This window comes from Aeromonas sp. Y289-2 (assembly GCF_027705925.1).
GTDB classification, from domain to species: domain Bacteria; phylum Pseudomonadota; class Gammaproteobacteria; order Enterobacterales; family Aeromonadaceae; genus Aeromonas; species Aeromonas veronii.
In genome coordinates this window covers 1-83,667 of the sequence record NZ_JAPDCH010000016.1, presented here as the reverse complement: position 1 = coordinate 83,667, position 83,667 = coordinate 1, and the positions used below count along the sequence as shown (strand labels likewise).

The following is an 83,667-nucleotide window of genomic DNA, read 5'->3' as shown; positions in this document are numbered from 1 at the left end:
GAAAATCAAAAATTGTTTTTGATGTTCGATGCTGTGAGTGCCCACACAGATTGCTTGATTCAAATTGTTAAAGAGCGTCACGCTTGTCGCGTTGAGGAGGCGCATATTACGCTTCTCACTTCGAAAGTCAAGCAATTGTTTTCGCTTTTCTTTCGGCGCCCACTTCACTAGGAAGCTGGCTCATCAGGTTGGCGTGTTCCGCCGTGCTGGTAGGGGCGCATTATAGGGAGCCGCGCCGGGATGACAAGAGCTTTTTGCAAAAATGCATTCGTTTGCTGAAAAAGCGAACTGAACGCCCCAAAACAGCCCCTTGGCACCTCTTTTATGCCGCTTTTTTGCTCAACTCTTCGCTTTGTGCCCGGATATAGTTGACCCAGCTGGTTGCCTTCTGCTGCCAGTTATCCTGTTGCTGCAGCTCACGGGCCAGTTCCAGCGCCTGGGCATACTGCTCCTTATTAAGGTGTGCCTGCACCAGCAGCGCTTTGGCACGATTGCCTTGCTCGCCTTTTACCGACTTGATGGCAGCGAGCTGGGTCATGGCAGCATCAGTCTTGCCCTGTTGCAGCAGCAGTTCGGCTGCGCGCATGGCGGCTTTGGGCTGACCGTGCTGGTTGGCGAGCAGCTGCCAGCTATCGACCGCTTGTGACCACTCCCGGGCACCTTCCCACAATTGGGCAAGCAGTTGGCGGTTTTCAGCACTTTGCTTCATCTGTCCCTTGGCCATGGCCGCTTCCAGCAGACGGGCACCACGATAAGGCAGCCCTTGCCAGGCATAGAGACGGATCAGCTGATTGCGGGCTGACGCATCATCCATCAGTTTTCTGTCGATAGCTGTTTGAAGCAGAGCCAACGCCTGATCGCCGCGTTTGGCGGAGAGGTTGAGCGACACCGCTTGCTGCCACCATTTGCTCTCTTTGGGTTCGTGGCTGATCAACTCGGCCGCCTGATCGGCCGCCACGCCATAACGTTGCTGAGCGGTGAGGGCGGAGAGACGAATGATGGCGGCCTGCTTCTGCCAACCCTTCTTCAACAACTGTTCGCTCTGGCTGGCAGCGTCACCGTACTGTTTGTTGTGGTAATAGAGGCCGGCCAGACGCAGGCGCAGCCCATCGTCTTGTTTGAGTGCCAGTGCAGCCTTGTAGCTGGCGATGGCGCCAGACCAGTTGGATTGCTGGGCCTGAATATCGCCGCGCAGCCGCAATAGCTGGAGCTGTTGCTGCTCGGGCCACTCTTTATAGGCAAGGGCCTGTTCGACGTAGCGGCTCGCCTGGGCGGTCTGTTGCAGGTTGGCCGCCAGCGAGGCTTGCAACTGCGCCAGCCAGGCACGCTCGGCATCGCTATTTGGCTTGAGGCCGGATGCCTTGCTCTGGGCTTGTTGCCACTGACCGGACTGATAGAGCTTCATCACGGGTTCAAGCTGACGGGAGAAGTGAGGGCTGACCTCCATCGCCAGACAGGCTTGGCCGACCAGGGCAAGCAGACAGATCCAGATCCGCAACATAGTTATGACTCCAGTTTGAATTTGAGCGTGATGACTTGCACCAGCTTGTCGGTAGCGCCCGGTCTCGGCTGATAGCGCCACTTGTTGATCGCCTGAATGGCCGCCCGCTCGAACTGACGCTTGGGCTTGGCCTCGACCACTTCCACATCTTGCACGCCACCTTCGGCATTCACGCTAAAGCGCAGGGTGACGAATCCTTCGATCCCTGACTGCTGGGCACGATAGGGGTAGACCGGCTCGATCCGTTGCAGCGGCATCAGCATGTCACCTGCGCCGATACCCGCTCCCTGCTGCTGGCCGTGGTAGTTGCCACTCAATACCGGTGCGGTACTGGTCGCCACTCCGGGGGCATAGACCTGCACCGCGCTGAGGCTGGAAACCAGATCCAGACTCGGCTCAACGGCCGCCAAGGGGGCCGCTGCGGGCATCGGCAGCGGTGTCGAGGCCAATGCAGCGGGAGGCTCTGGCAGAGGCTCGGGCTCCTGCGGCACCGGACGCTCGCGCACCTGCACCTCGGTCACCTCGTTCTGCATATTGATGACGATGGGCTTCTGCTCGCTCGCCACCTTCTCGCCTCTGGGCGGTTCAACCAGCGTGGCCATAAACAGCAGGATGCCCAGACTGAGGGCGATCCCCAGCCCCAGGCTCATCAGCTTGTATTTCATTTCGGCGCCACCGCCACGGCGATATTGGCGATACCCGCCGCCTTGGCCTCATCCATCACCCGCACCACCTTGCCATGGGGCACTCGCTCGTCGGCCTGGATCACCAGACTGGCATCGGGTTGCTCCGCCAGCAGACGGGCGATGGTGGCCTGCACCCGCTCCACATCGATCTGCTTGCGGTCGAGGAAGATCTGACCCTGAGCCCCGATCGCCAGCATGATGCTGGAAGATTTCTGCGCCTTGGCCTGACTGGCCTGGGGTCTGTGTACCTCAAGCCCGGCTTCGCGCACGAAGGAGGTGGTGACAATAAAGAAGATCAGCATGATGAACACGATATCCAGCATGGGGGTCATGTCGATCTGCACTTCGTCACGCTGGCGTTTGGATTGCCGTCTCATTGCATTACCTTCTCTTCTCGCAGGCCGTCCCGGGTCTTGGCCAGCGCACGCTTGGCCTGACTCTCGAGCCGACTGAGTAACAACACGCCGGAGAGCGCCACCACCATGCCCGCCATGGTGGGGATAGTGGCGCGGGAGATCCCGCCCGCCATGCTCTCCGGGTTAAAGCGGTTGGCCGCGGCCAACGCATCGAATACGCCGATCATGCCGGTCACAGTGCCCAGCAACCCCAGCATGGGGCAGAGCACCACCAGGGTGCGGATGAAGATCAGATGACGGTTCAGTTCCAGCTCCGCCTGCGCCAGCCAGCGACTGCGGATCGCCCGGGCGTGCCAGCTGTGGCGCTCGCTGCGGGCCTGCCAGCGACCGAGCAGCTGTTGCTGCAACGGGCCGAAACCCAGATTGAGGTAGAGCAGCCGCTCGATCATCAAAATCCACATCAGCACCAGCAGGGCCAGAATGACCCAGAGCACCGGGCCGCCACGGCCCATGAAACTCTGCAGCTGTTGCCAGATGTCGAGCATCATGCTGCTCGCTCCATCCCGCCGTTATTGCTCTCGGCGCGCTCGGCCAGAATGCCGGCTACCTGCTGCTCCAGCACATTGGAGAGCTCGGTGAAGCGCGATTGCAGCAGGCTGTGGGCCAGGATCAGCGGAATGGCCGCAACCAGACCCTGTACCGTGGTGACCAGCGCCATGGAGATGCCGCCCGCCATGATCTTGGGATCGCCGGTGCCAAACTGGGTGATGGCCTGGAAGGTGCCGATCATCCCGGTCACGGTACCGAGCAGACCCAGCATGGGGGCGATGGCCGCGATCACCTTGACCATGCCGATGCCGCGCTCCATGCGAGGAGTCTCCTGCAGGATCGCCTCATCAAGACGCAGCTCGAGGGTCTCCATGCTCAGCTCGGGGTGTTTGTCCGCCACCGTCAGCACCCGGCCAAGGGCGTTGTCGGCATGGTACTCACCGCTCTTGAGCTGGCGGCGCACCAGAGTCAGTTCGCGGGAGAGGCTCCACAGCCGTACCGCTGCGATCCCCAAGCCGATGGCAGCCAGCAGCACGATAATGGCGCCAACCTGACCACCTTGCTGTACCTGCTGCCAGAAGGTGGGTGCCTGTGCCAGCATCGCCAGCAGAGTGCCATGCGAAGGATCCAGCGGCAGCGCTTCCCCTTCCTGACCCTGATAAGCCGCAACGGCAGAGAGTACGCTACCGGGCAGACCCAGTACCGGGCTCAAGCCTTCGGCGGTCGGTTGCAGGAAGCCTTCGCTCCCCAGCAGGGCAAAGCTGCCAACCCGGGTCAGCGACTGCTCGCTGGCAGCCCCCTGGGCATCGAGTACCTTGCCGTTGAACCGGGCAATCCGGCCAGATTCACGGATCTCCTGCAGCAGCGTGGCGGGCAGCAGGGCGAGAGCTGCGCGATCCGGCACCTGTTTATCCTGTGCCATGGCTTTCAGCGGGGCAAGACGCTCCGGGTACTGGCCCTCGACGGCGGATTCGCTCAGCAGCTTGACCGCATCGCTGGCGCCCTGACGGGTGACCGCGAAGATCTCGTTCATATCGCCGGAGGCTTGCTCCCACTGGGCGTTAAGCTCGACCAGCTGCTTCTCGTTGCTAGCGAACTTGCCAGCCAGCTCCTTGCTCAGGCGCTGGGCCTCGGCCAGTCTGGCGCGGGCAGTGCCGAGCTCCTTGGCAACGGTCGCCAGATCTTGCTGAGCCTGCTGTTCACGAGCCTGTTCCTGCTGCTGCCACTCATCGGCGACAGCGGCGTTGGTACCGCAGGAGAGGGCAATAAGGAGGGGGAACCACTTCATGGTGACTCTCATGATTGGGCCTCCTGACTGCGGCTGACAGAGAGGGGGACATTGAGCAACTGGGGAACTTTCTTGTCGGCGGCCACATCCATCGCCTCGGCGATGGGGGAGAGCCACTGGCTATCGAGGGCTTGCCACTGCTTAGACTCGGCAGACCAGCGCCATGCCTGACTGCGATCGGCCGTCATCGCCAGCAGGGAGACCCGACCCAGCGCCAGCACATCGACCCGACGCGGAGCACCATCCAGCTCCAGCTCGGCGGAATAGCTGTCCATCCGGCTGCCGTACTCGGCTTCAATCTGATAGGCCTGCAGCAGCTGACGGAATTTCTCTGCCTCGCTAACGTCTGCGCGAGCCAGGGTCGCTTTCAACTGTTCAACCCGCGCCAGCCGATCTTCCTTGCGCAGCGGGATGTCGTTTTGCACCAGCTGTTCCAGATCTGCCTGCATCTGCAGCATCAGCGGGATCAAGCCCTGACGGGTCTCTTGCACCGCTTCCAGCTGCTTGCTCAATTTACCCAGCTCATTTTGCTGATCGGCCACCAGAGATTGCATGTAGCGGTTGTAGGCTTCGAGGTCGCGCAGTTGCAGCTGGGCATTTTGCAGCTCCAGTCGTGCGGCAACGGCGGCATCGGCGGCTTTTTCCACCCGCTGCTGAGAGGCTTTCCCGGCAGCGATGCTGTTCTTGAGGGCGGGAGCAACCAGCTCATCCCCGATGGCAGCAAAGTGGACTGACAGTGGCAGCAGGGCCACACCCCATAATTTGTTCATTGAAATACATCTTACTAATGATAACTATTATCATTATCTCAAATGCAGGGCGGACTGGCAACGAGAGGATTTTCTTGGCCTTTATGCACAAAAACAGGATAATTTTTAAGCACGCACGGAATAAGTGGCGCCAATAGCCACCGCACAAATATAAATAACGAGAAAAAATCTTTTCGATCAGTGTGATAGAGATCGAAAAAGGAGAAAGTAATGCTCAACGATGCGATCTGGGAACATATCGACAAGTTCACCAAGGCAACAAAAACCAGCGATATCCAGCAACTGCTGGAGCGCTTCAGTCATCAAATGGGCTTCGATTACTTTCGGCTGCTGATTATTTTCCCCATCAGCATGCAAAAATCCCACGTGGCACTGTTCAACAACTGTCCGACCACCTGGTTTGACGCCTATAGCGAAAACCAGTATCTGACCCAGGATCCGGTGGTCTATCTGGGGCTGAAACAGACCCAGCCGATCTTCTGGAATAAGCTCGACTGCGATTCGCCCTGGCTGCCCAGCGCCAGCCGCGACGTGATGAACCTGGCCGCCGATTTCGGGGTACGCAATGGCGTCTCCTTTCCGCTCCACACCCCGCAGGGGGAGCACGGCATCCTCTCATTCATCACCAAGGAGAAATCCAACTCCGATCTGATGTTTGAAAATGTCCCGCTGCTGTCGTTCTGCGCCAGCTACATCTTCAACTCCGCGCTGCAACTGATCAAAAGCAGACCGGATATGATGAAATACCTGACCGAACTGTCGGATCGGGAGAAGGAGTGCCTGTTCTGGGCCAGCGAGGGCAAGACCTCCTGGGAGATCGCCACCATCCTCGGTATCAGTGAGCGGACGGTCAACTTTCACCTGACCCAGGTGACCAACAAGACCGACTCGAAGAACCGCAGTCAGGCCATCGCCAAGGGGATCACCAGCGGCATCATAGTGCCCTCCCTCGACGAGGTGACCATTACCAACCTGCGGCTGTCGTAACCCTCAGTCGAAACAAAAAGAGCCGCAATTGCGGCTCTTTTTCATTTCAGAAAGTGACTTATCAGATAGCGACTTACTCAACGGTCACCGATTTGGCCAGGTTGCGCGGCTGATCCACGTCTGTGCCCTTGATCAGGGCAACGTGGTAGGAGAGCAGCTGCAGCGGCACGGTATAGACGATGGGGGCGATCACCTCTTCCACATGGTTGAGGTTCATGACCCGCATGGTCTCGTCGCTCTTGAAGCCGGTGTCGGCATCGGCGAACACGTAGAGGATACCGCCACGGGCGCGCACCTCTTCCACGTTGGACTTGAGCTTCTCCAGCAGATCGTTGTTCGGCGCCACCACTATGATGGGCATTTCGGCATCGATCAGCGCCAGCGGGCCGTGCTTCAGTTCGCCAGCGGCATAGGCTTCGGCGTGGATGTAGGAGATCTCTTTGAGCTTGAGCGCACCTTCCATGGCGATGGGGTACTGGCTGCCACGGCCGAGGAACAGGCTGTGCTGCTTGTCGGCAAACTCTTCGGCCAGGGTTTCGATATCCTTGGCCAGTGCCAGGCTCTCTTTAATACGCAGCGGCAGGGCTTGCAGCGCCTTGACCAGTTCAGCCTCGGCGGCGGCGCTCAGGTGGCCACGGCAGTGACCGACGGAGGCCACCAGCATCAGCAGGCCAGCCAGCTGGGTGGTGAATGCCTTGGTGGAGGCTACGCCGATCTCAGCACCGGCACGGGTCATAAAGGCCAGATCCGATTCACGCACCAGCGAGGAGCCAGGCACGTTGCAGATAGCCAGCGAGCTCATGTAGCCGGATTCCTTGGCCAGACGCAGGGCGGCCAGGGTATCGGCGGTCTCGCCACTCTGGGAGAGTGTCACCAGCAGGCTGTTGGGGCGCACTACCGATTTGCGATAGCGGAACTCGGAGGCGATCTCTACATCGCAGGAGACGCCAGCGATCTCTTCGAACCAGTAGCGGGCTACCATGCCGGAGTGATAGGAGGTGCCGCAGGCGACGATCTGTACGTGCTCGACCTTGTCAAAGATGGCTCGCGCGCCGTTGCCGAACGATTCGACCACCACGTGATCGCTGCCCAGACGCCCTTCCAGGGTGTTGGTGATCGCTTTGGGCTGCTCGTGGATCTCTTTGAGCATGTAGTGACGGTATTCACCCTTGTCACCGGCATCGTGGGAGAGTTCAGACTCCTGCTCTTCGCGCGCCACGGCGTTGCCGTTGGTATCGAAGATCTGCACATCGCGACGGGTCACTTCGGCCACATCACCCTCTTCCAGGAAGATGAAACGACGGGTCACCGGCAGCAGCGCCATCTGGTCGGAGGCGATAAAGTTCTCGCCGATACCGCGGCCGATCACCAGCGGTGAACCGGAGCGGGCCACCACCACGCGGCTGTCGTCGCGGCTGTCCATCACCACGGTACCGTAGGCACCGCGCAGCTGCTTCACCGCAGTCTGCATGGCGGCCAGCAGGCTGCCGGCGCTCTTCAGCTCATGATGGACCAAATGGGCAATCACCTCGGTATCGGTGTCGGAGCTGAACACATAGCCCAGCGCCTTCAACTCTTCCCGCAGCTCTTCGTGGTTCTCGATGATGCCGTTGTGCACCACCACGATATGCTCGGAAACGTGGGGGTGGGCGTTGCGCTCGGAGGGCTCGCCGTGAGTGGCCCAGCGGGTATGGGCGATGCCGGTACCGCCGTGAACGGACTGCTCGTCGAGCGCCTTGGCCAGCTCGGCCACCTTGCCCAGACGGCGAACCCGCTGCAACGGCTGGTTGGCGCTGAACACGGCCACACCGGCTGAGTCATAACCGCGGTACTCCAGACGGCGCAGGCCCTCTACCAGAATTTCAGCCACATCACGTTGGGCAACAGCCCCGACGATGCCACACATACACTTCTCCTTGAGATGCAAATCGTAAAGTCAGTTGGATGGTTCAGAGCTCGATGTCAGCAAGTGACCGGGGCGCAGATAAGCGTCACCCCCTGGGCTTGAATCTGTTCTCTGGCCTCGCTGGCCAGCCCCTCGTCGGTCACCAAGGTATGGATGCTCGACCAGGGAAGTTCGAGATTGGGGATCTTGCGGCCGATCTTTTCCGATTCGACCATCACAATGACCTCCCGCGATACCTCGGCCATGACCCGCGACAGGCCCACCAGCTCGTTGAAGGTGGTGGTGCCACGTTCCGGGTCGATACCGTCGGCACCGATAAAGAGCTGGTCGAAGTCGTAGGAGCGCAGCACCTGTTCCGCCACCTGCCCCTGGAAGGATTCGGAGTGAGGGTCCCAAGTGCCACCGGTCATTAACAGGGTAGGCTCATTTTCCAGCTCGCGCAGGGCACCGGCCACATTGAGGGAGTTGGTCATCACGATGAGGCCGCGCTTGTTGCCCAGCATGGGGATCATGGCGCTGGTGGTGCTGCCGCTGTCGATGATGACGCGGTTGTGATCACGCAGCCGCTCGGCCGCCGCACGGGCAATGGCTAACTTTCGGTTCGAAACTTGTTCAGGGTTGACCTCGACCACCATCTCGTTCGGCAAGGGGACGGCACCACCATAACGGCGCAGCAGCAGACCGCCGGTCTCCAGTACCGCCAGATCTTTACGGATGGTCACTTCGGAGGTAGAAAAGTGTTTGGCGAGGGCGTCGACACTCACTTCACCCTGCTCTTGTACCAGGGTCACTATGGTGTGACGGCGTTGTTGAGTATTACGTTTGGTCATTTTTAAGTTTCGATTCGAAATAACATCGAAATATTAGCCCCTTTTTCGGAAAAATAAAACAGCAAATAGGATCCGATTTGGTTCGATGCCAGAATGGGGTGCCAATTTGCGACGAGGATGCCATGCAAAAGAGAGTCATCTGGCTGGTGGAGGATGAGGCCAGCATCGCCGACACCCTGATTTACGCCCTGCAGACCGACGGGTTCGAGGTGGAGTGGTTCATGCTGGGCCAACAGTTGCTGACACGACTGGAACAGACGCGACCCGACTTCCTGATCCTCGATGTGGGGCTGCCCGACATCAGCGGCTTCGAACTCTGCAAGCAGGTGAGGGCGCTGACCGATATCCCCCTGATGTTCCTCACCGCCCGCAGCGAGGAGATAGACCGGCTGATCGGGCTGGAGATCGGTGCCGACGACTATGTGGCCAAACCCTTCTCGCCACGGGAAGTGTGTGCCCGGGTGCGGGTCATCCTGCGCCGCAGCCAGCCCGTCGCCCCCCAGCCCAGCGCCCTGCTGGTACTGGATGAGGAGCGGGCCCGCATTCACTTTCGCGGCCAGCCGCTGGCCCTCACCCGCTACGAATATCTGCTGCTCAAGACCCTGATGCTGGCGCCGGGGCGGGTCTACTCCCGCCAGCAGCTGATGGATCTGGTGTGGCAGGATGCGGAGGAGAGTCTGGATCGCACCGTCGATACCCACATCAAGACCATCCGCGCCAAGCTGCGCGAACATGATCCAGAAGCCAACCTGATCCTCACCCACCGCGGGCTGGGCTACAGCCTGGAGCTGGCATGAGACTCGGACTGCAACTGCTGTGCGGCCTGCTGCTGATCTTCGCGCTGGCCGCCTGGTTCGTGCTGGAGATCTTCGTCGAGGAGATAAAACCCGGGGTGCGCAGCGCCACCGAGGATACTCTGGTAGACATGACCCAGCTGCTGGCGCCGCTCGCGCTCGATGATCTGAAAGAGGGCAATATGATGAACGGGCGGTTGGCCAGCGCCTTCGCCCGCCTCAACCAGAATCCCATCAATGCGATGATCGATGGCCACCTCAAGCAGCAGGCGGAGTACCGCATCTATGTCACTGACCAGAAGGGTATGGTGATTTACGACTCCGACGGCACGGATCTGGGCAAGGATTATTCCCGCTGGAACGATGTCTACCGCACCCTGCGCGGCCAATATGGCGCCCGCAGCACCCGCACCGATCCCGACGATGCCGCCAGCTCGACCATGTATGTGGCGGCGCCGCTGCGGGAAGGGGCCGAGATCATCGGCTCCCTCACCGTCGCCAAACCCAATCGCACCCTGATGCCAGCCATCGAACGGGGGGAACAGGAGCTGCTGCGGGCCGGCGGCCAGATGCTGCTCATCTCGCTGCTGATCGGCAGCCTGCTGGTGTGGTGGCTCAACCGCGCCATCGGCAAGCTGGTGCACTATGCCGACTCGGTCAGCAAGGGGGAGGCGGCACCGCTGCCACGGCTGCACACCGTCGAGCTGGATCGGCTCGGCCGCTCGCTGGAGACCATGCGCCACCAGCTCGATGGCAAAAGCTACATCGAAGCCTATGTGCACAGCCTGACCCACGAGCTGAAGAGCCCGCTGGCCGCCATTCGCGGGGCAGGGGAGATTTTGGCCGAAACGCCGCCCCCCGAAGTTGCCAAACGGTTTATCGGCAACATCAATCAGGAAACCGCGCGCATGCAGCAGCTGATCGAGCGAATGCTGCAACTGGCGCGGCTGGAGTCGGGGCAGGGGCTGGATCGCCAGTCGGTGGAACCGGCAAAACTGGGCAAGCGCACCCTCGACGCCCGCCAGATCATTGCCCAGCGCCGTCAGGTCGAGTTGGTGGCCGAGCTGGCCAGCGCGCCGAAACAGAAGTGGGATCCGCTGCTGGTGGAGCAGGCCATCGGCAACCTGCTGGACAACGCCATCGACTTCTCTCCCGCCAACGGGCAGGTCACCCTAAGCGGCAGCCAGCAGGAGGAGGGCTACTGTTTTCGGGTCACCGACAGCGGCCCCGGCATTCCCGACTACGCCCTGCCGCGCATCTTCGAGCGCTTCTACTCCCTGCCACGACCGGACAAGGGGAAGAGCAGCGGTCTGGGGCTCAGCTTCGCCCATGAAGTAGCCCACCAGCATGGCGGCCGTCTGACCCTGAGCAACCGACCGGAAGGGGGCGCGCTGGCGGAACTCTGGCTGCCGTTCGCCTAGTCCCCCGCAACTTCACATTCCCCACACAAAGCGGCATTAGACTGCCGCTTTCTCTCATCCATTTGCTCAAGGAAATGCTATGTCCCGCCTGCTTCTCTCCAGCCTGCTGGCTGCCGGTCTGCTCGCAGCCCTGCCTGCCTCCGCCGCCAGCGGCTGCTTTCTCTATGCTGACGGCAACGGCCAGACCCTCTCCAGCGAAGGGGACTGCTCCAGCCAGCTGCCACCCGCGTCCACCTTCAAGATCCCGCTCGCGCTGATGGGTTACGACAGCGGCTATCTGGTGGATGAAGAGCATCCGGCACTGCCTTACAAACCGAGCTATGACGGCTGGCTGCCCGCCTGGCGTGAAACCACCACCCCGCGCCGCTGGGAAACCTACTCGGTGGTCTGGTTCTCCCAGCAGCTCACCGAATGGCTGGGGATGGAGCGCTTCCAGCAATACGTCGACCGCTTCGACTACGGCAACCGGGATCTCTCCGGCAATCCGGGCAAACATGACGGCCTGACCCAGGCCTGGCTCAGCTCCAGCCTCGCCATCAGTCCGGAGGAGCAGGCTCGCTTCCTCGGCAAGATGCTGAGCGGCAAGCTGCCGGTCTCGGCGCAGACCCTGCAGTACACCGCCAATATCCTCAAGGTGAGCGAGATCGACGGCTGGCAGATCCACGGCAAAACCGGCATGGGCTACCCGAAAAAGCTGGATGGCAGCCTCAACCGCGATCAGCAGATCGGCTGGTTCGTCGGCTGGGCCAGCAAACCGGGCAAACAGCTGATCTTCGTCCATACCGTGGTGCAAAAGCCCGGCAAGCAGTTCGCCTCCCTCAAGGCGAAAGAAGAGGTGCTGGCCGCCCTGCCTGCACAACTTAAAAAGCTGTGAGCTCGCTTCCCGCCAGATAAACCCCGATAACCACGGTCAGCCCACCAGCGACGGGCTGACCGCCATTCGTAAACGAGACAAACATGAAATTATTTCTATTGCTGCTCTGGCTTCCGGCCAGCATGGCGCTGGCTGCCTGTGATCTCTCCAACCGCCTGACACGGCAGGGAGAAGTCATCCATGATCGGCTAAACCACCTCGAATGGCAGGCGTGCAGCCTGGGCAGCGAGTGGCAGAAAGGGAAAGGCTGCGTGGGCACACCGGCCCTGCTGACGCTGCTTGAAGCCAAAGATGAAGCGGCCCGCCTTGGCGAGGGGTGGCGACTCCCCACCATCGAGGAGCTCTTCACCCTGCTCGACGAAAATTGCCGGACGCCGATGACAGACCCGCGCTTCTTCTCCGATATCCATGACAACGGGGAAAATTCAGCCCCCTACTGGACCTCCAGCTCCATCGAGGAGATGCCGGAACTGATCTATTACATCGATTTTATGCACGGGCTCATCGACGGCCACACCGATCGTTTCGCGCAAGCCGCCCGGTTGGTGCGCTCCCGCCCCTGAACAATCCCGCGGCGCCTGATGGCGCCGTTTTTCAACAGTTCACCGCCACTTCACACAAGCCCATCACCACTTCACGCCGGACTGACAGACTCACTCCATCCAACAAGGAGACGTGTCATGGTCAAACAGATATTCACCCACAAGATATTTCTGCTGCTGTTGCTCAGCCTGCTGTTGATGGTGCCGGTGCAATCCATCATGGAGCTGAACCGGGAGCGTCAGGCTTACCGCAGTCAGGCCATCAAACAGATAATGGCCAGTACGAGTGGACCGCAGCGCCTAATAGGCCCCATCCTGGTGCAGCCCTATACCCGCTCGGTAACGGTCGAGCAGGAGGGCAAGCGCTTCATCCGTCAGGAGCAGATCTACCGCTACCTGCTGCCGGAGCAGCTGGATATCAGGGCCGACATGGAGGTCACCCCGCGCAAGCTGGGCATCTATCAGGCGCAGGTCTACCAGACCCGCCTCACCCTATCCGGCCGCCTTCCCACCCGGCAGAGTTTGCTGAATGACGCGACTTCACCGCTCGGTGAAACGGCCGAGCTGGTGGCGGGCAAACCCTACCTGAGCCTGGTGCTCTCCGATGCCCGCGGTATCAACAGCGTCCCCGAACTGCAACTCGGCACACAGCGGATTCCGTTTGCCCCCGGCGCCCGCCTCGGTGATGCGCTCGCGGGTATCCATGCCCCGATCGACAGCCTGCCGCAGCAGGATGGTACCTTCCATCTGGAGCTCAATCTACAGGGGATGAACGCCCTCGACATAGTCCCGCTGGGCAAGGAGAGCACCCTGCAGCTGGCGAGCAACTGGCCCCACCCCAACTTTATCGGTGACTTTCTGCCGGGCAGTCGCACCCTGAGCCCACAAGGGTTTGAGGCCAACTGGCAAACCAGCTGGTTCGCCACCGATATGGAGAGCCGCTTCAATCGGGCGATGAACGGCGGGGAGGGTGTGTTGCCTACCTTCAGCGTCAGTCTGGTGCAACCGGTGGATCACTATCAGCTCAACGAGCGGGCGGCCAAATATGCCCTGCTCTTCATCGGCCTCACCTTTATCAGCTTCTTCATGTTCGAACTGCTCAAGGGGCTGCGGGTTCACCCGATCCAGTACGCGCTGGTGGGCATGGGGCTGGCCATCTTCTATCTGGTGCTACTGGCCCTGACCGAACACCTCGGCTTTGGCTGGGCCTATCTGGTGGCCGCGCTGGCCAGCGTGCTGCTCAACGGTTTCTACCTCAGTCATGTACTGGGTGGCCCGAAGCAGGGGATCGGCTTCGCGGCGCTGCTCGGGCTGGTCTATGCCATCCTCTACAGCCTGCTGCAGGCCGAAGAGATCGCTCTGCTGCTCGGCGCCCTGCTGCTGTTCGCCACCCTGGCGCTGATCATGCTGCTGACCCGCAAGCTCGACTGGTATCAGGTGATGGGGCAACAGAGTGTCGAGTCCCGCCCAGCCGGACATGACAATGACGACTGAGGGCACAACCTCCGTCAATCTCTGACCGAGGCAACAAAGGCTTCATTCGGTTCTTCTCGAAAACAGCGGAATCGGCTGGGCCTTTGTCCGCCAATTTCCTAGCATGCAACCATGTTCCACAGGCGGACGATCACATGAAAATGCATCCGGGCAGGATCCTGCTCTATTCCGGCTTGCTATGGGCTCAGGGAGCTCTGGCCGATACCCTCACCATTCATCCCGAACCGGTCGACGACCTCTTGCACAATCCCGGCGTCGGTATCGAAGAGTTTCACAACAGCTGGGGTCATCCCCTCTCTCTGGCTGAACATCCGGTCAGCACGGTCGACTACTTCCGCTTCTACTGGAGCGAGCTAGAACCACGGGAGGGCGAATACAACTTTGCTCTGATCGACAGGGCCATCGATCAGGCGCAACACGCCACCCCGAAACAGTCGATCGCCCTCAGGGTCATGACCCTTGATGAGCCCTTCTCTGGCAGCAAGATCCCGGAGTGGCTCATCAACAAGGGGATTAGGGGAGAGTGGGTGAACAACCACCAGACCTTTGTGCCCGACTACAGCGACCCGCAGTTCCTCGCCCGTGCCACCCGGCTGTTCCAGGCGCTGGGCGCCCATTACGATGGCAACCCGGCGCTGAGTCATGTCGACATCGGCATGATAGGTTCATGGGGGGAGTGGCACATGAGCAACTTCCCCGGCCCGACGCTGGAACAGCGCTACAGCAGCGAGCAGCTCAAACCCTATGTTGACCTGCAGATGGCCGCTTTTCCGCGAACCCCCAAGCTGATGCTCATCAACAACCTGCCCATGTTTGAGTATGCCGTGGGCAAGGGAGCCGGCTGGCGGGCAGACTGCCTCGGCGACTGGCACCACTTCTCCCAAAATTGGAGCCACATGCGCAATGCCTACCCGGAACGACTGGCGAGCGCCCGCACCGATGTGGCGAACTTCGATTCCAGCTGGCAGCGGGCGCCGGTCAGTTTCGAGGTGTGCGGCAAGCTAAGCGAGTGGCCAGGCCAGCAGCAGTACACCATGGAGGAGGTCAAGGCCACCTTTGACTGGGCGCTGGCCCAACACGCCTCCACCATCAATCTCAAGTCGGATCCGGTTCCGCCCCAATATCGACCCATCGTCGACAATGCCCTGCGCAAGATGGGCTATCGCATCGTGCTGGACCAGCTGACCCTCAAGGGAACCATGAAGCCGGGGGCTACCCTTGCCCTCAACGGTGACTGGCACAACGACGGGGTAGCGCCGGCCTATCGCAACTGGCCTCTCACCTACCGGCTGATCAACGAGGAAGGGCAGGTCGGCGCCATGCTGGTGACCCGCAACGACATGACCCGCTGGATCCCGGGCAGCAAGACTACCACTCGCGACAGCCTGACCCTGCCGGGCCGGATGGCACGCGGTCACTACTATCTTGAGCTGGCCTTCATCGGTCAGGACAAGCAGCCCGCTTTGCAGCTCGGTATTGCCGGTCTGGAAGAGAGTGGCTGGTATCGTCTGGCCGAGATAGACATCCAGTAACGCAAGAGGGCTCCCGCAGGAGCCCTCTTTCATCACATCAGCACGCTCTTTTTGAACAGGTCCCACACCCCGAACGAGAAGTGCTTGAAAATGTCGATGCCAAGGGCCGACTTCACCAGATAGAGCAGCAGCACCATGCCGCAGATCCCCAGCAGCAACAGCAGGGTGGTCAGCAGCACCTTGAGGTGAAAGCGAAAGCCGCTCTCCCGCCCGCGGTGACGGCGATCCCGTCCCATCAGCACCACCAGATAGCAACGCCAGCGACCGATGCCGAAGGCGCTGTTGACGTTGATGGCGTGTGACTTGCCATCACTCATCAGCCGCAGCGCCTGCTCGATACCGTTGCGCTGAGTTTCACTCAGGCTCTCGGCCACCTCGGGGGAGAGAGCACGGTAGAAGCGGTCGATCGCCCCCTGCGGTTTCTGCGGTAATTGACTCATTGGTTTTCTCCTGCGGGTATGCCCAGAGCCTTGCGGTAGACCGCCATGGTCTGGCCAGCGATCCGCTGCCAGTCATACCGCTGCAGATAGTCGCTGTAATCGACCTTGCCGCGAGTCAACTGGGTGTTGAGTCGCTCAGCCAGCGCACTCACATCGCCGACCGGAAAATAACACTCCTGTTGCAGCGCCACCGCCAGATTGGCGGGAATGTCGCTCACCACCACCGGCAGGGAGAAGGAGAGCGCCTCCAGCAGGGCGATCGGCAGCCCCTCGTGATAAGAGGGCATGGCAAACAGGGCAGCCTGTGAAAAGACGCTGATCAGCGCCTCGCCATTGAGGAAACCGGTACGGATCACCCCTGGTGTTTCATCCGCTATCCGCTGCAAGTGCTCGCTGTAGGGGGTTGGGTGATCCGTATCCCCCACCAGTACCAGCGACATCTCGGTATCGAGCTGGCGGTAGGCGGCGATGAGATCGTGCAGCCCCTTCTCTTCGACGAAGCGGCCCACCGCCACCAGATAGCTGCCAGCGGTCAGTCCGAAACGGGCCAGCGTCAGTTCCCTCTTGTCCACTGCAGGCAGCTCGACCCGTTTCACCCCGTTGTAGATGAGGTGGGCATCCTGGCGATCGTACTGTCGGCGGATGGCCTCGTTGATCACTTCGGAGATGACGATCACCTCACTGGCATAACGTACTGCCCAGCGCTCGCCAAGACGCAACACCCACTTGGCCAGCGCCCCCCACTTCTGGCGGTCATAGTCGGGACCGTGATGGGTAAAGACCACCCGCTTGCCAAGCAACCTCAGCAGCGGCACCACCAGCCCCGGGCCGATGGCATGGACATGCACCAGATCGCAGGCATGGCTGCGGCAGTAAAAAACCGCGAGCAGAGAGTGGAGGATTGCCTCCAGCGACTTCTTTTTGGGGGCGGGCAACGCCTTAAGAGCCACCCCTTCAAACTCGCCGCTTCGGTAATTCACATAGGGGGCGCGAGCCAGCACGGTCGCCGCCACTTCGAACTGGCGGTGCAACTCTGGATAGAGGGACTGACAATGGGTTTCGACACCGCCCAGTACATGGGGGATCCCTCGGGTACCGAGCACGGTCACACTAATCTGCTTCATGATCTTCTCGAATGATTCTGGCGGGATTGCCCGCAACAACGGCACGAGCCGGGACGGAACGAGTGACGACGGTGCCGGCACCGACACAGGCATGATCACCAATGGCGATGGCCCCGATAACGATGGCGCCGGTGCCGAACTCGACCCCGTCCCCCACGCTGGGCGAGAGAAGCTGACCGCTCTGACGATCTGGCTTGTTGCCCAGGGTGCAGTTGTGGCGCAGGATGCAGTCACGCCCCATCTGCACGCCGTCACCGATGACGATATTCTGCGGGTGATAGAGGCGCAGGCCCCAACCCAGCCGGGCTCTTGGCGAGATATCGAGGCCGCACAGCAGCTTGAATCCCTTGAGCAGCAACAAGCCGGGCAGCCTCATAAAGCGGCCTCCCTGTGCCATCCGGTAACTGAACAGGAACAGGCGCGCCGTCTTGCTCGGATTGAGCGCCAGTTCGGTTTTCAACTCGTGCCAGAAACTCATCTCTGTTTCTCCTCCAGCAACGACTGGTAAAGCGCCAGCAGGGCTTGCTGGTGGCTGGCGAGGGAGTAGCTGTCGATCAGCCGCTGACGAGCCGAACGCCCCATGGCCGCCGTCTGCTCCGGCTCGGCCACCAGCCTGTCCATGCAGCGGGCCAACTCGTCGGCATTGCCCGCCTCGAACAGCAAGCCATCGAGACCGTCGCGGATCTGCTCCGGAATCCCGCCAATTCGAGCCCCGATCACCGGTTTGCCATAGGCCATCGCCTCCAGTACCGACATGGAGCAGTTCTCGTACCACTCGGACGGCACCACCACTGCCTTGGCGTGACGCAGCAGATCGAGCAACGCTTCCCCCTGCTTGAACCCCAGCAGTTCGGCATTGGGATAATGCTGCCCGAGGTGCGCCTGCAGCGGGCCACCGCCCACAATTTTGAGACCCGCCGGCAGCGTCATGCGCTGATGGGCACGGGCAAGCGTCTCGACCCCTTTCTCGGCCATCAGGCGCCCGAGGAACAGAAAGTACCCACGATCCTCTCCGCTTTCGCGGCTCGACTCGACATCGATACCATTGAGGATCACCTCGATGCGGGAAGCAGGCAGCCGGGTGCGAAGCATCCCGGCCATGAAGGCGCTCGGCGCCACCAATGCATCGACCTGCTCATAGTTGCGGCGCCACTGCTGCCAGGCCGCCTCGGCAGAGAGCAGCAGGCTCTTGCCCCACGACCCCTCCTGCCACTGATGGCGAAACAGCTTGAGCCAGGAACCCTCGATCCGGGTCAGATCGAACGGCTCGCCATCGACCAACATGCTGTAGTTGGGACAGGCCACCTTGTAGTCGTGGGCTGTCAGCACCGTCTTGCAGCCCAGGGATTTGGCCACCCGGATGATCGCCGGGGTGAGCTGGTGGTAGATGTTGTGAAAGTGAACGATATCGGGCCGCTCGGCACGGATAAGCTCCGCCAGCCGATCACAGGCCTCCTGATTGTGGATAAAGCGAACGGCGATCTTCAGCCGATCGAAGAGCCCGTGCCGCTGGTGATAATCGACGTTGGCCGGAAAGTAGCTGCTCTGGGGCGAGGGGAGGTTATCCGGATGCTGCATGGCAAAGTCGAGCACCTGATAACCCGCCTGACGCACCATCTCCCGCTCCTGAAAGAGGACGGTCTCGGCACCTCCCTTCATGAAAAAGAACTTGTTGGCAAAGAGCACCTTCACGGCAATGACTCCTGGATCAGACGATGGGCGGGCGCCTCGCGCGGAGAGCGCTGGGGCAACAGCAGGCCGCGCACCAGCCCGGCTGCATAGATGGAGAGGTTCATGACACTGCGCAGGGCATCTTGCAGGGAGCGGTTCTTCAACCACTTGAGAGCGATGAAGCCACCCAGCGGTGTCAGCGCCAGCAACGGCAACCAGAACGGCAGCCCGGCTGCGAAAAGCAGCACGCAGAACAGGAGTGTCAGCAGGTAGAGCCCGAACAGCAGCTCGGAGCGGATCACCGACAGCACCTCGCGAAAATAGGGCTGCCCCCACGCCGAGCGCACCAGCTCGCCGCTGGCAAACAGATACCCCATGCGCCAGCGGTAACGGATCAGGGCAAGGGAGTCCATGGTGTGGGAGGTGTGAAAGAAGAAGGGAACATCGAGCCGCTCCAGCCGATAGCCCGCCTGACGCAACCGGATACCCAGCTCCGCCTCTTCGTAACCATGCAGGTTGCGATTGGTGAGATAGCCGATCTGCTCGATGGCGCTGCGTCGAAACAGACCGCCACCACACAGCCAGCGCGACTCGCCCAGCGGATAGATCTGGTTGATGCGCTGCTTGCGCGACTTGAACTCATAGCTGTGGGCATCATCCATCTCGGCCCGCCCGGCCACGCCCCCGCATTCGGGGTGGGAGTGCATGTGCGCAATGGCGGCTGGCACAAACTCCGGCTCCAGCTTCATGTCGCCATCGAGCAACAGCAGGAATTCCCCTTCGCTGAAGAGGTAGCCAAGCTGTGGCCCCACACCACAACAGCGATCGGCCGGATTGGTCAGGCTCACCACAGTCACTCCCAGCTGGCAGGCGATCGCCTGGGTACGGTCGGTCGAGAGACTGTCCGCCACGATAATCTGGTGGGAGTAGTCGGCCAGAGCGCTTCTGATGCTGGCTATGGTGTCGGCAATCCCTGCCTCCTCGTTGTAGGTCTTGATGATGACGGAGATAAGGGGGGATGGAGTCATGACACCTCACAGGAACGGGTGGCCTGCCGAACCGAAGAACGGATCACCAGGGCGGCACCCAGCACGAAATAGAAGAGAAACTGCTGCACCGGGATCAGCATCAGCAGCTGGCTGTAAGGCAAGCTCAGCAGGCAGGCGATCCCGAACGCGATGAAAGCGGGTTGGTAGCTGAGCAGACGCACATCTGCCGTGCTTAGCAGTTGGCGATCCAGCAATGGACAGGGGCGGCAGCACCAGAGCAGCAGAACGATCAGCGCGATGAAGATCAGGGTGCCCATCAGCCCCACCTCCCACAGCAACACGCTGAGGGAAGTGGAGTCGAGCAGCACGTTGAACAGGGGGTTGAGAAAACCGGGCAGGGTGCTGCCATGGTTGGTGGTGTTGAGGCCATAACCAAACAGCAGATTGCTGAGACCGTGGTGATCACCGTTGTTGGCCCAGAAAAAGAGCGTCGTCACCCGCCCCAGCTCGCCGGTTTCCGGGTTGATGTGGTTGGGATCGAAGATATAGCCGAGGGAGTCGATAAACAGCTCAATGGCCCCCTGTTGTCCGGCCCCCTCGAATGCGGATGAGTAGGAGGCAGCCAGCACCAGAACGGCCGCTGCCACCAACGCCGTCATCGCCAGCGCAATCAGCAGCAGACGCTTGAGGTCATAGCTTTTCATCCCCCTGACATAGCTTGGCGAGAGCCAGACCCAGGCCAGCAGCAAGGGGGACAGCAGGATAACGAACTTCACCTCGGCCAGCACGCAGATGGCAAAGGCGGCAAGAATGTGAAAAGCAACCGAACGACGCGAAATGAGGCCATGGCGAAACTCGGATAGCTTGATCAGCATCACCAGCAGACAGAAGAAGCCGAGAGCACCGGTATTGCCGCCCCCCATGGGATCCCCCCCGAAGGTGCCGACCACCGAGTCCCACTTTTCAAACTCGCCACGCAGTGCCACTCGTTTCGGCACCACCACCAGCACCTGAAACAGCACCACCGGGATCTGCAGGTAGAAGACCCACTCCACCAGCTTCATGATGCGGTAAATCTGTGACTCGCGGCAGAAGCCCAGTAACAGGCAGGGGAGCAGCAGAGAGAGCGCCAGCTCGTTCTTGAAACCGATGATAGTCACCATGCCCCCCTGCTGAAGCAGGGTGCCCAGCAGCGCCAGCACCAGCAAGCCACTGTAGAGCAGCAGCAGCACCTTCTCCTGATAGTCGAGCCGCAACGGGCTGTAACGCGTCTGCAACGGCAGCAACATCAAGGTGGCAATCGCCAGCAGGAAGGGCAGCCAGAGGAAGGCTGTAATACCGGTGACGTACTGGGCCAGGCCGCAGATCACCAGCGACAACAGCAGATTGGCCTGCATGATAAAGGCACTGTTCACTGTGCCAGCTCCATCCGCCCCTGCAACTCTGCAGCCCGGCGGTTGACCCGCAAAAAGACGAAGCCGTAGCGCACCGCAGTCAGCAAAGAAAAGGCCAGCACACAAAGCTCGTACTCCTGTTGCAGCCAGGGCAACAGCACGAAGGCGATCACCACGACCAGCAGCTGCTCAAGCTGGATCCGCAAAAAGTAGCGGGGCGAGCCGAACACCAGCTCGATTACGGTCAGCGGGCAGATGGCTACCGCAGTAAACACATAAGGCAACATGTAGCGGGAAGTATCGATGGAGGCGATCCACTCCGCATTGAAGAACCACTTCATTACCAGCGGATAGCAGATGAGGATCCCGAGGGTGGCTGCACTACCCATCGCCAGCAGCAGCAGCTTCACCTTGCGAAACTCCTCTCCGTTGAAACGGCGCTGGCGAAAATCCTCCGACCATCGCGAGAAGATGGAGTGGCGGATAGCGTTGCCGACAATCACCACGGGCGCCAGACAGAAGCGGTTGACCACGGCAAAGTAGCCCGCCACCAGAGGGGAAAACCAGAAGTTGATCAGCACGGTTGGCAGATTGGCCGTCACCATCGCCAGCACTTCGGCACTGCCGACACCAGCCAGATGCGCTTTATGGCGGGAGAAGAAGTGCAGCAGGCGGTGCGGGGAAGCCTCCCTCAGCATGGAACTGTGCCAGGCAAAGGCAGACCACAACCAGCCTCCGATCACCAGCAGCAACAGACAGGCCCATAACTGATAAAAGTGGACCATGTCAGGGGCAAGCAGCAGGCAGAGCAGCACCACGGCAGAGGCCGAGATACGCTGCAGACCGAGCCGCTGGTAGTGACCGGCCCGCAGAGCCAGATTCTCGGCGATGAGGATCAGCCCGTGGGTCACGGTCAGCAGGTAGAGCGGCCAGAGCGGCAGCGAGAAAAAGCAGACCACCACCAGCACATAGGGAATGGGGAGCAGCCAGACCTGCAACAGGGAAAAGATCAGGTTGCCGGGCAGCTCGGCCTCCTCCAGCTTGGGCAACAGCAGTTGCGAGGCAAAGGTGGCAAGTTGGGCACCGATCAGCACCAGACTGTAGCTGAGGGCATAGAGCCCGACCGCAGCCATGTCGAACTTGTGCGACAGTGACCAGACCGAGAACGCCCCGATCAGCTGGGACAGCACGGAAGCACCACCTATGGTGGTGATGCTGCGCAGCAGTTTCATAGCGCGCCCCGGATGGGAGCACCACATAATCTCAGGTTCTCAGCCCCTTCCAGATCCCGTTCGGCGACCTGGGTCAGCACAGTCCCCAGAACCGCCACTCTGGCATCCCGCAGCTGTGCCATCACGCTCAGCACCCGGCTGGCCGGCAGTTGCCCGGACTGAACCACATGAATGGCACCATCCAGCGGTTGCCCCAGCAGTAAAGCATCCTTGCCGACCTCCAGCGCAGGAGTGTCCACTATGATGCGATCAAACTGCCCGGCCAGAGCTGCCAGAAGCTCACTCCAGCGCGGGGAACCAAGCAGTGCCAGCGGGGAAGAGACCGGCTGACCAGCAGGCAGCAGGGTCAATCCCTCTTTTGGCACCAGACAGGCAGCCAAGTCGGCTTCGCCTGAGAGCAGCTCGGCCAACCCCGGTCTGGCTTCCAGCCCCAGTAACTGGCGACCGAGGGAGCCCCGGCGCAGATCCCCATCCACCAGCAGCACCCGCTCATGGCGGGCAAAGCTGGCGGCGCAAAGTGCCGCCAGCGTCGACTTGCCCTCACCAGCACGGGTCGAGGTGATCATGATGCGCTGCAGCTGACCCGGCTCCAGCCGCATAATGGCGTAGAGGTCATCGGCACTGGCACCTACTCTGGGATTGACCGCCCCCACCCGCAGCAGGGCACTCTGATCCTGCAAGGCTGGCAGCCGCGGGATTTCGCCAAGCACCCGCCCACCGAGCTGGGAGACCAGCTGGCTCAGACGATCCAGAGTATTGCGCAGTGATCCGGCAGTGATGACGGCCAGCACGGCAACCATGCCCGCCATGATCACCACCATTAGCAGAAACAGCATCTTGTTTGGCTTGGCTGGCAACAAGGGCACCGATGCCGCATCGTAGAGGATGGCATTTGACTCGTGCAGCTGAGCGTTCAGGCGGGTCTCTTCCTGACGGCGGAACAGCTCGTTATAGAGCTGACGGGTCTTGTCGATATTGTTCTTCAGATTGTTGTGCTCATCCTTCTTGACCGCCAGCGAGGAGAACTCCCGCTTCTTCTCATCAAGCTGGGCAAGGTACTCCTGCTCCTTGCGCTGGCTGCTCAGGTAACGATCCTCGATACCGTCGGCAATCTCCCGCATCAGCTGGTTTGACTGGGTATTGAGTGCCTTGATGCGTGCTTCGGCCTGCAGAATACGGTCATGCTTGGGGCCATAACGCTTGGCCAGCTCGGAGAGCTCCTGCTGTGCCTTGATGAGAGCGATGCGCAGATCCTGCATCTGGGGGTGGTTGGAGACCTCGGGCAGGGAGGCCAGCGCCGCCGGATTGCGGCCGTACTCCTGAATGGACTGGAATTCGGCCTGCGCCGCCAGCCGCCGCTCGCGGGCATCCGCGTACTTGTTGGTGATGATGCCGAGCTCTTCGGTTTGCAAACCATCTACGCCGCGAAACGTCAGCAGATCATTGCGGGCAAGAAAATCGCCGAGCTGCTTCTCCTGCTTCTCCAGACTGGCCTTTATCTCGACCAACCGGCTCTGGTTCCAGTGCGATGCCGTGGTGTTGGCATCGACCCGCTCCTCCACATTGAGATCGATGTAGGTCTGGGCCACCTCATTGGCGACGCTGGCGGCCAGCTCGGGAGAGCGGGATTCGAACCCGATGCTGACCAGCTGGGTATCGCGCACCGGCGAAATAGAAAGATGTTTAGCCAGATACTCCATTGCGTGCTGGTTGCGTGAGGAGGCATCCTCCTGATGTCCGGCACTCCAGAATCCCTTGATGCGGCTAAACCAGCTGTCCGGATTGGGCTGCCCGTTGAATTCCGGCAACTCGGCCAAGCCCAGATGAGTGACCACCTTCTCTGCCACCCGGCGTGACTTGAGCAGCTCGAACTGGGTGTTGTAGTACTCGCGGCGGCTGGTATCGACCCGATAGACGGGCTCGATAGGTGAAGCGCTGTTGGCATCAGCCTTCAGCAGCAGGGTCGCACTGGACTGGTAGTAGGGTGGCATGCTGAGGATAAAGGGGGCTGCCACAAGGGTCACCACGGCGGCAAACAGCACCACCTTCCACCAGTTTGCCTTGAGCACCCGCCAGGGGCCGCTGAAATCGAGGCGGCTCTCTAGCGCACGGCCATTTTCAACCAACAATGAAGTCATGAAGAGCGTCCTGGATCAGAAGAAACTTTGTTCGATGGTGATGATGTCGCCGGGATTGAGTTGCCGTTGCAGGCTCACCTCTTCCAGCAACTGATCGCTGCCATTGAGGCGCAGGCTGATATCCCGTCTAGCGGCGCGATCGGTGAAACCACCCGCCAGCGCGACGGCCTTCTCCACCGTCAGGCCGGGCTGGTATTCGTAGCCACCCGGGTGAGCCACCTCGCCAGCTACAAACACCTGACGAAAAGTGGTCACGTTGACCGTCACCATGGGGTCGAGCAGCACGCCGTGCTTGAGCCCTCTGGTCAGCAGCTCGGCCACCTCAGTGGTGGTGTGGCCCATCAGCAGCACCTGACCCAGATAGGGGTAATTGACCTGGCCACTGGTATCAACCTTGAACTTCATCGACAGATCCGGCTCGCCATACACCCGGATTTCAACCTCGTCACCCGGCGCAAGCCGGTAGGCGGAATCGTTGCCTTGCGAACCCTGACCAGCCCAGACCGACAGGCTGAACAACCAGCCAAGCAGAAGCACCATCACGCTTTTGTTCATGTTAAATGGCTACCTTGAGTGAAAGAGAAAGCTGTTGTTTGTCGTAACCGAGGGCACGGCCATAGCACTTGCCGCCGATGTCGATGGGCTGTCCGGCAAAGCTGGAACCGGAGTCGGCCTGCTGGTAGTGGAGCCCCAGATTGACGGAGGGACGAATGTCGTAGCTGATGCCCATGCCCCAGCGATGGATATCGTCCTGACGGTGGCGGTTGTCGTTACCACAGACCACCGACTGGTGATAATCATCCCGGATATCGTGATAGGAGAGCGTGGTCGCCACTCCGGGTGACCAGTGGTGCTGCCACTCGGCGCCATATAGCTGGCTGCTGACATAGCCGCCGTCACCACCCGGATCACGAATGGTCCGGCTGGAGATCAGCGCAAGCTTGCTGTAATCGAGCGGTTGCCACTCCAGGCGCAGATCCCAGTTCAGCCCTTTGAAACTCTCCGCCTGAGGATCATTGACGAAACGCTTGTAGATCCCGCCGATATTGGCATCGATCCGGGTCTTGCCAGTCAGCTGGCTCATCACCCCGGTGATAAGAAAAAACTCGTCGGAATCCTTGTGCGGATTGGCCGGGTAGCGTCGCAGATTGGTCTGCAGGGTGTAACGAAAACGGCTGACATGACTCACCTGATCGAACAGCTCGACAATGGCGGTGTTCTCCTGCCACTCCTGCTCGGCCATATAGCGTTCAAAGTCATGCTGGTAGAGGTGCTTGTCGAGATAGCCCAGATCCTTGTGGGAGAGCGCCAGCTCCAGCTTGCCTCTGGCATCGGGAGCGCCGTAACTGTAACGGCCACCCACTTCGCTGCGTTTGAACCGCAGCGGCTCATTTATCTGAAACCTGCCAAATGTGCCATCACCACAGAGCGCACGACCTTCCTTCTCATCAGCGTCGCTGGGACAGGGAGAAGTATCTCCCCGCAACATAAAGCCTTCGGTCAGCCCCTCGCCACGCGCCTCATGGCCCAGCCGATACTGGTACATCAGCTTGAAGGCGTTGCGCAGGGAGAAACGCCAGCTGCCGTCAAACTGGAACTGGTGATCGGCATAGTCATCGGCATGACTGCTGTCATAGCGACGATAGTCACCCAGATAGCTGAACTGATAGCGATCCAGACCGCGTTCGCCCACCATGCGAAATTCCGGGGTGATCCCGATGAAATCTGAGCCTATCGCCTGACTACTGTCGCGCAGCCACAATAGGTTGCTGTCGTGACCATAACGATTCTCCACATCGGTCTGGATCTCCAGACCAAGCGGCCCCTGATGGGATACGGGAGAAACCTCGGCACGGACTGAAAGAGAGGGGGAGAGCAGCACTCCGGCGCAAATGAGGCTAGTAAGCGGATGCACCGACAAACCCCTTGAATACTGTCAGGAAAATGATTTTTAAATCCAGTCCGAGCGACCAGTACTGGATGTACTTGAGATCGAACTTGACCCGCATCTCCATCTTGTCGAGGGTGTCGGTTTCACCACGAAATCCATTTATCTGGGCCAGCCCGGTAATCCCCGGTTTCACCTTGTGGCGCAGCATGTAACGCTCCACCAGTGAGCGGTACTGCTCGTTGTGCGCCACGGCATGGGGGCGCGGCCCAACGATCGACATGGAACCCTGAATCACATTGAAAAACTGCGGCAGCTCATCCAGCGAGGTACGACGCAAAAACGCACCGAATGGCGTCACTCTGGGATCGCCTCTGGTTGCCTGAGTCACCACGGAATCATTCTCCATGACGCGCATGGAGCGGAATTTCCAGACCTGGATCCGTTTCCCCCCCAGGCCGTAGCGATCCTGCTTGAAGAGCACAGGTCCGGGTGAAGAGAGACGCACCCCGAGTGCCACCAGTGCCATGACCGGAGAGATGAGCAGCAGGATGAGTGAACCCAGCACCAGATCTTCAATCCGTTTGAGCAGGGCGGCGCCCCCTTCAAACGGGGAATCGAAAAAGCTGAAGGTATAGATATCGCCCACCCGATCGATGTGGGATACGGTCAGACCGTACTCGTAGAAATCGGGTACCAGATAGGTATCGACCGTGGTATCGGAGAGTTCGTAGAGGTAGTGATTTATGCGCTCCCGGGCAGTCAGGGGCAGCGCCAGATAGACTTCGTCGACCAGCCCTTTGCGGGCCAGCTCGAGCAGTTCGTCGACATCACCCAACAGAGGACTGCGAGTCGGGTAACCGAAGCGCTCTTCGCTGCGGGCATCGAAAAATCCGAGCATCTGGATAGCGTGACGCGGACTCTCCCACAGGGATTTCTCCAGCGCCAGTCCAGCCGGAGTCACGCCAATGATGGCCACACGACGACAACAGGAAGCACCGCTGAACCAGAGGGTCACCAGTCGGTACAGCACCCGATAGCTGGTAGAAATAAGACAGGCCATGGCAAGCCAGAGCACAGCCAGCTCCAGCGGGAAAGGGTGGTAGGGTTTAAAGATGGGAACCAGATAGACCAGCAGGTAGAGCAGGGTAGCTGTTACCAACCAGGAGAAGATGAGGCGCAGCAGAGACTGCGCCAGATGTTTACGAACCCGGCTGCAATAGAGCCCGGTATTCTGGGAGACCAGAAAGAAGACCACCATGCCCAGCGTGGCCAGTGACATCTCGTCCAACCCATGAAACAAACCAAAGTGCCGCGAAAGCAGCACCATTGAGACTGAAATTCCCACCAGATCGACAAAGCGGGAAAACAGACTGTGGCTCGCGTCTGCGAGCTTGATGATTCGTTTGTTCATGGGTCGCCTTCATACTGATATCACTTATCAGTTTTCTTGACCGGACGAGCCCAGTTCTTGATGTGACGCTGGGGTACCCGGGTTATCACGAGTTCATTTTCACCCACGTCCTTGGTAATAGTAGAGCCGGCACCCAGGGTGGCCCCCTTGCCGATGCGAACAGGCGCTACCAGTTGGGTATCAGAACCGACGAACACATCGTCCTCGATGATGGTCTGGAATTTGTTGACCCCGTCGTAGTTGCAGGTGATGGTACCGGCACCGATATTCACCCCGGCTCCGATCTCGGCATCACCCAGATAGGTCAGATGACCGCACTTGGAACCAACCCCCAGACGGGCCTTCTTCATCTCGACGAAGTTGCCAACGTGCGCATCCTGCTCCAGAACCGCCCCCGGACGCAAGCGGGTAAACGGACCCACTGAGCACTGATCTGCCACCTGTGCACCCTCGATAACCGAGTAGGGTTTCACCTCGGTGTGATCGCCAATGACACAATCTTTCAGTACGCAACCGGCTCCGATACGAACGTGATTGCCGAGAGTCACCTTGCCCTCAATGATGACGTTTGCATCAATAACAACCTCTTCACCAATTTCCAAAACCCCACGCAAATCAAAGCGTGCGGGGTCGATCATGGTTGCACCTGCAATCATCAGTTTCTCGGCCTGCATCTGCTGATAGCTGCGCTCAAGTTGGGCCAATTGCACCCGATTGTTGGCCCCTTCAACTTCAGCGGCACGCTCTGGATGCACGGCGGCAATCGGGCAATTATCGCCGTGCGCCATTGCGATCACGTCGGTCAGATAGAACTCGCCCTGGGCGTTTTTGTTGTCGAGACGAGACAACCATTGACGCAACTGGCCCCCATTGGCCACCAGCACGCCGGTGTTCACCTCACGAATAGCCAGCTGTTCGGCATTAGCATCCTTCTGCTCGACGATGCCGACCACCTGACCGTTTTCACGGACGATACGGCCATAACCGGTGGGGTTGTCGAGCACCACAGTCAGCAGTGCCATCCCGTTTTCAGCCTTGGCAGCCAGCAGTCGCTGCAGGGTCTCTGGCTGGATCAGCGGGGTATCGCCGTAGAGCACCAGCACATCGTCTTCATCCTTCCAGAACGGGATGGCCTGGGCGACGGCATGACCGGTCCCCAGCTGCTGCGCCTGCAGCACCCAGTTCACATCGGCCGCCACGATCCGCTCTTTCAGCAGCTCGGCACCGTGGCCATAAACCAGATGCAGCTGCTCGGCACCGACCTGACGGGCAGTATCGATCACATGGGAAACCATGGGTTTGTTGGCTACCGGGTGGAGTACCTTGGGCAGGGAAGAGCGCATGCGGGTACCTTTACCCGCAGCCAGGATCACGACGTTGAGAGACATTACTTCGACCTTGAACTTGTGTGGAAATACCCGGCGGAGTCTATCCAACGGGTAAAAAAAAAGCGACCCGAAGGTCGCTTTTTACATCACCGTTATTAGCGGTAATTCTTTTTGACGATATCGATGACGCGCAGTTGCGCCATCGCCTTGGCCAACTCGGTAGCGGCCTGGGCGTAGTCGATATCACCATGGGAGCTGTGGATCCGCTCTTCGGCTGCGCGCTTGGCTTCCTGGGCTTTCGCCTCATCCAAGTCATCAGCACGAATCGCGGTGTCCGCCAGCACGGTCACGGATTCAGGTTGTACTTCCAGCATACCGCCGGAGATGTACAGCACCTCTTCAGTTCCGTTCTGCTTCACCAAGCGGACCAGGCCCGGCTTGATGGCAGTCAGCAACGGAGCATGACCGTGGCGGAGACCCAACTCACCTTCGGAGCCTGATACCTGAGCGGATTGCACGCGACCGGAAAACAGTTTTCCTTCGGCGCTCACCACGTCCAGGTGAAAGGAGATCATCTCTGCCATGGGCCCTCCTGTCGAGGCTTACAGTTTCTTGGATTTCTCGACGACTTCGTCGATACCGCCAACCATGTAGAACGCCTGCTCGGGCAGATCGTCATACTCGCCTTTCAGGATGCCCTGGAAACCACGGATGGTCTCTTTCAGCGGCACGTATTTACCCGGAGAACCGGTAAACACTTCTGCTACGAAGAACGGCTGGGACAGGAAACGCTCGATCTTACGGGCACGGGCTACGGTCAGTTTGTCTTCTTCTGACAGTTCATCCATACCCAGGATGGCGATGATGTCCTTCAGCTCTTTGTAGCGCTGCAGTACGGTCTGAACGCCACGAGCGGTCTCGTAGTGCTCTTTGCCAACCACCAGCGGATCCAGCTGACGAGAGGTAGAGTCCAGCGGGTCAACGGCCGGGTAGATACCCAGTGCCGCGATTTGACGGGACAGTACGACGGTCGCATCCAGGTGGGCGAAGGTGGTCGCCGGAGACGGGTCAGTCAAGTCATCCGCAGGCACGTAAACGGCCTGTACGGAGGTGATGGAACCGGTCTTGGTGGAGGTGATACGTTCTTGCAGAACACCCATCTCCTCGGCCAGGGTCGGCTGGTAACCTACTGCAGAAGGCATACGGCCCAGCAGTGCGGATACTTCAGTACCGGCCAGGGTGTAACGGTAGATGTTGTCCACGAAGAACAGCACGTCACGACCTTCGTCACGGAACTTCTCGGCCATGGTCAGGCCGGTCAGCGCAACGCGCAGACGGTTTCCGGGCGGCTCGTTCATCTGACCGTAAACCAGAGATACTTTGTCCAGTACGTTGGACTCCATCATCTCGTGGTAGAAGTCGTTACCCTCACGGGTACGCTCACCTACACCGGCAAACACAGAGTAACCACTGTGTTCGATCGCGATGTTACGGATCAGCTCCATCATGTTTACGGTTTTGCCTACACCGGCACCACCGAACAGACCAACTTTACCACCCTTGGCGAACGGGCATACCAGGTCGATAACCTTGATGCCGGTCTCCAGCAGATCGTTGCTGTTGGACTGATCTTCGTAGCTGGGGGCAGCGCGGTGGATAGACCAGCACTCTTCTTCACCGATCGGACCTTTTTCGTCGATTGGCTCGCCCAGTACGTTCATGATCCGACCCAGAGTCGCAGTACCGACCGGAACCTGGATGGATTTACCGCTATTCACTACTTCCAACCCACGACGCAGACCGTCGGAGGAGCCCATGGTGATGCAACGAACGACGCCGCCACCGATCTGTTGCTGAACTTCCAGCACCAGACCCTGGCCTTGACCTTCGCTAACGACCTTCAGTGCATCGTACACCTGGGGCACGGCATTCTGCGGGAACTCGATGTCCACCACAGCGCCGATGATTTGGACGATGAAACCGTTACTCATGTCAAATCCTCTAAACCTTTGATAACCCTTGCCTTACACCGCAGCAGCACCGGATACGATCTCTGTCAGCTCCTGGGTAATACTGGCCTGACGGGCCTTGTTGTATACCAGTTGCAGATCGTTAATCAGGTTACCGGCGTTGTCAGTCGCGGCTTGCATGGCAACCATTCGGGCTGCCTGTTCACTTGCCAAGTTTTCCACTACACCCTGGTAAACCTGAGATTCGACATAGCGAACCAGCAGGGTATCCAGCAGCTTCTTAGGATCCGGCTCATAGAGGTAATCCCAGTGGTGTTTCTTGGCGAGCTTGCTGTCTTCAGTTACGGGCAAAGGCAGCAGTTGATCGACCCGTGGTTGCTGCACCATGGTGTTGACGAACTTGTTGTACACCAGATACAGCTTGTCAATCTCACCGTTGTCGTAAGCCTTCAGCATGACCTTGACTGAACCAATCAGGTCATTGACGCTCGGACTATCGCCCAGTCCTGCGACATGAGCTTTAACCTTGGCGCCGTGCCGTTCAAAGAAGTTGGAGGCCTTGTTACCGATCAGTGCCAGGTCAACCTTGGCACCTTTCGCGCTCCATTGCTTCATATCATTGAGGGCAGCCTTGAACAGGTTGATGTTCAGACCACCACACAGGCCACGGTCGGTGGAGACGACGATGTAACCCACTCGCTTGACCTCACGTTCGATGAGGTAGGGGTGCTTGTATTCCAAGTTCCCCTGAGCGATATGGCCGATCACCTTGCGCATGGTTTCAGCGTACGGACGGCTGGCAGACATGCGTTCCTGCGCACGGCGCATTTTGCTTGCTGCCACCATTTCCATAGCGCCGGTGATCTTCTGAGTGTTTTTCACACTCCCGATCTTGTTACGTATCTCTTTTGCGCCGGCCATCTCTTACTCTCCATCAAGTGGCAGCTCACGCTGCCACACACGCTTACCAGGTCTGGGTTGCTTTGAAGCTATCCAGCAACGCAGTCAGCTTGCCAACGATCGCGTCGTTGTAGTCGGCTTTGGCATTGATTTCAGCCATCAGCTCGGCATGCTGGGTATTGGCGTAAGAGAGCAGAGCGGCTTCGAAGTCGACGATCTTGTTCAGCTCGACATCGGAGAGATAGCCTTTCTCGGCGGCGAACAGCACCAGAGACTGGTGAGCCACGCTCAGCGGAGAGTACTGCTTCTGCTTCATCAGCTCGGTCACTTTCACACCGTGATCCAGCTGCTTGCGAGTCGCCTCGTCCAGATCGGAAGAGAACTGGGCGAATGCCGCCAGTTCGCGATACTGGGCCAGCGCGGTACGGATACCACCGGACAGCTTCTTGACGATCTTGGTCTGAGCAGCGCCACCTACACGGGATACAGAGATACCCGGGTCAACCGCCGGACGAATACCGGAGTTGAACAGCTGTGAAGTCAGGAAGATCTGACCATCGGTGATGGAGATCACGTTGGTCGGAACGAACGCAGATACGTCACCTGCCTGGGTTTCGATGATTGGCAGCGCGGTTAAAGAACCGGTTTTGCCTTTCACTTCACCCTTGGTGAACTTCTCTACGTACTCGGCGTTAACGCGAGCAGCACGCTCCAGCAGACGGGAGTGCAGATAGAAAACGTCACCCGGGTAAGCTTCACGTCCTGGCGGACGGCGCAGCAACAGGGAGATCTGGCGATAAGCTACGGCCTGCTTGGACAGGTCATCATAGATGATCAGTGCGTCTTCACCGCGGTCACGGAAGTACTCACCCATGGAGCAACCGGCATACGGAGCCAGGTACTGCAGAGCAGCCGCTTCGGAGGCAGAGGCAACCACCACGATGGTGTTGGCCAAGGCACCGTGCTCTTCCAGCTTGCGCACTACGTTGGCGATGGTGGAGGCCTTCTGGCCAATCGCAACGTAGACACACTTAATGCCGGAATCTTTCTGGTTGATGATGGTGTCGATCGCGATGGCGGTCTTACCAACCTGACGGTCACCGATGATCAGCTCACGCTGGCCACGACCGATAGGGATCATGGCATCGATGGCTTTCAGACCGGTCTGGACCGGCTGGTCAACAGACTTACGCTCGATAACGCCCGGTGCGATCACTTCGATCGGCGAGAAGCCGTCGTTGTCGATCGGACCTTTACCGTCGATCGGCTGACCCAGGGTGTTCAACACCCGGCCCAACAGACCACGACCTACCGGCACTTCCAGAATACGGCCAGTACCTTTTACTTTCATTCCTTCTGACAGACCGTCATAGGAACCCATAATCACCGCACCGACGGAGTCACGCTCCAGGTTCAATGCCAGAGCGTAGCGGTTGCCCGGCAGCTCGATCATCTCACCCTGCATGGCATCAGCCAGGCCGTGAATACGAATGATACCGTCGCTCACAGAGACGATAGTACCTTCGTTACGCGCTTCGCTCTTTACATCAAACTGCGCAATGCGCTGCTTGATCAGCTCGGCGATTTCAGTGGAATTCAGTTGCATGCTCTAATACCCCAATCAAGATTGCAGCGCGTCAGCCATGCGATCCAGCTTACCGCGGACTGTGCCGTCGATTACCAGATCACCGGCCTTGATGAGCACCCCGGCCATCAAGGACGCATCGATGCTGCAATTCAGCTTCACTTTGCGCGCGAGACGTTGTTCCAGAGAAGCCTGAATATTGGCTTTCTGCTGGTCGGTCAGTTCGATCGCCGAAATCACGTCAGCCTGAACCTCTTTATCCAGTTCAGCTTTGAACGCTACAAATTCAGCAACGACCGCCGGCAGCACACCCAAGCGACCATTCTCGGCCATCACCCGGATCAGGTTCTGGCCATGCACGTCGAGTTGCTCACCGCAGACACCGACAAACAGCGTTGCCAGCTCTTCGGCGGCCACAGAGCCGTTTACCAGGTTGTGCATGGTCTCGTTTTCCACTACTTGCGCAGCGAAACCGAGCATACCCAGCCACTGGTCAACCGCCTTGTGCTCAACGGCAAACTCGAAAGCAGCCTTGGCGTAGGGGCGAGCGATTGTAGTCAGTTCAGACATAGCCCCGTTCCCGTTACAGTTCTGCTACCAGTTTGTCGACGATGTCGCTGTTGGCAGCCTGGTCGATTTGACGCGCCAGGATCTTCTCTGCACCAGCAATGGCAAGAGCAGCAACCTGCTTACGCAGTTCTTCTTTGGCACGATGACGTTCAGCTTCGATCTCGGCACGGCCCTGAGCCAGGATTTTTTCCCGCTCGGATTGGGCACCAGCGGCAGCTTCATCAATGATCTGGGCTTTACGTTTGTTAGCCTGCTCAATGATTTCAGCAGCCTGCAGCTTGGCTTCTTTCAGCTGATCGGTGGCGTTGGCCTTGGCCAAATCCAGATCTTTCTTGGCACGTTCGGCAGAAGAGAGACCGTCAGCAATAGCTTTCTGACGGGCTTCGATGGCAGCAATCAGCGGCGGCCATACGTACTTCATGCAAAACACTACGAAGAAGAAAAAAGCAATTGCTTGGCCGAGGAGGGTGGCATTGATATTCACAGCCGATGTCCTCTTAAGTTAGTTAATGGGTTATGCCTGGAGAGTCGTAACGACTTAGCCAGCAACCGCAAACATCACGTACAGACCCAGACCAACGGCGATCATCGGGATCGCATCCACCAGACCCATTACGATGAAGAACTGGGTACGCAGAACAGGGATCAGATCCGGTTGACGAGCAGCACCTTCCAGGAACTTGCCACCCAGGATACCGATACCGATGGAAGCGCCGATAGCAGCCAGACCCATCATCATTGCAGCAGCGATGTACAGCAGGTCCATGTTCAAGTTTTCCATGAGGATCTCCAGTTATTTAGATGTAATTGATTGTATAAAAAGGATTATTTGAGTTGCATCAACCATGGTCTTCCTGCGCCATCGACAGATAGACGATGGTCAGAACCATGAAAATGAATGCCTGCAAAGTGATGATCAGGATGTGGAAAATTGCCCAAGGCACGGACAGGATCCACTGTGACCACCAGGGTAACAAACCAGCAATCAGGATAAAGATCAGTTCGCCAGCATACATGTTGCCGAACAGTCGAAGACCCAGAGAAACAGGTTTGGAAATCAGCGTAACAGTTTCCAGGATGAGGTTAACCGGGATGGCCGCCGGGTGGTTGAAAGGCTGAAGCGTCAGCTCCTTCACAAACCCGCCGATACCCTTGACCTTGATGCTGTAATACAGGATCAAGAAGAACACGCCCAAAGCCATGGACATGGTGATGTTAACGTCAGCAGAGGGAACCACACGCAGATAGGGAATACCCATCAATTGTGCAGCGTGAGGGATAAAGTCAACGGGGATCAGATCCATGAAGTTCATCAGGAAGATCCACACAAACACCGTCAGCCCCAAAGGTGCGATGACCTTGTTGCGACCGTGAAAGATGTCTTTGACGTTACCATTCACAAACTCGACCAGCATCTCCACAAAGCACTGCAGCTTACCCGGCACCCCGCTGGTAGCGTTAACGGCTACTTTGCGGAACAGCAGGATAAACAGGGCGCCTAGCACGACGGAAAATACCATTGAGTCGATATTGACCGTCCAGAACCCGGACCCGACTTGAAGGTGGGTCAGGTGGTGGGAGATATATCCCTGAGGAGTCAGGACTTCTCCGGTTGCAGACATGAGTTTTCCTAATAGTGGTTGTTAAGCGTGAATGAAACCATCCACTGTACAACGAGGGCGAGGATATAAGTGGCGAAAAACGAGACGGTAACGACCTCGACTCCCGCACCAAACATCAGGGCGAATAGACCTGTTGTAGAAATGAGCTTAATCCCTGCCCCACCATAAAAGTCCCGCAAAACCAGGCCCACACTCTCGGTTGTCACCTTGCGGCGCAGCACCCAGACAGTAAACAAGGCTTGAGGAACCCAGTACATCCCCCCTCCGTAGAGGGCGGAATAACCGGCGCTGGCACCAGTCAGGTAAAACCAGACGGCACTCATCGCCAGGATCAGGATGAGCTGACAAACGAGCATAACCAAGGCCAGTGTCAAACCTTCCAAGGCTATTTTCTGCTTCACCAACCTACCCCTGAACATTACAGAACTGTAAAAAATCGGGATCCGAAGACCCCATGTTAACAGCTCTTAAAGCCGGTCAAATTATACCCTTGAGGGCAGCTATTGCAATATGACAAAAATCCTTAATTTTTGCGGCTTTCCGCGGCAAATCAGGGTTATGGTCATATCAAAAGGAATGGATGTTTTATTACTACAAAAAGCGTAAAAATCACGATTCCGACACGCCAAAATAGCCCAATATACGGTCCAAGTCGGACAAATTCTCGTAACTTATTACTAACTTCCCGCTATCCCGCTTGCCAGGCTGAAGTTGCACCTGATTGCCAATTTTTTCTGCCAGTTGGCGCTCCAGGTAGCCGATCTGCGGATCACGGGCCGGTTCGACCCTGGCTTTTGCCGGTTCGAGCGCTTTTTGCACCAGCTTCTCGGTATCGCGCACGGTCAGCCCTTTCTGGGCAACCAGCTTGGCCAGTTCAGACTGGGCCTGGCCGCTCAGGGCCAGCAGGGCACGGGCATGGCCCATATCGAGGTCGCCGTGCTCGACGAAACGCTTCACATCGTCGTTGAGCTGGTTGAGACGCAACAGGTTGGTCACCGTGGTGCGGGACTTGCCCACCGCCTCGGCCACCTGCTGGTGGGTGAGTTCAAATTCGGTCAGCAGTCTTTGTAGAGCGACCGCCTCTTCGATGGCATTGAGGTCTTCCCGCTGAATATTCTCAATCAGCGCGATGGCGACGGCAGCCTCGTCGGGTACATCCTTGACGATGCAGGGCACCACCTCGAGCCGCGCCAGCTGGGACGCGCGCCAGCGCCGTTCACCGGCAATGATTTCGAAGGATTGTTCGCCGAGAGGACGTACCACGATGGGCTGGATCACCCCCTGAGCGCGGATGGAGTTGGCAAGCTCTTCCAGTGCATCCTGGGACATGTCCTTGCGGGGCTGGTACTTGCCGGACTGCAACCACTCCACCGGCAGCTTGCGCAGCTCGCCCTGATTGGTGGGGGCCATGGCCTCTTCAGTACGTTGATCGCTCATCACCTGTTTCTGGCGGGCAGCCGTGCTGGTACTGAGCAGGGCATCCAGCCCCTTGCCCAGTCCACGTTTTTTCGGAGTCATATGCTCTCTCGGTCTGCGATGGTCGCCTGACGTTCCTGCTCCTGGCGGCGCAGGATCTCGCCAGCCAGTGCCAGGTAGGCCTTGGCGCCCACCGATGATTTGTCATAGTGCATGGCCGGTGCACCGAAACTCGGGGCTTCAGCCAGTCTAACGTTGCGGGGAATGATGGTGCGGTAGACCTTGTCGCCAAAGTGCTGTTTTAGCTGATCGGACACATCATTGGCCAACCGGTTGCGGTGATCGAACATGGTGCGCAGCACCCCTTCGATCTTGAGATCCGGATTGACCACAGCAGCCAGCTTGCTGATGGTGTCGACCAGGGCGGTGAGCCCCTCCAGCGCGTAATATTCGCACTGCATGGGCACCAGCACGGAGTCGGCGGCGGCCATGGCGTTCACGGTCAGCATGTTGAGAGAGGGCGGGCAGTCGATGAAGACGTAGTCGTATTTGTCCCGCACCGAGGCCAGCGCATTGCGCAGGCGGATTTCGCGGGCGAAAAATTCCATCAGACGGATTTCGGCCGCTGTCACGTCGGCATTGGCGGCGATCAGGTGATAACCCCCGGTAGTTTCGGGGATGATCACTTCGCTGATGGGGGCATCCTCGATCAGCAACTCATAGGCGGTGCGCTCGACGTCATACTTGTCGACACCACTGCCCATGGTGGCATTGCCCTGCGGATCCAGATCGATCACCAGCACCTTGCGCCGGGTGGCAGCCATGGAGGCGGCCAGATTCACACAAGTGGTGGTTTTACCCACTCCACCTTTCTGGTTGGCTATGGCGATGACTTTTCCCACACGATCCCCTAAATGAAACTGCGACCCTATTCGGGCTGGATATGTTTGAATTCCAGCAGATGACGTTCGCCTTCCAGCTCCGGCACCCGCAACTCATGACAGGCTACCAGACGGATATTGGCAGGCAACTGGGCCAGCTCCTGCTCGGGATATTGTCCCTTGAGTGCCAGGAAGCAGCCCTGTTCTGACGGCAGGTGGTGACACCAGCTCAGCATGTCCTCCAGCGAGGCAAATGCCCGACTCAGTACACCATCAAATCCCACCTCGGGTTGATACTCTTCAACCCGGGATTTGACCGGCGTCACATTGGTCAGACCCAGCTCCTGGATCACCTGACGGATGAAGTTGATCCGCTTGCCCAGACTGTCGAGCAGGACGAACTGCTTGTCCGGATTGATGATCGCCAGCGGCAATCCCGGCAGGCCGGGACCTGTCCCCACGTCGATGAAGCGCTCACCGTGCAAGTGGGGGCTTACCACCAGGCTATCGAGGATATGCTTGACCAGCATGGCGTCCGGATCTCGCACAGAGGTGAGATTGTAAGCCTTGTTCCACTTGTGCAGCAACTCGACCAACTGCACCAGTTGGCTCTTTTGGGTATCGGTGATAACAATTTCGGCCTGCTTGAGCAGGCCGTTCAATCTTTCCAGCATATTTTCCAACGGTAAGAATCCTCAGGCAGTTTTACGCAGCAGGCCGTGTTTTTTCAGGTGAACCAGCAGGATGGAGATGGCCGCCGGGGTGATGCCGGAGATGCGGGAAGCCTGACCAATGGTCTGCGGTTTGGCATCGTTCAGCTTGGCTTTCACCTCGTTGGAGAGGCCATTCACCTCGCGATAGTCCAGATCCAGCGGCAGCAAGGTGTTCTCGTTGCGCAGCTGCTTCTCCACTTCATCGTGCTGACGCTCGATGTAACCGGCGTACTTGATCTGGATCTCAACCTGTTCGGCCGCGGCAGGATCAGTCACGGAAGGGCCGACACCTTCGATGGCCATCAGCGCATCATAGGTCACCTCGGGGCGACGCAGCAGCTCTTCCAGACTTTGTTCGCGGGTCAGCGGGGTGTTGACCAGGGCGTTGACTGCCTCCAGTGACGGATGTTGCGGGTGGATCCAGGTTGAACGCATGCGCTGACGCTCCAGCTCGACCTGTTCCATCTTGGCGTTGAATTTGCTCCAGCGCTCGTCATCCACCAGACCCAGCTCGCGACCGATGGCGGTCAGGCGGATATCGGCGTTGTCTTCACGCAGCAGCAGGCGGTATTCGGCGCGGCTGGTGAACATGCGGTAAGGCTCGCGGGTCCCCAGGGTGGAGAGATCGTCCATCATCACGCCCATGTAGGCCTGATCCCGACGTGGGTTCCAGGGATCCTTGTCCTGGGCACGCAAGGCCGCGTTCAGACCGGCCATCAGGCCTTGTGCCGCCGCCTCTTCGTAACCGGTCGTGCCGTTGATCTGGCCGGCAAAGAACAGGTTTGGAATGCACTTGCTCTCCATGTTGGCCTTGAGATCCCGCGGATCGAAGAAATCATACTCGATGGCATAGCCGGGGCGGGTGATGTGGGCGTTCTCGAAGCCGCGCACAGAACGAACGATCTGCACCTGCACGTCAAACGGCAGGCTGGTGGATATCCCGTTCGGATAGAGTTCGTGGGTAGTCAAGCCTTCCGGTTCGACGAAGATCTGGTGCGCCGTCTTGTCGGCGAAACGGGTGATCTTGTCTTCGATCGACGGGCAGTAGCGCGGGCCGATCCCCTCGATCACCCCGGCGTACATGGGGCTGCGATCCAGGTTATTGCGGATCACTTCGTGGGTACGCTCGTTGGTGTGGGTGACGTAGCAAGGCACCTGACGGGGATGCTGGCTGGCATTGCCGATAAACGAGAAGACCGGACGCGGATCGTCGCCGTGCTGTTCCTGCATGACGGAGAAATCGACGCTGCGAGCATCGATGCGCGGCGGGGTGCCCGTCTTGAGACGATCGATGCGCAGCGGCAGTTCGCGCAGGCGCTGGGCCAGGGCGATCGAGGGAGGATCCCCGGCACGGCCGCCCTTGTAGTTTTCCATCCCTATGTGGATCAACCCGTTCAGGAAGGTACCGACCGTCAGCACCACAGTTTTGCCGCTGATGCGGATCCCGCTCTGGGTGACCACACCGGCAACACGATCCCCATCCATGATCAGATCGTCACAAGCCTGCTGGAAGATCTTCAGGTTCGGGTAGTTCTCCAGCATCTGGCGAACGACAGCCTTGTAGAGCAGGCGATCCGCCTGGGCACGAGTGGCTCGTACTGCCGGGCCCTTGGAGGAGTTGAGGGTGCGGAACTGGATCCCACCAAGATCGATGGCACGCGCCATGATCCCGCCGAGTGCGTCAACTTCCCTGACCAGGTGTCCCTTGCCGATCCCGCCGATCGCCGGATTACAGGACATGTGTCCCAGCGTATCGATATTGTGGGTCAGCAACAGGGTGTTCATGCCCATACGGGCTGCCGCTGTTGCTGCTTCGGTTCCGGCATGACCGCCACCGACGACGATCACATCAAATTGTTCATGGTATTGCATTGGGATCACCTTGATCTGCACGCCTGAAGATCTTTATTTGCCTGGGCTAAAGGGCGGAACATTCTATCTGTTTCGCGTCCTGAGGGGAACGTCTACTTAACGTTCAGTATGAAGGGAGGATCCACTAATTAGATCTTAAGGATCTTTAGATCGATCTTTTACTGGATCTCTTATTAGGATCCGCCCTTTCTGTTGATAAGCACTTTTTGATCATAAAGATCATTAATTTAAGGACGATCCTAGCTTGTGGAAAAGCTTGGATCCTGGCCCGGTGAACGAGGGGATAACCAGGACTTTTATACACAGAGGTCTGTCGGTCTGGATCTAATACATGGATAACTATAGGTTTTGCAGAGCTTTACACCGTAGTTATGCACATTACCCCTGGGCGTTGTGGGTAACCTTGTAGAACAACTCCCCCGGATCAATCTGTTAATAACATGGTGGATAGTCGATCTGGGGATAAGTGGGGAGATCAAGCTTTTTTTCAGGATCTCCCGTGCGCTGATCAGGCGATCATCGTCATCCAGTCGCGGATCCACACTTCTGCGGCATCTTCGGGGATCTCGTGTTGGGTCACATCAATGTCGAGCCGCTCGCCGATCCGGCTGGCTCCGCACTCGACCAGCAGCCGATCCAGCGTCTTGCCACCCTGGCAAAAGGTGTCATAACTGCTGTCGCCAAGGGCGATCACGCCATATTTCAATGAATTAAGATCCGGATGCTGCTCGGCAAGATCCTTGGCGAAGGGTTGCAGGTTGTCGGGCACATCCCCGGCACCATGGGTGGAAGTGACCACCAGCAGGATGGATCCTGCATCATCCAGCACCTCTGCCAGCTTGGCCGGGTTGTGGATCCGGGTCTGGTGGCCAGCCTGTTCCAGCAGGTTGGCGACGTGGTCTGCGACATATTCGGCGGCGCCCAGCATGGAGCCGACGACGAGATTGAGTTTGGCCATGGAATGGATCCTGATTTCAGACAAAGAAACGGAAAGCCGGATTCTACCGCCAAAGGGTGTGGATAAATATGGATAAAGCTTGGGGATAATGGAGCCAGTCAGATAATGCCACCGGAGCCATCCTGCCGATCTTTTTTCTGCTTCTTTATATTCCTCTCCATTTTCTTCTCCGCTCATAGCTCTCCTGATGGCTCCCATCTCCCGCGAAATCCTGCCAACGATGCAGCTAGATAACAATGTAGATGCAAATGATTAGCAATTATTGAATCGATTCGATCACGGCTCCTGTAGTAGGATTGCGCTGCTTTATTCGCCCATGGAACAGGGTGATGTCGTGACAAACGACCACAAATAACAATTAAAACAACATAACTCATTGATAAACGAGACTTTAATATGATTGCGCAAAAATACACTACAGGACCCGGCAAGAAGGGCGCCTTCGGCGTGCTTTCGCTCTCCGGTTTGCTCGTCTCCCTGCCGCTTATGGCCGAACAAACCACAGCTGAGCTGCCCAAAGCCAGCGAAACCATGGTGGTGACCGGTACGGCCATGAAGGTGGAAGTGCCTATGGCCGAGACGCCTCGCGCCGTCTCCGTGGTTAACCGGGAGGAGCTGGATCAGCACGCCGTGTTGCAGCTGGATGAAGCGATTCGCTACCGTTCTGGCGTATTGACCGGCCTCTATGGTTCCGACAACAACACCGACTGGTTCAAGGTGCGTGGCTTCGATGCCGCCTCTTATCTGGATGGCAACCGGTTGTTTGGCACCGGCTACTACGTCTGGACGCCGGAACCGTTCGGTCTGGAGAGTGTGGAAGTGCTGAAGGGGCCAGCCTCGATCCTTTACGGTGAGGCACCTCCGGGCGGGGTGATCAATGCCATCAGCAAGCGACCGACCGCCACGCCGCAAGGGCAGGTGGATCTGCAGCTTGGCAGCCGGGATCATCGTCAGGTCGGGGTGGATGTCTCTGACGCGCTCTCCGACAACAGCCGTTACCGCATGGTTGCTCTTTATAAAGAGCGTGATGGGGTGCTTACCGGTACTTACAACGATCGGGTTTATCTGGCGCCGAGCGTCACCTTCGATCTTTCGGATCGTACCAGCCTGACCCTGCTGGCCAGCTTCCTGCACGACGAAGGGGTCCCGACCAACGGCTTCTTCCCGGTCTATGGCACCCTGAATACGTCAGGTGGCCAGATTGATCCCTCCACCAACCTGAGCCAGCCGGATTACGATCGCAACCGCAATACCCAGATCTCCACCGGTTACGAGCTGGCCCACCAGCTCAACCAGACCTGGGAGTTCAAGCAGAACGTCCGCTTCAACTACAACGATCTGCTGCTGCGCCAGACCTATATCTTCCCGACCTATGAAGGCACAACCGCCAGTCGTGGCCTGGTTTACCGCGATGGCAATACCAAGAGTGCCACCATGGATAACCAGATGGTGGGCTACTGGAACACCGACAGCACCGAGCAGACCTTGCTGCTGGGGGTGGACCTGCAGCGTCACGTCAACGAAGGGGTCGAGGCCGACAACTACGGTATGGGCTCCATCAATACCATGAACCCGGATTACAGCGGCTTCCCCGGTTTTGACGAGTCGACCGCCACTCACCAGAAGAGCAGCAAGGGCCAGAGCGGCCTCTATGCCCAGCACCAGATCCGCTGGGACGATCGCTGGTTGCTGACTGCCGGTGGCCGTTTTGACTATGTGGAGACCCACAACACCAATACCAGCAAGGACGAGCGCCAGTACGATCACGAGCTATCCCTCTCGGGCAGCCTGATGTATCTGGCTGACAACGGCCTCTCTCCCTACTTTGCCTATGCCGAGTCGTTCGAGGTGCTGCCGGGGATCGATCCTAACACCCGAAACTCCTACAAGCCGCTCAAGGGCAAGCTCTACGAGACCGGCGTGAAGTATGCGCCTGCCTTCCTCGACGGTTACATCAATCTGGCGCTGTTCGATCTGGCCCAGACCAACTCGTTGGTCTCTACCGGTTCAGGCCAGCAGACCCAGGCGGGTGAAGTGACCTCTCAGGGGATTGAGCTGGAAGGGAGCGTGCAGGTGACCGATGCGCTGCGTCTGACCGCTGCTTATACCTACACAGATGCCAAAACCAACGACACCGGCAGTGGCGATCGCCGTGCCAGCCTGATCCCGCGCCACCAGGCCTCCTTCTGGGGTAACTACAAGGTGCAGCAAGGGGTGGCTTCGGGTCTGGAGCTGGGTACCGGTGTACGTTATATCGGTTCCAGCGTGGGTATTGGTGCCGTGAATGCGGACTACACCCCCATCTACGGCTCTGCCGAGGTGCCGGCCCATACCGTCTGGGATGCGATGATCGGGTATGACTTTGCCAAGAACTGGCGCGCCCAGCTCAACATCAACAACCTGCTGGGTGAAACCTATGTGGCCAGTTGTGACTACTACTGCTACTACGGCGAGCCGCGCAGCGTAGTGGGCAGCATCAACTACCGCTGGTAATCGAAGTCGGGTGGGAACCAGATTCCCGCCCTTCTTTTCACCCGCAGTTGTTCTGATCTCTCTGGAATACCGGTCCGTTATGGAACTCTTGTCTCTGGTTTATCGCCAATATCGTTGGCCCTTCATCGCCATTACCCTGCTCAGTCTGCTCAGTGCAGTCAGCGGGATTGGCGTCATTGCCTTTATCAATCAGTCTCTTATCGAATCTATAGGTGATCCGCTGCCGATCCTCGGTCAGCTGGTCGGCCTGATTGTGTTGCTGCTGGTTATCACACTTGGATCTCAGTTGGCCCTGACCACCCTCGGTCACCATTTTGTCTACCGGTTGCGCGGCCGTCTGCTCAAGCAACTGCTGGATACCGATGTCGCCCGCATCCGCCAGATTGGTCAGGGGCCGCTGCTGGCTTCCCTCTCCAGCGATATCGGCCAAATCACCATCGCCTTCGTGCGCCTGCCTGAGCTGGTGCAGGGGCTGGTGCTCACGCTGGGTTCTGCCCTCTATCTTGGCTGGCTCTCTCCTGCATTACTCGGGGTGACCGCACTCTGGGTCACCGTCACCATGGTGGTGGGCTGGTTGCTGGTGAACCGTGTTTATCGCCATCTCTCCCACATGCGTCAGGCCGAAGATCGGCTCTATCAGAACTATCAGGCCATCATCGCTGGCAGCAAGGAGCTGGCGCTCAACCGCGAGCGGGCTCACTTCGTTTACCACCAGCTCTATGAGCAAAATGCCCGTGACTACCGCCAGCAGATCATTCGCGCCGACACCTATCACCTGAGCGCGGTGAACTGGTCGAATATCATGATGCTGGGGGCGATCGGTCTGGTCTTCTTTCTGGCCAACGGCCTTGGCTGGGCCAACACCAATGTGGCCGCCACCTTTGCGCTGACCCTGCTGTTCCTGCGCACCCCGCTGTTGCAGGGGATTGGCGCCATGCCGACCCTGCTTGCCGCTCATGTGGCGTTCGACAAGATCGCCGCCCTCAATCTGGCCGAGCCGGATGCGGACTTCCCGCTGCCGCCCACCATCCGCCCCTGGCTGCGTATCGAGCTGGAGCAGGTGAGCTTTCACTATCAGGGGGAGGGCGGTTTTGCCGTTGGCCCCATCGATCTGGTCATCGAAAAGGGGGAGCAGATCTTCATCATCGGTGGCAATGGCTCCGGCAAGTCGACGCTGGCCATGCTGCTGACCGGCCTTTACCAGCCGGTATCGGGCCGGATCCTGCTGGATGGTGAGCCCGTCACCGATCGCAATGGCTATCTGGCGCTCTTCTCCGCCATCTTCACCGACTATCACCTGTTCCAGCACCTGCTGGGGCCGGAACCCAAGGATGAGCTGGTGGCCGAGTGGCTGGAGCGGTTGCAGATGGGCAGCAAGCTCACCATCGAGGATGGCTTTATCGCCGATATCGCTCTCTCCCAAGGGCAGCGAAAGCGGGTCGCCCTGCTGCTGGCGCTGGCCGAGCAGCGCGAGGTGATGCTGTTTGACGAGTGGGCCGCGGATCAGGATCCCCAGTTCCGCCGCATCTTCTATCAGGTGCTGTTGCCGCGCCTCAAGGAGATGGGCAAGACGGTGATTGCCATCAGTCACGATGATCACTATTTCCCGCTGGCCGATCGCCTGCTGGAGATGCGTCAGGGCCAGCTCACTGAACTGACCGGCGCGCGCCGTGCCGCAGTGAGCCGCGATGCGATCGCCCATCTGGATTGCGAGGTGCCAGCTTGATGCCGGCACCGATGAGACTGGCGGCAAGCCAGCACAGGAATTGCTTATGTTCGAGATGAAATCAGCCAGCTTCACGGTCAATGATCGCACGCTGCTGTACCCCACCGACCTGCGTTTCGAGCAGGGACAGGTCTATGGCCTCATCGGCCACAATGGTTCGGGCAAATCGACCCTGCTCAAGCTGCTGGCACGCCAGCACCCCCTCAGCGACGGCGAGATCCTGTTCGATGGCAAGCCGCTGCCCGACTGGGGCAACCGGGAGTTTGCCCGTCAGGTGGCCTATCTGCCCCAGCATCTGCCGAGCGCCGAGAATCTGCTCGGGCGGGAGCTGGTGGAGATGGGTCGCTACCCCTGGCGTGGCCTGCTGGGCAGGATGGGGGCGGAGGATCACCGTCAGGTCGATCGGGCCATCGCCCTTACCCATACCGAACGCTTTGCCGATCGGCTGGTGGATACCCTCTCCGGCGGTGAGCGGGGGCGGGTCTGGCTGGCGATGCTGCTGGCCCAGGAGAGCCGCTTCATCCTCCTGGACGAGCCGCTGGCCGCGCTGGATGTGGCCCATCAGGTGGAGGTGCTGACGCTGGTCAAGCAGTTGAGCCGTCAGCTAAACCTCGGGGTCATCATCGTCATTCACGACATCAATATGGCCTCCCGCTTCTGTGATCGGCTGGTGGCGCTCCACTCCGGCCGCCTGCTTACCCACGGTGAACCTGAGGGGATCATGACCAGCGAGACTCTGCACGCCATCTATGGCATTCCGATGGAGGTCATTCGCCACCCGGCTCATGCTCATCCCATCGCCATCGTCTGACCGGGGGGCTCTCTTGAACCGTTTATTGAAGAAGATGGCACCCTGCCTTATTAGCCTGCTGCTGCCACTATCGGCGCAGGCCGACACATCCCCGATCGCCTCTGCACCGCTACCCCGTATCGCCACCGTCGACTGGACCATAGCCGAGACCCTGCTGGCACTCGGGGTGACGCCGCTGGCCGTTGGGGATGCAGGCCCCTATCAGGCATGGGTCGGCGAGCCACGGCTACCTGCCGGAGTGGTGGATATCGGCCTGCGCACCCAGCCCAACCGTGAGCTGCTGGCGGAGCTCAAACCCGATCGCATCCTCATCTCGCCGCTGGCGGCCCCGCTGGCGCCAACTCTTTCCCGCATTGCACCGGTGAGCACCATCGCCCTCTATGATGGGCAAACCGATCTGTGGCAGCGGTTGCACGAGGTGACCCTGACCCTCGCCCGCATGGTGGGCAAAACCGCCGAGGGCGAACGGCTGCTGGCCGGGCTGGATCGGGATCTCGCCAGAATGCAGGCCAGATTGCCTGCGGATCTGCCGCCTCTGCTGGTGGTTCAGTTTATCGATGAGCGCCATGTGCGGGTGTTTGGTCGCCACAGCCTGTTCGATGCGGTGATGACGCGGCTCGGGCTGCGTAATGGCTGGCAAGAGCAGACCAATGACTGGGGTTTCTCGGTGGTCAGCATCGAGCAGTTTATGACCTTGCCAACCGCGCGGCTGGTGGTGGTCGATCCCATCCCGGTAGGGGTGAGCGAACGGCTGCAGGAGCCTGGGCTGTGGCAGCATCTGCCGCTGGTTCGGCAGGCGCCTGTGCTGCATCTGCCTGCGGTCTGGAGTTTTGGCGGCGTACTTGCCGCTCGCCGTTTCGCCGGTCTGCTCAGCGATGCATTGCTGCAAGATGCCGAGCGTATGGAGGCGAGCCGATGAAGCGACTGCTCACATCGCCGCTGCTGCGGCCGGTCTCGATCCTGCTGGGGTTGACCCTCTCGCTCGCGTATTGGGAGCTGGCTCGCCAGCTGCCCGGTGCGCTCTGGTGGAAGAGCCTGTTCACCCCCAATCTGAATGACGTCAGCCAAGCAGTGGTGCATTTCAGCTGGCTGCCCCGCTTGGCGGTCACCCTGCTGGCCGGGGCGGCGCTCGGGCTGGCGGGTACCCTGATGCAGCAGGTGCTGCGCAACCCGCTCGCGTCACCGACCACCTTGGGGGTAGCCTCCGGCGCTCAACTGGCGTTGATGATGGTGACCCTGTTTGCCCCCTCCTGGTTGCTGCTGGGGCGGGAGTGGATCGCCATGGCCGGCGGCAGCCTTGCGATGGGACTGGTGTTTGCCCTGGCCTGGCGTCGCCAGCTCAATCCGGTGGTCATCGTCTTTGCCGGGCTGGTGATCAACCTCTATCTGGCGGCCATCAGCATGGGGCTCTTGCTGTTCTTTCAGGAGGAGCTGAAAGGCTTGCTGGTGTGGGGCAGTGGCTCGCTAGTGCAGAACAGCTGGAGCGGGGTGAGTTACCTGTTGCCCCGCCTGCTGGCAGCTGCTGCGTTGGCCGCGGTACTGGTGCGCCCGCTGGCGGTGCTGGAGCTGGATGATGCCAGCGCCCGCAGTCTGGGGGTCTCCCTGCAGCATCTGCGTTTTGCCGGACTGGGGCTGGCGGTGTTTGTCACCGCTTGCGTGGTGAGCGTGGTGGGGCTGATCGGCTTTATCGGGCTGGCGGCGCCCGCCATGGTGCGGCTGCTCGGGATCCGCCAGCTTGGCCAGCGGCTGCTGTGGGCTCCGATCCTCGGTGCCCTGCTGCTGGCGGCGACCGATCTGCTGCTGCAGAGCCTGAGCCGCTGCTGGCCAGTCTTGATCCCCACCGGCGCCATGACCGCCCTGCTGGGGGCGCCGCTGCTGCTCTGGCTGATCCCGCGCCTGGGTATCAAGTCGGGTACGCCTAAGGCAAACGCCGGCCTGCTGGTGGCTCGCCATCCGGCTCCGGCTCGCCTTATCGGCCTGTTGCTGGTCGGGCTGCTGCTGGCCGTGGTCGCCACCCTGCTGTTGGGGCAGGGAATGACGGGCTGGAGCTGGCCAAGCTGGCTCCGCTGGCAGGCCCAGCTGGAGTGGCGGTTGCCGCGCAGTTTGGCGGCGGGGGCGGCTGGCGTGCTGCTGGCGCTGGCGGGCACCCTGTTGCAGCGGGTCAGCAACAACCCGATGGCGAGCCCGGAGCTACTGGGGGTGAGCGGTGGCACCTTTATGGGGGTGATAGCGACGGCCTTACTGCTGCCTGCTTTGCCGTTGCCCATAATGCTGCTGGGCGGCCTGATCGGGGCCTTCGCTTGTCTCTTGCTGCTGGTGGTGGTCAATCGCAAGCACGGCTTCCAGCCGGAGCGGATCCTGCTCTCAGGTATCGCCATCACAGCATTGTTTGAGCCGTTGCAGGCCATCGCGCTGGCCAACGGCGACCTGCGGGTGCAGCAACTGCTCTCCTGGATGTCCGGTTCCACCTACTACGTCACCCTGCCGGTGGCCTATGGGCTGGTGGGGCTGGCGCTGTTGATGCTGGCCGCCTGCCTGCTTGTCAGCCGCTGGCTCGATCTGCTGCCAATGGGGAGTGCGGTGGCGACCGCGCTGGGCATTCGCCTCTACCGTGCCCAGCTCGCCATCCTGCTGCTGGTGGCCGTGCTCACTGCCAGCGCCACCCTGGTGGTGGGGCCGCTTTCCTTCGTTGGTCTGCTGGCACCACATATGGCCAAGCTGATGGGGTTGGTGCGGGCACGCTGGCACCTGCTTGGGGCCGCCGCTTCCGGCGCCCTGTTGATGGTCTCGGCGGACTGGGTCGGTCAGCAGATCCTCTTCCCGCAGGAGGTGCCGGTTGGGCTGGTCTCCACCCTGTTAGGGGGCGCTTACTTCATGTGGTGCCTGCGTCGCCTCTAGGTTTGCGGACAAAAAACGCACAATAAAAAGCCCGGGATGAAACCGGGCTTTTTATTGCCTGCTGTGCGGAGAGTTACTTGCCGATGCAGAATGTAAATAATCTATTATCTTCAATATGTTAGTGACTTATTGGGGGGCTCTTGGGGTAAAAGTAACTAAAACAGCATATTGAGAGGCCGCTCACGGGTTTCTGCTATCGTGCAGCGTTCCCACATAGTCCATTCTCGATCGTGCAGCCTTCCCATATGAATCAACGCGATGCTACTACACGCATTCAAAACCGCTTTTTAGGTGAGTTTTGAACATATTTTGAACCGACCATAGCACCGTCCGGTGCCTGGAAAGCCGCTTTTACTCTTCGAACCGTGCAAACTTCCCATCGGTGGTTTGGCTAACCGTGCAATCATCCCACATACCGTCAATTTAATCCCAGCCCTTTATCAGCCTGGCTGAGCGGGCTTTTAGGCCCTCTAGAATGGTGCTGCTGATGGCATCGGGGAAGCCCGCTGGCAATTGCTGGGTAACACGCTCAATAACATCATCAACGGAGTTGGCCAGTTCTGTCAGGATCTCTTCCATAGCAGAACGCTCAAATCCCACAGCTTTCGCCGTTTGGAAGAAATGACGCGGGAATATCTGCTCAATTGCGTATTTCTTTCCCTTGCTGCTTGCTAGGCCCATAGCGAGCTTGGCATCCCTTCGGTTGAGGCCTCGGCCGCCAAACACTGGATAGACAGATAGGATGTCGTAAAAAGGGGTCAGGCGAAAACGCCCTTCCGGTTCAATAAAGACCGAGAAGTTCTTTGCATGGCCATCGGTGGCCGCCAGCAGCCAGAACAGGACCTGAGATTTCATGAACAGGTAGCGATCCTGTTCTGGTGTCGCAGAGCCCAGCAAGGTTTTCATGATGTCAGTGATCCCTGGTCCTCCATGACTCTCGTATTTCCGTGCTGACGGAACATTCAATACCTGACAGAAATCTTCTTGGGGAAGGCGCATGATCCAACTGCGATCGGCAGCGTAACGTCTGTCGAAGCGTTCCACAGCCAGTGCTTTGACCTGGCCAACCTGCATCATGAAGCAGTGAGGTACGGGTAGACCAAACTCCTTGGCAATCAGAGTGCAGAGATATTCGTTTTCTACGCTCTGGGAGAGGTCTATCGAGTAGGAGTGGCTTTCAATCTTGCCAATAGGGAGTTTGATAATGTGGGTTGTCGGCGTTGCGTTGAGTGGCAAGTACCAACGGCCATCGAGATAGAGCAGCGCTGTCTTTTCTTGCGCTCCGGCGATAGAGATCCGGAACTCCTCTTGCTCCCTGACCATCCCCAAAGGGATTCCTGATTTGTAGCTGGTCAGGATCTGCTCGAGCTCGGCATCGGAAAGTGCTTTGTAGTTGATTCGCCTGACATCTGGAACGTCGTGCCCTTCGGTAACCAGCTGTAATGCCCCTACGCTATCCTGGCCAATGCAACTGAGCAGATCGAAGGGCTGAGTTGATGCCGCTTGATAGCGTGCTACAACCCTGTTCCTCACCTCCGTATTATCTGGCAGCAGGTTGTCGAAGAAGTTATAGGCTTCATCGCCCCGGTAGGCCTGATGGCGCAATGGCATGGAAAGTGAGATGGGACGGCTGCCCGGTTGTGCCAGCCATGACTCATGGTACTGAAACTGATGGGCGCCGCTGGTAGTTTTGGTGAATGTGCCTACCCGATAGCCGTTCATGTAGACAGCCAGATTGGCCATTACCACTCCTCCTTCCAGCCCGATGCCGGACTCTCGGATGACTCATTGCGGGGTTTGATGTCCAGTGACAATTCGAGTGATGCGAGGATCTTGAACAGGGTTTCCAGCTTGGTGGACTCAGGATTGAGTTCGAAGCTGGAGACTGTGTCTTGCCTAATCCCCACTTTCTCGGCCACTTTGCCTTGAGAGAGCTTTTGAGAAAGCCTGGCATCCTTGATACAGGCGCTCAGCTGCTTGGCGCTGGTTACTTTCATGATTCGACAACCTGGTAGCGTGCCTTCTTCCAATTTACACGCTGTGGCAGGTATATCAATGTTTACCTGTTATAGGAGGTAAATATAACTTACACGCTATAGCCGGTATTAAACATTTATCCCCTATAGTGGGTAAGAGAACGGTAAACGGAGATATGACGTCGAAGTTTCAATCAATATGGGCAGCCAACCAGTCGAGACCTTGCTCTGCAAACGTGAACAGCTGGTCGCTATAGCCTTGAGCAATGACGCTACGGATGATCTCGGGGTCAATATTCAGATAGTCGTGCACCAGCGCATTGCGAAGGCCAATGATCTTGCGCCAGCCGATTAAGGTGTCGGGGGATAGCTCACCACGCTGGGCCAGGATTTCGAATGCCTGATAGGCATCCTGTGGGGTATGACTTGCCAATGCTTTAGCCCAGTGCTTTGCCACGCCAATACACGCTTCGATAGACACTTGTAGAGTTCGCTCAGCTGCGCGGTACTCCAGATTGGAAAGCGCCCGCAGCGCCAGAATAGCCCGTATCTCTGACAGCTCGGCCTTGTAGCGCGAGAGGCTGATACGTAAAGCTCCTATATAGGCGTTATCACTCATCTTTACTCCACTCCTCAGAATGATGTTTGCTGATATAGGCTTGGCGATGGGGATAACCAAGTTCCATCTGCGACATTATCCGCGCCTCCTCTTGCAAACGCCGCCCCTCATCACGGCTATAGAGAGGACGATTTGCATCTACGACCGCAAAAGCCAACGGAATCGGGGCCTGATTGATATCGACGACCGAAAGTTTCCCCTCTGCCAATCCCAGGGCACGTTGCCACTCCAGCGCGAGCAGTTCAGGGCGCAAGCGGTTTTCCAGTGCAGTACCCAGTGGTCCACTCTGTTTGATTGGATCAAAGGCCACCGCCAGATCCCAGTCGCTGGCAGGACCTGCAGTTCCCTTGGCACGGGAGCCGTAAAGCCAAAGCACCTGCACTTGGGGGTTGCTGTTGGCGAGGGTAATCAGCTGGTGAATAACATCGCTGTCGGGTTTCATATTGGTACGGCCATTTGGTCGTTTGAGACAGAGTTCTGGTTAGTATGGTGCCACATGGTTGGGCTTTTGTACGTAACTTCCAGTAGCCTGCCGCGCTGCGCTTGGCTGCTGGCTTGTTCGGTGAGTCGAAAAGATGACTCACCTCAAAGCCCAGCTTCTGTAGATTTCCTCCTTTGGCATCCTATTCAGCAGATCAGGAATGGTGAGCAACGTCGCTTAAATACTCAAATACAACTCAAAAGCGACTTTGTGATGACGGATCACATTTAAAGTTTGTGCTGTCAGATCAAAAGGCTATCGAAAGGTTGTGTTTCGAGCGTCATGTAGTGGTTCTAAAAAGGTATACCCCATAAAAACCACTCAATACCCTCTCGAAAATGTTATAGAAACCACTTATATTGAACTTATAATTTGGAACCAGTTTAAACAGACCAATGGAGGTTTCAATGTTCATACGGGCGTATTTACGTGCATCGACTGTGGAGCAGGATGCTGAGCGGGCACGAGAGCTGCTGATTGGTTTTGCTGCAGAGCATGGCCATCAGATAGCCAGTTTCTATGTGGAGAATGAGTCTGGTGCAACGTTGGACAGGCCTGAGCTTATGCGGCTGATCCGCGACGCTGCAGATTGTGACATTGTGCTGGTAGAACAGATTGATCGTCTGGCCCGTCTCAATCAGACGGATTGGCAAACATTGAAGCAGTTGCTGGCTCAGAAACAGCTCTCAATCGTTTCTCCGGAGCTTCCGACTTCCTGGGTGGCGTTACAGGGGGACAACCGCTCCGAGTTCACCAGCGCCATTTTGCAGGCTGTAAATGGCATGCTGTTGGATATGCTCGCAGCAGTCGCTCGCAAAGATTATGAAGATCGCAGACGCAGGCAGCAGCAGGGTATTGCCAAGGCCAGGGATGAGGGGAAATATCGCGGTCGCCAGAAAGATGAAAAGAAGCGTCAGCACATCGCACAGTTGTTGGGCACCGGACACAGCTACTCGGTGATCCAGGAAATGTTGGGCTGCTCCCGCCATCTGATTTCGTGCGTGGCAAAAGAGGTCCGTTCAGCAAAATAGCGGGTCATTTATCCGAGGCACCCATGCGACGCTTCTCGATATACAGCCACGCAGCAAAGGCGCCAAACCCTATCAGGAATGAAAACAGGAGGATCAGGATGACGATGCTGTTCATGGTGATGGCCTCAGGTGTAGCGGATAAAGGATGCAATCAGGTGATCGTGTGACCAAACTCCATATCACCATGGACTTCGCTCAGGAAAAAATCAACAACGCACTGAAAGTATTGAAGTTTGTTCGCTCACAACAAACATGATTGCGTGGAATCACGCAGGATGTGGAGCCATGGAATGAACACTGTCATTCCCAACAAATTCCTGTCCAGTTTCTTTCCACATAACTATCTATCTGGAAAAGTGGTGTGAATTTTCCACATAGTGGAATGCCTGTTCAGAACGAGTTATGTGGAATCCTGATCGAAGACTTCCTATCTATCTGGAAATTTCGTGCCGTTTTTCTCTTTGGAATATTGGTCATCTTGTTTGAAGGGATGATGGACTCTGGTGTGCTGAAATATGGGGGGCGGATTCCTATCTATCTGGAATTTTGCCCCTCATATTTCAGGATGTCAGCAGTCGGTGGGCCATCCCGTCGAGTAGCAGCTTGGTCTTCTCCCAAGTCGGCATCACCTGGCTGAGCAACCGCCAGAATCGCTCGCTGTGGTTGTGCTCGGCTAGGTGGCAAAGCTCGTGGAGGATGACGTAATCAATGCACTCTCTAGGGGCTTTTACCAAATGAGGATTGAGCGTGACCCGGCCATTGGGCGAACAGCTTCCCCATTGGGTTTGCATATTCAGCAGGCGTAACGGAGGGCGATCCACAACCCACAAGGCTTGTTCCAGCATGGCATCGAGACGTTTGGCGAAAAGCTCTCTGGCGCGGGTTCTATACCACTGGGTCAGTTGAGCCTTCACTGTCTCGGGTCCTGGCTTCCTGACTGATACTTCCAGCTTGCCTCGCAGCAGTTTGACCCCTTGCACACTGCTTGGTGCAACGATGACCTTGAGCAGGTATTGCTTGCCGAGGTAAAGGTGACTCTCGCCACTGACATAACGGCGTGGCGTGATATGTTCCAACTGCTGACGAAAGTCACGCAACTGCTCGTAGATCCAGCGGGCACGCTTTTTTACCGCCGCAAGCACCTCTTCATCTGGCGTTTGCGGCGGAGCCATCACCTCAACCCGGCAGTCAGGATGCACCTTGATCAGCAGTTTGCCTGCCTTGGGTCTGGTGAGCCGTTCGAACCTGATAAGCTCACCGCCATAGGAAAAGTGCTGGAGCCTATTGGTCATGTTGCCGGAGGTACTCATCTGCAGTTACATCCCACTGTGACCAACTCGGGTAATCTGCACGACCATTTCCACCATACGTTTGGCTTGATCCATGCCACAGCCGATGGCCTTGCACTCGGTGAACAGCAATGGCAGCAGCTTCTTGCGAATATCGGCCTCAATATTTTGCGGGTTGATAGAGTGTTCGGCGACCGAGGCATCAACCAACCGGTCGATCTCGAAAGCGAGTTTGACCCACTTTTCTTCAACCTGATCATCCTGGCTGTCAAACAGTTGTGGCAGGTTCTTTTTAAAGACACCGAAGTAGGCCTGAGCATGGCGGTTAGTGCCAAAAGCATCAGGCATATCGTTCAGGCGGCGTTCCTGTACCCGCTCTTCAAACTCGCGGAACAGCATGTACTGCTTGAGAGGGTGATCAAACAGTTTTTCCGCCTCTTCAATGGCGAGGCGCAACAAGGTTGAGAAAGACTCCCGAGCATAAGGGTCATCTCTGAGATCCTGCTCAATCATGCGCGTGACGCGAGTCTTGATGATGTCAGTCTCGTTGCGGGTCTTCTCTTTGCTCCACTCTTCCGGCGGTTTTTGCTGTCCCATCTTGCCAACTTCATACACACCACCGGGCTCTTTGACCTCGACACCAACCACATGCTTGTCGAGTAGCTTTTTCACCTGCTGGGCATACTCGTCGTAGTCGACTCGTTCACCTGCATCCTGTTGCACGGTTTGCCGCAGGCTGGAGAACTGTTGCAGCGTCTCTTTGTAATGGCGGCGATCCGCTTCGGTAAAGGCGGTGTCCTCGAAGAACGAGGCCGACTGTAGAGCTACTTTCAGGCAACTGGCAAAGCGGGATAGTGCTTCATAGAAGTCTTCACGCACCTTGAGATGCACATCTACCAGCTCTCCCTCTACCTCTTCCATTCGGGGTACCAGCACCTGGCGCAGTTGCTCTATGTCCTGCTTGTTCTTTACCCCGGCAAAGATGTTCCACAGATCCTTGTAGAGCTGTGGCAGGCGCTTGTATTCAGAGCTCATCTGGTTGTAGAGGCCGGCGATGTCGTCAAGGTCATAGCCGCCCTGAGTGCGTGAGGCGAGATCCTGATACTTGGCGATAGTGGTATCTAGCTCCGAGAGAATGCCGCGGTAGTCGATGAGCAAGCCAAACTCTTTGTCCGGGTGCAACCGGTTAACCCGGGCGATGGCCTGGATCAGGTTGTGTTCCTTCAAGGGTTTGTCGATGTAAAGCACCGTATTCTTGGGCTCATCGAAACCGGTCAGTAACTTGTCTACCACGATCAAGAGCTTGAGCGGATCATCCTTGTCGGCGAAGCGTTCGATAATCTGCTTGGTGTAGAGCTGCTCATCCTGGCTACCCACGTTATCTTTCCACCACTGCACGACCAGAGGGAGGGTTGATTCATCAACATCGGTATTGCCCTCCCGGCTATCGGGGGAGCTGATAACAATGGCAGATTCGAACAATCCAACCTCATCGAGATATTGCTTGTACTTGATGGCGGAAGACTTGCTGTCGCAGGCGAGCTGACCTTTCAGCCCTTCCGGAATGTTTTTGTCGAAGTGCTCGGCTATGTCGCGAGCGATTAGCTGGAGCCGGTCATCGGCTTTGTAGAGTTCACCTTTGCGCGTGTATTTGCGCTTCAGGTCAGCCTTTTGCTCCTCGGTCAGGTTGGTGGCGATGCGGTTAAAACCGGCATCAATCGCCCTGTCGTTCACATCGAGATCCGGGATGCGTTCTTCATAGAGCAGGGGGGTGACCGCCTTGTCCTCAACGGCTCGCTGCATGGTGTAAGCGTGCAGGATGGGGCCAAACTTGTTGGTCGTCTTGTCGTTTTTCAGTAGAGGGGTGCCGGTAAAGGCCACAAAGGCGGCATTGGGCAGGGCCAGTTGCATGCGAATGTTGTTTTCGCCCCCTTGGCTACGGTGCCCCTCATCAATCAGCACGATGAGGTCCGGGCTCTTGTTGACGCACTCAGGCAATTTGGTGGCAGTGTTGAACTTCTGGATCAGCGAGAAAATGATGCGCTCGGTACCCTTGCCAATTTGCTCGGCCAGTCGCTTGCCCGAGGTGGCCATCGCCGCGTCCTTGTCCTTCTTGCCAGCCAGTTCACCACTGGATGAGAAGGTCTTGCTGAGCTGGCTTTCGAGATCCACTCGGTCGGTCACGACAATGATGCGGCAGGCTTTAAGTGCATCATGCAGGATCATCGCCTTGCTCAGGAAGACCATGGTGAACGACTTGCCTGATCCTGTGGTGTGCCAGATCACCCCGCCTTGGCGGCCGCCATCAGGGCGCTTGTGACTGATCCGCTCGATCAGTCGCTTGATGCCGAACACCTGCTGATAGCGGGCCACTATCTTGCCGGCTTTCTTGTCAAACAGGGTAAACAGACGGGTCATCTCCAGCAGCCGATCAGGTGACAGCAGGCTGATAAGCAGCCGATCCTGGTCCGTCACCGCCAACTCGCCGGCGGCCAATAGGGTCTGGTACCAATCCAGTGTGGCCGGTGGGCGATGATCAAACAGTGTCGAGAGGGTATCTTGGGGAATCGGCCGATTCTTGATCTCGGCCATCTGCGCGTCGCTTATGTCCTCTTCACGCCAGGCAGCCCAGAATTTTTCCGGTGTGCCGCAGGTGCCATAGCGTCCTTCGATTCCGCTGATGGATAGCAGCAACTGGCTATAGGCGAACAACAGCGGGATCTCACCGTGTAGCTGGTTGCGAATAGTCTGGGAGATCCCCTCCTTGACGGTAGGCCCCTTCTTGGCGTTGCTATCCGGGCGTTTCGCCTCGATCACCGCCAATGGCAGGCCATTGACGAAGCAGACGATATCGGGGCGACGAGACTCTATACCACTGGCTCGGGTGACGTGAAACTCTTCGGTAAAGGTGAAGCTGTTATTGTGCGGGTGATGCCAGTCGATCAGGGCAATGGTCGGGCTTACCTTCTTGCCATCGATGAATTCGGTGACCGACATGCCGTAGAGCAAATGGTTATAGATCCGTTCATTGGCGGTCATCAGCCCCTCGTTAAGCGCTGGAGTACACAGCTCACTCACCAGATTGTCGACCGACTTGGCGGACAGTGGATACCTCTTGCCAGCATACACAAAGGCGCGTTTGCTCAGCTCCTCGCGCAGAATTTGGCTCAGCACGACCTGGTCATATTTATTGTTACGGGCTGCCAGTGCCTGCTTGGGGGGCAGAAAAGTCCAGCCCAGCTGGGTCAGCAGGGTCAGGGCCGGGATCTTGGCGCTGAACTCTTCTTGAAACTTGGGTACGTGGTGATGATCAGTCATTGAGTTCAATTCCCCGTGCAGCGAGCCATTGGCGCCCTTTCTCTGTGGTTTGGTAAGCCTGTTCCGGATGATTGGGCACTTCCGGGTGGGCATAGCCAATCAAGCCCTCTTGTTCACGCATGATGTTCAAATGGGACGCCTTTAATGCGTTTTCCCGCCGGTTCAGCGTTTTGGCCAGTTGCTCGGTTTTGTAAGGACGCATGGCACAGAGCCACAGAATCACTGGCCACAGGTTATTTCTGCGTGCTTTGGGGGTGAGTTGGTCTATACGAGCGAGCAGATCTGACGGGAGGTCACCCGCATTTGAGCCGAGGTCACCTCTATTTGCCGCGAGGTCACCCGTATTTGCGTCGAGGTCACCCGTATTTGCCACGGGGTCACCTGCATTTGAGCGGGGGCTCTCATCATTGGCAGCAGCAAACAGCGGGAGTTCGTGAGGCGCTGACAGCTCGTAGTAAGTGGAGGAGCCTGCCCCCCCTTTGACCAGCAACTGGTACTGATGATGCAATCTTCCCAGTATCTGGCTGGCGGCGAGCGTATCAAGGCCGGTAATGGCTCGAAGGCCTGCGTTATCCACCGCTCCCGTCTCTTTGGCCAGGATCAGTGCTTTGGCCTCATCGTTGTTCAAGGTGAAATGAGCGAATTGTTTGAGCCAGGCCAACTGCTCTTCGCCCATCAGCTGATGCAATAGATAGGTTGCCAGAAACTGGTTCTGGATGACCTGACTCATAAAAACAGGCGCGGTCAGACCCACCTGGTCCAGCAGACGTCGCATGGTGCGGATGCCGGAGCCTTTGGTCTCGGCAAAGCTGACGTCGTAGAGCACAGAAGCCAGCACCGGATTGCGCAGGATAGAGCCCATCTCCCCCAGCATCGCCTCGGGCTTGAGAGAGTAGCCGGCGTTGCGTATCTCGAGACGGTTGCTAAAGCGCACCACTATGATGGGCTGATTGACCTGATAATCACGGTGCATGACGGCGTTGACCACCGCTTCGCGAATCACCTTCTGTGGCAGCAAGGGCTGGTCGTCTCGCTGGGTTTTGCCCTCTTCCAGACGAAAATGCTTTGGCAAGTCATCCAGAATGGTGGCCTCCAGTTTGGGGATCAGCGTCAGCAGGGGTTCACGCAGATCCAGCGTGGTGTCGAAGCGCTGTTGAGGGTCTTCCACCCACTGAGTGCCGGCGACGCGCACATAGTCCACGCGCATGGCGGGTAACAGTCTTCGCAGCGCCAGCGGTTTGCCAAGGAGCAACAAGCCGGCGATAGTGGGTACCCATTCACCTTGGCGCTTTTTCACCAGATTGAGGGATTGGAGCATCTCACTGTCACTGGCCTGCAACTCTTCAGCATGAGGGCGAACCTTGCTGCGCAGCGTGCGATAGAGCTCGATGGCGTGGGGATCGAGATCATCCCAGTGGGCGTCAGGCAGCAGAACCTGCTCGAACCCCAGGCCATTTTTGGCGAGCAGCAAGGGCTCCAGATCCAGCTGGGAGCATTCGTAATCACCGTTCAATCCCCGTCGCCAGACGCCGCTCTTGCGCTTGTTCTTGCTGTCGTATTTCCCTTTAAAGGTGCAAGGCTTGGCTGCCGGCTCCAGTTCGGGGACAAAGACGACTAGCACACGTTTTCCCTCCAGCTGATGGGCTTGTGCCTGTACCGGGATCGGCTGTTCAAACTGATCACGGCAGTTGGTTTGCAGGGTGTTGAGGAGCTGGTCACTGTGGCTGACACCGCATACCGAAAAGGTGTCGTGTGTGTCATCTGGCTCGTTAACCCCGAGCAGCAGATAGCCACCACCAAGGCCAGGCTCATTGGCAAAGGCACAGATCGACTGCATGACGGATGAACCGATGTCGCTGCCTCGCTTGGCCTCGATACGGGGACACTCATCCAGCTCGCGCAACTGAGCCAGCAACTGCTCCGGGGTAAATTCGATCATGCCTTTGAACGCTCCTTCAACTGTGTGCTACCGATGGCGTCTGTTCGGGGTCTTGCGATCTCAACTCAGTGCAAACAGCACTGTTTGAACTTCTTGCCGCTGCCACAGGGGCAGGGGTCATTGCGCCCGATCTTGGAGGCCGCTCTAACCGGCAGGGTTACTGGTGTGAGGGCTGGTGCGGCTATCGGCGCTGTGCTTGGCCCCCGTTGGGCCAGAAAATGGGCGTGCAGTCGCAAGGCGGCGGTGCCCACCTCGGCCACGCTCTGCTGATGTTCCGGTAGCGACAGGCTGGCAAGCAGTGGCAATTGGTCATCGCTGCCATGCAGGCGGATCACCTCAAGCCAAGTATCCAGCTCCTCTGGCAAGGCTGGCCAGTTCCCCAGCGCCATGCCACGCAGATAGCCAAAGCACCACTCCTCGGCGTTGCAGATCTCCTGCCCTTCGACATAGTTGGCCATCAGCACCGGGATAAAGTGCTCGGGCTGATAACAGAGGGTATGGGCCAGAATATTCATATGGCCGAGGATCAAATCCAGCGCCCGTTTCATATCCCGCTCGGACGACCACTCTGGGGGCGTGCCACCCCAGAGTACCTGCCACCACTGGCTGGGTGGCACCAGGTCGGGGCCGGAGAGTACCGCAGTCAGAAAGCCGTCGAGCGCCGACAGACTCAGCATCGCGTCGTCATTGCCATAGTCCATCAGTCGCTGCTCCAGCCATTCCACTTCGGCCTCGGTCATGGGGTGAATGGTCACTTTTTTCATGCGGCCTCCTCTACCTTGACCCGTCGTTTGCCGGTCAGCAGTTGTTGCATCAGCGCCTGTTTCTCCTGCTTTAAGGCGTCGAGCTTTTGTTGCAGCGCAGTAACTTCTTTATCGGCGGTGGACAAGACTGCGGCTATTTTTTGTTGTTCATCAATACTAGGTACTTGCCAGCTAATATTCTTAAAGTGGTTAAATTTCAAATTCCAAGTATCTGAAACAAGGCCTTGAGAATGCCTGTAGAAGATATGGACAAGGGCTGGGAACTTAAATAAATACGCAGCATAAGCAGGACAAACTTTGCCCGTTGGTGTGACAATTGTATAAGCAGGACTAACAATCCCTTCTTTATCTGACAAGCTAGATCGGCCTTGCCACATGCGCATGGTGTTGTAGCCAATGTCATTCACGCAAATTCTGCGATACTTTGACTTGTCTTCATTGGAGGTGTTTTTTCTACCGGTATCTTCCTGGTAAACAACGCCATCGTCAGCCGTAATCGACAGCAGGGGCAGATCATCCCGACCAGTTTCAACTCGCTCATTGAACAAACTGCTGAATTTGTAAGTTTTCCATTCCCCACTAAACCTAACTCCATTCTTATCCAGCAGGCGTTTTTTGCCGGTAAGCAGTTGTTGCATCAGCGCCTTTTTCTGCTGCTGGCTATTGGTCAGCAGTTGCTCGGTGGTGGTGATGGCCTTATCCCAAGTGGAAAGAATTTCAGCTATTTTATTCTGTTCAGAAAGAGGCGGAATATTTACTGGATATGCTTTTATGGATTCAGTATCCAGACGTCCAGTGCCATGGCCAGCGGTGCTAACCAGCTGGAGTATTTTGTTTTTTTCAGCTGCCAGCATAAAAGAGAGAAAAAGCCCATCAATATCCTTGTTAGGAATAAGCGCCTTTAAATCCTGATTAAATGCGACCTCTCTTGTGGCATAGCCAACAGGAAAGTCTTTCAATAACGTCATACCGCGAACAAGGATTAAAGATGATCCTTTTGGCGCTTTTTTAGCCACCTTAAAACCATCTTCTGTCAGAGTATCAATACTTGTTGCAAGGTAGTGAGTTTTTAGGTCTTTACCTGATATCCATGGCTCTGTTCCCCCCCAGAAATGAGCGCTCTGTTTACTTGGTGTTCCACCAGAGGAAAACTTAGCAATGTCCCCAATTTGGGAGGCGATCCATCCCTTAGGCACCATAACCGAGCCCCTCCAGATAGTTGGCCATCTCGCTTTCCTGCGTGGTGAGTTGCATTTTGAGCGTACGCAGTGCTGTTTTCTTATTCATCGTCCGTACTCCCGTTATCCAGCCGCGCAGGATTTTTCAGCGATTTTTTGTCGGCCGAGGCCAGACGGCGTTCCACCTTTTTTACATCCTCGGCAGCTGGCAACTGCTCTGGCTGAATGCCGCGGCTGAGTAGGGTTTGACGCACCGCCTGATTGTTGGTGACGTGCTCGTTGGAAATTTGCGTCTCCCGGGTCATCTGTTGAGTGCGGGCGTTGTGGATCGTGATCTCGGTGGCAAAGTCTTTGGCCTTGAGAATGATGGTTGGGGCAAAGTCAGCCAATGGTCGGCTATCTGGAACCTTCCATTGGGCTTTCATCGCTTGCGTGCTTTTGCCAAACAAGGCGTGATCCCCTTTGCTGCGGATCAGTGCAAAGTTCTGATTACCACCGGTCTGCTCATAAATGACGCTGGAGAGCTCTTTTTCTGTGGCTGAGAGCTTTTGGCGTGCTTGCACCCGCTCAGTTTCCAGCAGCCGTTGTTCAATCAGCTCCGCCTTGCGGGTTTGCATGGCAAAGTAGGTTTGGGCGAAGGCGATTTGCTGCTTTCGGGGATCACCGTTTTGAGCAATCAGGTAGCAGGCGTAGCGGGTCAGCATGATGTCATCGATCTCTCGTTGGCTACCCGAGCCAAGTTCGACCATTTTCCCGACGTCGGCAAAATGGTCCGACACCCCGTGGCCACTGACTTCACAGGCTGTTTTGGCTTTCGAGATGACGCTGGTGAAGTTATCCCATTTGCCATAGCCCAGCAGGTGTTGCAGATCCCTCGCTAGCCAATACTCAACGCCCGTGTCGGTTTGCTCTGCATGGCCTTCGAAACTAGTCGTTAATGCCTGAATTTGTTGTTGTTCCATTGCAAGAGCTCCTTATGCGTTGTGATCCAGATAACCCAGTTCGGCGAGAAAGTTGGCCATCTCGGTTTCCAGCTCGGTCAGTTGGGCTTTGAGCTGCTCCCGCTCGGCACGCACCGCCAGCAGATCGATCTCTTCCTCTTCCTCGAAGGTGTCCACATAGCGGGGGATATTGAGGTTGTAGTCGTTCTCTTTGATCTCTTTGAGCGAGGCAAGGTAGGCGTATTTCTCGACATTGCCGCCGTTGCGGTAGGTCTTGACGATCTTGGAGATATTCTCCGAGCTCAGCACGTTCTGGTTCTTGCCCGGCTTGAAGTCGTTGCTGGCGTCGATAAACAGCACGTTATCGTCCACCTTCTCTTTTTTAAAGATCAGGATGGCGGCGGGGATGCCGGTGCCAAAGAACAGCTTTTCCGGCAGACCGATCACCGCATCGAGCAAGTTCTCGTCGATCAGCTTTTGGCGGATCTTGCCCTCGCTTGAGCCCCGGAACAGCACGCCGTGGGGCACCACGACACCCATACGGCCGCTCTTGGGGTTCAGGGTTTCGATCATATGGAGGATAAAGGCGTAATCCCCCTTGGTCTTGGGCGGAATGCCGCGCTTGAAGCGGCCATATTTATCAATTCCAGCCTCGTCATGACCCCACTTGTCGAGGGAAAACGGCGGGTTGGCGGTCACGATATCGAAGCGCATCAGGTCGCCGTTTTTATCCAGCAGCTTGGGGTTGCGGATGGTATCGCCCCACTCGATCTTGTGGTTGTCTTCCCCGTGCAGGAACATGTTCATCTTGGCCAGCGACCAGGTGGAACCGATGGCCTCCTGCCCGTAGAGGGCATAACGTTTCTGGCCGTAGTTTTGCACTACTTTGCGGCCGCATTTCATCAGCAGCGACCCGGAACCACAGGCGGGATCGCAGATGGTATCGCCGAGCTGCGGATCCAGCAGTTCGGCCATCAGATCGGAGACTTCGGGCGGGGTGTAGTACTCGCCAGCTTTCTGGCCGCTGTTGGCGGCAAACTTGCCGATCAGGTACTCGTAGGCGTTACCAATCACGTCGAGGTTACCGACCCGGCTTGGTTTCAGGTTGAGCTCCGGTTTGGCAAATGCCTCCAGCAGGTAGCGCAGTATGGTGTTCTTCTGCTTCTCTTCGCCGAGGCGATCGCTGTTGAAGCTGATGTCCTGAAACACACTCTTGTTGCCATCTTTGAGCTTGGTGCCGTTGGCTTCTTCGATAGCGTGCAGGCAGACATCGATGCGCTCGCCGTTACCGGGCTCGAATCGCTTCTCGTACAAGCTGTAAAAGTTAGCCTTGAAGGACTGAACTACCTTGTCATCCTGATCCTTGATTTCGGCGATGGGCAGTACAAAGCGCTCGCTCTTCATCATCTCTTCGATAAGCTCTGGCGCATCGCCGTACTGCTTCTTGTAGCTGTCGTAATGGTCCTGCCAGACATCAGAGATGTACTTCAGGAACAGCATGGTGAGGATGAAATCCTTGTAGGTATCGGGGCTGATGGTGCCACGGAAGATATCGCAGGCGCCCCAAACGGTGTTGTTGATAACGTCCTGATTGATCTGTTCGGTCATAAAGGGGGTTTCCTTGGCGTAATAACGGGTATGCGAGCCTCAAGAGGCATCTCTATCGGATTGTTCAAGTAGGCGAGTCGCGATGGCATGCATCATCTGCTCGCCATTGTGCTGGAGGCGCTGCATCAATTGGCGCTCCTCCTGCAGCGTGCGAGCTATTGCCAAAATGGTTTGTTGCTCTGTCAGTGATGGAAGCCCAATCAAGGCCTCTTCCAACACCTGGCGGCGAATACTTTTGGTCAGGGTGCCTTCGGCATGCAGTTCGAAGTAACGCTGGCTGGGCTGCTGATTGAGCTGCCAGGCGAGGAACTCCGGGATCAGTGCATCAGATTGTGGCCGTACCACATAAAAGTGGGGGGCCGCCACAGCTGGCAGTGGGGCATGCCGGGTATCAACCAGCACGGCATAGTTTTGGTTGCCCCGTGCTGCCACCAGAATATCTCCTGTTTGCAGCCAGTCCGGTGCTTTTTTGCCAGTTGCCTCACTGCGCACGCAGCTCATCCAGTCGACACCGAACTCTGACGAGGTGTCTTTCATCTGCACAACGGCCAGATTCCCCTCTGGATGCTCGGGGATCTTGCCGCGAAATGGATAACCAGCGCTGATTGTGGCGATTTGGTAAAGGTGTAATTTCACAAAAAATCTCGTCATCGCTAATGATGCTGGAGATTAGTGTCTCTGATGAGACTTTGTTTCGTCAAGACAAAGCTCGGTCTTTTTTTGCATCAATGGCAATGGAGTTTTTTGCGATGCTTTCACATGTGAAATTTTTTTCTCCGAAAAAGCGCTGTAAGTGCCCAAAATGGGCACTTACAGCGCTCTGGATTTAGTTCTACCCCCGGTACGCTTTGCATGTTGATGTTTGTTACAGGGAGATCATCCGCATGCGTGAGCAAAATCCGTCTGTTTACAGCGATCCTAACGGGTCAATTCTGAGAGAGCTTTATGAGCTTAAGCAGCTGGTAATCCAGCAAGGACTGGCGCAAAAAGAGGTGCTTTCTGCCGAGGAGTGCGCCGAGTTGCTGGGGGTTTCTGTCAGCTATGTGTACCGGCTGACTAGTGAAAAGCGTCTGCCGCATTACAAGCCACAAGGCAAAAAGATCTACTTCAAGCGCGTTGAGCTGCTGGACTGGCTGCTCTCCCACCGCATTTCACCGGACGCCGAACTCACTGAGCATGTAACCAAGCGTGTGCGGCAAGCTAGCCATGGGCGGTTGTGAGGTTGTTATGGAACGAGATCTCATAGCATCTCACTGGCCTCAGGATCTCCGATCGGCTTTTGTTGAACCTCCGAAACCCCTCGATTTCGTCCTCCCGGGACTGCCGGTGGGCTGCGTTGGTGCTTTGGTGTCACCGGGAGGTGTGGGCAAATCGATGTTGGCATTACAACTGGCAATGCAGATATCCGGTGGGCCGGATTGGATTGGGCTTGGCAATCTGGGCAGGGGGGCTGTGCTCTACCTGCCTGCCGAGGACCCTTGGCCTGTACTGCACCAGCGCTTGTTTGCCTTGGGCAGAGGTCTTGATGCTGAACTTCGTGCCAACGTTGAACGAGACCTTCGTTTGATATCGCTTCAGGGTGCCAGCCCGAATGTGCTGGATAGCCATTGGTGGGAAGCGATTGCCATTTGGGCTGAGGGGGTCAGGTTGGTGGTTATCGATACTTTGAGACGCTTCCACGATGCCGACGAGAACGCGGCCTGTGCCATGACACAGGTGCTGGGTCAGTTGGAACGGCTGGCCATGGGGCTGGGATGCGCTGTGTTGTTTGTACACCACACCAGCAAATCCGCAGTATTCCAAGAAGCTGGCGATCTGCAGCAGGCAAGCCGAGGTTCGTCAGTTCTGGTGGACAACATCCGCTGGCAGGCCTATCTCGCCACTATGACCAAGAAAGAGGCGCAGCAGCTGGGCGTATCGGCAGAGCTGAGCCAACTTTACGTGCGCTTTGGAGTAAGCAAAAGTAATTATGGGCAGCCACTACCGGAGCGCTGGTTGGTGCGGGGGGAAGGTGGCGTGCTGCACCCCGTCAGGTTGGACGTAACACGCCGGGCTGGAGGCAAACGTGCCTTGCTTTGAACTAACTCATGCTCGGCACGACCATATGCACTGTCTGGCCCCAGGATTGTTCAGAGCCATCGCTCCTGGTCAGCGCCGTCGAGACAAACTGGCGGTGATTTACCGTTTGGATAACGGTAATCAGATTGAGTTTTCTGGGCCAGAACCCTTGGGGGCCGACGATTTGCGCGTACTTCAAGGGTTGGTTGCCCTAGCTGGGCTTGAATCACAAGGCGGCAAGATTGAGCCTGTTGCGAGTGGTGAAACCGGAGAGATATTACGAGAACTACTTCAGCTTCGTGGGATTGCCAACCAGCAGGATGTCTTGGTGGTCAAAAGCAGCTTGCGCAAACTGGCCAAGGAGATTGGTTACGCCAACCCTCGTGACACCAACACGGTGCGCCGCAGTGTCGAGCGGTTGTGGAAGGTGTCGGTAATAGCACAGGTGGCAGGCCTGCGTAGCGGTTTTCGTCTGCTGGCGAACTATGCCAGTGATGCCCTGACCGATGGGCTCTTTGTGGCGCTTAATCCTTTGCTGACCAATGCTGTGTTGGGGAATGGCCGATATACCTATATCGATCTGGCTGAGGTACGGCAACTGCGTAGTAGCACTGCTCGGATATTGCATCAGCGGCTGTGCGCCTGGATTGATTGTGGCCGCAGCAAGCCAGTAGGCTTAGATAAACTGGTCTCTTACGCTTTTCCTGATAAGTCCAGCGCGGCCACCGACCGCAAGCGGCAATCGCGAGTCCGCAAGGCACTGGATGAACTGGCTGAACTGGGTTGGTCAATCAGTGAACATGCCAAGGGGCGGTTCACCATCGGTCGGCCTGCGCTATCACGATAATGGTCACGGACTATCACGAAAGTGGTCACAAAGTTCACGATATTGGTCACAGGCCTAATCAGTTAAGCCCAAGTGCTACTTGGGCTGCAGGGCGATCCTGAGATCCGATCTATATTATCTAAGATAATCTAGGCCAGCGTATGGTTGCGCTGGCCTGTTTGTTGGCTCTTCCCTAACTGGCTAAGCTGTTTCGATCAATTCAGGTCAAGATCTCGTCGAGGCTTTGTCTCATCAGGATCACAACAATACGTTGGGAAAATCGAGCATGGCGTCCCTGCGTCGTGATTCAAGGATGTCGGCGTAGATCTCGGTGGTTCTCAGCTCACTGTGGCCCAACAAGCGGGAGAGCGCATAGATATCGACGCCACGGTTAAGCTGGATGACGGCGAAGGTATGGCGTGCGCTGTGGAAGGTGACCTTCTTGGTTATACCCGCCTGCAACGCCCAGCGGGTGAGTTCCATGTTGTGCCAGGCAGAGTATTTCAGCCCCTTGAAGATCCGCTCTGATGTCTTGCCTGGGCGCCCCATCAGCTGCATCGCCATGTCATTCAAATCCAAGTATTGCAGACCGCTGGTTTTCTTCTGGGTGAAGACGATACGGTAATGGCCGTAGAAGGGCTCCAGCTCTGCCCAGGTCAGCTTGTGAATGTCGGACCAGCGCAAGCCAGTGCAACAAGAGAACAGAAAGGCGCGCTTAAGAACGTCGTAGCGGCACTCGGCCTGGGCCAGGGCTCGTACCTCGTCTTCGGTCAGATAAACCCGTTTGTTCTTCTCCCCCTGGATAGCTTTGACTCGTCGTACCGGATTATCCGGTAGCAGCCGCTCCTGCTCTGCCTGGTTCAGGGCTGCCCTTAACTTGTTGAAATAGGCACTCTGGGTGTTGCGGCTCAGTGGTGTGCCGCTTTTGGTTCGGGCTTTGTGCATCAGGTAATGCCGAAAACCCTCTAGGAACAGCTGATCTACTTCCTCGAAAGTCAGCTCCGGCAGCTTATGGTACTGGCGTAAATGCTTGAGGGCTGATATCCAGATGGAGTGGTTGCTCTTGCTGCCTGCCGCTTTTTGGTCTGTAACCTCTTGGAAGTACTCGAAGAAGCTGGCCTTGTAGGCGTTCGAGAAATCCAGATGGTGTTTACCAGTCTCGTACTCGAAGAGTCGCTTGGCGCGGATGGCTTCGGCTGCTCGCTGGGTTTCTTTGTTGTGGAGTCGCTGTGCTGGTGTACGCGGCTTGTCGTACAAGAAGAGATCTAGGGGCTCTCTGCTGCGTTTGTGCTTGCGGATGCCCGTGGTTGGTTCAAGGTAGGAGCCGGCGTAATAGGTTAAGCGCAGAGCGCGCTTGCCTTCGGCGTCAGGTTCGCGGAATTCGATGCTGATCTTCATAATTGTCCCCCGAGAGTACCCCGAGAGGTTACTTCGGGGTACTCTCGGGGTAAATTCTCACGAAACAAGATCAGGCAAGAATAGCCAGTAAAAAACAAAGTCCAATATTTACAATGCCTTATGTTCTCACTGGCTGCTTTTTATTGCTGATTTTTCACCACATTACTTGCCGATGCAGAAGCTGGAGAAGATACGGCCCAGCAGATCGTCGGAGCTGAATTCACCGGTGATCTCAGAGAGGGACTCCTGTGCGAGGCGCAACTCTTCGGCCACCAGCTCGCCTGCCACGAACACTTCCAGCTGCTCTTTGGCCACCAGCAGCCGCTCGGCGGCACGCTCCAGCGCATCCAGATGGCGGCGGCGGGCCATAAAGCCCCCTTCGGTGTTGCCCTGGAAGCCCATGCAGGCTTTCAGGTGCTCGCGCAGGGCAGGCAGCCCCAGCTCGGTCTTGGCGGAGATACGGTAGACGGCGTGGCCCAGCTCCTGGCTCGGTGCCAGATCCTCGCCGGTCAGGTCGGCCTTGTTGCGAATCACGGTGAGGCCGATATTTTTTGGCAACCGATCAACAAATTCCGGCCAGATCTCTCGCGGGTCAACCGCATCCGTGGTGGTGCCATCCACCATAAACAGCACCCGATCGGCCTGTTCGATCTCGGCCCAGGCGCGCTCGATACCGATTTGTTCTACCTTATCCTGGGTGTCGCGCAGACCGGCGGTATCGATGATGTGTAGCGGCATGCCATCGAGATGGATATGCTCGCGCAGCACATCGCGGGTGGTGCCGGCAATCTCGGTGACGATGGCTGACTCGCGCCCTGCCAGGGCGTTGAGCAGGCTCGATTTGCCGGCGTTGGGACGACCGGCGATCACCACCTTCATCCCTTCCCGCAGCAGAGCGCCCTGCTTGGCTTCACCGCGCACGTCGTCCAGCTCGGACATGATGGCGTAGAGGTCGCCCGCCACCTTGCCGTCGGAGAGGAAGTCGATCTCCTCGTCCGGGAAGTCGATGGCCGCTTCCACATAGATGCGCAGCCGGATCAGGCTCTCCACCAGTTGCTGGATTTTGCTGGAGAACTGCCCCTGCAGGGAGTGCATGGCGCTGCGGGCGGCCTGTTCGCTGGAGGCTTCAATAAGGTCAGCGATAGCTTCGGCCTGGGCCAGATCCAGCTTGTCGTTGATGAAGGCGCGCTCGCTGAACTCGCCGGGGCGGGCAGGGCGGATGCCATCGATTTTCAGAATGCGGCGGATCAGCATGTCCATGATGACGGGGCCGCCGTGGCCCTGCAGCTCCAGCACATCCTCGCCGGTGAAGCTGTTGGGGGCTTTGAACAGCAGGGCGATGCCCTGATCCAGTACCTGGCCTTGCTCATCCTTGAACGGCAGATATTCGGCGTAGCGCACCCGCGGGAGCTTGCCGAGCACTATCCCGGCGACCTGTTCGGCGGCGGGGCCGGAGACCCGGACTATGCCGACGCCACCACGGCCTGGCGCGGTGGCCTGGGCCACGATCGTATCTGTTGTCATCTTGCTTGGCTCGTTTGTTCGCTGATAGGAAAACGTAGTGGGAGACATTGTAATAAAAAAGGCGGCCCGAAGGCCGCCTCTTTTGTCATCACGGGAAGATTAGCTGCGTGAATGCAGTCCTTTCTTCTCCAGCTGACGATAGATGATGGTCTGCTGGATGATGGAGATGACGTTGCTCACCAGCCAGTAGAGAGTCAGGCCAGCCGGGAACCAGAGGAACATGAAAGTGAAGATGATCGGCATGAACTGCATCACTTTCTGCTGCATCGGGTCGGTTACGGTGGTCGGGCTCATCTTCTGCAGATACCACATGGAGGCACCCATGAGGATTGGCAGCACGAAGAAGGGGTCCTTCACTGACAGGTCAGTGATCCACAGGGCAAACGGCGCGTGACGCAGTTCAACGGACTCCATCAGTGCCCAGTAAAGGGCGATGAAGATCGGCATCTGAACCAGGATCGGCAGGCAGCCACCCAGCGGGTTGACCTTCTCCTTCTTGTACAGCTCCATCATGCCCTGAGACATCTTCTGGCGGTCATCGCCGAAGCGCTCGCGCAGGGCCGCAATCTTGGGTTGCAGCATGCGCATCTTGGCCATGGAGGTGTACTGGGCCTTGGTCAGCGGGAACATGATGCCGCGTACCAGCAGGGTCAGCATGATGATGGCCAGACCCCAGTTCTGGACGAAACCGTGGAACACGGTCAGCAGCCAGTGCAGCGGTTGGGCGATGAACCACAGCCAGCCGTAGTCGACGGTCAGGTCGAGGTGGTTAGCCACCTTGGCCATCTGGTCTTGCAGCTTGGGACCGACCCACAGCTTGCTGGTTACTTCAGCCTGTTGGCCGGCAGCCACGTCAACCAGCGGCGCCTTGTAACCGATGATGGCCTGGCCTTTACCAGGGATCACACGGCTGTAGAAGCTGTTGGTATCGTCGGCATTCGGTGCCCAGGCAGAGACGAAGTAGTGTTGCAGCATGGCGACCCAACCACCCTTGGTGGTCTTGTTCAGGTCGGCATCCTTCATCTCGTCGAAGGTGTACTTCTTGTAGCGGGTATCTTCAGTGGAGAAGGCACCACCACGGTAAGCGCTGGCTACCATGGCATGACCTTCCTGATCCTTCGGCGTTGCTACGGTCTGCTTCAGCTGACCATAGAACTGCACCTGAACCGGCTCGGCAGATTTGTTGTCGATCTTGTAATCAACGCCAACGGCATAGTCGCCACGCTTGAGGATGAACTCCTTGGTGAAGACCACGCCCTTGCTGTCGGTCCAGGTCATCGGAACGACGACTTGATCCTGACCATCGGCCAGCTGATAGCTGGTCTGGGCGGCTTCATAGGTAGGACGACCTTCGGCCTGACTGTCCGGACCATTGCGACCCACCAGACCGCTCTGGGCGATATAGAGGTGCTCAGGCTTGCTGGTCAGCAGCACGAACGGTTGGTCCTTGCCCTCTTCCAGTTTGTGAGACAGCAGTTCGGCAGACACGACGTCACCACCCTGGGTATCCAGGGTCAGCTTGAGCACGTCAGAGGAGACGGTGATCAGCTTGCGTGCGGCAGTTGCGTTGGCTTGCTCGGAAACCTGAGGAATATCACCGGTCTGACCGGCTTCAGGTACGAAATGTTCGGTTTGGGCCACGGTAGTCGGGGCCGGCTTCGGAGCCTTGTCGGACTCCCACTGTTGCCAGAGCAGAAAGCTCACGAACAGCAAACCGATCAGGAGTAGATTGCGTTGTGATTCCATAGTCTTCAGTTTCTTCGCTTTGGTTGCGGAACCGGGTCATAACCACCCTCGGATAAGGGATGGCATTTTAATAGACGTTTGCTAGCTAACCAAACGCCTTTTATGAAACCGTGAAGTCGGATGGCTTCTATCGCAAATTGGGAACAAGTTGGAGTAAAACGGCAGCGCGGCCCGAGCAGAGGGCTAATGATTAGCTGATACAGGCGTATCAGTTTGATAGCTACCCATTGCAACGGCGTGACAGAGTGCGCCATAGCTTTTCCAGTAACTTGAACAGTTCCTCGTTATCCATCTCTTTCACACCGGCTTTGGCGATCACCACGATGTCGATAGCGGGCAGCTGATGTTGTTTGAGGCGGAAACTTTCCCGGACCACCCGTTTGACACGGTTACGCCAGACGGCACGCTTGAGTGCTTTTTTGGGCACAGCGAGACCAAGACGAGAGTGTTCGAGTGAATTGGGGCAGGCAAGAAGCGTAATTTGCGGGGAAGCAGCCCGGACAGGCTCGGCGAAAACGCGTTTGAAGTGTTCGGGAGTTAACAGACGTAACTCCCGAGAGAAGGTGTGCTGGGTAGGCATTAAACTACCAGACGGGCACGACCCTTGGCACGACGAGCGGCCAGAACTTTACGACCGTTGGCAGTTGCCATGCGGGCGCGGAAACCGTGAGAGCGCTTGCGCTTCAGGTTGGACGGTTGAAAAGTACGTTTCATGATTCGATTCCGTATTTCTGTACAGTTTTGATTGTCACACTAAGCCGACGCGCCAGCTATAGCGTGTGACGACTAGCAAAAGAGGCCGAATTCTAAACAGAGTTCGGCTTTTAGTCAATCCGCCGTTCCCTCTCATCCTGCCATGGTCTTGAAAAGGCCACTGCCGAGCGTGAGGATCCAGAGGATCAAGGGCTCCGGATTATACTGGCAACCCGGGGTTAAACAAGGGATCCCTCAATAAAAAAGGCGGCCAGGCCGCCAAAGAGAGAGCTATTTAAGGACTTTCCGCAAGAACTCCCGGGTACGGGGATCCTTGGGATCGACCAATATCTGATCCGGCGGGCCCTGCTCGACGATCCGCCCCCCTTCCATGAAGATCACCCGATCGGCAACATCACGAGCAAATTCAATCTCATGGGTCACCACCACCATGGTCTGGTGCTGGCGGGCCAACTCTTTCATCAGTCCCAAAACCTCGTCGACCCACTCGGGATCGAGGGCCGAGGTGGGCTCGTCAAACAGGATCACCTTGGAGTGTGCCGCCATGGCGCGGCCAATGCCGACCCGCTGCTGCTGGCCGCCGGAGAGGGAGGCCGGATAGGCATCCTGCTTGTCGGCGAGACCAATGTCCTTGAGGATGCCGAGCGCTGTGGCGCGGGCCTCCGCTTTTGGCTGCTTCCAGACGGTGATCAGCCCTTCGGCGATGTTGTCGAGCGCTGTTTTGTTGGCAAACAGGGCGTAGTTCTGGAACACGAAGGAGGCTCGTTTGCGCAGCTCGATCGCCTGCTGTTCGCTGGCCTTGGCCAGATTAAGCTCGAGATCGTCGATGGCAAGGGTGCCCGCATCCGGAGTCTCCAGCAGGTTCAGGCAGCGCAACAGGGTCGACTTGCCGGTGCCGGAGGGGCCGATGATGACGACAATTTCCCCCTTTTTAACATCCAGATCGATACCGTTGAGCACCTGATTGCCGTGATATGCCTTGGAGAGGCCGGTTAGCTTGATCATGAGAGCCCTCCTTTAATAGGCACGGTTGAGACGGACTTCCAGCAGATGCTGCAAGCGGGTAAAGAAGATCACCACCACCCAGTAGATCAGCGCCACCGCCATAAAGCTCTCGAAGAACTTGAAGGAGGAGGAGGCTTCCATCTGCGCTTTGCCCATGATCTCGGCCACTCCCAGGGTGAACGCCAGCGAGGTGCTCTTGATCATGTCGATGAAGTAGTTCATCAGCGACGGGGTGGCGATGCGGGCCGCCTGCGGCAGGATGATCCGCTGCATCGCCTGATAACGGCTCATGCCGATACTGAGCGCCGCTTCCATCTGGCTTTTGTGAATGCCGAGGATGGCTGCGCGGATCGACTCGGCCATGTAGGCGGCGAAGTGCAGGGTCAGACCGACGATGGCGGCAGTAAAGGCATCCATCCCCACGAAGATCGGGAAAAGTTGCGGCAATCCGTAGTAGAGCAGGAACAGCTGAACGAGTAGCGGTGTACCCCGAAAGAACGAGATATAGAGCATCGCCAGCCAGTGAATCGCGGGGACGCGAAACACCCGTACTATCGCCAGGGCCAGCGAGAGTACGAGTGCCAGCACGAATCCCCACAGGGCCATTTCCATCGTTGTGCCCAGGTATTTGAGCAGGATGGGAAACAGCCCCAGCGTGTATTCGAGGTCAAATTCCATCATTTATTTGTCGGTGATGTCGGAAGCGAACCATTTCTCGGAGATCTGACGCAGGGAGCCATCCTTGCGCATGGCGGTCAGGGCCTCGTCGACCTTCTTCAGCAGCGCCTGTTTCTCCGGGGTCTTCAGGAAGGGCAGGGCGTTCTCGATAGTCTCGAACGGTGCGCCAGCCTGTTGCAGCGGCAGCTTGGACTCCTTGATCAGCTGGGCGGTGGAGACGCGGTCCATCACGAAGGCATCGATGCGACCCAGGGCGACATCCTGCTCGAAGGCGGAGTCATAGGTGCGGATGTCGATCTTTTTGTTCGGGTCGTTCTTGCGCAGCAGCTCTTCGAAGTTGGAACCCAGGTTCACGGCCACCTTCTTGCCTTCCAGATCCTTGATACCGTGGATGGTGCTGTTGCCCTTGCGTACCACGATCTGGGCGCCGTCATAGACGTAAGGCTGGGAGAAGTCGTACTTCGCCTTGCGCTCGTCGGTGATGGTGATCTGGTTGGAGATGGTATCGATGCGGCCGGTTTCCAGCATGCCAAACAGGCCGGAGAAGCTGGCGGTCACGAATTCGACCTTGTAGCCGGTACGCTCGCCGATCTGGTTCCACATATCCACTTCAAAGCCCTGCAGCTTGTCCTGCTTGACGAAGGTGAACGGGAAATATTTGCCAGACATGCCGACCTTGATGGTCTCCTGGGCGATGGCCTGACCGGACAGGGTGGCGAGCAGGATGGCTGCGCCGGAAATCAGTTTGATGGATGTTTTCATGGTGTTTCTCTCTCTCAATGTCTTGTATTTGTAGTTGTAATAACTGGTTTGGCCCTGATGTTATTGGAATAAAATTTAAAAAATAAATGACATTTGGTTATATGAAATAACAGGAGAGAAGCACGGGATCGACCAATCCGGACGGTGGATCAAGCTGTGGGTAACTTTGGGGATGAAATCCGATCCAAAGGCGCTGGATCCTTGAAAGTCAAGGATCTTATTTGCTGGATCCACCGGGCGATGGCTGGAGATCCGGCGGCTAAAAACGTAGAATAGCCGGTCTTTAGTTAATCAATCGACAGGAGTTTAGAGTGACTGCTTCGCTATGGCAGCAGTGCCTTAACCGGCTGCAAGATGAGTTGCCCTCGGCAGAATTCAGCATGTGGATCCGGCCGCTTCAAGCGGAGTTGAGTGACAATACTCTGACCCTGTATGCACCGAATCGCTTTGTTCTGGACTGGGTACGAGACAAGTATCTCATCCGGGTTAACGGCATCATCAACGAACTCTGCGGGGTCGACGGCCCCGCCCTGCGTTTTGATATAGGCAATCGTCCACATCCTGTTGCTGTCGCCAGAGCGCCGGTACAGGGTGCCGCGCCTGTGAATAACTTGCAGAAGAGCTGGGAAAGCAAGGCTGAAGCCAAGCCCGAGCCGAACCACAAGAGCAACACCAACGTGAACTATACCTTCGAGAATTTCGTCGAGGGTAAGTCCAACCAGTTGGCGCGTGCGGCTGCCCGTCAGGTAGCGGACAATCCGGGTGGTGCTTACAACCCGCTGTTCCTCTATGGCGGCACCGGCCTGGGTAAAACCCACCTGTTGCACGCCGTTGGCAATGCCATCAAGGAGAGTAAAAAAGATGCCAAAGTCATCTATATGCACTCCGAGCGGTTTGTTCAGGACATGGTGAAAGCGCTGCAAAACAACGCCATTGAAGAGTTCAAGCGTTACTACCGCAGCGTCGATGCCCTGCTCATCGATGACATCCAGTTCTTCGCCAACAAGGAGCGCTCCCAGGAGGAGTTCTTCCATACCTTCAATGCCTTGCTGGAAGGTAACCAGCAGATCATCCTCACCTCGGATCGCTATCCGAAGGAGATCAACGGTGTTGAGGATCGCCTCAAGTCCCGCTTCGGCTGGGGCCTGACCGTGGCGATCGAACCGCCGGAGCTGGAGACCCGCGTCGCGATCCTGATGCGCAAGGCAGACGAGAACCAGATCCATCTGCCGGACGAAGTGGCCTTCTTCATTGCCAAGCGTCTGCGATCCAACGTCCGTGAACTGGAAGGCGCCCTCAACCGGGTGATCGCCAACGCCAACTTCACCGGCCGTGCCATCAACATCGATTTCGTGCGCGAAGCGCTGCGCGACCTGTTGGCACTGCAGGAGAAGCTGGTCACCATCGACAATATCCAGAAGACGGTGGCGGAGTACTACAAGATCAAGCTGGCGGATCTGCTCTCCAAGCGTCGTTCCCGCTCCGTTGCCCGTCCGCGCCAGTTGGCGATGGCACTGGCCAAGGAGCTGACCAACCACAGTTTGCCGGAGATAGGTGATGCCTTTGGTGGCCGTGACCACACTACCGTTCTTCATGCCTGCCGCAAGATCGAGCAGCTGAAGGAGGAGAGTCACGACATCAAGGAGGACTATTCCAACCTGATCCGTACCCTTTCTTCCTGATAACGGAATCGAGTGGACAGATGCAGCGCGAATATTCCAACCTGATCCGAATCTTTTCCTCCTAATCACAACGGAGAGCACAGATGCAGCTCGAAATTAGCCGTGAGGCCCTGTTACGTCCTCTGCAACTGGTGTCCGGCGCCCTCGGCGGCCGACCGACCCTGCCGATCCTCGGCAACGTGCTGCTTGATGTCAGCAACGGTCTGCTGTCACTGACCGGTACCGATCTCGAAGTAGAGATGATCGGTCAGGTCTATCTGAACGGGGCCAGCGAAGATGGCCGCACCACAGTACCGGCGCGCAAGCTGCTGGATATCTGCCGTGGTCTGCCGGAAGGCGCCGAGATCCGTCTCAATACCGAAGGGGAGCGCCTGATCATCCGGTCCGGTCGCTCCCGCTTCAACCTCTCGACCCTGCCGGCGACCGAGTATCCGAACATCGAGGATTGGGAATCCGTGCTCGAGTTCGATATCAGCCAGCTGGAGCTGAAGAAGCTGATCGATGCGACCCAGTTCTCCATGGCCAGCCAGGACGTGCGTTACTACCTGAACGGCATGCTGTTCGAGAGCGAAGGTCACGGTCTGCGCACCGTAGCGACAGACGGTCACCGTCTGGCCACCTGCCGCCGCGAGGTAGTAGGGGAATCGCTGCCCGATCATCAAGTTATCCTGCCGCGCAAAGGGGTATTGGAGCTGGTGCGTCTGCTGGAAGCGGAAGACAAGCCGGTGCGGCTGCAGATCGGTCGCAGCAATCTGCGTGCAGCCCTCGACGGCTTCATCTTCACTTCCAAGCTGGTTGATGGCCGCTTCCCGGATTGGCGCCGCGTCATTCCGCGCAACAGCGACAAGGCCCTGATCGCCGGCCGTGAGGATCTGCGTCAGGCGTTTGCCCGCGCCGCCATCCTCTCCAACGAGAAATTCCGTGGGGTGCGTCTCAATCTGCAGGAAAACCTGCTGCGCATCACCGCCAACAACCCGGAACAGGAAGAAGCCGAAGAGCTGCTTGACGTACAATATGCCGCTGGCGAGATGGAGATCGGCTTTAACGTCTCTTATGTGCTCGACGTGCTGAATACGTTAAAATGTGACCAAATTCGGATTAGCCTGAGCGATTCCATCAGCAGTGCCATTATTGAGGATTTTGAACATCAGGATGCTCAGTACGTGGTGATGCCGATGCGGATCTAGTCGTGTCCCTGGTCAAACTCCAGCTCAGCGACTTTCGCAATATCCAGCAAGCCAATCTCAAGCTGTCGCCCGGCCTCAACATTCTGGTCGGGCGCAATGGCAGCGGCAAGACCAGCGTGCTGGAAGCCATTCACTACCTTGGTCTGGGGCGCTCCTTTCGCACTCATTTGACCGGGCGGGTTATCCGCCAGGGGGAGAGGGCGTTTACCCTGTTTGCCCAGTGCGAGCTGGAGGGGCGTCAGGTACCGATCGGTCTTGCCAAAGACAAGAGTGGTGAGACCCAGCTCAAGATTGCCGGGGCACAGGCCCAGCGGTTGGCCGATTTGGCGGAGCTGTTGCCGGTGCAGTTGATCCATCCCGATGGCTTCAACCTGCTGACGGGCGGGCCTCAGGCTCGCCGGGCCTGGCTCGATTGGGGCGTTTTCCATCAGGAGCCGACCTTCTTTGCCCTCTGGGGGCGAGTGCGGCGGCTGCTGAAACAGCGCAATGCGCTACTGCGCCAGAGCACCCAGTACCGCCAGCTGGCGTTTTGGGATCAGGAATTGGTGCGGCTGGGGGGGGAGCTGGCCGAGTTTCGCGCCAGTTATTGTCAGGCCATTACGCCCCTGATCAAGGAGATGACGGCGGATTTTCTGCCGGAATTCGATATCAGTCTCGGCTTTTACCGGGGCTGGGAGAAAGATACTCCCCTCGGCGATCTGCTGGAGGCGGGGTTTGAGCGGGATCGGGCGCTGGGCTATACCGGTGTCGGTCCACAGAAAGCCGATGTGCGCCTCAAGGCGAACGGGGTGCCCGCTCAGGATATTTTGTCCCGGGGTCAGCTGAAGTTGCTGGTCTGCGCTATGCGACTGGCCCAAGGGCTCTATTTGAATCAACATAGCAGCCGTGGCTGTATTTTTTTAATTGACGATTTTGCCTCTGAACTGGATGTCGACAAGCGCCGCTTGCTGGCCGCAAGGCTGAAGCAGTGTGCGTCCCAGGTGTTTATCACCGCCATCGACACCGGTCAGCTCGCAGACATGATGGATGCGAATGACTGTAAGTTGTTCCACGTGGAACAGGGTAAAATCTCCGAAACGTTAGAGAAGGCAGAGAGTAAGCTATGAGTGAAAATACTTACGACTCCTCGAATATCAAGGTGCTGAAGGGCCTGGATGCGGTCCGCAAGCGCCCGGGGATGTATATCGGCGATACGGATGATGGCTCGGGTCTGCACCACATGGTGTTCGAGGTCGTCGATAACTCCATTGACGAGGCGCTCGCTGGCTACTGCTCCGATATTCTGGTCAAGATCCATTCCGACGGTTCTGTCTCTGTGCGTGACAATGGCCGGGGTATCCCGGTAGACATGCACGAGGAGGAGGGCCGCTCCGCCGCAGAGGTCATCATGACCGTGCTGCACGCTGGCGGTAAGTTTGATGACAACTCCTACAAGGTATCCGGCGGCCTGCATGGCGTGGGTGTCTCGGTAGTTAACGCCCTCTCTGACAAGCTGTTGCTGACCATTCGTCGTAACGGTCACGTCTACGAGCAGACCTATCATCTGGGTGAGCCGCAGGCGCCGCTCAAGCAGATTGGCGACAGCACCGGCACAGGTACTGAAGTGCGCTTCTGGCCGAGCCCGGCCATTTTCAGCGATACCCTGTTCCACTACGAGATCCTGGCCAAGCGCCTGCGCGAGCTCTCCTTCCTCAACTCCGGTGTCTCCATCCGTCTGCAAGACGAGCGTGATGGCCGCGAGGCGCATTTCTGCTACGAGGGTGGCATCAAGGCGTTCGTTGAATACCTGAACCAGAACAAGACCCCGATCCACCCGAAGGTGTTCCATTTCACCACCGAGCAGGATGGCATCGGCGTTGAAGTGGCGATGCAGTGGAACGATGCCTATCAGGAAGGGGTCTACTGCTTCACCAACAACATCCCGCAGCGGGATGGTGGTACTCACCTCGTTGGCTTCCGTACCGCGCTGACCCGTACTCTGAACTCCTATATGGACAAAGAGGACTACAGCAAGAAGGCCAAGTCTGCCGCCAGTGGCGACGACGTGCGTGAAGGTCTGATTGCCGTTATCTCCGTCAAGGTGCCGGATCCCAAGTTCTCCTCCCAGACCAAAGACAAGCTGGTCTCTTCCGAAGTGAAGACCGCCGTTGAACAGGCGATGGGTGAGAAGCTGGCCGACTTCCTGCTGGAAAACCCGGGCGATGCCAAGATCGTGGTCAACAAGATCATCGATGCGGCCCGTGCCCGTGAAGCGGCCCGCAAAGCCCGCGAACTGACCCGCCGCAAAGGTGCGCTGGATATCGCCGGTCTGCCCGGCAAGCTGGCTGACTGTCAGGAAAAAGACCCGGCACTCTCCGAACTCTACATAGTGGAAGGGGACTCTGCTGGCGGTTCCGCCAAGCAGGGTCGCAACCGTAAAAACCAGGCCATCCTGCCGCTCAAGGGTAAAATCCTGAACGTAGAGAAGGCCCGTTTCGACAAGATGATCTCCTCGCAAGAGGTGGGCACCCTGATTACCGCACTGGGGTGCGGTATCGGTCGTGACGAGTACAACCCGGACAAGCTGCGTTATCACAACATCATCATCATGACCGATGCGGACGTCGATGGTGCGCACATCCGAACCCTGCTGCTGACCTTCTTCTATCGTCAGATGCCGGAAATCATCGAACGTGGCTACGTCTACATCGCCCAGCCGCCGCTCTACAAAGTGAAGAAGGGCAAGCAGGAGCAGTACCTGAAAGATGAAGACGCGCTGCTGCAGTACCAGACCGCCATGGCGCTGGACGGTGCTACCCTGCACGTCAACGAGTCTGCTCCGGCCATCGGTGGCGAGGCGCTGGAGCGTCTGGTCAACCAGCACCGCTCGGTGACTCACCTGATCACCCGCATGTCTCGTCGTGCGCCGGAAGCCGTGCTGACCCAGCTGATCTATCAGCCGGAGTTGAACGAAGCGCTGCTGAACAGCGAGAGCGATCTGCTGGCCTGGTGTCAGGGTATGGAAGCCGTGCTCAACGAGAGCAACCACGGTATCCAGTACCAGATCCAGGTTCGTCGTGACGAAGAGCGCAGCCTGTACGTGCCGCACGCTGTGGTACGTCAGCACGGTGTCGACCGCGAATATCCGCTCAGCTACGACTTCCTGCAGTCCGGTGAGTACCGTCAGCTGGTTTCGCTGGGCAAGGAGATCGCCAACCTGATCGAGGAAGGTGGTTTCATCAAGCGTGGCGAGAAGGTCAAGCCGGTTGCCAACTTTGTAGAAGCCGTCGAGTGGCTGATGGGCGAGGGCAAACGCGGCATCTACATCCAGCGCTATAAAGGGCTGGGTGAGATGAACCCGGACCAGCTGTGGGAAACCACCATGGATCCGGAAGCCCGTCGCATGCTGCGCGTCACCATCGACGACGCCGTCGGTGCTGACCAGCTCTTCTCCACCCTGATGGGTGATGCCGTTGAGCCCCGTCGTGACTTTATCGAGACCAACGCCCTGCGCGTAGCCAACCTCGACGTCTAATCGACGCAGTTGTGGGATCTCATTGCAAATGAAATGACGTCTCATATCTGTGCAATGGCATCTCATTGGGAATGACATAGGAAAGGGAGGCTTGTGCCTCCCTTATAATTATCTACTGCTACACGGAGAGCCTATAAATAGTTAAATTTCTCTTCCCAAACGCAAGTAACGGCGTTCAAATGCCTCTTCTCCCCCTTCCATTACTTGGCAGACTTCTTTACGCATAGTTAGGTCCTGCAAGGAACCCGTGTGCTTCAAATGACATTGGTGATTAAAATCCAAAACATGAATTAGCTCTGCATCGCCATTGACCACTATATTGGGATTGTGGGTGACGATGATGAGCTGGCGACGCAATTTATTGGAACGAATCTGTTGAACCACTAGCCCATATATCAAGTGGTTATCTAGGTCGTCCTCTGGTTGGTCGAGCACCAGTGGCTCGCTGCCGTGTGCTAGTAGGAAGGCCAACATTGCAGCTGCGCGTTGCCCAGCAGACGCTTGTCCAATAGATTGAAAGTCTCTGCCATCCCCCTTGCGGCTGTATTCCACCTTTAAGCCATCTTCGGGAAACCAGCAAAGAATATGATCGATAAACTCTGGATGCTTATCGGTTTCAGCCTTCAAGAATTTGTTGAACCAACCACCAAATTCTGCAGAACCACTACAGGCACGTAATAGACGCTCTTTTTGTCCCAATAGTAAGTTTTCAAAGGTAGTTGTGCTCTGTATGCCTGGTTCTTTAACAAGCTCACAGGCATTTAGCAGATCTGCTACAAGGCCTTTTGGTGGTGCGCCATCTTGTTCTTGGTATAGATCATCCACGTACTTACCATCAGCGGTGCCAAGCACTTCTCGCAATGAGCGTTCAATTCCTTGCGCATCACGGCTATAGGGGATCAGCTCGATCTTCACGAAAAGGTTGTTCTGAAGAGTTGCTTGTAGAAATGCTTGGCGTTGCATGCTGATGGTGCGGCGAGCTGATAACACTGTTTCAAGTTGCTGTGTGACTTTTTCACACAACTCAAAGTGTTGTTTCTGCAATGCATCAAGACGTTTTATCTCGGTTTCAAGTCGCTGCTTTTCCTGTACTAGATGGCCGAACTCACTGGGGTCATTGACTCCTTGTTGTTGCAAATCGGCTCTGAGCTGATCGTAGGTAGTCTTGGATGCTCCAATTCGTGAGAACCAAGGGGATGTTTCTAGCTCATTCTTAAGTACTTGGCTGCGCACCAATAGCATTTCTGCCGTATTTTCGACCTCTTGTTTCGCCTTATTGATGTCGTCTTGTAATGCTTGAATGATATTTAGAGCAGGGTTGTCTTCGTTCGCATCGAAAAGTCCTTCCGGTAAGCCCTCTACTTGTAAGTTTGTAGCAATGCTCTTCAAGTAAGTTGCCAATTCGGCAGAGGCTTCAAACTGGCGTTCAAGCTCGCGGTTTTGTTGGCTGGTGTGCTGATAACTTTTCAATACAGCCGCGTGGTCAGCGCCCTCGAAGCGAGCTAGCTTTCGTTGAACGTCCTGTTGAGACAACACCAACGCATCGCGGCTTTGTAATTTGCCATCCAACTCGCGAATCTGCGCCCGATAGGTTAGGAATGTTCGTTTGGCTTCCTCAAATACTGCTTGCGATGTCTGAGTTCCTGCTGCGTCGTCGATTATCTTCAGCAGTGCCTGCTGGTTGTCGCCCGCCAAGGCTGCGATCTGCCCCTGGCTGTAAAGACGCACTGGAAAGCGTTGTTCGGTTACGGCTTGGCTGGGAGATGGCTTGAAGTTGCCCGCAGTGACGTCCGGTAATCCCCCCATTTTTTGGAGCACTCAAAAGTAGAGGTCATGCGGCCTGTGCCAAGCGCTGTTTCGGCGTGT

At 57.5% G+C, this 83,667-nt stretch carries 76 protein-coding genes; 20 read left to right on the top strand and 56 right to left on the bottom strand.

The annotated features are described in order from the left end of the window. Nucleotides 1-322: 322 nt before the first annotated feature. Genes OKC43_RS19010 through OKC43_RS18985 form a run of 6 tightly spaced genes read right to left on the bottom strand, consistent with a single transcriptional unit; the run spans nucleotide 323 to nucleotide 5,150 of the window. Entirely contained in the window at nucleotides 323-1,501 is a 1,179-nt protein-coding gene (locus OKC43_RS19010; RefSeq protein WP_120415946.1) for a hypothetical protein, read from the bottom strand. 2 nt (nucleotides 1,502-1,503) lie between these two features. Beyond that, entirely contained in the window at nucleotides 1,504-2,166 is a 663-nt protein-coding gene (locus tag OKC43_RS19005) for an energy transducer TonB (RefSeq protein ID WP_005339371.1), read from the bottom strand. After that, complete coding sequence (locus OKC43_RS19000; RefSeq protein WP_005339369.1) at nucleotides 2,163-2,564, bottom strand: ExbD/TolR family protein; 402 nt, start codon at nucleotides 2,562-2,564, stop codon at nucleotides 2,163-2,165. The genes OKC43_RS19005 and OKC43_RS19000 overlap by 4 nt, the downstream gene beginning before the upstream one ends. Beyond that, entirely contained in the window at nucleotides 2,561-3,091 is a 531-nt protein-coding gene (locus tag OKC43_RS18995) for a MotA/TolQ/ExbB proton channel family protein (protein ID WP_005339367.1), read from the bottom strand. Before OKC43_RS18995 ends, OKC43_RS19000 begins: the two co-directional genes overlap by 4 nt. Further along, a complete protein-coding gene (locus tag OKC43_RS18990) occupies nucleotides 3,088-4,392 on the bottom strand; it encodes a MotA/TolQ/ExbB proton channel family protein (protein WP_236272321.1) in 1,305 nt (434 codons plus the stop codon). Before OKC43_RS18990 ends, OKC43_RS18995 begins: the two co-directional genes overlap by 4 nt. Further along, nucleotides 4,389-5,150 carry a DUF3450 domain-containing protein gene (locus tag OKC43_RS18985; RefSeq protein WP_236272322.1) on the bottom strand — a complete coding sequence of 254 codons (762 nt, stop codon included), beginning with the start codon at nucleotides 5,148-5,150 and terminating at the stop codon, nucleotides 4,389-4,391. The genes OKC43_RS18990 and OKC43_RS18985 overlap by 4 nt, the downstream gene beginning before the upstream one ends. 210 nt (nucleotides 5,151-5,360) lie before the next feature. On the opposite strand from OKC43_RS18985, the gene OKC43_RS18980 reads away from it, so the two are divergent. After that, nucleotides 5,361-6,137 (top strand): helix-turn-helix transcriptional regulator, encoded by a 777-nt coding sequence (locus OKC43_RS18980; RefSeq protein WP_005357256.1) that lies wholly within the window; start codon nucleotides 5,361-5,363, stop codon nucleotides 6,135-6,137. 73 nt (nucleotides 6,138-6,210) lie between these two features. On the opposite strand, the gene glmS is transcribed toward OKC43_RS18980, so the two are convergent. Both glmS and OKC43_RS18970 read right to left on the bottom strand, forming a co-directional pair. Next, a complete protein-coding gene (gene glmS / locus OKC43_RS18975; RefSeq protein ID WP_157161681.1) occupies nucleotides 6,211-8,043 on the bottom strand; it encodes a glutamine--fructose-6-phosphate transaminase (isomerizing) in 1,833 nt (610 codons plus the stop codon). Nucleotides 8,044-8,099: 56 nt separating this feature from the next. After that, complete coding sequence (locus OKC43_RS18970) at nucleotides 8,100-8,873, bottom strand: DeoR/GlpR family DNA-binding transcription regulator (protein WP_064335026.1); 774 nt, start codon at nucleotides 8,871-8,873, stop codon at nucleotides 8,100-8,102. Between the two features lie 122 nt (nucleotides 8,874-8,995). On the opposite strand from OKC43_RS18970, the gene blrA reads away from it, so the two are divergent. The 6 genes from blrA to OKC43_RS18940 all read left to right on the top strand — a co-directional run bounded on the left by blrA (nucleotide 8,996) and on the right by OKC43_RS18940 (nucleotide 15,530). Next, the gene (blrA, locus tag OKC43_RS18965) at nucleotides 8,996-9,670 is read left to right on the top strand and encodes a beta-lactam response regulator transcription factor BlrA (protein ID WP_013724228.1); all 675 of its coding nucleotides are present in this window, start codon (nucleotides 8,996-8,998) and stop codon (nucleotides 9,668-9,670) included. Then, nucleotides 9,667-11,088, top strand: coding sequence for a beta-lactam sensor histidine kinase BlrB (gene blrB / locus OKC43_RS18960; RefSeq protein ID WP_113740533.1), 1,422 nt, complete (start codon nucleotides 9,667-9,669; stop codon nucleotides 11,086-11,088). Before blrA ends, blrB begins: the two co-directional genes overlap by 4 nt. Nucleotides 11,089-11,167: 79 nt before the next feature. Next, nucleotides 11,168-11,962, top strand: a complete 795-nt coding sequence (gene blaOXA, locus OKC43_RS18955) for an OXA-12 family class D beta-lactamase (protein WP_236272323.1) — start codon at nucleotides 11,168-11,170, stop codon at nucleotides 11,960-11,962. Nucleotides 11,963-12,045: 83 nt separating this feature from the next. Beyond that, nucleotides 12,046-12,525 carry an Lcl C-terminal domain-containing protein gene (locus OKC43_RS18950; RefSeq protein WP_236272324.1) on the top strand — a complete coding sequence of 160 codons (480 nt, stop codon included), beginning with the start codon at nucleotides 12,046-12,048 and terminating at the stop codon, nucleotides 12,523-12,525. A gap of 117 nt (nucleotides 12,526-12,642) precedes the next feature. After that, a complete protein-coding gene (gene creD / locus OKC43_RS18945) occupies nucleotides 12,643-13,998 on the top strand; it encodes a cell envelope integrity protein CreD (RefSeq protein ID WP_236272325.1) in 1,356 nt (451 codons plus the stop codon). A 134-nt stretch (nucleotides 13,999-14,132) separates the two neighbouring features. Further along, a complete protein-coding gene (locus OKC43_RS18940) occupies nucleotides 14,133-15,530 on the top strand; it encodes a DUF4832 domain-containing protein (RefSeq protein ID WP_236272326.1) in 1,398 nt (465 codons plus the stop codon). Nucleotides 15,531-15,562: 32 nt separating this feature from the next. On the opposite strand, the gene OKC43_RS18935 is transcribed toward OKC43_RS18940, so the two are convergent. From OKC43_RS18935 to mioC, 26 genes are all read right to left on the bottom strand, one after another. After that, entirely contained in the window at nucleotides 15,563-15,970 is a 408-nt protein-coding gene (locus OKC43_RS18935) for a hypothetical protein (protein WP_120415955.1), read from the bottom strand. After that, nucleotides 15,967-17,094 carry a glycosyltransferase family 4 protein gene (locus OKC43_RS18930; RefSeq protein ID WP_236272327.1) on the bottom strand — a complete coding sequence of 376 codons (1,128 nt, stop codon included), beginning with the start codon at nucleotides 17,092-17,094 and terminating at the stop codon, nucleotides 15,967-15,969. Before OKC43_RS18930 ends, OKC43_RS18935 begins: the two co-directional genes overlap by 4 nt. Continuing rightward, nucleotides 17,081-17,572 (bottom strand): serine acetyltransferase, encoded by a 492-nt coding sequence (locus tag OKC43_RS18925; protein WP_201954577.1) that lies wholly within the window; start codon nucleotides 17,570-17,572, stop codon nucleotides 17,081-17,083. Before OKC43_RS18925 ends, OKC43_RS18930 begins: the two co-directional genes overlap by 14 nt. Continuing rightward, nucleotides 17,569-18,786, bottom strand: coding sequence for a glycosyltransferase family 4 protein (locus tag OKC43_RS18920; protein ID WP_236272328.1), 1,218 nt, complete (start codon nucleotides 18,784-18,786; stop codon nucleotides 17,569-17,571). Before OKC43_RS18920 ends, OKC43_RS18925 begins: the two co-directional genes overlap by 4 nt. After that, nucleotides 18,783-19,793, bottom strand: coding sequence for a glycosyltransferase family 2 protein (locus OKC43_RS18915; protein ID WP_236272329.1), 1,011 nt, complete (start codon nucleotides 19,791-19,793; stop codon nucleotides 18,783-18,785). The genes OKC43_RS18920 and OKC43_RS18915 overlap by 4 nt, the downstream gene beginning before the upstream one ends. Continuing rightward, nucleotides 19,790-21,169 (bottom strand): capsular biosynthesis protein, encoded by a 1,380-nt coding sequence (locus OKC43_RS18910; protein WP_236272330.1) that lies wholly within the window; start codon nucleotides 21,167-21,169, stop codon nucleotides 19,790-19,792. Before OKC43_RS18910 ends, OKC43_RS18915 begins: the two co-directional genes overlap by 4 nt. Then, nucleotides 21,166-22,380, bottom strand: coding sequence for a lipopolysaccharide biosynthesis protein (locus tag OKC43_RS18905; RefSeq protein WP_236272331.1), 1,215 nt, complete (start codon nucleotides 22,378-22,380; stop codon nucleotides 21,166-21,168). Before OKC43_RS18905 ends, OKC43_RS18910 begins: the two co-directional genes overlap by 4 nt. Further along, nucleotides 22,377-24,518 (bottom strand): GumC family protein, encoded by a 2,142-nt coding sequence (locus OKC43_RS18900; protein ID WP_270660439.1) that lies wholly within the window; start codon nucleotides 24,516-24,518, stop codon nucleotides 22,377-22,379. Before OKC43_RS18900 ends, OKC43_RS18905 begins: the two co-directional genes overlap by 4 nt. Nucleotides 24,519-24,533: 15 nt before the next feature. Beyond that, nucleotides 24,534-25,073, bottom strand: coding sequence for a polysaccharide biosynthesis/export family protein (locus tag OKC43_RS18895; protein WP_205125260.1), 540 nt, complete (start codon nucleotides 25,071-25,073; stop codon nucleotides 24,534-24,536). A 1-nt stretch (nucleotide 25,074) separates the two neighbouring features. Continuing rightward, entirely contained in the window at nucleotides 25,075-26,433 is a 1,359-nt protein-coding gene (locus OKC43_RS18890) for an outer membrane beta-barrel protein (protein ID WP_236272333.1), read from the bottom strand. Next, complete coding sequence (locus OKC43_RS18885; protein ID WP_236272334.1) at nucleotides 26,417-27,820, bottom strand: undecaprenyl-phosphate glucose phosphotransferase; 1,404 nt, start codon at nucleotides 27,818-27,820, stop codon at nucleotides 26,417-26,419. Before OKC43_RS18885 ends, OKC43_RS18890 begins: the two co-directional genes overlap by 17 nt. Before the next feature lie 20 nt (nucleotides 27,821-27,840). Further along, nucleotides 27,841-29,208, bottom strand: a complete 1,368-nt coding sequence (gene glmU / locus OKC43_RS18880; protein WP_069555138.1) for a bifunctional UDP-N-acetylglucosamine diphosphorylase/glucosamine-1-phosphate N-acetyltransferase GlmU — start codon at nucleotides 29,206-29,208, stop codon at nucleotides 27,841-27,843. 95 nt (nucleotides 29,209-29,303) lie between these two features. Continuing rightward, on the bottom strand, nucleotides 29,304-29,732 hold the full coding sequence (locus OKC43_RS18875; RefSeq protein WP_005339345.1) for a F0F1 ATP synthase subunit epsilon: 429 nt from the start codon (nucleotides 29,730-29,732) through the stop codon (nucleotides 29,304-29,306). Nucleotides 29,733-29,750: 18 nt separating this feature from the next. Next, the gene (atpD, locus tag OKC43_RS18870) at nucleotides 29,751-31,139 is read right to left on the bottom strand and encodes a F0F1 ATP synthase subunit beta (RefSeq protein ID WP_005339344.1); all 1,389 of its coding nucleotides are present in this window, start codon (nucleotides 31,137-31,139) and stop codon (nucleotides 29,751-29,753) included. 33 nt (nucleotides 31,140-31,172) lie between these two features. Beyond that, on the bottom strand, nucleotides 31,173-32,039 hold the full coding sequence (gene atpG / locus OKC43_RS18865; RefSeq protein ID WP_005339343.1) for a F0F1 ATP synthase subunit gamma: 867 nt from the start codon (nucleotides 32,037-32,039) through the stop codon (nucleotides 31,173-31,175). A 43-nt stretch (nucleotides 32,040-32,082) separates the two neighbouring features. After that, on the bottom strand, nucleotides 32,083-33,624 hold the full coding sequence (atpA, locus tag OKC43_RS18860) for a F0F1 ATP synthase subunit alpha (protein ID WP_005339342.1): 1,542 nt from the start codon (nucleotides 33,622-33,624) through the stop codon (nucleotides 32,083-32,085). A gap of 15 nt (nucleotides 33,625-33,639) precedes the next feature. Further along, nucleotides 33,640-34,173 (bottom strand): F0F1 ATP synthase subunit delta, encoded by a 534-nt coding sequence (atpH, locus tag OKC43_RS18855; RefSeq protein ID WP_005339341.1) that lies wholly within the window; start codon nucleotides 34,171-34,173, stop codon nucleotides 33,640-33,642. Nucleotides 34,174-34,186: 13 nt separating this feature from the next. Next, a complete protein-coding gene (atpF, locus tag OKC43_RS18850) occupies nucleotides 34,187-34,657 on the bottom strand; it encodes a F0F1 ATP synthase subunit B (protein ID WP_005339336.1) in 471 nt (156 codons plus the stop codon). Nucleotides 34,658-34,711: 54 nt separating this feature from the next. Continuing rightward, nucleotides 34,712-34,954, bottom strand: coding sequence for a F0F1 ATP synthase subunit C (atpE, locus tag OKC43_RS18845; RefSeq protein WP_005307205.1), 243 nt, complete (start codon nucleotides 34,952-34,954; stop codon nucleotides 34,712-34,714). A gap of 58 nt (nucleotides 34,955-35,012) precedes the next feature. Next, a complete protein-coding gene (atpB, locus tag OKC43_RS18840; RefSeq protein WP_005339335.1) occupies nucleotides 35,013-35,795 on the bottom strand; it encodes a F0F1 ATP synthase subunit A in 783 nt (260 codons plus the stop codon). An 8-nt stretch (nucleotides 35,796-35,803) separates the two neighbouring features. After that, nucleotides 35,804-36,214, bottom strand: a complete 411-nt coding sequence (locus tag OKC43_RS18835; RefSeq protein ID WP_019445506.1) for an ATP synthase subunit I — start codon at nucleotides 36,212-36,214, stop codon at nucleotides 35,804-35,806. Between the two features lie 190 nt (nucleotides 36,215-36,404). Beyond that, the gene (locus tag OKC43_RS18830; RefSeq protein WP_005342343.1) at nucleotides 36,405-37,313 is read right to left on the bottom strand and encodes a ParB/RepB/Spo0J family partition protein; all 909 of its coding nucleotides are present in this window, start codon (nucleotides 37,311-37,313) and stop codon (nucleotides 36,405-36,407) included. Further along, nucleotides 37,310-38,113, bottom strand: coding sequence for a ParA family protein (locus tag OKC43_RS18825; protein WP_005342341.1), 804 nt, complete (start codon nucleotides 38,111-38,113; stop codon nucleotides 37,310-37,312). The genes OKC43_RS18830 and OKC43_RS18825 overlap by 4 nt, the downstream gene beginning before the upstream one ends. 26 nt (nucleotides 38,114-38,139) lie before the next feature. After that, the gene (gene rsmG / locus OKC43_RS18820) at nucleotides 38,140-38,766 is read right to left on the bottom strand and encodes a 16S rRNA (guanine(527)-N(7))-methyltransferase RsmG (protein WP_005339331.1); all 627 of its coding nucleotides are present in this window, start codon (nucleotides 38,764-38,766) and stop codon (nucleotides 38,140-38,142) included. A 21-nt stretch (nucleotides 38,767-38,787) separates the two neighbouring features. Continuing rightward, nucleotides 38,788-40,677: a tRNA uridine-5-carboxymethylaminomethyl(34) synthesis enzyme MnmG gene (gene mnmG / locus OKC43_RS18815; RefSeq protein ID WP_005357220.1), complete on the bottom strand. Its 1,890-nt coding sequence runs from the start codon at nucleotides 40,675-40,677 to the stop codon at nucleotides 38,788-38,790. Nucleotides 40,678-41,185: 508 nt separating this feature from the next. After that, a complete protein-coding gene (gene mioC / locus OKC43_RS18810) occupies nucleotides 41,186-41,635 on the bottom strand; it encodes an FMN-binding protein MioC (protein WP_236272335.1) in 450 nt (149 codons plus the stop codon). Between the two features lie 396 nt (nucleotides 41,636-42,031). Between mioC and OKC43_RS18805 the strand changes: the two genes are divergently transcribed. The 5 genes from OKC43_RS18805 (at nucleotide 42,032) to fhuB (ending at nucleotide 49,563) form a co-directional block, all read left to right on the top strand. Continuing rightward, nucleotides 42,032-44,128 carry a TonB-dependent siderophore receptor gene (locus tag OKC43_RS18805; RefSeq protein WP_236272336.1) on the top strand — a complete coding sequence of 699 codons (2,097 nt, stop codon included), beginning with the start codon at nucleotides 42,032-42,034 and terminating at the stop codon, nucleotides 44,126-44,128. Between the two features lie 79 nt (nucleotides 44,129-44,207). Further along, the gene (locus OKC43_RS18800) at nucleotides 44,208-45,854 is read left to right on the top strand and encodes a multidrug ABC transporter permease/ATP-binding protein (RefSeq protein WP_236272337.1); all 1,647 of its coding nucleotides are present in this window, start codon (nucleotides 44,208-44,210) and stop codon (nucleotides 45,852-45,854) included. A 46-nt stretch (nucleotides 45,855-45,900) separates the two neighbouring features. Continuing rightward, complete coding sequence (locus OKC43_RS18795) at nucleotides 45,901-46,665, top strand: ATP-binding cassette domain-containing protein (protein ID WP_236272338.1); 765 nt, start codon at nucleotides 45,901-45,903, stop codon at nucleotides 46,663-46,665. Between the two features lie 34 nt (nucleotides 46,666-46,699). After that, entirely contained in the window at nucleotides 46,700-47,584 is an 885-nt protein-coding gene (locus OKC43_RS18790) for an ABC transporter substrate-binding protein (protein ID WP_236272364.1), read from the top strand. Further along, nucleotides 47,581-49,563 (top strand): Fe(3+)-hydroxamate ABC transporter permease FhuB, encoded by a 1,983-nt coding sequence (fhuB, locus tag OKC43_RS18785; RefSeq protein WP_236272339.1) that lies wholly within the window; start codon nucleotides 47,581-47,583, stop codon nucleotides 49,561-49,563. Before OKC43_RS18790 ends, fhuB begins: the two co-directional genes overlap by 4 nt. A gap of 423 nt (nucleotides 49,564-49,986) precedes the next feature. On the opposite strand, the gene OKC43_RS18780 is transcribed toward fhuB, so the two are convergent. From OKC43_RS18780 to mntA, 4 genes are all read right to left on the bottom strand, one after another. After that, nucleotides 49,987-51,306, bottom strand: a complete 1,320-nt coding sequence (locus OKC43_RS18780) for a type II toxin-antitoxin system HipA family toxin (protein WP_160836702.1) — start codon at nucleotides 51,304-51,306, stop codon at nucleotides 49,987-49,989. Beyond that, a complete protein-coding gene (locus tag OKC43_RS18775) occupies nucleotides 51,306-51,560 on the bottom strand; it encodes a helix-turn-helix domain-containing protein (protein ID WP_042013334.1) in 255 nt (84 codons plus the stop codon). Before OKC43_RS18775 ends, OKC43_RS18780 begins: the two co-directional genes overlap by 1 nt. A gap of 169 nt (nucleotides 51,561-51,729) precedes the next feature. Beyond that, nucleotides 51,730-52,158, bottom strand: a complete 429-nt coding sequence (gene hepT, locus OKC43_RS18770) for a type VII toxin-antitoxin system HepT family RNase toxin (protein WP_042013332.1) — start codon at nucleotides 52,156-52,158, stop codon at nucleotides 51,730-51,732. Beyond that, nucleotides 52,151-52,600 carry a type VII toxin-antitoxin system MntA family adenylyltransferase antitoxin gene (gene mntA / locus OKC43_RS18765; protein ID WP_160836704.1) on the bottom strand — a complete coding sequence of 150 codons (450 nt, stop codon included), beginning with the start codon at nucleotides 52,598-52,600 and terminating at the stop codon, nucleotides 52,151-52,153. The genes hepT and mntA overlap by 8 nt, the downstream gene beginning before the upstream one ends. A 446-nt stretch (nucleotides 52,601-53,046) precedes the next feature. Here mntA and OKC43_RS18760 point away from each other — a divergent pair, with 446 nt between their 5' ends. Further along, nucleotides 53,047-53,670, top strand: coding sequence for a recombinase family protein (locus tag OKC43_RS18760; RefSeq protein ID WP_108612519.1), 624 nt, complete (start codon nucleotides 53,047-53,049; stop codon nucleotides 53,668-53,670). A 560-nt stretch (nucleotides 53,671-54,230) separates the two neighbouring features. Here OKC43_RS18760 and OKC43_RS18755 read toward each other — a convergent pair. From OKC43_RS18755 to OKC43_RS18720, 8 genes are all read right to left on the bottom strand, one after another. Then, nucleotides 54,231-54,980: a M48 family metallopeptidase gene (locus tag OKC43_RS18755; RefSeq protein WP_270660417.1), complete on the bottom strand. Its 750-nt coding sequence runs from the start codon at nucleotides 54,978-54,980 to the stop codon at nucleotides 54,231-54,233. Between the two features lie 6 nt (nucleotides 54,981-54,986). Continuing rightward, nucleotides 54,987-58,277 carry a type I restriction endonuclease subunit R gene (locus OKC43_RS18750; RefSeq protein ID WP_270660415.1) on the bottom strand — a complete coding sequence of 1,097 codons (3,291 nt, stop codon included), beginning with the start codon at nucleotides 58,275-58,277 and terminating at the stop codon, nucleotides 54,987-54,989. Next, nucleotides 58,270-60,216 (bottom strand): RNA-binding domain-containing protein, encoded by a 1,947-nt coding sequence (locus OKC43_RS18745; RefSeq protein ID WP_234576502.1) that lies wholly within the window; start codon nucleotides 60,214-60,216, stop codon nucleotides 58,270-58,272. The genes OKC43_RS18750 and OKC43_RS18745 overlap by 8 nt, the downstream gene beginning before the upstream one ends. A 65-nt stretch (nucleotides 60,217-60,281) precedes the next feature. Beyond that, nucleotides 60,282-60,980 carry a UPF0149 family protein gene (locus OKC43_RS18740; RefSeq protein WP_234576503.1) on the bottom strand — a complete coding sequence of 233 codons (699 nt, stop codon included), beginning with the start codon at nucleotides 60,978-60,980 and terminating at the stop codon, nucleotides 60,282-60,284. Continuing rightward, nucleotides 60,977-62,179 carry a restriction endonuclease subunit S gene (locus tag OKC43_RS18735; RefSeq protein ID WP_234576504.1) on the bottom strand — a complete coding sequence of 401 codons (1,203 nt, stop codon included), beginning with the start codon at nucleotides 62,177-62,179 and terminating at the stop codon, nucleotides 60,977-60,979. The genes OKC43_RS18740 and OKC43_RS18735 overlap by 4 nt, the downstream gene beginning before the upstream one ends. An 80-nt stretch (nucleotides 62,180-62,259) precedes the next feature. Continuing rightward, nucleotides 62,260-63,120 (bottom strand): DNA damage-inducible protein D, encoded by an 861-nt coding sequence (dinD, locus tag OKC43_RS18730; protein ID WP_234576505.1) that lies wholly within the window; start codon nucleotides 63,118-63,120, stop codon nucleotides 62,260-62,262. A gap of 12 nt (nucleotides 63,121-63,132) precedes the next feature. Then, nucleotides 63,133-64,707 carry a type I restriction-modification system subunit M gene (locus tag OKC43_RS18725; protein ID WP_270660410.1) on the bottom strand — a complete coding sequence of 525 codons (1,575 nt, stop codon included), beginning with the start codon at nucleotides 64,705-64,707 and terminating at the stop codon, nucleotides 63,133-63,135. Nucleotides 64,708-64,746: 39 nt separating this feature from the next. Then, nucleotides 64,747-65,358, bottom strand: a complete 612-nt coding sequence (locus OKC43_RS18720) for a restriction endonuclease subunit S (RefSeq protein ID WP_265178718.1) — start codon at nucleotides 65,356-65,358, stop codon at nucleotides 64,747-64,749. Between the two features lie 233 nt (nucleotides 65,359-65,591). Here OKC43_RS18720 and OKC43_RS18715 point away from each other — a divergent pair, with 233 nt between their 5' ends. From OKC43_RS18715 to repC, 3 genes are read left to right on the top strand one after another with little or no spacing between them, the layout of a single operon-like run. Then, the gene (locus OKC43_RS18715; protein ID WP_234576508.1) at nucleotides 65,592-65,927 is read left to right on the top strand and encodes a helix-turn-helix domain-containing protein; all 336 of its coding nucleotides are present in this window, start codon (nucleotides 65,592-65,594) and stop codon (nucleotides 65,925-65,927) included. Beyond that, the gene (locus tag OKC43_RS18710) at nucleotides 65,914-66,786 is read left to right on the top strand and encodes a helicase RepA family protein (protein ID WP_333563062.1); all 873 of its coding nucleotides are present in this window, start codon (nucleotides 65,914-65,916) and stop codon (nucleotides 66,784-66,786) included. The genes OKC43_RS18715 and OKC43_RS18710 overlap by 14 nt, the downstream gene beginning before the upstream one ends. Nucleotides 66,787-66,832: 46 nt before the next feature. After that, nucleotides 66,833-67,612 carry a replication protein C, IncQ-type gene (gene repC / locus OKC43_RS18705; RefSeq protein WP_233270752.1) on the top strand — a complete coding sequence of 260 codons (780 nt, stop codon included), beginning with the start codon at nucleotides 66,833-66,835 and terminating at the stop codon, nucleotides 67,610-67,612. Between the two features lie 237 nt (nucleotides 67,613-67,849). Here the strand turns inward: repC and OKC43_RS18700 are convergent, their stop codons facing one another. The 9 genes from OKC43_RS18700 to OKC43_RS18660 all read right to left on the bottom strand — a co-directional run bounded on the left by OKC43_RS18700 (nucleotide 67,850) and on the right by OKC43_RS18660 (nucleotide 75,418). After that, complete coding sequence (locus OKC43_RS18700) at nucleotides 67,850-68,989, bottom strand: site-specific integrase (RefSeq protein WP_234576510.1); 1,140 nt, start codon at nucleotides 68,987-68,989, stop codon at nucleotides 67,850-67,852. A 162-nt stretch (nucleotides 68,990-69,151) separates the two neighbouring features. After that, nucleotides 69,152-70,513: a tRNA uridine-5-carboxymethylaminomethyl(34) synthesis GTPase MnmE gene (gene mnmE / locus OKC43_RS18695; protein WP_042054350.1), complete on the bottom strand. Its 1,362-nt coding sequence runs from the start codon at nucleotides 70,511-70,513 to the stop codon at nucleotides 69,152-69,154. Between the two features lie 99 nt (nucleotides 70,514-70,612). Beyond that, nucleotides 70,613-72,259, bottom strand: coding sequence for a membrane protein insertase YidC (gene yidC, locus OKC43_RS18690; protein WP_005355794.1), 1,647 nt, complete (start codon nucleotides 72,257-72,259; stop codon nucleotides 70,613-70,615). 5 nt (nucleotides 72,260-72,264) lie between these two features. Then, entirely contained in the window at nucleotides 72,265-72,513 is a 249-nt protein-coding gene (gene yidD, locus OKC43_RS18685; protein WP_010672280.1) for a membrane protein insertion efficiency factor YidD, read from the bottom strand. Further along, the gene (rnpA, locus tag OKC43_RS18680; RefSeq protein WP_005339313.1) at nucleotides 72,480-72,839 is read right to left on the bottom strand and encodes a ribonuclease P protein component; all 360 of its coding nucleotides are present in this window, start codon (nucleotides 72,837-72,839) and stop codon (nucleotides 72,480-72,482) included. The genes yidD and rnpA overlap by 34 nt, the downstream gene beginning before the upstream one ends. Further along, on the bottom strand, nucleotides 72,839-72,973 hold the full coding sequence (rpmH, locus tag OKC43_RS18675) for a 50S ribosomal protein L34 (protein ID WP_005307156.1): 135 nt from the start codon (nucleotides 72,971-72,973) through the stop codon (nucleotides 72,839-72,841). The genes rnpA and rpmH overlap by 1 nt, the downstream gene beginning before the upstream one ends. Before the next feature lie 270 nt (nucleotides 72,974-73,243). Further along, nucleotides 73,244-73,978 carry an amino acid ABC transporter ATP-binding protein gene (locus tag OKC43_RS18670; protein WP_021230441.1) on the bottom strand — a complete coding sequence of 245 codons (735 nt, stop codon included), beginning with the start codon at nucleotides 73,976-73,978 and terminating at the stop codon, nucleotides 73,244-73,246. A 12-nt stretch (nucleotides 73,979-73,990) separates the two neighbouring features. Next, nucleotides 73,991-74,659 carry an amino acid ABC transporter permease gene (locus OKC43_RS18665; RefSeq protein WP_019445518.1) on the bottom strand — a complete coding sequence of 223 codons (669 nt, stop codon included), beginning with the start codon at nucleotides 74,657-74,659 and terminating at the stop codon, nucleotides 73,991-73,993. Next, complete coding sequence (locus OKC43_RS18660; protein WP_005339308.1) at nucleotides 74,660-75,418, bottom strand: amino acid ABC transporter substrate-binding protein; 759 nt, start codon at nucleotides 75,416-75,418, stop codon at nucleotides 74,660-74,662. Nucleotides 75,419-75,729: 311 nt separating this feature from the next. On the opposite strand from OKC43_RS18660, the gene dnaA reads away from it, so the two are divergent. The 4 genes from dnaA (at nucleotide 75,730) to gyrB (ending at nucleotide 81,801) form a co-directional block, all read left to right on the top strand. Then, nucleotides 75,730-77,100, top strand: a complete 1,371-nt coding sequence (gene dnaA, locus OKC43_RS18655) for a chromosomal replication initiator protein DnaA (RefSeq protein WP_005339307.1) — start codon at nucleotides 75,730-75,732, stop codon at nucleotides 77,098-77,100. 83 nt (nucleotides 77,101-77,183) lie between these two features. Next, complete coding sequence (gene dnaN / locus OKC43_RS18650; protein ID WP_005339306.1) at nucleotides 77,184-78,287, top strand: DNA polymerase III subunit beta; 1,104 nt, start codon at nucleotides 77,184-77,186, stop codon at nucleotides 78,285-78,287. Nucleotides 78,288-78,289: 2 nt separating this feature from the next. Then, nucleotides 78,290-79,393 carry a DNA replication/repair protein RecF gene (gene recF / locus OKC43_RS18645; RefSeq protein ID WP_236272340.1) on the top strand — a complete coding sequence of 368 codons (1,104 nt, stop codon included), beginning with the start codon at nucleotides 78,290-78,292 and terminating at the stop codon, nucleotides 79,391-79,393. Further along, on the top strand, nucleotides 79,390-81,801 hold the full coding sequence (gene gyrB, locus OKC43_RS18640; RefSeq protein WP_005357188.1) for a DNA topoisomerase (ATP-hydrolyzing) subunit B: 2,412 nt from the start codon (nucleotides 79,390-79,392) through the stop codon (nucleotides 81,799-81,801). The genes recF and gyrB overlap by 4 nt, the downstream gene beginning before the upstream one ends. A gap of 141 nt (nucleotides 81,802-81,942) precedes the next feature. On the opposite strand, the gene OKC43_RS18635 is transcribed toward gyrB, so the two are convergent. Beyond that, nucleotides 81,943-83,619 (bottom strand): TrlF family AAA-like ATPase, encoded by a 1,677-nt coding sequence (locus OKC43_RS18635; RefSeq protein WP_270660351.1) that lies wholly within the window; start codon nucleotides 83,617-83,619, stop codon nucleotides 81,943-81,945. Nucleotides 83,620-83,667: the final 48 nt, after the last annotated feature.

Excerpts from the sequence above, each read along its gene's own strand:
- OKC43_RS19010 (WP_120415946.1), bottom strand. The coding sequence starts at position 1,501 with ATGTTGCGGATCTGGATCTGTCTGCTTGCCCTGGTCGGCCAAGCCTGT.
- OKC43_RS19005 (WP_005339371.1), bottom strand. The coding sequence starts at position 2,166 with ATGAAATACAAGCTGATGAGCCTGGGGCTGGGGATCGCCCTCAGTCTG.
- OKC43_RS19000 (WP_005339369.1), bottom strand. The coding sequence starts at position 2,564 with ATGAGACGGCAATCCAAACGCCAGCGTGACGAAGTGCAGATCGACATG.
- OKC43_RS18995 (WP_005339367.1), bottom strand. The coding sequence starts at position 3,091 with ATGATGCTCGACATCTGGCAACAGCTGCAGAGTTTCATGGGCCGTGGC.
- OKC43_RS18990 (WP_236272321.1), bottom strand. The coding sequence starts at position 4,392 with ATGAGAGTCACCATGAAGTGGTTCCCCCTCCTTATTGCCCTCTCCTGC.
- OKC43_RS18985 (WP_236272322.1), bottom strand. The coding sequence starts at position 5,150 with ATGAACAAATTATGGGGTGTGGCCCTGCTGCCACTGTCAGTCCACTTT.
- OKC43_RS18980 (WP_005357256.1), top strand. The coding sequence starts at position 5,361 with ATGCTCAACGATGCGATCTGGGAACATATCGACAAGTTCACCAAGGCA.
- glmS (WP_157161681.1), bottom strand. The coding sequence starts at position 8,043 with ATGTGTGGCATCGTCGGGGCTGTTGCCCAACGTGATGTGGCTGAAATT.
- OKC43_RS18970 (WP_064335026.1), bottom strand. The coding sequence starts at position 8,873 with ATGACCAAACGTAATACTCAACAACGCCGTCACACCATAGTGACCCTG.
- blrA (WP_013724228.1), top strand. The coding sequence starts at position 8,996 with ATGCAAAAGAGAGTCATCTGGCTGGTGGAGGATGAGGCCAGCATCGCC.
- blrB (WP_113740533.1), top strand. The coding sequence starts at position 9,667 with ATGAGACTCGGACTGCAACTGCTGTGCGGCCTGCTGCTGATCTTCGCG.
- blaOXA (WP_236272323.1), top strand. The coding sequence starts at position 11,168 with ATGTCCCGCCTGCTTCTCTCCAGCCTGCTGGCTGCCGGTCTGCTCGCA.
- OKC43_RS18950 (WP_236272324.1), top strand. The coding sequence starts at position 12,046 with ATGAAATTATTTCTATTGCTGCTCTGGCTTCCGGCCAGCATGGCGCTG.
- creD (WP_236272325.1), top strand. The coding sequence starts at position 12,643 with ATGGTCAAACAGATATTCACCCACAAGATATTTCTGCTGCTGTTGCTC.
- OKC43_RS18940 (WP_236272326.1), top strand. The coding sequence starts at position 14,133 with ATGAAAATGCATCCGGGCAGGATCCTGCTCTATTCCGGCTTGCTATGG.
- OKC43_RS18935 (WP_120415955.1), bottom strand. The coding sequence starts at position 15,970 with ATGAGTCAATTACCGCAGAAACCGCAGGGGGCGATCGACCGCTTCTAC.
- OKC43_RS18930 (WP_236272327.1), bottom strand. The coding sequence starts at position 17,094 with ATGAAGCAGATTAGTGTGACCGTGCTCGGTACCCGAGGGATCCCCCAT.
- OKC43_RS18925 (WP_201954577.1), bottom strand. The coding sequence starts at position 17,572 with ATGAGTTTCTGGCACGAGTTGAAAACCGAACTGGCGCTCAATCCGAGC.
- OKC43_RS18915 (WP_236272329.1), bottom strand. The coding sequence starts at position 19,793 with ATGACTCCATCCCCCCTTATCTCCGTCATCATCAAGACCTACAACGAG.
- OKC43_RS18905 (WP_236272331.1), bottom strand. The coding sequence starts at position 22,380 with ATGAAACTGCTGCGCAGCATCACCACCATAGGTGGTGCTTCCGTGCTG.
- OKC43_RS18900 (WP_270660439.1), bottom strand. The coding sequence starts at position 24,518 with ATGACTTCATTGTTGGTTGAAAATGGCCGTGCGCTAGAGAGCCGCCTC.
- OKC43_RS18895 (WP_205125260.1), bottom strand. The coding sequence starts at position 25,073 with ATGAACAAAAGCGTGATGGTGCTTCTGCTTGGCTGGTTGTTCAGCCTG.
- OKC43_RS18885 (WP_236272334.1), bottom strand. The coding sequence starts at position 27,820 with ATGAACAAACGAATCATCAAGCTCGCAGACGCGAGCCACAGTCTGTTT.
- glmU (WP_069555138.1), bottom strand. The coding sequence starts at position 29,208 with ATGTCTCTCAACGTCGTGATCCTGGCTGCGGGTAAAGGTACCCGCATG.
- OKC43_RS18875 (WP_005339345.1), bottom strand. The coding sequence starts at position 29,732 with ATGGCAGAGATGATCTCCTTTCACCTGGACGTGGTGAGCGCCGAAGGA.
- atpD (WP_005339344.1), bottom strand. The coding sequence starts at position 31,139 with ATGAGTAACGGTTTCATCGTCCAAATCATCGGCGCTGTGGTGGACATC.
- atpG (WP_005339343.1), bottom strand. The coding sequence starts at position 32,039 with ATGGCCGGCGCAAAAGAGATACGTAACAAGATCGGGAGTGTGAAAAAC.
- atpA (WP_005339342.1), bottom strand. The coding sequence starts at position 33,624 with ATGCAACTGAATTCCACTGAAATCGCCGAGCTGATCAAGCAGCGCATT.
- atpH (WP_005339341.1), bottom strand. The coding sequence starts at position 34,173 with ATGTCTGAACTGACTACAATCGCTCGCCCCTACGCCAAGGCTGCTTTC.
- atpE (WP_005307205.1), bottom strand. The coding sequence starts at position 34,954 with ATGGAAAACTTGAACATGGACCTGCTGTACATCGCTGCTGCAATGATG.
- atpB (WP_005339335.1), bottom strand. The coding sequence starts at position 35,795 with ATGTCTGCAACCGGAGAAGTCCTGACTCCTCAGGGATATATCTCCCAC.
- OKC43_RS18835 (WP_019445506.1), bottom strand. The coding sequence starts at position 36,214 with ATGTTCAGGGGTAGGTTGGTGAAGCAGAAAATAGCCTTGGAAGGTTTG.
- OKC43_RS18830 (WP_005342343.1), bottom strand. The coding sequence starts at position 37,313 with ATGACTCCGAAAAAACGTGGACTGGGCAAGGGGCTGGATGCCCTGCTC.
- rsmG (WP_005339331.1), bottom strand. The coding sequence starts at position 38,766 with ATGCTGGAAAGATTGAACGGCCTGCTCAAGCAGGCCGAAATTGTTATC.
- mnmG (WP_005357220.1), bottom strand. The coding sequence starts at position 40,677 with ATGCAATACCATGAACAATTTGATGTGATCGTCGTCGGTGGCGGTCAT.
- mioC (WP_236272335.1), bottom strand. The coding sequence starts at position 41,635 with ATGGCCAAACTCAATCTCGTCGTCGGCTCCATGCTGGGCGCCGCCGAA.
- OKC43_RS18805 (WP_236272336.1), top strand. The coding sequence starts at position 42,032 with ATGATTGCGCAAAAATACACTACAGGACCCGGCAAGAAGGGCGCCTTC.
- OKC43_RS18800 (WP_236272337.1), top strand. The coding sequence starts at position 44,208 with ATGGAACTCTTGTCTCTGGTTTATCGCCAATATCGTTGGCCCTTCATC.
- OKC43_RS18795 (WP_236272338.1), top strand. The coding sequence starts at position 45,901 with ATGTTCGAGATGAAATCAGCCAGCTTCACGGTCAATGATCGCACGCTG.
- OKC43_RS18790 (WP_236272364.1), top strand. The coding sequence starts at position 46,700 with ATGGCACCCTGCCTTATTAGCCTGCTGCTGCCACTATCGGCGCAGGCC.
- fhuB (WP_236272339.1), top strand. The coding sequence starts at position 47,581 with ATGAAGCGACTGCTCACATCGCCGCTGCTGCGGCCGGTCTCGATCCTG.
- OKC43_RS18780 (WP_160836702.1), bottom strand. The coding sequence starts at position 51,306 with ATGGCCAATCTGGCTGTCTACATGAACGGCTATCGGGTAGGCACATTC.
- OKC43_RS18775 (WP_042013334.1), bottom strand. The coding sequence starts at position 51,560 with ATGAAAGTAACCAGCGCCAAGCAGCTGAGCGCCTGTATCAAGGATGCC.
- hepT (WP_042013332.1), bottom strand. The coding sequence starts at position 52,158 with ATGAGTGATAACGCCTATATAGGAGCTTTACGTATCAGCCTCTCGCGC.
- mntA (WP_160836704.1), bottom strand. The coding sequence starts at position 52,600 with ATGAAACCCGACAGCGATGTTATTCACCAGCTGATTACCCTCGCCAAC.
- OKC43_RS18760 (WP_108612519.1), top strand. The coding sequence starts at position 53,047 with ATGTTCATACGGGCGTATTTACGTGCATCGACTGTGGAGCAGGATGCT.
- OKC43_RS18755 (WP_270660417.1), bottom strand. The coding sequence starts at position 54,980 with ATGAGTACCTCCGGCAACATGACCAATAGGCTCCAGCACTTTTCCTAT.
- OKC43_RS18750 (WP_270660415.1), bottom strand. The coding sequence starts at position 58,277 with ATGACTGATCATCACCACGTACCCAAGTTTCAAGAAGAGTTCAGCGCC.
- OKC43_RS18745 (WP_234576502.1), bottom strand. The coding sequence starts at position 60,216 with ATGATCGAATTTACCCCGGAGCAGTTGCTGGCTCAGTTGCGCGAGCTG.
- OKC43_RS18740 (WP_234576503.1), bottom strand. The coding sequence starts at position 60,980 with ATGAAAAAAGTGACCATTCACCCCATGACCGAGGCCGAAGTGGAATGG.
- OKC43_RS18735 (WP_234576504.1), bottom strand. The coding sequence starts at position 62,179 with ATGGTGCCTAAGGGATGGATCGCCTCCCAAATTGGGGACATTGCTAAG.
- dinD (WP_234576505.1), bottom strand. The coding sequence starts at position 63,120 with ATGGAACAACAACAAATTCAGGCATTAACGACTAGTTTCGAAGGCCAT.
- OKC43_RS18725 (WP_270660410.1), bottom strand. The coding sequence starts at position 64,707 with ATGACCGAACAGATCAATCAGGACGTTATCAACAACACCGTTTGGGGC.
- OKC43_RS18720 (WP_265178718.1), bottom strand. The coding sequence starts at position 65,358 with ATGACGAGATTTTTTGTGAAATTACACCTTTACCAAATCGCCACAATC.
- OKC43_RS18715 (WP_234576508.1), top strand. The coding sequence starts at position 65,592 with ATGCGTGAGCAAAATCCGTCTGTTTACAGCGATCCTAACGGGTCAATT.
- OKC43_RS18710 (WP_333563062.1), top strand. The coding sequence starts at position 65,914 with ATGGGCGGTTGTGAGGTTGTTATGGAACGAGATCTCATAGCATCTCAC.
- OKC43_RS18700 (WP_234576510.1), bottom strand. The coding sequence starts at position 68,989 with ATGAAGATCAGCATCGAATTCCGCGAACCTGACGCCGAAGGCAAGCGC.
- mnmE (WP_042054350.1), bottom strand. The coding sequence starts at position 70,513 with ATGACAACAGATACGATCGTGGCCCAGGCCACCGCGCCAGGCCGTGGT.
- yidC (WP_005355794.1), bottom strand. The coding sequence starts at position 72,259 with ATGGAATCACAACGCAATCTACTCCTGATCGGTTTGCTGTTCGTGAGC.
- yidD (WP_010672280.1), bottom strand. The coding sequence starts at position 72,513 with ATGGCGCACTCTGTCACGCCGTTGCAATGGGTAGCTATCAAACTGATA.
- rnpA (WP_005339313.1), bottom strand. The coding sequence starts at position 72,839 with ATGCCTACCCAGCACACCTTCTCTCGGGAGTTACGTCTGTTAACTCCC.
- rpmH (WP_005307156.1), bottom strand. The coding sequence starts at position 72,973 with ATGAAACGTACTTTTCAACCGTCCAACCTGAAGCGCAAGCGCTCTCAC.
- OKC43_RS18670 (WP_021230441.1), bottom strand. The coding sequence starts at position 73,978 with ATGATCAAGCTAACCGGCCTCTCCAAGGCATATCACGGCAATCAGGTG.
- OKC43_RS18665 (WP_019445518.1), bottom strand. The coding sequence starts at position 74,659 with ATGATGGAATTTGACCTCGAATACACGCTGGGGCTGTTTCCCATCCTG.
- OKC43_RS18660 (WP_005339308.1), bottom strand. The coding sequence starts at position 75,418 with ATGAAAACATCCATCAAACTGATTTCCGGCGCAGCCATCCTGCTCGCC.
- dnaN (WP_005339306.1), top strand. The coding sequence starts at position 77,184 with ATGCAGCTCGAAATTAGCCGTGAGGCCCTGTTACGTCCTCTGCAACTG.
- gyrB (WP_005357188.1), top strand. The coding sequence starts at position 79,390 with ATGAGTGAAAATACTTACGACTCCTCGAATATCAAGGTGCTGAAGGGC.